The following is a 94,540-nucleotide window of genomic DNA, read 5'->3' on the forward strand; positions in this document are numbered from 1 at the left end:
GCCTCGTCCATGAGCAGCACCTCGGGGTCGACGGCGAGGCTCCGCGCCAGGCCCACCCGCTGCTGCATCCCCCCGGAGAGTTCGTCGGGGCGGCTGTCCCTGTAGGCCTCCAGGCCGACCTGCTCAAGGGCCGCCGCGGCGCGCTCCAGGCGGATTTTCCTGTCGACGCCGGCCATCTCGAGGCCGAATGCGGCATTCTCCAGCACCGTCATGTGGGGCATGAGGGCGAATGACTGGAAAACCATGCTCATCTTCTTGCGCCGCAACTGGATCAGGTCCTCGTCGGGCATGGTCGCTACGTCCTGGCCATCGAAAAAAACGTGGCCGGAGGAGGGCTTGATGAGGCGGTTGAGCATCCGCACCAGAGTCGACTTACCCGACCCGGACAGACCCATGACGACGAAGATCTCGCCCTCCTGGATCTCGAAGCCGGCGTCCTGGACCCCGACGGTCATCCCGGTGCGCTCGTGGATCTGGTCCTTGTCCAGGCCGTCGCCGAGCATCTTCAGGGCTTTTTTCGGTTGGGGTCCGAATATTTTGTACAGATTTTCGACCTTGATCTTTGTGGGCATGACGAAACCTTGCGAGATCGGGCTCGCTTGAAGAGGAAAAGGACAGTTGCGGAGGTGGGAAAGCGGAAAAGGGCGCTATCTATCGGTCGGAGGTTTTTTGGCCGGGCCCGCCGAAATCGGACCCGTTTCGAGCAGGGGAGCCGCATCGATCTGCCGGGCCTCCATCAGGTCGACGACCTTCTCCATCGCCAGGGTGATGGAAACCTGCTCCAGCTCGGGCAGTTTCACCAGCGCCTCGGAGAGGGTGTCCTGCAGAGGGGATGGGGCGTTTTCTGCCAGTTTCTTGCCGGCCTCTGTGACACAGATAAGAACCTGCCGGCGGTCCCTGGTGCTGCGCATGCGGTCGACCAGGCCCTTGTCAGCGAGGCGATCGATGATTCCCACCACGGTGCTGGGGCTGAGGTAGACAGCCTGGGCAAGCCCGGTGGTGGTCAGGGACTCGTTTTCGGCAAGGGCAAGCAGGCAAGCGAGCTGCGGACCGGTAATCTGGTGCTGTGTGGCCAGTTTGCGCGAATGGATCTCCACGGCGCGGATGATGCGTCGCAGAGATTGAAGGATGCGCAATTCGTAGCTGCCCTTGGGAACCGCGGGCGTCGCCCCAGGTTCTGAGGAGGAATAGCCAGCCGGGGTTTTGTCGTTTCGATCGGCGTTTTCGGTAGATGTGGGGGAGGCTTGGCGCTTTGGCTTTTCGGGCATCAAAGATTTCTTTCAATTAAAATGTTTCGTACACGAAATTCTTACACGAAAAGGTCCCCCCTGTCAAACCGGCCCTTCGCCTCGGGCTTCGGGCTGTCCCCTGCCCTGCCGACGTTTTTACACAAAAATTGGCCCGATAAAAAAAGAACGCCTCCGGCCCGTACTCGGACCGAAGGCGTTTTCTCTGGCGGGCGGCCATCGGCCGCGCCGCGGATCACTTCTCCGGGATGGTGATGCAGAGGCACTGGGCCTCGGCGAATACCGTCTCGCCCGAACAGATCCGGCCGTGGACCATCACCTTGCGCCCCTCGGCGGAGACGACCTCGCTCTCGACCGTCACCACCTGCTCCAGCGGCAGCAGGTTGCGGAAACTGATGTTGAGGTTGCCGACCACGATCGGGTGGCCCGCCGCCCATGCGGCCAGGCCGAGCACCTCGTCGAGGACCGCGGCCATGGCGCCGCCGTGAGAATGCCCGGGCGGACCCTCGGTCTCGGGGCCGAACCAGATGCGCGCCCGCAGCCGCTCCTGCTCGTCGCGATAGTAGCGGACCCGGTAGCGGTTCCCCTCCGGTTCTCCGGAGACGAAGCGCAGCGACGCGCCGACCAGCGCCGGCGCATCGAAGGGAACCCAGCCAGCTTCGCCGCTCAGATCGACCGGCGGACATCCGGGTCCCGATTCGTTCTTCTCTGTGGCTGCTTCCACGGACCTTCTCCTCTGATGAGTCAAAAAAAGACCGGCGCCCGGTTGCGGCACCGGTTGTCGAAACCCTCCGGGCTCTCCGCAGAGGACGACCCCCCGCGTGCGGTGAAATGCTGCCGGGCGGGCTAGGATAGCAGACTGTCCCCCCGAAGGGTACCCTCTGCAGCACACTCTGCTACGATTGGAGCGCCAGACTCTCCATTCACAAAACCCCAATACGGACGGAACTGTCCTGTCCGCCGTATTTCGGGCCGCCAGTCTGCACATTTTTTGCGCACAAAACCTTTGCCAGGCTCGAAAGATCCCGCTTTCAGGCCTTTTCGCCCTTGGCACGATTCGTGTTATCCATGAAGACAAAGGAGAACGGTCATGCTCCCCCCAACCCTGCACAACCTGACGCCCGGCGAGGTGCTCGCGATCGCGGCCAAGGCCAGAGAGCCTTTTGTCGCTGCCGCCGGGCAGATGCAGATCGACAATAACCTGGAGCAGGAGCTGGTCGACATCTACATCCCGCTGGCGGCCGCCCTGCAACGAAACGCCTGCACCCATGACGGGCCCTTGCTGGTCGGCATCAACGGGGCCCAGGGCGCCGGCAAGTCGACGCTCTGCCGACTGCTGCAGACCGTGCTCGAACAGGGGTGGGGCCGGCGGGTCGCAAGCCTCTCTATCGACGATCTCTACCTGACCCGCGCCGAGCGCCGCGGCCTGGCGAAACGGGTCCATCCCCTGCTGGCGACCCGGGGCGTCCCCGGCACCCATGATGTCGAACTCGGGCTGCGGCTCCTCGGTGCCCTGCGGCAGCTGCGGGACGGCCGGCGCCTGACGGTCCCGGTCTTCGACAAGGCGATCGACGACCGGCTGCCGAAGGATGAATGGCGCCATGTGGACGGCCCGCTCGACGTCATCCTCTTCGAAGGCTGGTGCGTCGGCGCCCTGCCTCAGCCGGAGGAGGAATTATCCCTGCCGGTCAACAGCCTCGAGCGCGAGGAGGACCCCGACCTGTCCTGGCGGCGCTACGTCAACGGCCAGCTCCGAGAGGACTACCGAAGGCTCTTCGCCGAGCTCGACGTCCTGATCATGCTGGAGGTTCCCGGGATGGAGAACGTCCTCGATTGGCGCGGCCTGCAGGAGCGGAAACTCGCCTCGGCCGCCGGGCAAAAAAAAGAGCACAAGATCATGGATGCCGCGGCGCTGCGCCGCTTCATCATGCACTACGAACGCCTGACCCGGGCGATGCTGGCCGAGATGCCGGGCCGCGCCGACATCGTCCTGAAGCTGAACGCCGGGCACCGGATCGACGGGGTGCGGATCAACGCCCCTGCCCCGAGCGGAGAGACCCGACCATGACCGACCTCCTCGTCTTCACCGACCTCGACGGCACCCTGCTCGACCATCACAGCTATTCGTACGAACCGGCCCTGCCGGCCCTGCAGCGGCTGGCCGCGGCGGCGGTTCCGGTCATCTTCAATTCGAGCAAGACGGCCGCCGAGATTGACCAGCTGCGGCGCGAGCTCGACAACCGTCACCCCTTTATCGTCGAAAACGGCAGCGCCGTCTGCAGCCCCGCCGGGTATTTTATCCCCGACGCGCTCCCCGGGGCGCACGCCGGCCAGGCCTGCGCGGTTCGCACCTTCGGTCCGGGCTACCCCGACATCCTCGGCCGGCTGCATCGGATCCGCGAGGGCGCCGGCTGCCGTTTCAGGGGCTTTTCCGATATGACCCGCGATGAACTGGCCACGGTGACCGGCCTCGACCCGGCCGCCGCCGCCCGCGCCCAGCAGCGCCACGCCTCGGAACCTCTGCTCTGGGAGGATACCGATGCGGCCCTCGAACAATTTCGCCGGGATCTGCGGAAGAGCGAACTGAGCCTGGTCAGGGGGGGCCGCTTCTTTCACGTCATGGGAGAGGTCGACAAGGCCGACGCCCTGCGCTGGTTGACGAACCGCTACCGGCAAACCTGGCCGAATCGGCGCTGGCAAACCGTCGCCCTCGGCGACAGCCCGAACGACCGGGCCATGCTCGAAGCCGCCGATCTCGCCGTGACCATCCCCCCTGCGGAGGGCCGTCCGCTGCAACTTGCCCGGAACACGCACGTTATCTGCCCCGCGGACCCCGGCCCGAGAGGCTGGCAAGACGCCATGACCCGCATTCTGAACCGAGAGACCGACAAAGGAGCCTGACCATGGGGAATTTTTACCAGAACGGCGTCATCACCACGCTGCACAACCTGACCCGACGTCCGCTGGCGGAACTCGAGGAGGAGCTGGTCCGCTTTGCCAAGCGCCGCCCGATGTCGCTGGTGCTGCCGTCGCTCTTTTCCGAACTGGAAGGGCCGGCCCTCGGCCCGATCCTCGACGAACTGACGAAGGTCCCCTACCTGGGCGAGATCGTCATCGGCCTCGACCGTGCCGACGAGGCGCAGTTCCGCTACGCCAGGGGGTATTTCGACCGGCTGCCGCAGCACCACCGGATTCTCTGGAACGACGGCCCCCGGCTGCGGGCCATCGACCGGATGTTGGCCGACAAGGGGCTGGCCCCCACGGAGATGGGCAAGGGCCGCAACGTCTGGTACTGCTACGGCTACATCCTCGCCTCGGGGCGGGCCAAGGCGATCGCCCTGCACGACTGCGACATCGTCACCTACTCCCGGGAACTCCTCGCCCGGCTGATCTACCCCGTCGCCAACCCCAACTTCAACTACCAGTTCTGCAAGGGGTACTACTCGCGGATCGCAGACGGCAAGCTCAACGGCCGGGCCTGCCGCCTGCTGGTGACGCCCCTGCTGAAGTCGCTGCAGAAGATCTTCGGCCACAACGAGTACCTCGAGTACATGGACAGCTTCCGCTACGCCCTCGCCGGCGAATTCTCGATGCGGGTGGACGTCCTCAACGACCTGCGCATCCCGAGCGACTGGGGCCTGGAGATCGGCGTCATCTCCGAGATGTACCGAAACTACGCCACCAACCGCATCTGCCAGGTCGACATCGCCGACACCTACGACCACAAGCACCAGGACCTCTCCGCCGACGACCCCCAGGGGGGCCTGTCGCGCATGAGCACCGACATCGTCAAGGCCGTCGTCCGCAAGCTCGCCACCCAGGGGCAGATCTTCTCCCTGGAGCGCTTCCGCAGCCTCAAGGCGACCTACTACCGGACCGCCCTCGACTTTATCGAGGCGTACTACAACGACGCCCTCATCAACGGCCTGACCCTCGATCGCCACAAGGAAGAGAAATCGGTGGAGCTCTTCGCCGAGAACATCATGCGAGCCGGCGAGATCTTCCTCTCCAACCCCATGGAGACCCCCTTCATGCCGAGCTGGAACCGGGTGGTCAGTGCCATTCCCGACATTTTCGAAAAACTCTACGAGGCCGTCGAAGCGGACAACCGCGAATTCCAGGGCCGGAGCTGACACGGACCGATGGAAAAGAGATCGATCGAGACATTCATCCAGGCCGCGGCGCCCAGGCTTCAGCGCCTCTACGGCGCCAACCAGGCCCCGCTGCTCCTCGATGAAATCACCTCGCTGCTGCAAAGCCACCGCGCGGCAGGATCGGCTGCCCGATGCGAACGCTGGGACCAGGAGGATGTGATCCTGATCTCCTACGGCGACAGCATTCGCACCGGCGGCGAAGCGCCGCTGCGGACGTTGGGGCGGTTTCTCCGCGAACACCTCGAAGGGTTGATCAGCACGGTCCATATCCTGCCCTTCTTCCCGTTCAGTTCCGATGACGGCTTCTCGGTGATCGACTACGCCGCCGTCGACCCGGAGCTGGGAGACTGGAAGGATATCGCCGCGATCAGGCAGGATTTCGACCTGATGATCGACCTGGTGATCAACCACGTCTCGCGCGAAAGCCTGTGGTTCATCGATTTCATCAACAACCGGCCGCCGGCCTGCTATTACTTCATCGAGATGGACCCCCAGGTCGACCTCAGCGATGTCGTCCGGCCCCGCCAGAACAAGGTGCTGACCCCGGTCCACACCCATCGCGGCCTGAAGCACGTCTGGTCGACCTTCAGCGAAGACCAGATCGACCTGAATTTCGCCAACCCCAACGTCCTGCTCTAATTCGTCCGCATCCTGCTCCTCTACCTGCGCCGGGGCGGCCGATTCATCAGGCTCGACGCCATCGCCTACCTCTGGAAGAAGCTCGGCACCTCCTGCATCAACCTCGAACATACCCACGAGATCGTCAAATTGCTGCGGGAAGTGATGGACGCAGCGGCCCCCGACGCGGTTCTGCTCACCGAGACCAACCTGCCCCACGCCCAGAACCATAGCTACTACGGCGACGGCGACGAAGCGCACATGGTCTACCAGTTCAGCCTCGCCCCCCTGCTGCTGCACGCCCTGCACCGCGGCACCAGCCGTTATCTCAACGAGTGGGCCCGAAACCGCTGCACCGCTCCGGAGGGCTGCACCTTCCTCAACTTCACCGCCTCGCACGACGGCATCGGCCTGCGCCCGGCCGAAGGCCTGATCCCCCAGTCGGAGATCGAGGCGCTGATCGAGTCGATGCACGGCTTCGGCGGCTACGTCAGCATGAAGAGCAATCCCGACGGCAGCAACAGCCCCTACGAGATCAACATCTCCTATTTCGACGCCCTGCAGGGGACGGCGGGCGGCCGGGACCAGTGGCAGGTCCCCCGGTTCCTGGCCTCGCAAACGGTCATGCTGGCCATCAAGGGGATCCCGGCCCTCTACGTCCAGAGCCTGATCGCCTCGCCCAACGATCTGGAAGGGGTCGAAAAGACCGGCCGGACCCGGTCCATCAACCGCCGCAAATGGGACTATGGCCAGCTCTCCGGGTTGATCCGGAACCCTTACACCCCGAACAACCTGGTTTTCCATGAACTGCGCCGGCTGCTCGCGATCCGTCGGCAGCAGCCGGCCTTTCACCCCGACGCAGGCCAGGAGATCCTCGCCCTCGGTGACGCGTTCTTCGGCGTTCGGCGACTTTCGGCTTCGTCGGAACAGGAGATCCTCGCCATCAGCAATCTGACCGAATGGCCGCAGCGCCTCTGCCTGCAGCCGCAAACCGGCCTGTCACTGACGGATCGCAGCTTTGACCTGATCGGCAACGGACCGGTCACAATGGTCAATGAAGCGACGATCCTGCAGCCTTACCAGACCCTTTGGTTGGCAGAAAAACAGCCCGCGAAGAAGGTCGCGAAACCATAACCCGAACGCCTTTTAGGGCATCAATGAGTAAGGTGTCCCCCGAAAGTCCGAAATTATGAGGACGGGCAAGAGTTATCGATCCAAGGCCTTCACCTGTGACCCCTGAGGCCCAAAAGATAAGAGCGACCCCCGGGGAGGTCGCTCTTGTGTGGATACTGGCCGGGATGACCGGATTCGAACCAGCCCCCCAATGTGCCGGAGCCCTGGGGACTACTCCACCTTCAGGGTCGTGTAGAAGAGTCCCTTGCCGCGCTGCACGAGCAGGCGCAGCACCTCGTCCTTCTTGACCTTTCCGGCGACGGCCCGGAAGCCGGCCACGTTTTTGACCTCCTTGCCGTTGATCTCGAGAATCAGGTCCCCCGGCCGCAGGTTGGAGCGGGAAGCCGCCCCGGAAGGGTCGATGGCCGTGACCAGGACCCCCTCGGTCCCCACCAGGTCGTAGCGCCGCGCCACCTCCGGGGAGATGTCGGCCACGGAGAGACCGAGTTCCCCGCCCGTCTCGCCGGCCGCCTCGGCCTGCCCCTCTTCCCGGAGCCTGCCGACCTTGACCGAGAGTTTTTTGGTCTTGCCGTTGCGGAAGACCTTGACCTCGACGGCCTTGTCGACGGGCGTGGCAGCCACCAGGCGCGGCAGATCCCGAAGCTCGTCGATCTTCTCACCGCCGAAAGCCGTAATGATGTCGCCCCTCTTGATGCCGGCCTTCTCGGCGGGCGATTCGGGCGTCACCTCGGAGACGAGGGCCCCTTTGGGCTCCTCCAGGCCGAAGGACTCGGCCAGCTCCTCGGAAACCTGCTGGACGGAGACCCCCAGCCAGCCGCGGGTGACGTGCCCCGTCTCCCGGAGCTGGTCGGCGATCTCCTTGGCGGCGTTGACCGGAATGGCGAACCCGATCCCCTGGCCCCCGGCGATGATGGCGGTGTTGATCCCCACCACCTCCCCCCGGGCGTTGAACAGGGGGCCCCCCGAGTTGCCGGGGTTGATGGAGGCGTCGGTCTGGATAAAGTCGTCGTAGGGACCGGCGCCGATGACCCGGCCCTTGGCCGAAACGATGCCGACGGTCACGGTCTGCTCCAGGCCGAAGGGGTTGCCGATGGCCATGACCCACTCGCCGACCCGCACCTTTTCGCTGTCGCCCAGCTCCGCCACGGGCAGGTTCTCACCGGTGTCGATCTTGAGCAGGGCGAGGTCGAGCTTGGGGTCTGTCCCCTTGACGGTGGCTGAGAAGGTGCGCCCGTCGGCCAGCTTGACCTTGATCTCGTCGGCGCCGTTGACCACGTGGTCGTTGGTCAGGATGAAACCGTCCTTGGAGATGATAAAGCCCGACCCCAGGGAGCGTTCCTTGCGGGGGGAATGGGGCTGGCCGCCGAAGAAGCGCTCGAAAAACTCGTCGAAGAAATCGTCCCGGGTCGAAGGCAGGCCGGGCCTCAGGGAAGGCCGGGGCTTGACGGTCTTGGCGGTGCTGATATTGACCACCGCCGGCTTGAGTTCCTGGGAGAGAACGGCGAAATCGGGAGTCGTGACTGCGGGCAGGGAGCACGGCCAGGCAAGGGCGAGCAGCAGCACGATCAGGGGGACAAAGGGCAGGTTCTTTTTCGACATGGACTCCTCCTCTGCTGGTTTTCAGACAGGGGAGGCGGACCGCCCGGCTCCCCCCGTCGGCCGGGCTCCGGGAAGGCGCCTCCACGGGCAGCGGGGAGCACCCCGGCCCGGGGGCTCTGCAGGGAGCCGCGGCCTCGGCAGGAGTCTATTTAATCACTGCCGGGGCGGTTGTCAATATCGGGGAAAGTGGAACAGGCGGCGGAAAGGGAGGTCAGGCGTGGGCGGGCGGACCCGCCAGGGGCAGGCGCACGGTGAAGACCGTCCCCTGGCCCGGGGTCGAGCGAACGGAAATCCCGCCCCCGTGGGCCTCGGCGATGGACTTGCCGATCGCCAGCCCCAGCCCCGTCCCCCCGACTTCGCGGTTGCGGGCCTCGTCCACCCGGTAGAAACGGTCGAAGATGTGGGGCAGGTGCCCGGCCTCTATGCCGATGCCGTTGTCGGCGACCGTCACCAGGGCCTGTCCTTCCCGGAGGGTCAGTCCGACCTCGACCCTGCCCCCACCCGGGGTGTATTTGATGCCGTTGGTGATGAGGTTGAGAAAGAGCCGCTGCAGCTGGGGCTGGTCCCCCCGCATGAGGATCTCGCGGGTCACCTCCATGTCGAGGATGACGTCGATGCCCCCGTCCTCCCCCAGGGTCTTGCCCTGCAGGTAGAGGTCCTGCAGAAGGTCGCTGAGGCTGAACTCGGAGATCTTCAGTGGCCGCTCCCCCGCCTCGCTCTTGGCCAGGGTCAGGAGATTTTCGATGATCCGCTCCATGCGGTCGATCTCCTCCAGGTTGGACTGGAGCATCTTGCGGAACTCGTCGGGGGTCTTGGCCCAACGCTGGGCCACCTCGGTCTCCCCTTTGAGAATGGTCAGGGGGGTGCGCAACTCGTGGGAGGCGTCCCCGGAAAACTGCTTGATCTTGCTGAAGGAGGTCTCAAGGCGGGCGAGCATGGAATTGAAGGTCTCGGTCAGGTGCCCCATCTCGTCCTCGGCCTTTATCACCGGAAGACGCTGGGACAGATTGTCGGCCGTGATCTTGCGAACCTCGCGGGTAATGTGCATGACCGGGGCGAGCGCCCTGCCGGCGAGAAACCACCCCCCGACCAGGACGATCAGCAGGGCCAGCGGGCTGAAGGTCATGAGCATTAGACGCAAATCGTGCAGCGACTCCTCCGCCAGAGCCATGCTCGCCCCGACCTGGACCAGCACGAGACTTCCCCCGGGGACGCCGAGAGGGCGAGTCAGGATACGGATGGGAAAAGACTTCAGGTCTCTGCGGGTTTCGAAGAAAGAGTCTCCCCGGCGAGCGCTCTTAAGGGCCTGTTCGGAAAGAGGGAGGGAGAGTTTTCTAAGGTTGCTGGAGAAGCAGGCGAGTTCGCCCTGCTCGCTGATCACCTGCACGTACTCCATCCAGCCCCTGTCGCGCAGGAAGCCTTCCAGCGACTCGCAGTACCCGTCCGCCTGCCGCGGCAGCGCGGGCTGGCCCTCTTGGCTTTTCAGCCGAAAGGCGGCAACCTCCTCGGAGATCAGGGTCAGCCGGTGATCGGTGCGCCTGACCTGGTCACGGGTGAGGTTGAGGTGCCAGAAAAAACCACTGGCCGCCAGGATGACGGCCAGGGTCAGGACATACCAGAGGGTAAGCCGGAATCGGATGGTCCGGTAGAACAAGCTAATCCTCCTGGAGGACGTAACCGACTCCCCGGACCGTATGGATGAGTTTCTTGTCGTAGTCGCGATCGACCTTCTTGCGCAGGTAATTCACATAGACGTCGATGATGTTGGTGAAGGAGTCGAAGGTATAATCCCAGACATGCTCGGCGATCTGAGTCCGGGTAAGGACCTGGTTGGGGTTGCGCATGAAGTACTCCAACAGCCCGTATTCCTTGGCGGTCAGTTCGATCTCCTTCTCCGAACGCCAGACGCGGTGGGAAACAGGGTCGAGGCGAAGATCGGCGAAGGTGAGTTCGGCGCCCCGTTCCTGGGCGCCGCGGCGGATGAGGGCCCGGAGACGCGCCAGCAGTTCGGCGAAAGCGAAGGGCTTGGTGAGGTAGTCATCGCTGCCCGAATCGAGCCCGGAGACGATGTCCTCCACGGTGTCCTTGGCGGTGAGGCAGAGGACGGGGGTGCGCACATCCTTCTCCCTGAGGGCCTTGATGACCGCCAACCCGTCCATTTTGGGCAGCATGACATCCATGATGATGACATCGTAGAAATTCTGCCCTCCAAGGCTCAACCCCTCTTCGCCATCCTGTGCGACGTCCACGGTGAAGGATTCTTCCTCCAGACCCCGCTTGATGAAATTAGCAACCTTTTTCTCGTCTTCAACCACCAGAACGCGCATTTTCATTCTCCTTTATCCTGTTCATGCAAGGGGAATTCTCGCCCCGGCCGGGCCGGGACCATCTATTTCAATTTAAGCTTGACCAGGACCTCGTTAGCGGTCTCCTCCACGGCCTTTCCCGTGACGTTCACCATGACCCAGGTATGACGCCTGAAAAAACCGCGGGCAAACCGGAGCTCTTCCTCGATTTCATCGTAGTCGGCATAGGCCGCCCGGGGGTCCTGGCCCAGGTTTCGCAGCCGCGCCGCCCTCAGCTCCACGAGGCGCTGGGGGTCGATGACCAGGCAGGCGACCCGCTTCGGGTCAACCTGGAAAAGCTCGGCCGGCGGCTCGATGCCCTTGACAAGGGGGACATTGGCCACCTTCCACCCCCGATGGGCCAGATAGACCGAAAGGGGGGTTTTGCTGGTTCGGGAGACGCCGACCAGGACGATGTCGGCCTGGTGCAACTGGCGGGTCTCCTGGCCGTCGTCGTGCTTGACGGTGAACTCCACGGCGTCGATGCGCCGGAAATACTCTTCGTCCACGCCGTGCAGCAGCCCCGGAGCCTCCTTCGGGGAGCGCCCGAAAAACTCGGAGAGCTTCATCAACAGCGGGGTGATCAGATCAATGCTGGGCAGCCCCAGGGAGGCACATTCGTCGTGGGTGAGCTGCGCCAGTTCGCGGTTGACGATGGTGTAGACCACAAGGCCCCTGTCCCGCAGTACCTCATCGAGAGCCTCGTAGACCTGGTTCTTGTTCAAGACATGGCTGATCCGCTTGAGCCGGACCTGCTTCCCCCGGAACTGGGTCAGGGCCGCCATGACCATCTTTTCGGCCGTCTCCCCCGTGGCGTCAGAAAGGAGGAAAACGGGCTGGGAAGCGGGCATAACCACTCCTCATGAAAATCTTGCTAGGATTGTATCAGGTCCGGTTTAATGTGCAAGTCGATAAAGGTCGCCGGCCAGGAAAAGAGAGAAAAGCGAACCCCATATCGCATTTCCGTGCCGCTTATTGTATACCCTCATTAACCCTATGGATTAATTAAACTCCATGAGGTCCGCGCTTGTCAAGGTTTTTATTGCTTTTGCCCCGGGCCTTTGCTAAACAGAACGGATGAGTCGTAACTGGGCGGAAATGCGCATACAAGTCCCCGCAGCGGGAGTCGATCTGGTCTGCCACGAACTGGCGGAGCTCGGGTGCGACGGGGTCTGCGTCGAGGAGCGGAAGCTGGACACCTTCGTCGCCCCCGACCCCGACGAAATGCCGGCTGGAGACTTGGTCATCAAGGCCTACTTCCCCGAGGGAGAGGGCCTCGAACCCCTGCGTCGCCAGGTCCTGGACCGGCTGACCTGGCTGGCGAACCTCGTCCCCGGCCTGACCCCCGCCCTGCCGGAGGTCTCCCGGGTGGCCCAGGAGGACTGGGCGGAGGGCTGGAAGCAGCATTTCAGCGCGGTCCGCATCGGCCGCCGCCTGGTCGTCAAACCGAGCTGGGAGGCCTTCTCCCCCGCCCCCGGAGACGTGGTGGTCACCCTCGACCCCGGCATGGCCTTCGGGACCGGAACCCACGGAACCACGCGCCTCTGCCTGGAGGCCCTGGACCGCCTGTTCGACGGGGCCCCTGCGCCGCAGCGGATCCTCGACGTCGGCACCGGGTCGGGCATCCTGGCCATCGCCGCCGCGGCCCTGGGAGCCGGGCGGGTCCTGGCCTGCGACATCGAGGAGGCGGCCGTGCAATGCGCCCGGGAAAACGCCCTGCGCAACCGGGTCGAGGACCGGGTGGAGGTCACCGGAGAGCCGCTCGAGGCTCTGGAGGGGAGCTTTCACGCCGTGATCGCCAACATCCTGGCCGAGGAGAACATCCGCCTCGCTCCGGAGTTGATTCGCCGCCTCGCGCCCGGGGGCACCCTGATCCTGTCCGGCATCCTGGTGGAGAAAGAGCCGGAGGTCATCGAAGCGTTTTCCCGCTACGGCCTGAGCGGCCCGGAAGTCCATCGGCAGCAGGAGTGGTCCTGCATCCTGTACCGCCAAGAGGGTTGAATGCGACGCTTTTTCGTCCCGGAACAGACCCTGTGCGGCAGCGAGGTGCCGCTATTTGGCGAAACCCTTCACCACCTGGGCACGGTTCTTCGGCTGCCCGAGGGCGAAGAAGTCCTCCTGCTCGACGGGGCCGGCACCGTGTGCCGCTGCCGCATCGAAGCCCTCGCCAAAGCCGAGGGCAAAGCCCGGGTCCTGGAGCGCTGGCAGGAGACCGAAACCGCCTTTCCGGTCCACCTTTACCAGGCCCTGCCCAAGGGCGAGCGGATGGAACTGGTGCTGCAGAAGGGAACCGAACTCGGCATCAGGGCCTTCACCCCTCTGCTGGCCGGCCGCACAATACCGCGGCTTCCGGCGGCCCGGGCGGAAAAGCGCCGACAGCGCTGGGAGCGCATCGTCCGTGAGGCGGCCCGCCAGTGCCGGCGGCCCTGTCTGCCCCGCCTCGACGCGCCCCGAACGATGACGGAGGCGTTGCCGGAATGCGACCAGGAGCTGCGCCTCATGCTCTGGGAGCAGGGAAGCCGCCCCCTGAACGAGGTCCTCCCCCCCGCCCCGCCCCGAAGCGCCGCAATCCTCGTGGGCCCGGAGGGCGGGTTCGGCGCCGACGAGGCGGGACAGGCCCGCGAGGCGGGCTTTCTCCCGGTCCGCATCGGCCCCCGCATCCTGCGCACCGAAACCGCGGGTTTCGCGGTGGCAGCCATCTTGCAATACCTGTATGGAGACTTGGGCGCCGGTCCCGGTGGACCCGCTCCCCTGAAGGAGGCCCTATGAAATGCCCCAAGTGCGGCTACCACAGTTTCGACTACCTGAACAGCTGCAAGAAGTGCAACGGCGACCTGGTCACGTTCAAGGCCAAATACAGCCTGGCCACCCTGGCCCCTCCCCCCAAGGAGGCCCCGCCCGAACCTGAACCCACCGAACCTGAACCCGCCGAAGCCGAGCCGGTCGAACCGGAACCCGCCGAACCGCTAGGCGCCCCGTCGGAAACCGATGCGGCCGATTTCGGTTTCGATTTTCAGAACGAATCCGACGGGGAAGATCCCTCGGGCACAGCATTCGTCGACGACCTGCTCGGCACCCAGGACGACTCCCCTCCGGAGGCGGGGGAGCAAGAGGGAGAGACCACCCGACCCGAAGAAGAGGACTCCCCGTTCGCGCCGGGAGACGACCCGGGAGAACAGGAAGAGCCGCTTCCCGACCTCGACTGGCAGGAGGAGACCGAGCCCGCCCCGGCATCCCCGGCAGAGGAAGAGACGGGCGCCACACTGGCGGGCGAGCCGGACGACCTCCTCGACCTGAGTTGGGCGGAGCCGCCCCCGGAGGAAGAAGCCGCTTTTGTGGAGACCGCTGCGCCGGAGGCCGAAGAGGACATCTTCGATTTTTCTATCGAGGAGGACCTGCCCGAAGGGGATCTCTCGGATTCCGGGTCGGAGCCCGCCAAGAAACGAGAGCCGGAGGAGGGCCCCTCCGACCCTTTTGACTGGGAGGGGGCCCCCAACCGGGAAGGGACCCCCTCGGAACCAAGCGCCCCCATGGAGGCAGGCTCAGAGCCCGAATCCACGCAGGCCCCGGCGGCCGAAGCCGAAGAGGTCGAACCGCTCCCCCCCGCCCAGGACGAGCCCGGGGCGACGAAGACGGAGCCCGGGGAGGCCACGGCCCAGCCCCTGACCCTCGCGAAGGACGACCTCGAGCTTCTCATCGACTTCGAAAACGACCTGCCGCCCCTCTCCGGGGGGGAAGGCCCGACCGAGCCCAGCCCCACCGGTCTCGAACACCTCGCAGGAGGGGCCTTCTCCGCAATGGACGAGCCGATCGCCCCTTTCCCAATCGAAGCGAGTCCGGCCTTTTCACCCCCCCCGGAGGACCCTGTAGACGGCGACGTTTTCGACTTCGAGCCCTTCGAAGTCGAAAACGTCGCCACGCAGCCCGAACCGGCCGATGAGTCGATCGACGGCACCGGCCCTCTCGCCCCTTCGGCCGCGCCGGGAACGCCCCTCGCCCCGGCCGCCGTGGCAGAGTTCGAAGAGAGCATCCCCGGGGATGACGATTCGCTCCCGAAGCAGGCCGAAGAGGAGCCTCCCGCGAGCGAGGCGGAGGACCTCCAAGAGGTCGCGGTCGCCCCGCCCGAAGCGGACCCGGCATTCTCTCCGCCGGCCGAAGATCCGGCAGACGACACCTTCGACTTCGAGCCCTTCGAAGTCGAACCCCGCGCCCCGGAGGATGCACCGCCTGCCCCGCGGCCCGGCCCGACCGACGAGCCCTCCGGCGATGCCGCTCCCCCCGACCCTGAAGAGGCCGAAGAAAACCTGCTCGGGGCTGACGATCTGGTTGCGGAAGAGGAGCGGGACGGGTCCTTCGCCCCCCCCTGCGAAGCGCCCTCCCTTGAGACGATGAGCCCCGTCGCCCCGGGAGCGCTCCTGCCGGGCCGGCTTGTCGCCGGAGCGTTGGACCTGGCGATTCTCGCGGTAATTTTCTGCCTGTTCCTGGCCGCCGGACAGGGGCTGCTCCTTCCGGAGCAGGGGGCGCTCCAATTGCCGTCTGCTCCGGCCCTTCTGGAACTTTCCGTCCCCTACTTCCTGCTCCTGTTCGCGGTCAGCTTCGGCTACTTCACCCTTTTCCACTTCCTGACCGGGCAGACCATCGGCAAAATGCTGCTCAAACTCCGGGTCGAGGGCGCCGACGGCGAGCCCCTCCTCTTCTCGCAGGCGTTCCTGCGCAGCGCCGGCGGCCTGCTCTCATTGCTGCCGGCGGGGTGCGGCTACCTGGCCGTGATTTTCGACGGGGAGGGACGGGGCTGGAACGACCGTCTGGCGGGAAGCAGGGTGCGCAAAGTCGCCCCTGCGCCTGAAAATACGGAGTAGATACTGCCCTGGAACGGGCGGGGAGCTTCGCCCCTGTCACCCCAGGCGAAGCTTGAGAAAACTCGCCAGGTCGGGGCAGCGCAGGTAGGGGTTGTTGGCCCGCTAGAAGGCAACCGTGGAGACGGGCCGGGGGCCGTAGTCGTGACCGGGAAAGATTTCCGTCTCCGGCGGGAGGGCCGCGAGGCGGCGCAGGCTGCGGTAGAGAGCCTCGGGGTCGCTTCCGGGCAGGTCGGCGCGCCCGACGCAGGTGACGAAGAGTGTGTCTCCGGTGATCAGGGCTCCCGGCGGGTGGAGGGTAATGGACCCTGGGGTGTGCCCGGGGGTGTGGAGGACCTCCACCCGGCCTTCACCGACGGGGATCAGCGTCCCCTCTTCCAGGGGCAGATCTGCGCCCGGAAGGTCAAGGGGATGAGCGGCGAGCCGGGCCCCCGTGGCGCTGAGGATTCGGTCGTTGCCGGCGATGTGGTCGTTGTGGCCGTGGGTATTGACCAGGACCTCCAGGGCAACCCCGCGTTCGGCGGCGGCGGCCAGCAGCCGTTCGGGAGCGAAGGAGGGGTCCACGCCGAGGCCCTTTTTGCTGGCGGGACAGTAAACCAGGTAGCTGAAGTTGTCCATGCGCCCCGCAGTGACCTGGACCACCTCCAGGCTCATGGAAGTTCCCAGGGATGGGGCGAGACGTCCTCCTTGCCGATCAGGCGGATCTCCCCGTCGATGACCTTGAAACGCTCCCCGGTGGAGCGCACGACCCACTCGTCCCCTTCATCGGGGGGGAGAGGGAACTCGCGACTGCCGAGAAAAACGTCTTCGTTGCCGATAAACCCCCACCAGTCGAGGGCGCCGTTCTGCCAGATTTTGGTCTTGAGATTGAAAGCCATGGTAGGCTCCTTCCTGGGTTGTGATATCTCCGGCCATGTTACCTATCCTTGCCGCCCCGGTCAACTTCGGGTTTTGCCCCTTGTGACTCCTGGGCAGGTCTGCTTATAATTGACAATTGGGCGGGACAACGTCCCCGCCGAGGGAGGGTCGACCCATGAAATTCGCCAAAATGCATGGCGCCGGCAACGACTACGTCTACGTCGACGGTTTCCAGGAGACGGTGCGCGACCCCGCCGCCCTCTCGCGAAAGGTCAGCGACCGTCACTTCGGCATCGGGTCGGACGGCCTGGTGCTGATCCTGCCGTCATCGGTGGCCGACCTGCGCATGCGCATCTTCAACCCCGACGGCAGCGAGGCGGAGATGTGCGGCAACGGCATCCGCTGCGTGGCCAAGTATGCCCACGACCACGGCCTGGTGGCCCGGGAGGAGATCTCCGTGGAGACCGGGGCGGGGGTCCTGACGGTCCACCTGACGGTCGGCGACCGAGGCCGGGTCGGCAGGGTGCGGGTCGACATGGGCAGGCCGCGCCTCACCCGCGGGGAAATCCCCGTCACCGGCCCCCCCGAGGAGCAGATCATCGGCGCCGAACTGCAGGTGCTGGACCGCACCTTCCACATCACCTGCGTCTCCATGGGCAACCCCCACTGCGTCATCTTCGTCGACAACGTGGAGGAGTTCCCGGTGGCCAAGTACGGCCCCCCCCTTGAGAGCAACGATCTCTTCCCCAACCGGACCAACGTGGAATTCGTCGAGATCATCTCCCCGAGGGAGGTGCGGCAGCGCACCTGGGAGCGGGGAACGGGAGAGACCCTGGCCTGCGGCACCGGCGCCTCGGCCGTCACCGTCGCCGGGGTGCTCAACGGCCTCACCGAGCGCCGGATTCTCAACCACCTGCCCGGGGGCGACTTGGAGATGGAGTGGCTCGAAGACGGCCACGTCCTGATGACCGGTCCCGCGGTGCAGGTCTTCGAAGGGGTATACCACCCGCAGTAGCCGTTCCGCGCCCCCGATGCTGGAGAGACAGTCAACACCATGTTCGACGCCATCCTTTTCGACCTCGACAACACCCTCTACGCGCCCGAGCGGCAGCTCTTCTCCCTCATCGACGTGCGCATCAACCGCTACATGGAGGACGTAGCGGGGATTCCCGGCGCCGAGGTGGACGGCCTCCGGCGGCGCTACTGGGCCGAGTACGGCGTCACCCTGCAAGGGCTGATGCGCCACCACGGCGTCGACCCCGAGGACTACCTGGCCTACGTCCATGATGTCGACGTGAACGCCCGGCTGCACCCCGACCCCGCGCTGCGCCATGCCCTCCGGCCCCTGCCCGGCCGCAAGGCGGTCTTCACCAACGGCACCCGCGACCACGCCGAGCGGGTCCTCCGGGCCCTGGAACTGGAGGACCTGTTCGATGCCATATTCGACATCCGGGTCGCCTCCTACCTCCCCAAGCCCGATCCGGCTCCCTACCGGAAGGTCCTGCAGAGCCTCGACGTGGCCGCGGAGCGCTGCCTCATGGTGGAGGACTCCGCGGCCAACCTGAAGACCGCCAAGGCCCTCGGCATGGGGACCGTGCTGGTCGGCGGGGGAAAAAAAGAGGCCTTTGTGGATGCCGTCATCCCCGCCGTGTCCCGGCTTCCCGAGACCCTGCCGATCTGGGCCACCCCCTGACCCCCTGGAGAAGAACGATGCCTACCCCCAACGGACACCCCGCACCGGGACTGCCCCTGCCGGCGGAAAGCCTGATCCGGACGGTGCTCGAGTCCGGCACCCTGCCGACCCTCTCCCCGGTCGCCTCCAAGCTGGTCTCCCTCTCCTCCCGGCCCGAAACCACCGTCAACGACATCGCCAAGCTGGTCTCGATGGACATCTCCCTCTCGGCCAAGGTGCTGAAGGTCGTCAACTCGGCGTTCTACAACTTCCCCCAGAAGGTCGGGACGATCCAGCAGGCGGTTTCCATCCTCGGCACCAACGCCGTTCGCAGCCTGGTCCTCTCCTTCTCCTTTCTCAGCATCGAATCCGGTCCCCGGAAAGAGACCTTCGACTACAAGAAATTCTGGGAGAAGTCCCTGGCCGCCGCCGTCACCGCCAAGCTGATCATGGCGAAGCTCCGCTCCACCGACCTGGAGGAGGCCTTTATCACCGGGCTGCTTCAGAACGTCGGAGAACTGATTCTGGCCCGGGCCTTCCCCGAAGCCTACAGCGAGGTCCAGGCAAAGGGCCGGGAGGCAGGGCTGAACCGCCCGGAGACAGAAAAGAAACTGCTCGGAGCCGATCACAGCCTTGTCGGCTCCGAGGTCTTCAAGGACTGGGGTTTTCCGGAGACGCTCTGGGCCCCGGTCCGCTTCCACCACAACCCGCGGGCCTTTACCGGGTCGGACGAAAAGCTCCAACTGCTCTGCAAGGTCGTCTTCCTTGCGGGGATTCTCGCCGAGGTCTTCTACATGGACGATCCCCGGACCCAGCAGGCGCTCATCAAGGCCTTCGGAGTCAGGGCCAAGGCCATGCTCAGGCTCGCCGAAAAGGATGTGGACGACATCTACCGCAAGGTCCACCTCGAGGTCAGAAACGCCGCCAGCTATTTCGGCCTGGAGATGAAACAGGCCCGCTCCATCACCGAGATCCTCCAGCAGGCCAACGCCGAACTCAGCGTCCTGAACATGTCTTACGAGCAGATGAACCGGGAACTGGTCGAGGCCAAGATCAGGCTGGAGAACCTGACCGGGGAGCTGGAGGAAAAGAACCGACTGCTGGAGAAGCTGGCCCACATCGACGGCCTGACCGAAATCTACAACCACCGCTATTTCCAGGAATTCCTGGAAAAGGAAGTGAGCCGCACGGCCCGCTACGAACGCCCCCTCTCCCTGATTCTGGCGGACCTCGACAACTTCAAGAAGGTCAACGACCTGCACGGCCACCAGGTCGGGGACTTCATCCTGAAGGAGGCCTGCGCGGTAATCGGCGAGTTGCTGCGGGAGCACGACCTTTTCGCCCGCTACGGAGGCGAGGAGTTCGTCATCGTGCTCCCCGAAACCGACGGGGAGGCCGCAGCCCTGGTCGCCGAGCGAGTCCGCCAGAGAGTCTCGGAGCACCTTTTCGAGAACGAAACCGGCAGCTACAACGTCACCATGAGCGTCGGAATCGCCACCATGACGCCGGGCGAACATGTGTGGCAGCGAAGCGAACTGATCGGCCAGGCCGACGAGGCCCTGTTGTTGGCCAAGAAAAAGGGCCGCAACCAGGTCGTCGCCCATACACCCAAAGCCAAATGGTTCGGCCGCAAGTAACCGAGCCGCCAACCCAAAGGAAACCCATGCTCCCCATCGGCGCCCACATGTCGATTGCCGGCGGAATGGATCGGGCCTTCTCCCGTGGAGAAGAGGCCGGCTGCACCGCCATGCAGATCTTCACCAAGAACGCCAACCAGTGGCGGGGCAAACCCATCAGCCCGGAGGCTGCCGAGGCCTTCCGCCTGGCCTGGGAGAGAAGCCCCATCGGACCGGTCGTGGCCCACGACAGCTACCTCATCAACCTGGCGGCTCCGGACGACGAGAAGCGTGACAGGTCGATCGCCGCCTTTCTGGACGAGATGGAGCGCTGCGCCCTGCTCGGCATCCCGCACCTGGTGATGCACCCCGGCGCCCACATGGGCGCCGGCGAGGAGGCGGGTCTGAAACGGATCGGCGAAGCCTTCGGCCGGATCTTCTCGGAAGGACCGGAAGGGGTCACCGTGCTGCTCGAAAACACTGCAGGCCAGGGCACCTACCTGGGCTGCCGCTTTGAACACCTGGCTGAAATCATGGAAAGGGTTCCAGCCGGGCGCTTCGGGGTCTGCTTCGACACCTGCCACGCCTTTGCGGCGGGCTTCGACCTCTCCACCGAAGCGGGCTACTCCCTGGTCATGGCGGAGTTCGACCGCATCGTCGGCCTCGAGGCGATCCGGGTCTTTCACCTCAACGACAGCAAAAAGGATCAAGGATCGAGGGTCGACCGCCACGAGCACATCGGCCGGGGGACAATCGGCCTCGACGGCTTCCGGGCCCTGATGCGGGACAAGCGGTTCCGGCAGGTGCCCAAGATTCTCGAAACACCCAAGGGCGATGGCAACGAACTCGACCGGATGAACCTCGCGACCCTTCGCGAGTTGGCGGGGGAGCGATAAATGCGCGCGGTTCTGCAGCGAGTCTCCTCCGCCGCCGTCCTCGTCGATGGAAAGACGGTCGGCGCCATCAATCGCGGCATCCTCGTTCTGCTCGGGGTCGAGGCCGGCGACACCGACAAGGACCTGGGCTTCCTGGCGGAAAAGACGGCGCAGCTGAGGATCTTCGAGGATGACGGGGGAAAAATGAACCTGTCAGTGGAGGACATCGGCGGGTCGGTGTTGGTCGTGTCCCAGTTCACCCTGCTCGCCGACTGCCGCAAGGGACGCCGCCCCGGCTTCTCCCGGGCCGCCGCCCCCGAGGCGGCCGACGCATTCTACGAACGCTTCGTCGAGACGCTGCGGGGCCGGGGACTGCGGGTCGAAACGGGAGTTTTCCAGGCCCAGATGGAGGTCCGGCTGAACAACGACGGGCCGGTCACGATGCTGCTCGACAGCCGAAAGGTTTTTTGATGAACAGGCAATGGGATAAGGAAGAAATGGTCGAGGGTCGGGGCCGCTCGGCGAAGAAGCGGGCCGCCAAGGAAGTCGAGGAACTGGCCTTCCGTCTGGTGGAGATGCCGGAAACAGGCTTGAAGAAGCTGCCCGCCTCCCAAGAGGTCCGCGAGGAGATCGAACTTGCGCGATCGACCAAGGGAGGCAGCTCGCGCAAGCGTCAGATCAAGCACCTGGCCGGCGCCCTGCGCCGCCGCGAAGAGGAGGCCGAGCAACTGCGCTCCTTCCTCGACGGGACCGACGCCGTTCACCTTCAGGAGAAGAGGGACTTTCACTCCCTGGAGGAACTGCGCGACCGGCTCTGCGACCCGGAACTCTTCGCCGCCGCCCTCCAGGAGGCGACCGGGGCCTTCCCCCTTCTCGAAAGGGAGGCCCTGTCCCGGCTGGCCCGCTCGGTCCACGACCACGGAGACCGGCGAGCCTTCCGGGAGATCTTCCGGCTGATGAGAAAAGCGAAAGACGAGTCCGCCCCGGACTGAGCGCCGGACAAACAAACAGGGCCCCCGCACCGGCGGGGGCCCTGTTCAGCTTCGGGAAGGGTGACCCTAGAGGGCTTTCTTGATCAGGCCCTCGAGCTGGTTCTTGGGCACCGCGCCGACGACCTGGTCCAGCACCTTGCCGTCCTTGAACAGGATCAGGGTGGGGATGCCCCTCACTCCGTACTGTCCGGGGGTGGCGGGATTTTCATCCACATTGAGCTTGCCGACCTTGACCTTGCCCTCGTACTCCTCGGCCAGGCCGTCAACGACGGGGCTGATGGCCTTGCAGGGAGCGCACCAGGACGCCCAGAAATCGACCAGAACGGGAACCGAGGACTGAAGGACATCGCTTTCAAATGAATCATCGGTGAACTGCGTCACTTTATCACTCGCCATCGCTTCTTCTCCTTGTGGATAGAATTAAATTGTACATTTCGTTAAGAATAAAACACCGCCAAAAAAAATCAAGGCTTTAATTCCCTCCGGCCACCTGCCAACAGCGTCTTGACAGGCCTCCTTGCGCACCCTATCATGCCGGAGGAAATTCACGGGAGGAGAAAACCGCATGGGACAGGAAAAGATCACCAAAGCCATCGCCGACCACGGCGCGCTGATCGAACAGGCCTTCGGGGAGCAGTCATCCGAGCTTGAACGCATCGCCGAAGCCCTTGTCGAGACGTTCCACCAGGGGGGACGACTCCTGGTGTTCGGCCACGGGTCCCTGGGGGCTGTGGCAAACCTGGTGGCCAATCTCTTCCTTCACCGCCTGACCCTCGACAGGCCCCTGCTTCCCGCCCTGTCCCTCTCCCACGACGCAACCCTGGCGGGCGCCCTGCACCGGGACGGCCAGAGCAGCCAACTCTTCGTGCGGCCCCTGCGAGCCGTGGCGGCCCAGGGGGACGTGGTCCTGGCCCTGGGCGGCCCGGGGCGGAACGAAGCCCTGGAGGAGGCACTGGCCGCGGCCCGCCAACTCGGCTGCAAGACGGCCGTGGTTCTCTGGGGCAAGGGCGAGACGAACAGCCTGTCGCCCGACTTCCTTTTCTGCCTCAAAACCGATTCCGCTCCCCGAGGGGTCGAAGGGACCCTCACCTTCGGGCACCTGCTCTGCGAACTGGTCGAGTCGGACCTGTTCGGAATCTGAATCATGCGGCCCCTGCGATGACCGACTACCCCGTGACCCTGCAGATCGCCGACCGCCTCTGCCTTGTCGTGGGGGGCGGCGCCGTCGGACTGCGAAAAGCCCGGGGCCTCCTCGAGGCGGGAGCCCGGGTCCGGCTCGTCAGCGACACCCCGCCGCTGCACTCCCCCCCGAAAGGGACGGACCTCGTGCTGCGCCCTTTCCGCACCGAGGACCTGGAAGGGGCGTTTCTGGCCTTCGCCGCCACGGACGATCCGCAGATCAACGCCGCCGTGGCCGAGGAGGCGCGCAGGCGGGGCATCCTGGTCAACGTCTGCGACGATCCCCGGAAGGGGGACTTTCACCTCCCGGCCCTCCTGAGGCGGGACGATCTCACCGTGGCGGTCTCCACCACCGGCAAAAGCCCTGCGCTCGCCGCCCTGGCCCGGGACCGGGCCGGTCAAGTTTTCGGGCCGGAGTGGGGTACGGTTCTTGAGGTGTTCGCCGCGGTAAGGCGAAAGCGGTTGACACACCAGAAAAAAAATGAATACAATCAAGCCATTCTGCGCCGGCTCCTGGACAGCGGGCTTCCCGGCCTGATCGCCGCCGGTAACGCTGCGGACATAGACCGATTGCTCGACACCCTCTTTGGCGAGGGTTTTTCGCTGACTACGCTGGAAGTTCGCATGCCGAAAGGAACATCATGAGCGTCAATCTCCTGCTGTTCAAAATAACCCTTCTACTCTATTCCCTTTCGACCATCGGCTATCTCGTCAATGTCATCACCCAGAACGAAAAAGCCGGCAAGATAGCGCGCTGGCTCCTGGTGGGAGGGTTTGGGGTCCACTGCGCCACCCTCGTGGCCCGCTACATCGAGGCAGGCTACACCCCGGTGGCCAACCTTCACGAATCCCTCTCCTTCTTTGCCTGGACCATCGTCGGCATTTTCCTGCTGTTCGACCTGCGCTACCGGCTTGCGGTGCTGGGGGCCTTCACCTCCCCGCTGGCCCTGGTCCTCATGCTCGGCGCGGTGGCGGCGCCGCAGGAGGTCCGGGAGCTCAACCCCCTGCTCGACAGCCGCTGGTTCCCGGTGCATGTGACCCTGGCCTTCTCCGGGTACGCCGTCTTCGCCCTGTCCTTTGCCGCCGGGGTGATGTACCTGATCCAGGAGCGCATGCTCAAGAGCAAGAAATTCTCGGCCCTCTACTACCGGCTGCCGTCCCTGAGCACCCTCGACAGCATCAATTACAAGTGCCTGACCTTCGGGTTCCCCCTGATGACCATGGGGATCATTACCGGAGCGATGTGGGCCAACTCGGCATGGGGCGGCTACTGGCGCTGGGATCCGAAGGAGACCTGGGCGCTGGTCGTCTGGTTCCTCTACGCCGCCCTGCTCCACGGCCGGATGTCCATCGGCTGGCGCGGCCGCCGGGCCGCCATCTTCGCAATCATCGGCTTTCTCTGCCTGCTCTTCTCCTTCCTCGGGGTGAACTGGCTCCTTTCCGGGGAACACAGTTTCCGTGCCCTGGGGGGCAGTTAGCTGCGGCTCGTCTACGGATTGAACGCATGAATATCATCGTCGTGGGGCTCAGTCACAAGACCGCCCCCGTGGAAATACGCGAACGGGTGGCCTTTCCGCCTACCGCCATGGAAAAGCCCCTGCGCGAGCTGGCGGCCCTGCCTGCCATCAGCGAGGCGGTGATCGTCTCGACCTGCAACCGGGTGGAGCTGTACGCCACCAGCCGGGACGCCGAGACGGGAGTGGTCCAGCTCAAGCGCTTTCTCGCCGAGCACCACTACATCCCCCTGGACGAGTTGGATGCACACCTCTACGAGGTCCGGGGGGAGGAGGCCATCCACCACGTGTTCCGGGTGGCCGCCAGCCTCGATTCCATGGTCATCGGAGAGCCCCAGATCCTGGGCCAGATCAAGACCGCCTACGGCTATGCCACCGAGTTCAAGACCGCCGGCCTGATCCTCAACCGCTTCCTGCACAAAGCCTTCTCCGTCGCCAAGCGGGTGCGCACCGAGACCAAGATCGCCAGCAACGCCGTCTCGGTCTCCTTCGCCGCGGTAGAGCTGTCCCGCAAAATCTTCGACACCATCGACGACAAGACGGTCATGCTTATCGGCGCCGGAGAGATGTGCGAACTGGCGGCCCGCCACTTCGTCAACAACGGAGTGTCCAAGGTCCTGGTCACCAACCGCACCTTTGAGCGGGCCGAAAAGCTGGCCGAAGAGTTCCAGGGCCGGGCCATCGCCTTCGACGACTTCCCCGACCACCTCCACCAGGTCGACATCGTCCTCACCTCCACCGGAGCGCCCAACTTCATCCTCGGGCACAAGAAGGTGGAAGAGGTCATCCGCCAGCGCAAGAACAAGCCGATGTTCTTCATCGACATCGCCGTCCCCCGGGATATCGACCCCAAGGTCAACAAAGTCCCCAACGTCTACCTCTACGACGTCGACGACCTGCAGGGGGTCGTCCAGGCCAACCTCAAGGAGCGCCACAAGGAGGCCAAGAAAGCCGAGGGGATCGTCGACCAGGAGATCGGCCAGTTCCACAAATGGCTGGCGAGCCTCGAGCTGAAGCCGACCATCGTCTCCCTGCGCCGCAAGATCGAAGAGATCCGCCGGGGCGAACTTGAAAAGACCTTCGCCAACCTCAAGGATCTGGACAAGAAGGAGAAAAAGGCGATCGAGGCGCTGACCTCGGCCATTATCAACAAAGTGCTGCACCGCCCCACGACCGTCCTCAAGCAGACCCAGAACGACGCCTCGGGGGACAGCTATGTCGATGCGGTGCGGGTGCTGTTCGACCTCGAACCCCCGCAGCCGGACGGGGAGGAGAAACCCCTCCCGGACCCTTCCGAAAAGCCTTAAAAGGAGCCGAATATCATTATGTCGAAGACAACCCTGCGCATAGGAACCCGCGCCAGCCAACTGGCCCTCTGGCAGGCCAACTGGGTCAAGTCCGAACTGGAAAATCGCCACCCCGGCCTGGAGGTGACCCTCACCAAGATCAAGACCCAGGGCGACAAGATCCTCGACGTGCCCCTGGCGATGGTCGGCGGCAAGGGCCTGTTCGTCAAGGAGATCGAGGAGGCGATGCTGCGCGACGAGATCGACATCGCCGTGCACTCCATGAAGGACGTCCCGACGGTCTTCCCCGAGAGCCTGGCCCTGCGCTGCATCACCGAGCGGGAGGACTGCCGCGACATCGTCATCCTGCGCCCCGGCGTGGCGAGCTGGAAGGACCTGCCCCAGGGCGCCCGGATCGGCACCAGCGCCCTGCGGCGCAAGGCCCAGCTGCTCCACCTGCGCCCCGACCTGAAGATGATCGATATTCGCGGCAACGTCCAGACCCGGATCCGCAAGCTGACCGAGGACAACCTCGACGCGGTGATCCTGGCTGCGGCCGGCATGAAGCGGCTCGGCTTCGAAACCCAGGTCAGCGAATACCTGCCGGTCGGCATCTCCCTGCCGGCCATCGGCCAGGGGGCCCTCGGTCTGGAGAGCCGCATCGACGACGACGAGACCAACGCCCTGATCGACTTCTTCAACCACCCGGAAACCGACTGGGCGGTGCGCGGCGAGCGGGCCTTCCTCAAGCGCCTCGAGGGCGGCTGCCAGGTTCCCATCGCCTGCCACGGCACCGTGGCCGACGGCCAGCTCACCCTGACCGGCCTGGTGGCCGACTGCGACGGCGTCAAGCTCCTGAAAAAGAGCATCGCCGGCCCGGTCGAAGAGTGCGAAAAGCTCGGCACCTCGATTGCCGACGACCTGCTGATCCAAGGCGCCGGCAAGATCCTCAACGAGGTCTACCAGCACGAAACCTTCAACGTCGAGAAGGAAGACGTCTGAGCTGCCTCAGGGCACGCCCGGAACGTCACCTTGCGGCTTGTCGCGGCCGGGGCGGAACCACCGTTCCGGCCGCCTTTCTTTGGGGATGAGGGGTTTTTGAAGGGAATTGTCTATCTGATCGGAGCCGGGCCCGGCGACCCGGGGCTGATGACCGTCAAGGGACTGGAGTGCCTGCGCCGCGCCGAGGTGGTGGTCTACGACTACCTGGCCAACCCGGCCTTTCTCGACGAGGCCCCCGAGGACGCCGAGCGGATCTACGTCGGCAAGCGCAAGGGCAAGCACCACCGTCCCCAGGAGGAGATCACCCGCCTGCTGGTAGAGAAGGCCCGCCTTGGCAAGGTCGTGGCACGGCTCAAGGGGGGCGACCCCTACGTCTTCGGACGGGGCGGGGAGGAGGCCCACACCCTGCACCTGGAAGGCATCCCCTTCGAGGTCATCCCCGGGGTGACCGCCGGCTTCGCCGCCGCCGCCTACGCCGGCATCCCCCTGACCCACCGCGACTACACCACCAGCCTCGGCCTGGTCACAGGCCACGAGACCCCCGCCAAGAAGATCTCCAGCATCGACTGGGACAGGCTCGCCACCGGGGTCGGAACCCTGGTCTTCTACATGGGCATGGCCAACCTGCCCCTGATCGTCGGGAAGCTGATGGCCCACGGCCGCTCACCCCAAACCCCCGTGGCGATCATCCGCTGGGCCACGACCCCCCACCAGAAGACCCTCGTCGCCACCCTGGGCACTGTCGAAGAGCGGGTCCACCAGGCCCAACTCAAGCCGCCGGCGGTGATCGTTGTCGGCGAAGTGGTCGGCCTACGCGAAAAACTGCGCTGGTTCGACAACCGCCCCCTGTTCGGCAAACGTATCCTCGTGACCCGCACCGCCGAGCAGGCAGGCAGCTTCACCAAACTGCTCGAGGCGCAGGGCGCCGAGGCCATCGCCTGCCCGGTAATCGCCATCGCCCCCCCGGCCGGCTGGGACGAACTGGACGGAGAAATCCGCGACCTGGGGAAGACCGACTTTCTGATCCTGACCTCGGCCAACGGCGTCGACGCCTTCTTTGCCCGCCTGGCCGTCGCCGGGCTCGACGTGCGGGCCCTCCACGGCGTACAGGTGGTCTCGGTCGGCCCGAAGACCTCTCAGACGATATCAGCCCGCGGCATCAGGCCCGATCTGGAGCCCGCCGAATTCCGGGCCGAAGCGGTTGTCGAGCTGCTGAAAAAAGAGGGCGTCTCCGGCAAGCGCGTTCTCTACCCCCGAGCCGAACTGGCCCGCAAGCTGATCCCGGCCGAGCTGGCCGCCGCCGGCGCCGACGTCCACGCCCCGGTCGCCTACCGCACCGTCCCGCCGGAAGGAGGGGGCGAGCGGATCCGCGACCTTCTCGCCGAGGGGGGCATCGACGCGGTGACCTTCACGTCCTCCTCCACGGTCGAGAACTTTCTCGACATGGTCGGCGAAGGCGCGCAGCGGCTGCTGGAGCGGGTGGATGTCTTTTCCATCGGCCCCCTGACCACCGCCACCGCCGAGCGCCGCGGCCTTTCGGTCTCCGCCCAGCCAGAGGCCTACACCCTGGAGGGGCTGATCGAGTCCATGGTAGAGTATTATCAATAACCTGCCCTGTTCGGGCATGTGGAACCCCATCTTCAACGCAAGGAGTTGACCATGTTTTTCCCCGAATTCCGTGCCCGCCGCCTGCGCCGCAACGAGACCATCCGCCGCATGGTGCGCGAGACCCACCTGCGGGTCGATGACCTCATCTATCCCATGTTCAGCGCCTTCGGGAAGGACATCCGCAACGAGATCCCCTCCATGCCCGGCATCTACCAGCAATCGATCGAACACATCGTCGCCGAGGCCCGTGAGGTCTTCGAACTCGGCATCCCGGCGGTGATCCTGTTCGGCATCCCCGAGCACAAGGACCCCGTCGGCCAGGACGCCTACAGCGACACAGGAATCATCCAGGAGACGATCCAGGCGATCAAGGAGGAGGTCCCCGGCCTGCTCGTGATCACCGACGTCTGCCTGTGCGAGTACACCGACCACGGCCACTGCGGCGTCATCAAGGACGGCGACGTGGACAACGACGAGACGCTCCGACTGCTCGCCGCCGAGGCCCTCTCCCACGCCCGAGCCGGGGCCGACATCGTCGCCCCGTCCGACATGATGGACGGACGGGTTGCGGCGATCCGCGAGATCCTCGACGCCAACGGCTTCGACCAGATCCCGGTCATGAGCTACGCCGTCAAGTATTCCAGCGCCTACTACGGGCCGTTCCGCGACGCCGCCGATTCGACCCCGCAGTTCGGCGACCGGCGCAGCTACCAGATGGACCCGGCCAACCGCATCGAGGCGTTTCGCGAAGCGGCCCTCGACGTCCAGGAATGCGCCGACTTCCTGATGGTCAAACCGGCCCTGGCCTACCTCGACATCCTGCGCGACATCAAGGAGCGCTTCGACCTGCCCCTGGTCGCCTACAACGTCTCCGGAGAGTACTCGATGATCAAGGCCGCCGCCGAGAAGGGCTGGATCGACGGCGACCGGGTGATGATGGAGACCCTGATCGGCATGAAGCGAGCCGGCGCCGACCTGATCATCACCTACCACGCCAAGGAGGCGGCCCGGCTCCTGGCGTCCTAGCCCTCTCCGCCCTGCTTCCAGAAGGGGGACCGTCGCCGTCGACGGTCCCCCTTTGGCGTTTTTGCAGTCTCCCGCCCCTTTTCGGCTCCCACCTTAACGATCTGTTATAATTGCCGAAAACAACGTGGACAGCCGCCATGCCGGAAGAGAAAACCCCACAGAAACTCACTCGCGCCGAGACCATCACCGCCCTGGCCCACTACTACCGGGCCGAGGTCCAGCGCAGCCTCGCCTGGCGCGAGCGCCTCGACCGCACCACCAACTGGGCGGTGGGGACCACCGCCGCCTTCCTCGGCTTCGGCTTCAGCCACCCCGAGTTCACCCACCCCTTCTTCGTCTTCGGCCTGGCCATCGTCTATATCCTGCTCTTCGTCGAGTCCCGCCGCTACCGATTTTTCGATGCCTACGAGTACCGGGTTCGCCTGTTGAATCAAAACTTCATCTACGGTATCCTTGCCGACGGCACCATGGCCGAGGAGGGAGGTCAGACCCACGACGCCTTCTGGCGCTCCGAACTCGCCTCGGACCTGCGCTACCCCCAGTACAAGATGGGCATGCGCAACGCCCTGGGACGGCGGCTTCAGGCGAACTACATCTTACTCTTCGCCGTGCTGCTCTCCGGCTGGCTGCTGAAGATCAAGGTTCACCCCCTCCCCGCCGAAAGCCTGGGCCAGTACCTGGAGCAGGCCTCCGTGGGAGGGCTTCCCGGGGCCCTGACCCTGATCGTCATGAGCCTCTTCGCCCTCCACCTCATCGTGCTGGTCCGGGTGGGGCGGCGCAGCGGAATGGGACAGGACATCCTTTTCCCCCAAAAGTGACCCCGCCCTGCATCGTATTCTCACCCCGAAAACCGAAACAGAACCGATGAGCGAATACTTCAGAGACACCCTCGGCAACGGCCTGCGGGTCATCACCGTTGAGATGCCCCACCTGCACAGCTGCGAAATGGCCTGCTACGTCGATGTGGGAAGCCGCCACGAAACCCCCGAACTGGCCGGCATCTGCCACTTCCTGGAGCACATCCTGTTTCGCGGCACCGCGGACTATCCCGAAAGCTACCGGCTTGAAAGGGCCTTCGAAGCCCTCGGCGGAGCGGTCAACGCCTCGACCGACTCGGAGTGCACCTGCTTCCACTCCCGGCTCCATCCACGCCACGTCCGGGAGGGGGCGGCCCTGTTCGCGTCCATGCTGTGCCGCCCCCTTTTCTCCGAATTGGAAATGGAGCGGCAAGTCATCATGGAGGAGGCCCTGGAAGAGCTCAACGAGCAGGGCGAGGACATCAGCCCCGACAACCTGTCCGCCCGCCTGCTCTGGCCCGGGCACCCCCTGAGCCTGCCGACCCTCGGCACCCGGGACTCCATCGCCCGAATCGGAGAGGAGGACCTGCGGCGCCACCACGCCGCCTTCTTCACCCCGGCCAGGACCGTTCTCGCCGTCGCCGGCAGGGTCTCCCGCAGCGACGTGGTGGCCGCGGCCGAATCGGCCTTCGGCGCCTGGGGGGCCGCCGCTGCCCACGAAAGCCCACCCGAGCCCCCCCCACAGCCCCCCGTCTCGCCGGCAACCTGCTGGGTCCGGGATTCGGACTCCCAGATCAACATGCAGCTCGCCTTTTCCCTGCCCGGCCGGGGCGACCCGCGCACCATCGACCTGCGGGTGCTGCGCTGGATCCTCTCCTGGGGGGGCGCCTCCCGGCTCATGCTGCGCCTGCGGGAAAAGCTGGGCCTGACCTACAGCGCCGATGCCAACCTCGCCCTCTTCGCCGACTGCGGCTGCCTGTCCATCGACATGGCCCTGGCCCCGGCCAAACTGGTCCCCGCGGTGAAGGAGACGATCGCCATCATCGAAGAGCTTCGGAATGAATTGGTGGGAAGCGAGGAACTGGAGGGAGTGGTGCAGGCTTTCCTCTTCGACCTGGACTTCAACCGCGACCATGTCGAGGCGGCCACGGCCCGTTTCGGGTGGGGCGAGATGGCGGCCTACCTGCGCACCTCCGAGCAGGACCGGCGGGAGGTAGCCGGGGTGACCCCGGAGAGGCTCCGGGAGACGGCCCGCGCCCTGCTCGGCCCGCAGCTGCGCAAGGCGGTCGTGGTCGGCCCCTACCGCCCGGAGGACCGGGACCGGGTGGAGCGCCTGCTGGCGGGCGACTGAAACCCTGGGCCCCGACCGCCCCGGAAGGCTCAGCCGATCTTGATGGTCTTGTAGAGGAAGTTCTTGAACTTATAAAAGGTCTTGCGCTCGAGCGGGTCGGCGCTCTTGGGGTCGCAGGCCCCGAGCAGCGACGCGATACGCGGCATGGTGCTCGCCCCGTGGGCCCGGGCCAATTCCACCACGGCCGCGACCACGTCGCGGGAAATGCGGCTCTCCGAGTAGGGCGCATGCACCCCGCTCCAGAAATCCCCCTCCCCGGCCTGAATGGCCCGGAAGATCTCCTCGGCGACCTGGTCGGTCAGGCGCTCTGCGGCTCCCTCCCGGGGCTGCGCATCATGCTCCCCGAAGGTATCGGCGATATCCTCCTCGGAAATCACGCGCCCCTTGCGAAAGAAGAGCGCCCTCAGCAGGATACTGCGCAACTCCCGAATGTTGCCGGTGTAGTGGTGGCGGGCCAGCAGGGCCTGGGCCTCCCGGCTGAGAACCGGGGCCTCGTCCTGCTCCTCGGGCGTCTTGTAAATCTGATAGAGCTTGCCCAGAAAATGGACCGCCAGGTCGGGAATGTCCTCGCGGCGGTGGTTCAGCGAGGGCACCTCGACGTGCAGTTCCGAGAGGCGGTGGTAGAGGTCCTCCCGGAAGCGACCCTCGGCGATCAGCTGACGCAGGTCCTTGTTGGTGGCGGCGATCACCAGAACCCTGGCATAGCGGGTGACGTTCTCCCCCAGGCGCACGAAGCCGCCGTTGTCCAGAAAACGCAGCAGCTGCACCTGGGTCTTGGGGTCGGCATCGCCGATCTCATCCAGGAAGACCACCCCCCCGTGGGCCTCTTCGAGGATCCCCTTGCGGTCGGTGTGGGCCCCGGTGAAGGCCCCCCGCTTGTGGCCGAACAGCTCCGAATATGTCAACTCGCCGCTGTAGGCGGCGATGTTGGTCTTCTTCACCGGCAACTCCCCCCGCGGGTTGACCTTGACCCGGTACATCTCGTTGAGCCGCGAGAAGATGTTGTTGAACAGGAACTCCTTGCCGCTGCCGGTATCGCCCGTGATCAGGATCGAGGGCATGCCCACCGTCGTCTCCTGGGAGCCGACATGGCTCCACAGTGCGATCCGGTTGAAGATCGGGGGGCAGATGCGCTGGATGAATTCGACGACCTCGCTGGCCTTGGTCGAGTTGCCGATGATGTTGCCGAGCTTATAGGAGGAGATCTTCGGGTCCTTGTAGCCGACGTCCGAACGCAGGCGGTTGACCTCCCCGGTCAGCTTCTCGATGCGCTGCAGATCGGAGAGGTGGCGGGAGATCATCCGCTCGATGATCTGCAGGATGCGCTTGTGCTCGTCGGTGAAGAAATGGGGGCGCAGGCTGTCGAGGCAGATCACGGCGATGACCTCCTCGTCGCAGACCACCGGGATGGCCAGCTCCCCCTTGACCACCTCGGTGATCTCCCGGTAAAAGCCGCCGGCGCCCTTCTCTCCGGCCGTGTCGGAGATCATCGCCGGGCGCCGGGTGTGAGCCGCGTAACCGGTCAGGCTGCGCTCTTTGGCGGGCAGCTCCTCCCCGCCGATGCGGATGGGAGGGATGTTCCGCTTCAGCCACTCCTTGCTCTTGGCCCCCACCAACTGCCCCTCGGCGTCCTCCACCACAAGCCAGCGCTCGCCGTCCCGCTCCTGGACGAGGGCGATGCTGCCGGTGTCGGCGCCGATGAGTTCCGTAGCCTTGGAGAGAATGCGGCCGAGAAACGGCTGCAGCCCCTCGAACTTCTCCTGCAACAGATCGCTGATCTCGGCGAGGACCTGGATCTCGACGTGTTCCCCGCCGATCTCCTGGATGACCCGTTCAGCCATCTCGGCATGGGCCTCGAGCAGTCCCTTTTCGAAGTCGCTGAACCGGTAGGCCCCCCGAGTGTAGTAGTTGACCAGGCAGATCACCCGGCGGGTGCGGGGCTCGTAGCGCGGCACGACGTAGAGGGAGCGAAGGCCCAGCGTCTCCGTGATGTAACGCTTCTGCAGGTTCTCCCCGGGCAGATTGGAGATGTAGAGCGGTGAGAGCAGGGTCTCGTCGACGATGACCCCGGCACTGTTGATATAGCGCGACAACAGGGACGATCCTGGCTCAAGGTTGATCAGCTTCTGGCCCTCGTAGAGCCGCCTCGCCTCCTTCTCCTCCGAATAGGAGGCGAGAATCTGCAGCCCTTCCTCGCCGGCTCCCGGCGCCAGGGGGGAGGGGATCAGCACCGAGGCCAGGGTGACCTTGTCGATGAGGCGCACCGCCGACTTGACCATGTAGAGGGCGGCCTCCTTCTTCTTGGCCTCGTCCACCCGGCGGGCGAGCACGATCTGCTGGTGGTACTTGCGGGCCTGATCGATGTGGGGAGCCACCTCCTTCAGGAAGGACTTCAGGACGTCGACCTGCTCCCCGCTGGGAAGCTGGCCCTTGCGGCCGCTGTCTACGCACAGCACCCCCATGGCCCGGCCCCGGCGGAGCAGGGGCAGGTGGTAGCTGGCGCGGATGGCGAAGCGCTCGGCCAAATCCAGGGCGAAGGGGCTGGAGAAGGAGATCACGTCATCGACCTGGGCCTCCTCCTGGTTGACGTAGACCCGGGAGACCAGGAATTCGGTCGTGTTGATAGGGAAGCTCTGCTCCCGGATGGCGTCGGCGAGCAGCCCCGAGGCCGCGGCGCACGAAAGGCTGCCGCTGGTGAGGTCCTCCAGGTAGACCCGGCAGCGGTTGCGCCGGGTAATGAGATTCACCGCATCGACCAGCACGTGGAGGATATCCTCCAGGTTTTCCTTGCCGTAGCTGCGGATCTTGCCGACCAGGCGGGAAAGGCTGGCTTCGATGGTTTTTTCCATAACGCCCCCAAGTGAGTAGTTCGTGTACTCAGGGGAGTATATAGCGCTTCAAGAGGCCCTGTCAAAGGCCCTTTTCGGCCGCCGGGGCAGACCCGAGAATATGCTTGCCAGTTTTCCTCAAAAGGTGTACCCCTATCGGCTCGACTTTCACCAAAGGAGATGAACCATGGGCATCCTTGCCAATACCGTAAACATCTGCCAGTTCCGGGTCACCGGGGCCCTCCCCGCCGGGGATCTTGCCGAATGGGCGGGCGAGTGCCTGGCCCGGAAGGGCTTTCGCCCCATCGACCAGGGCGCCGAGGAACTCTCGGTCGGCTGGGCCCACATCGACGATCCCCAGAGGAGCGATTTCGCCGACTCCGGGGTCTTCAGCCGCGACCACTACCTGGCCTTCACCCTGCGCCGCGACCAGCGCCGGATTCCCGCCGCTCTGTTCAAGACCTATTTCAATCAGGCCCAGAGCGAGTTCCTGGCGGCCACTCCGGGGCTGCAGCGGGTTCCCAAGCAGAAGAAGGAAGAGCTGCGCGACGCGGTGCGCCTCTCCCTGTTCGCCCGCACCCTGCCCGCCCCCTCCTTCTACGACGCGGTCTGGGACACCCGCACCGGCCTGGTCAGCTTCACCAGCCTCAGCCCCCAGGTCGTGGAACTGTTCGAGAACCAGTTCAAGCAAAGCTTCGAGGGGCTGCGCCTGGTGACCGTCCATCCCTACGACCGGGCCGAAGCGGTGCTGGACGAGGCGCTGAAGCCGGCCCTGGCCAAGGCCAACGGGGCCGGGAGCGAGACCGTCCTCGACCTGATCCAGGGCAACCGCTGGCTGGGCAGGGACTTCCTGCACTGGCTCCTCTACCAGAGCCTGAACGGGGCCTCGGAATACCGGGTAAGCCGGCCCGGCCCGGCCCTGGAGGACGAGGGCTTCGTCGCCTACCTCGACGACCGTCTGACCCTGGTGGGAGACGCCGAATCGGGCCAGCAGAAAGTTACCGTGGCCGGCCCTCAGGACCGCTTCAGCGAAGTGCGCACCGCCCTGCACCGGGGCAAGGAGATCCTCGAGGCCCGTCTCCACATCGAAAAAAGGGAGCAGGAATGGACCCTGACCCTGAAGGGGGAGCTGTTCCAGTTCTCCTCCTTCAAGGCCCCGGCCGTGCAGCTGGAGAGGGACGAAATGACCGACCCGGGCCGGGAGCGGGAAGCGGTCTTCTACGAACGGATGTATCTTCTGGAAGAGGGGATGCAGCTGTTCGACAGCCTGTTCGCGGCGTTTCTTCGGGAGCGCCTCGGCGGGACCTGGCCGGAGCAGGAAAAGCTCATGGGCGAGTGGCTGGCGGAGGAGGAGGCCTAACCGGCCGCCCCCGACGCCTGCCCGTCTTCGAAATATTCCAGGATCTGCAGGAAGTTCGCCGCCAGGGCCGGATGCAATACGGTCCCCGCCGCGGCGCGCACCCGGGCGGCGACCAGCTCCTTCGAAAGGGCGTCGCGATAGGCCCGGCGGGTGCGCTGGGCGTCGTAGAAATCGGAGACGGTGGTCAACTGGCTGCAGAGATTCTGCCGCCACCCGGATGCCACACGTGGGTAGCCGGCCCCCTCGAAATGGATGTGATGCTCGAAGGCGGCCACCGCCGCCAGGCGCGGAACCCCGGGGGTTTCGAGCAGGTAGCGGGCGCCCGTCCGGGGGTGCTGGCGGATCAGTCCCCACTCCTCCTCGGTCAGGGAATCCGGCTTGTTGAGGACCTCCCCGGGGATGAAGAGCTTGCCCACGTCGTGGAGCATGGCGGCGACCCCGATGTCGTGGAGCAGAGGCCCCTCGATGCCGAGAGCCATGGCCTGGGCCAGGGTGAGGATGCAGACGTTGACCGAATGGACGAAGGTGTAGTCGTCCCGCTCCTTCATCGGGGCCAGGGCCAGGAAAGGGTTGGACGCACCAGCCAGGGCCTCGGCGAACTCGGTCACCACCTCCGAGATGCCCGCGGAATGAAGCCTGCGGCGCTTGCGGACCCCCTCGAAAATCTCCGCTCCACACTCCTGCCCCGCAGAGAGACGCTCGAGGCGGGCATGCACCTTGGAGCCCCCGCCTTTTCCGTCCAGGGCGGGGGAGGGGCCGCGCACGTCGACCTGCCCCAGGCGGATCCTGCCCGAAGCTCCCAGCGATCCCGAACCGGGCCCGCCCCGGGTCAGAACGCCGACCAGCGCCTTCAGATCCTCCCTCCCGACCCCCCTCAACAGCTGGATGTGACCGATTCCCCGGGCGCGAAGAATGCGGGCGAAACGCTCCAGGTGCATGCTCCCGGCCAGGGGGCATCAGGCAAAGACCAGCTCCTCCTCGACCAACATCAGGGCCACCTCGTCCTCGCCGGCCAGGGCCTCTTCCAGGCAGGAATAGGCGCTTCCGAGCAGGGCCTCGACCTGCCGGTGCTCCGGAGAATAAAGCGAAGCGTTGGCGGCGGCCATCACCAGGCGGCGCACAAAGCCTTCGACGCTGTTCATGCGGTCGGTATCCATCTATTCCTCTAGATCCTCGCCAGGGCCGCCTCGGCGAGCTCCGACAGTTCGTTCCCGCCGACCTTCGCCAGCCGCTCCAGCAGACCGCGCGCCTCACCCGCCGGATACCGGTCCAGGCTTCCCACGATCTCGACCTTGAGGCGGTGAAGCTGACGCCGGTGCAGAAGCGGCCGGCTCTCCAGCAGGCGCTCCAGCTCCGGAATGGCCTCGGCGCTGCCGATCCCGGCCAGGGCATGGACCGCGCCGCACTTGAGCTCGAATTCGAAATCGACCACGCTCGCCCTGCCGAGGATCGCGAGCAACTTTTCCAGAACCTGCGGACTGCGGCTTTTCTCTGCGGACTGCATGAACTGGAGTCGCTCATCCGGGTCGGGGCTGTCCAGCCCCTTGAGCAGCAGCTGCTCCATGCGGGGGTCGCCGAGATGCAGAAGGGCCTTGAACACCTCCTGCCGCACCCGGGCGTGGGGGTGGTGGATCAGGCGGTGAAGATAGGGGGCGACCCCGGGGTCGCCGAGGTTGCGAAGAAGCAGCACCAGGTTCCTGACCACGTACCAGCGGGCGTCGGACAGGCGCAGCAGGGCCGCGGGCCGCGCCGCCGCCCCCAGCTTCTGCAGGCAGTCGAGGACGTAGCGCCGGCGCGAACGGTCCGCCTCCTCGGCCAAGAGGTCGAGAAGGGGCTCAGCGAAGGGGCTTCCCACCCGCAGGATGAGCGCCCGGATGTCCGGGGACTTGGACTTGCCCCAGACGGAGAGACCGGCCAGGACCTTCTCGAGAAAGGCGCTCCGGGCGAAGGAGGCGAGAAGGTCGTCCCGGGGCTGAAGCCCCCCGGCGGCCCACCCGGCCCCCCCGAGGCGCTCGTGCAGCTCCGCCCGGGCGAGGAAATCCCCCATCTCGAGCAGGTAATCGACGTGCTCCGCCAGGCCGTCCTTGAGCCCCTCCGAGTCCTCGTCCGTCCCCAGCGACCTGAGCACCTCCACGGTGACGGCGGCGGCCTGCACTTCGACCCGGTGCGGCTCCAGCGACTCCTTGAGCATCTCCACCCCCTCGCGCTGGGCGGGGGGAAGGCGATTCAGACCGACCAGGCTCTCCAGCTTGTCCCGGTAAGCCTCGGGGACGTAGTTCCCACTGGTGTCCTGTCCCAGGACATCGCCGAGCATTCGCTCCCGCTCCTCATCGCGCACCCCGGGAGCGGCCGGGGTGCCGGAGGCCCCCTCGCCCAGGCGGGCGAAGCGCTCGAGGAGCTTCAGGATGGCCGTGGGAACCGTGGCCCGCTGAAGGTTGACATCCTCCAGAACCTCCAGGATCGTCTTTTGGGGCAGGCGCCCGAGGAGCCCTTCGGCGACCCCCCTGCGGCTCGCCAGGGAGTTGAAGGCGCTGCCGAGGAGCTGCTTGCGAAGACCGGGGTTCAAGCCATCCGCCAGGGCACTCATCTTTTCCAGGGCCTCGGCCCGCTCCCCCTCTTCCATCCCCTCGTCGCCCAGCTCCCTGAGGAAGGTGGCGATGGTCTCGTCGTAGGCGGCCGCCGATCCGCCGGGGAGGAAGTCCTCCCCCTCGTTCATGACCCGGGCCAGGGCACGGGGATCCTCGATCCCCTCCGGCTCCCCCTCCCCTTTCACATCGCCGGCCATGAGGGCACGGATAAAGCGGCCCCAGAGGTCCTCCTGCTGACCCTGCGCCCCTTCGGCGGCCCCAAAGGCCCCGTAGTCGACCCCCTTGATGACCAGGTGCTCCAGGCCGGCCCCGGCGGCCACCTGCTCGATCCCCCCCTGTTCCTGCACCTGCTCGCGGCTCATCCCCATGATCCGGTGGAACCGGCCAAGGTCCTCGGCCCCGAGGCCGGGACGAAAGACCAGGGCGGCGGCGCCTTGCCGGGAAAGATCCTGGGCGAGGTCCCGGAAGACCGGGTCGTTCTCGTCCAGCTCTGCGTCGCCCAGAAAGAGGGTGTTGCGGCCGATCCCCAGGGTGATTTCCCCCCCGGGGGCCAAAAGCTGGTTCAGGAGGTCGAGAGCCTTGCCGGAGGCCGAAGCGATGATCGGATGATCGCCGGGGTAGGTAACGAAATGACGGCGGGAGATATTGAGGGCGTAGATGAAGTTGGCCAGGACCTTGGCGTCCAGGTCAAGATCGTTGCTGGCAGGGGCACCTGGCGCCAAGGGACGGCCTCCGGAGACGGATCAGGGATGGAGAACGGGGAAGATTCCTCACCCCGGGAGCCTAGCACGAAAGGCGGGCCGCCCTCAATCGACAAATGCCCGGACCGGGAGCGGACAAAAAAAACCGGCCATCCGGCCGGTTTTCACCCCTCAGCGTCGGAGGGAACTTTCAATCACGGAATTCGGACCCCGTGGACTCGTCAGTCTTCTTCTCGGCCTCCTCGGAAGCCTTCCCCTTCAATTCTTCCGCGGACTCCCCGAGGCTCTCCTCGTGGTGCCCCCCGAAGGGATGCATAACCCTTTCCTTCAAATCATGCCAACGCTCTTTCCAAGGTTCGTTTTTCATGGTCTAGCCCCCTTTCTTCTTTTGAGGTGAACCTTACACGACAATTATATCGCGAAATCCTTGAAGTGGTCAAAAGGGACGCAAAATCGGGAATCTGGAGCCTGCAAAGAGGCGGCCCCGATGGAACTGAAAAGACCCGAACGATTGTGCACGCCCTCGTTTCGCTCCGCGTGGCACAGAAGCTTTCGCTCTCCCCATTCGCCCCAGCCGAAGCGGAGTGGATGAGTTTGGAAAAAACGCGGACGACTGCTCGAGCCGCAGGCGAGTTTTCGTCCGCGCCGAATTCATCTGCGAAGTGGAGGAAGCCCGCCCTCCAGGCTCGCCCTCAGCCCCGCCTCCAGGGTCGGGTAAAGCAGCTGTACGCCGAGCTTTTCGAGCATCCGGGCGTTGTCCATGCGCCGCGACTCGGCGATATAGGAAAGCATCAGGGGTGTCATCACCTTGCGGGCCTCGTCCAGGCCGATCCGAGGCGGCCGAGGCAGCCCGGCCGCGTCGGCCACGGCCTCGAAATACTCGGTCATGGTGCCGGCCTGGCCGTCGCTGACGTTGAAGATCTCGCCGTCCTCCCCTTTTTCCGCCGCGGCCAGGCAGACCCGGACCAGGTCGTCGGCATGGATGCGGTTGGTGTAGGAAGCGTCCTCGGGGCGCAGCACCGGGTGGCCCTCCCGGATGCGGGCCAGGGGAAGCCGCCCGGGTCCGTAGATCCCCGTCACCCGCAGGATCACCACGGGGATGCCGCGTCCCTTGCCCCAGCCGGCCAGCAGCGTCTCGGCGTCGAGGCGGCGCCTGGCCCGGGCGGTCTGGGGATTGACCGGCGTCTCCTCGGTCACGGTCGCCCCGCCGCAGTCGCCGTAGACCCCGCTGGTGCTGATGTAAACAAGCTTCGCCGGCTCCTCGCCCGGCTCCACCGAGGCGCAGAAGACCCGCACCCGGGTGTCGAGCATTCCGCCGCCGGGCGGCGGCGCGAAATAGAAGACCGTCGCCCCCTTCGTCGGCAGCCCGCCGATCGGCTCCATCCCGTCGAGGTCGCCCCGCACCGCGGCGACGCCCTCCGCCTCCAGGCGCTTGGCGCTCTTCTCCGAGCGGGCCAGTGCAGTCACCGTCCCCCCCCCCTCGATGGCCAGCTTCGCCACCCGCCGGCCGATGTCTCCGCAGCCGATGATCAGTATCTTGTTCACCTTGTTTCTCCTGTTGAAAAATCGCTCTCTGCCCCTCGCCCCCCCCTTCGACGCAGGCGGACAAGTCGTTGGGGCGCCCTCTCTTTGCATCCTTTCTCTGGGCGGTCAGAGAAAGGATGGCGCCGGGGGCGCAATCCCCCGGTTTTTACCCCAAACTCTTCGAAACAACCTCGTACAGGTCCCGGGAGATCCCGCCGGTATCGAGGATGCGCTTCAGCTGACCCCGCATCAATCGCTGGCGCCCCTCGTCGTAGCGCCGCCAACGGCTCAGCCCCCCGGCCAGGCGCGCCGCCCCCATGGGGTTGAGGGGGTCGAGCTCCAGAACCCGGTCGGCGATAAAGGCGTAGCCCTCCCCGCTGGCGGCGTGGAAAGCGGCCGGGTTGGCCATGGAGAAAGCGCCGACCAGGGCCCGCACCCGGTTGGGGTTCTTGATGTTGAAGTCGGGGTGGGCGGCCAGGCGCTTCACCTCGGCGAGGGTCCCGGCCCTCTTGGAAGCCGCCTGCAGGGTGAACCACTTGTCGAGCACCAGAGGCTCGTGCCGCCAGCGGCCGTAGAACGCGTCGAGGGCCTCCTGCCGCCCCGGCAGGTCGCTGTCGGCCAGGCAGGAAAGGGCCGCCAGCTCGTCGGTCATGTTGCCCCCCCGGCGCAGCTGCTCCAGGCAGAGCCCGACGCCCTCGCCCTCCTCCAGGGTCATCAGGGTGGCCAGGCAGAGGTTCTTCAGAGAGCGCCGCCCCACCGCCCGTGGCTCCACTGAGTAGGGTCCCGGCTCTTCCAGGGAGCGGTAGCGGCCGATCAGCTCGGCCTCCAGGGTGCGGGCGAGTTCCCGACGCAGGAACTGGCGGACGGCGCGGACCGCCTCCGGGTCGATGACCTCCATCTGCTCGCCGAGAAAAGTCTCGGCCGGCAGGGTCAGGGCCAGGGCGAGCAGGGCCTCGTCCGCCTCGGTGTCGAGCAGGGTCTTGGCGAAGGCCTCGGCCAGCAGGGGATCGAGCTCCAGGGCCTCGCCGCGCCGGTGCCGGTCGACGAGGCGGGCAGAGACCCGCAGGACCAGCTGCTGGCCCGCCTCCCAGCGGTTGAAAGGATCTCCGTCGTGGGCCATGAGAAAGGCCAGCTCCCCGTCGGAATAATCGAAGCGCAGGGTGACCGGGGCCGAGAAGTCGCGCAGCAGCGACGGAACCGGCCTTTCTGGCACGTCGACGAAGCGGAAGGTCTGCTCCTCCTGGGTCAGCTCGAGGACCCGCTCCGCCGCCCCGGGGGCCGTCTCCCCCTCCAGGCGCAGGGGGATCTCCCGCCCCTGCGCATCGAGCAGGCCGACCGTCAGGGGGATGTGAAAGGGCTCCTTCGCCTCCTGGCCCGGGGTCGCCGGGCAGCTCTGGCGCACGCTCAGCGTGTAGCTCCGGGCCTCTTCGTCCCAGGATGCCTCCGCCGCCAGCTCCGGAGTGCCCGCCTGGCTGTACCAGAGGGCGAAGCGGGAGAGGTCCCGCCCGCCCGCCTCGGCCATCGCCGCGAGGAAGTCGTCGACCGTCGCCGCCTGGCCGTCGTGGCGCGACAGGTAGAGGCGCAGCCCCTCCCGGAACCGCTCGGGGCCGAGCAGGGTGTGGTACATGCGGATCACCTCGGCCCCCTTGTTGTAGACCGTGGTGGTGTAGAAGTTGTTGATCTCCACGTACGACTCGGGCCGCACCNCGCACCGGGTGGGCCATCGGGCCGCCGTCCTCGGGGAACTGGGCGTTGCGCAGGATGCGCACCTCCTCGATCCGCTTCACCGCCGGGCTGGTCATCGCCGCGGAGAACTCCTGGTCGCGAAAGACGGTCAAACCCTCCTTGAGCGAGAGCTGGAACCAGTCGCGGCAGGTGACCCGGTTGCCCGTCCAGTTGTGGAAGTACTCGTGGCCGATGACCCCCTCGATCCCCTGGTAGTCGGCGTCGGTGGCGGTCTCCGGCTTGGCCAGGACGTACTTGGAGTTGAAGACGTTGAGTCCCTTGTTCTCCATCGCCCCGAAGTTGAAGTCGTCCACCGCCACGATCATGTAGATGTCGAGGTCGTACTCCAGACCGAAGGTCTCCTCGTCCCACCGCATCGCGCGCTTGAGCGAGGCCATGGCGTGGCCGCACTTGTCCCGGTTGCGCTCCTCGGTGTAGATGCGCAGGGCCACCGAGCGGCCCGAGGCGGTTTCGTAGCTGTCCTCCACGCAGGCCAGGTCCCCGGCCACCAGGGCGAAGAGGTAGCCCGGCTTGGGGAAGGGGTCCTCCCAGGTGGCGAAGTGGCGGCCCCCCTCCAGGTCGCCGCTCCCGACGAGATTGCCGTTGGCCAGCAGGACCGGGAACTTGACCCGGTCGGCGGCGAGCGTGGTCGAGAAGCGGGCCAGCACGTCGGGGCGGTCGGGGTAGTAGGTGATCTTGCGGAAGCCCTGGGCCTCGCACTGGGTGCAGAAGTTGCCCCCCGAGACGTAAAGCCCCTCCAGGGAGGTGTTCTCCGCGGGGCGGATCGCCGTGGTCACCTCCAGCGCGAAGGCCTGCGGCGGGTCGGGCAGGGGCAAGGTCAGGGTCTCCTCGTCGAGGCGATACTCGGCGGGGTCGAGCTCCCGGCCGTCCAGGCGCACGTTGAGCAGGCGCAGCTCCTCGCCGTTCAGCACGAGGGGCCCGCCGGCCCCGGCCGGGTTGCGGCGCAGGGCGAGGCGCGAGCGGACCAGGGTCGTCTCCTCCGAGAGGTCGAAGTGCAGCTCGATGCTCTCGACGAGGTAGGGCGGGGGGGCGTAGTCGGCGCGGTGGATCGGCTGGGGCGTTTTCTCGGTCATGGCTCTGAATCCTGGGGAAAGGGGGTTGCTGTTCGGCTAAGCGGGGGGGAGACCATATATGAGCGAATGCGAAGGGGCGAAGGTGCCCGCCGGGCCGCTCGCGCCCACCCGGAACCATAGCGCAAACCGGGAAAATTATCAAAGGGATTGATAATACAGGGTTTAATGAGTTCGGCTGCCCACCATTCGATGCCGTGCCAAGGGGGCTGGCGGGACGCTCTCTGTCCAAATGCACAGTCGCGGCACGTCCCAAATGCATCGCATTTTTACGGCTTCCCACGTGGAAGACCTTGGATCCCCGGCGTATAGTAGGAACCATCAAAGGCCTGTTGTGGCAGGCGGGCCGACGAGACGGTTCTTCATCCTTCTCCTTTCCAAAACGATATAGAAAAAAACCTTCTTCAACCTTCCTTCGCGCGTCGTTTCTCCCTCCTGAGCGGCGCGCATTTTTTTTGCCCCCGCCCTTTCCCGTCCTCAGACTAAAGCACCCCCGCAAGGGGACTTTCCGGGGATTATCCGTTGACTTTTGCCCCCCCGCCGTGTACAAGGTTAGAGTTCTAGAATCATATCTTCAGGATGGGACCTTCTCACCTTTTTTCTATTGACCCAAGGAGGATTGAATGAACGGAAAGATCTGCGCACTTCTGGCCGCGCTACTGCTGCTCCTGACGGGGCACTCCCTGGCTGCCAATGTCGGCTACTACGACATGTCTTCACAGCAGGGGGTTAGCTCCCAGGCCGCTGTCATCACCACAGCCGGAGAGACCCCGGTACTGATAACCGACTTGTCCGCCGGGGATTTGGCCGGCATCGACGTGCTGTTCGTCCAGAACCCCAGCAATGGCAGCTATGGCTTTGAATACACCTCCCGCCTCGCGGACATCGAGGCGGCCGTCAACGCCGGGATGGTTCTGATCATCCACGACCGTTACGTCACTGCGGCTGAATCCATCCTGCCCGGCGGGGCGGGATTCACCATCCTCCGCGATTTTACCCACAGCAGAGACATAGACGTCCTTGATGACACCACCCTCGTCACCGACGGCCCCGGCGGGATCATCAACGACACATCTCTGGACCTTGGCACCTCCTCCAGCCACGGCTACACGGAGGCGGCCAGCCTCCCCGGAGACGCGGTCCTTTTGCTGAGCACCACCGACCCGACCCACATCGTCACCTTCGCCTACCCCTTCGGGGCCGGCTGGGTCATCTACTCCACCATTCCCCTCGACTTCTATCTCAATGGGAGTGGCGGGATAAGAACCCAAATGCAGAATTACGCCGCCAACGTGGTGGCCTATGCCGCCAACATTACCCCCTCGTTCCTCGCCGTCACCCCGGCCTCCGGCGACGAGGACACCGCCATTCCCCTCGACATTTCCCTCAACCCCGACTTCCCGGACCTCGGCGACCTAGTCGTTCAGAGCATCGTCATCTCCGGGGTTCCCGACGGCGCATCCCTGTCCGCCGGCATCGACAACGGAGACGGCACCTGGGACCTCACCCTCGCGGAGCTCGACGGCCTGCAACTTTTCCCGCCTGCCGACTCCAACGTCGACATCACCCTGACCGTCACTGCCGAAGCTCTCAACGCCCTGGACGAATTGGTGACCGCCGTCCAGTCGCTCTTTGTCGACCTGATCGGCGTCGCCGACGACCCGACCCTTGCCACCCAGAACACCTTCCCCTTCGGCTTGCAGATTGTCGTACCGGTTGAGATCGAAGCTGAACTCACCGACACCGACAGCTCCGAAACCCTGACCGTCACCATCTCCAACGTCCCGGACGACGCCTTCCTCTCCGCTGGCGTGAACATGGGCGGCGGCAACTGGCTGCTCACCCCCGCCGACCTCAACGGCCTGCGAATCGCCCTGCCCTTCCGGCTGCGCTACTACGTCAAATGGGATCTTGGCGTCGCCGCTACCGCCACGGAGGACGATGGTAGCGCCACGACCCTGATGGACACCATCAAAGTCATCTACCTCGAAGCTTTCATCGACGACGACACCGCAAGCGACGGCAACGACGACGGCACCGTGATCGTAGTCACCACAGACGGCGACAGCGGCGGCGGCTGCTCTCTCGGTGGCGCGGCGGGCATCGACCCGATGTTCCCCCTGCTCGCCTTCGGCGCCCTCGGCTACCTGGTGCGGCGGCGCAAAGACTAGTTTCCATGTGGCATGACAAACAAATCGGGGCAGCCATTCTGGCTGCCCCGTTCTTTTTGGCCGGGCTCTACCTGGTCCACCCGGTCCCGCTCGATCTGTCGTGGCCCCTGCGGGAACCGGCCCGCTTCCTCCTGCCCGCCCTCGCCTACCCTGTTCTGGAGGAGGCCGCCTTCCGCGGCCTGATCCAGGGGGAACTGGTGAAACGCCCCTTCGGACGCCGCACCCTGCTCAGCCTGAGCGGGGCCAACTGGGCCGCAAGCGCCCTCTTCGTGGCGGCGCACTTCCTCTACCACTCGCCCCTCTGGGCCCTGGCCGTCCTCGGCCCCTCCCTGCTCTTCGGCCACTTCCGCGACCGTTATGACAGCATCAGGCCCGGCGCCGTCCTTCACGTCCTCTACAACACCGGGTACTTCCTGACCTTCGGGGCCTAGCCCCAAGACCCGGGTTCTCCTTCAGAAGCGACTCACCACGCCGTTCCTCCACGATCACCCCCGACAAGGGTGAGAGCAAGGCCACGGACGGCAGCGGCGCCGCGACGACCCCGCGCGAATGCCCTTGCGACCCTGGCTGTCAATTCCGGAGGTGAGACCTCTCAGCGGGGGCCGATCGAATCCCCCTTCTTCAACTCAAGGATTTCGACAACATGCCTGCCACCCAAAAGCGCTCATCGGCCGGAGCGTCAGCGTTTTCGCCTTTGAGCTCCAGAAAAAACCGCCGAAGACCTTTCCCTGCGCCGGTGACGGACAATGAAGGTAACCGCATGCCCGGTCAGCAATCTCCGCATGAAGATAGAATGGATGGTGGCCTGTGGACCCAACAGAAGATGGAAATAGTCAGGAAGGGGGCCGTTTAGATTTCAAGCAGGAGAGTGGAAAGGCGATGCAAAAAACGTTCGGTCCTAATCATGCGAAAGAAGTCTCGCCGCTCGACGCCGCGGGCCATGGCATGTTACGACAAGCTTGGAATATCGATGCGGCGTTGCGTGGCAGTGGATAATTCCAAACCAAAAGAGCCGCCAGTCATCCTCTCAGCTAGGTCCCTGACACGTTCCATTGACTTTTATCCCCCCGGCGTGTACAAAGTCAGAGTTCTAGAATCGTACCTTCAGGATGGGACCTTCTCACCTTTTTTAATTGAACCAAGGAGGATTGAATGAACGGAAAGATTTGCGCACTACTGGCCGCGCTGGCGCTGCTTCTCGCCCTGCCTGCGACCACCCTGGCCCTGACCGGCGGGCCGGACAGCTTCGGCTACACCTTCATTGACAGCGAAGAGGCCGGCGGCCCGGCCTTCGAGTGGGAGGACATCGCCGCCACCGGCACTCTCCTCCCCCTCGGGGACGACGAGGGTTCGCCCTTTCTCCCCCTTGGCTTCACCTTCAACTTCTACGGGATCGACTACACCGAACTCAAGGTCTCCAGCAACGGCTTTCTCGGGTTCAGCGACTTCCCCTCCTCAGGCTGCTGCTCGGCCGGCTGCTGCTCCGGCGACCCCATCCCGACCGCCGGCGGCAAAATCGACAACCTCATCGCCGGCCTCTGGGACGACCTTGACCCGGCCAACGGTCAGACGAGCATCTACTACGAGACCCTCGGCACCACCCCCAACCGGCGCTTCGTCGTTCAAATCGACGACACCCCCCGCTGGCCCAACACCGGCTCGAACACCTTCCAATACATCCTCTTCGAGGGCAGCAACACCATCGTGGTCAACTACCTCCGCGCCGAGGTGGACAGCAACACATCCATCGGCGTCGAGAACGCCGACGGCACCGTCGGGCTCGCCTACCCCCTGGCTGCCGGAGAGGTCTACACCGACCTGGCGGTCCAGTACTGCACGAACATTGCCTGCGGCGGAGGCGGCGAACCGACCACTCTCAGCACGACCTTCGCTTCCAACAACAGCTTCCAGGGCAACATGTTCGACCTGACCAACGAGTCGGGACAGGCCATCGATCTGACCGGCGCCTTCGAAGGGAACTTCGACGGTGGTGCCACGGGCGAGGTGGAGATCTGGTACCGGGAGGGGACCTTCGTCGGCCATGAGAGCGACCCCGCAGGATGGACCCTACTTGGCCGCGACACACTGGTCTCTAATGGATTCAATGTCCCCACCCCCTTCGACGTCGGCGCCACCCTGACCATCGGCGCCGGCGAGACCGTCGGCATGCTCATGTACCTTGACGGAAGTCGCGGGGGGGTTAATTACACCAACGGTGCCAACAGCTACACCGACGGCACCCTGCGCATCACCACCGGCATCGGCAAGGGCGATACGGCTGCCGAACCGCCCGTCGGCGGAGGCACCTTCACCCCCCGCACCTGGAACGGCACCGTCGAGTACACCACCGGGGACTGCTTCCTCCTGCTCACCAACGCCCGCGGCATGGAGGACACCCCTATCCCCCTCCACATCGCCCTGTCGCCCTGCGCCGCGACCCTGGTCACCCTCGACTCGGTCACCATCTCCAATGTTCCCGCCGGTGCCATCCTCTCGGCCGGCACCGACAACGGCGGCGGCAGCTGGACCCTCATCCCGGCCGAGCTCGCAGGGCTGTCCATCACCCCGCCGGCCAACTCCAACGTTGATTTCACCCTCGAGGTCACAGGCCACGCCACCCGCATTTCTGACAACGAGCCCTGCAACTGCAGTGGCGTCCTCGATGTCGACGTGGTCGGCGTCGCCGACCTGCCCCTGCTCAACGCCAGCAACAGCTTCACCCTCGACTACTACACCGGCGACCTCGACCTGTCTGCCTTCCTCACCGACCTTGACGGCTCCGAGACCCTGGTCGTGACCATAACCGACGTCCCCGCCGGCTCGACCTTCTCCGCCGGCATCGACCACGGCGGCGGCATGTGGACCTTCGACCCCGCCGACCTGCCCGGGCTCAAATTCAAGCCGGCCCAAGCCCAATCGTACAAAGTCAGTTACATGCTGACAATCACCGCCACCGTCACCGAGGACGACGGCGACACCGGTCAGATCGTTCGAACCATCAAGATTCGCGACCTCTCTTTCATCATCAATGATGACGACGGATACGTTGGCGGCAACGACGACGGCACGGTGACCGTGATCACCGTCACCAGCGACGGCGACAGCGGCGGCGGCTGCTCCCTCGGCGGCGCGGCTGGCATCGACCCGATGTTCCCCCTGCTTGCCTTCGGCGCCCTCGGCTACCTGGTGCGGCGGCGCAGAAGCTAGGCTCCATGTGGCATGACAAACAAATCGGGGCAGCCATTCTGGCTGCCCCGTTCTTTTTGGCCGGGCTCTATCTCCTCCACCCGGTCCCGCTCGACCTGTCCTGGCCCCTGCGGGAGCCGGCCCGTTTCCTCCTGCCCGCCCTCGCCTACCCGGTGCTGGAAGAGGCCGCCTTCCGCGGCCTGATCCAGGGGGAAATGGTGAAACGCCCCTTCGGAGGCCGCACCCTTCTCGGCCTGAGCGGGGCCAACTGGCTCACCAGCGCCCTCTTCGTGGCGGCACACTACCTCTACCACCCGCCCCTCTGGGCCCTGGCCGTCCTCGGCCCCTCGCTGCTCTTCGGCCACTTCCGCGACCGTTATGACAGCATCAGGCCCGGCACCATCCTTCACGTCCTCTACAACGCCGGGTACTTCCTGATCTTCGGGGCCTGAACCTTCGCCCTGCGGAGGCGGCCTCAAACCAGGACCCGATCCCCCTCAAGGTCTATTCTGATCAGCATTGATCTTCCGTGGGGCCCTTCTCCCTGAGGGAGAGGGAAACCTTTTCAGATCACCGCAATACTGACACTAATCTGCAAATCTATTTCCCCATCCCCTCTTTCCGCATTGCCACCACCCTCTCCAGCAGTTGCCGCACGGCGGCATCGTCCGGAGCAAACCGTAGCGCCAGACGCAGGTGCTCCTCCGCCTTCACGTACCGCCCCATCCCCATATACGCCCCGCCGAGCCCCTGATGCGCCTTGGCGTACTCGGGCTTAAGCCGGATGGCGGTCAGGTACTCGGCCGCCGCCTCTTCGAGCCGTCCCAGCCGGTGATAGGCGATGCCGAGGTTGAGGTGGTTCCTCGCCGAGCGAGGAGCGAGGCTGATGGCGACCCGGTACTCGGCGATCCCTTCATCGGTCTTCCCCGCCTGAACAAGGGCGGAGGCGAGGTTCCCGTGCAGCTCGTCGTACCCGGGGTCGAGTTCGAGCCCGAGGCGGTAGTGGCGGAGAGCCATGTCGAGTTTTCCCAGGCGATGGTAGGCGACGCCCAGGTTGTTGCTCAGGTAGGCGCTCCCGGGCCGCAGGCGCGAAGCGATCTTGAACTCGCCCAGGGCCCTCTCGAGGTCGCCGCGACCGAGGAGCACCTCCCCGTATTCGCTGTGGGTCCGGGCCTTCTGAGGCGATTTGACGACCGCATCGCCCCAGAGGGTCGCCGGGTCCGCCCACACCTGGTTGCGCATGAAGGCGGCGGCGCCGAGGGCGAGGACCACCGCGGCCACCCCGATGACCCACGCCTTTTCAGGAATCCTGCGACGAAGCGCACCGGCACCGGCGGCGAGGGCGAGAGCGACCCCCGCCATGGGAAGGTAAAGGCGATGCTCGAACATGAGATCCCGAATGGGGATAACGCTCGACTCCACGGAAAGAGCGAGAAAGAAAAAGACGATGCCGAAGCCCGCCAAGCGACAGGCCGGGTTCGGGGCCCGATCGCCGGCAGGTGACTCCCCGTCCCCGGCGCGCACCCTGTAAAGCCACAGGGCAAGGCCGAGAAGGGCCGTGAGAAGAAGGAAGGGGAAGAAGACCTTCGGAGCAAAGAACGTGTCGTAGATCGCCTGATCGTGATCGATGTTCTGGCCGAGGGGGAGGAAAATCATCCCGACGTATTTGGCGACAACGGCGAACTGGGTCAGCAGGTAATCGGATCGACTGATCGCATCGGTCTCCCGGGCCAGCCTGTCCACGCTGGAGAGGAGTTCCCCCAGGGGCCTCTGCCCTCCCACAAAAGTGAGGCACGCTCCTCCTGTCAGCAGAGCAAAGGGGACCAGGGCCATGATCCGTCGCCGGATGCCGCCCCGGAAGAAGGAGAACTCACAGAGAATCACGGCCAGGGGAAGGGTGAATGCGATCTCCTTGGTCGAGAGCGCCGCCCCGGCTGCGAGAAAAGAGAGCAGGAAGAGAAACCAGGTCCTGACCCTGCGCGAACCGTCGGCCTCCTGCCCGAGTCGGGCCCGCAGATAGAAGACCAGAGCGAGCAGGTAGAAGAGAGTCGCGAGAGAGGCGAAGCGCTGGACGACGTAGGTGACGGCCTGTGTCTGGAGAGGATGAAGGACGAAGATCAGCCCTGCGAGGCAGGCGACCGCGCCGCCCTCCACTGTTTTAGCTCCCCCGCCCATCAGGGATGTTCGGGCGATCGATCGACAGAGGGCGTAGACGAGCAGGGCGCAGAGGAGGTGGATCGCCAGGTTGACGACATGGTAACCGGAGACCTCGAGACCGCCTCCGCGGTAATTCAGGGCAAAACTCAAAAAGCCGAGAAAGCGTCTCGGGTTGGAATCCCAGCCGGCTCCGCCGACAAAGTTTCCGAGATCCTTGATGACCGGGTTGTCGACAATGGCGTACTTGTCGTCGAAGACGAAGGGCGCGCCGAAGGTGTTGGCGTAGGCGGCGAGGCCGGCCAGGGCGATCAGCAGGATGTGCCAGGCAGTTCTCTTCATGGAGCACAGGATACAGGTTTTATCGGAGCATGGCACCAAAGAAAAAAAAAGGGCCGCCCGAAGGCGGCCCTTGCATTGCAGAATAGTTCTTCGTTCGAAACCTTACTCGGTCACGAACTCGGGACCAGGAGCGATCCGGGTAAGAGGATCGTTGATGTCACCGCCAGCGAATTCGCTGTAGAAGTAGGGGAACTGGGGAGTAACCCTATCCCCGAGCTCCAGCTCGCCTGCAGTGAGGTCGAACACCACGGTCAGAACCAGCCCGCTGGCGCTGAGGGTCGCGCCGTTGCCGGCCACGGTGGCAGCAAAGGCGTTGACCCCAACAGTGTCCTCGAGGAAGACGAACTGGGCATCAACCTGGGCCCCGGTCAGGGTGGTGACACCGGCGGCGAGGCCGAAGGTCACTTCCATGTCGAGGGGCTGGTTGAAGGAGTAGACCAGCGAGAAGGTATCGTCCGTGCCAGCGACGAAGTCCGGGCTGTTGGTGGTGAGGGTGAGGGCACCGAGGATGTCAACAGCGGCGAACTCGGGAGTCGCCACGACGCCGGTGAAGTCTTCCCAGGCGTTCCCCTCGAGGTCCTCGATCACGTCGGTGTTGAGAATGGCGTGGTTGAGGGCGCCGGCACCGCCGACGGCGTTGTAAGCCGCCTCAGCGTAGGCATAGTCCTCGGAGAAGAGGGTGGCCCGGCTGAAGTCCCCGGCGAGAGGAGCAGCGAGGTTCTCGAAGGGAATGTTGAGCGTCAGGCCGTCGACGCTCAGAGTGGTGTCGGCGAGGCTGATGACCGCGAAGTCCATGGCGTCGTCGGGGCTGGTCAGGACGACGAAGTCCGAGTCGGTAGGGGCAATCGCTTCGTTGAAGACGATGGTCAGACCGTCGTCGTCGAGGTAGGACAGGGTGACGAAAGGAGGCATGCGGTCGTCGATCACCACCCGGGCGTTGGCGCAGGTGGAAGCCACGTTGCCGGCTTCGTCAGCCACGGCGTCGGTGAAGTCGATGACGGCGTCGTCGTCGATGTTGGCGAAGGTGATGACGTTTTCGACAACCAGGGTCACCAGGTCGCGGTCCGCGTCATGGCCGAAGGTGTCGCCGTCGTCCTGCTGGAGGACGTCGTTGAGGGAAGTCGGCTCGGCGATCATGCCGACAGTGCCGTCGTAGCCGGCCACGATGGCGGCGCCGTCGGTCACGCTGATGTTCTCGGAGAAGGCCACGCCGACAACGCGGGAGAAGTCGTCCCAAGCGATGAAGGAGGTGGCGTCGTAGATGTCGGCTTCGAACTGGAACTCGTCGCCGACGACGTCGACATCGGGATCGTTGATGCCGTTGGCATCGTAGAGGCCGCGGATTTCAGCGGGCTCGGTGATGGAAGGAGCGGCAGCCTGGTCAGCGAGGAGACGGGGGGTGACCGGGAAGATGGGGGTGCCGCCCTCGGTGACGAGCAGGGTGCTCTCGCCGGAGAGCTCGGCGCCGTCGCCGTAAGCGTCGTCGCCGCTCACGCCGCCGGTGGTGACGGTGTTGCCGAAGCCGTAGCCGTTCTGGAGAACGGTGGTGGGCTCGACGATGTCAGCGATGATGATGCAAACCTCGGTCCCTTCGAAACCGAAGTCGTCCATGGGGGTGATGCAGACCTCGTCGCCGATGGCGAAGCCGGTCAGGTCCATGGTCACGAGGTCGCCAGAAGCGGAAGCTTCGAAGTCACCGCTCTGGGTGGGGCCGTTGGTGCCAGTCTGGGACAGGGCGATGACGGGGGTGCCGCCGATGACGCCCAGGTCCACAGAGGGAACGCCGGCGGTCAGCTCGATGAGGCCGTCATCGCTGTCGGTGTAGTAGATGCCGTAGCCGCTGGCGTTGGTGGCGGTGAAAGTCAGCTCGGTGGTGGTAACGTCGATGTCGCCGATGCCGCTGAAGGGGTCGGCGTCGTAGAGAGCCTGGAGGCGATCTTCGGCCTCGGGAGCGTTGAGCTGCTCCTCGGCGGTGGGGCAGTTGTCGCCAACCTGCGCGAGGACAGGAGCCTCGGCGTTGGTGTTGGCCTCACGGAAAGTGGCCAGGTTGACCTGGACGTACTGGTTGGCAACCACGGCAGGAGCGGCAGTGATCAGGTCGTAGTCGAGGGCGGCGTTCTCGTCCAGGAAGTTGGTGCCGTCGGTGAAGTCGGCGCGGAGGAGGTAGACGTTGAACTCGATGTCCTGGGCCAGGGCCTCGACGAGGGTCAGGGTCAGGATGTTGCCGTCAACCACGGCGGAGGCCACGTCAACGTAGGCGCCGGTGGTCAGGTCGCGCACGAGAACGGAGTTGGCGGCCACGGTGGCATCGAGGGGCTCGTTGAAGATGAGAACGATGGGCTGGTTGACGCCGTCGATACCCTTGGTGAGCAGGGCACGGTCGGCACCTTCGGCGAAAACGCCGGAAGCCGCAACCACGAAGGGATCGACCTCGTCACCGGCATCGGTGATCTCGCAGATGCTGATGTTGCCCAGGTTGTTGACAACGTCGAAGGTCGAGACATCGGCGACGATGGTGGGGGTTTCGGAGGCGAAATCATCGGTCTCGTAGTTGCCGACGAGCACGTCCAGAGCCGAATCGACGGGCACGCCGGAGACGGTGAAGAAGCCGTCGCTGTTGGTGAAAGCGACGTAGGGGGTGGTCTGGTAGAAGATGTCGTCGCTGCAGGGGTTGCCAGCGCACTCGGTGGCGACGAAGTCAAGGTTGACCTGCAGGTTGGCCAGGGCCTCGCCGGTGTCGCAGTCGCGCAGCCAGCCGGAAACCTCAGCGGCGAGCTCGGGCAGAACGGCGGTCACGGCCTGGGCCACGAAGCCGTCGACGAAGGTCACGACCTTGTTGTTGCCTTCGGAGACGACATCGCTGCCGGCAGCGTCGCCGGTGTAGTCGTTGCTGCCGTCGAACTGGGCGTAGGGATAGGCGGCCACGGTGGCCCCGAGGTAACCGGTGGGGGCGACCACGGTCACGAGGACGGCGGTCATGTCCTCGCTGTAGTAGTCCTGGTCGGCGCCGCGAACGTCAGCCACGGGCACGTCGGCGAAAGCGTACTGGCCGGCGGCGTTGGTGGTGGTGGTCAGGGTGCCGAGGATGCCGACGATCACGCCGGCGAGGGGGTTGCCGTTGCTGTCCACAACAACACCGGCCACGGAACCGACGCCCTGAGCGAGATCGAGATCCTGCCCGGTAGTGGAGGTGGAGGTGGAGGTGGTGTTGGATCCCGCGTCACCGTCGTCCCGGGAACAACCCGAAACAAACAGCACGAGAGACAGGGCACAAACGAGAGTCAATGCCGTTGCCAGTCTAAAGTGTTTGATCATTCTTCGTTTCTCCTTCCTGATTCATACGGATTTCATGCTCCTCCCAGATGTTGCCACAATGCAAACTCTTGAAGCGGACGGACCAGACCTTCAGTTCAAGTTTCGGAGGACCACAAAGCTAGATTTTACTTCCTGCATACATACACATTGCACCTAAAACGCCTCGTCACCTTAGTCTGCCATCAACCCTCCTTTCCCTAATTTGTTTGTCTTCGAGAACACGGAAAACTTTGGCCTTTGCTAGCGTTTTTGACTTCGACCGCGAAATGCCGAACCGAACCGACATCCTCGCGGGTTTGCATTATCCGTACCCAATCACCCTGCGAGCCCACCCGGGAACCGGGACAAATAGCCGCTCGCCGGGGGGTCCGGGCGAGAATAGGAGGAATACTATATAACACAGGGGGGTGTGTCAACACCAAATGCGCCCTTTTTCGGCGCTCTGCTGTCCCATCCCCCGCCGGGGCCTCCCGGCCCTCCCAGGTTGTCGCAAAAAGACGCCATTTGACGCGCCCCTGTGCAAATTTTCGGCAGCGCCGTCATCACGGCACGCCATCTCCCTCTTTAGAACATAACGTCCCATCGCTGGAATCGGTCGCACTATGCACATTCACACATTCTGCGCTTAATACTATTAAGCACCACAAATTGTCAACATCTTTTTCCCAACCCGCCCGAAAAGGCGGGATGCGCGCGACACTCTTTTCATTCGGGCAAAGATAGCGCACTTCCTCTCCATGTCAAGAGGGTCTGGGTGAAAAACCGCCACCGGGCGCTCCCCTCCTTTTCGGACGCCGCCCCCCGCGTCTTTAGCTCCCAGGCTCAAAAAAGTCCCCCGGCCTTTTCTCTTGACACCGTTTCAAACGATTGTTTTAATCAAACGCATGAACTACAGCGGCGAGAAATCCCCCCCCCTCCCGCGCGGAGGCGGCCGTGAGCGAGCCCGGGACCAAGGAACGCATCCTCGACGCGGCGGAGCGGCTCTTCGCCCGCGAGGGCTTCCACACCACCTCCCTGCGGGCGATCACGTCCCGGGCCGGGGCGAACCTCGCGGCGGTCAACTACCACTTCGGCTCCAAGGAAGCCCTTCTGGAGGCGGTCTTCGAGCGCCGCCTGGTTCCTCTCAACCGGGAGCGGCGGGAACGGCTGGAGCAGGTGCTCGAGGCGGCCCGGGAACAGCGGCGCCCGCCCCTGGCCGAAACGGCCCTTCGCGCCTTTATCGAACCGGCCCTGCGCTTTAGCGATTCGAGCCCGGGAGCCCGGGACTTCACCACCCTGGTGGGCCGCGCCCTGACCGAAACCGAAGACACGGTGCGGGACCTCTTCATCGGCCACATGGAACCGGTCTTCATCCTGCTCCTCGAGACCCTGTGCCAGGCCCTTCCCGACCGGCCTAAAAACCTGATCTTCTGGCGCCTGCGCTTCGCCCTGGGGGCTATGAGCCAGGCGATGTGCCCGGCCACCGAAAAAATCCCCGCCCCCGGGATCTACACCGCCTGCGAAACCGAGGAAATTATCGCCATGCTGATACCCTTCGTCAGCGCCGGCATGGAGACACCATGACCGGCCGCCGATGCACCGCCTCGATCCTCCTGGCCGCCCTCGTCATGCTGGCCGGATGCGCCGTGCACCGCCCGCAGGCCATCACCCCTCCCGCCCCCCTGCCGGCTGCCTTCGCCGGGCAGGCAGCGGAGGCGACGCCACCCCTCGGCCCATTGTGGCAGGCCTTCGGCGACCCCCGCCTCGACGCCCTGGTGGTGGAGGCCTTCGCGGGCAACCTGGACCTGGCCGGGGCGGTGGCCCGCCTGGAACAGCTGGAGGCGCTCGCCCGGCAGAGCGCCGCGGCCCGGAGCCCCGTCCTCAACATCGAGGGACGGGCCAGCCGAGACGCCCAGCCGAGTTTCGCCGGGGACTTCACCGGCAACAGCCACTCCCTTTCGCTGGCGGCGGGCTACGAGCCGGACCTCTGGAACAAGCTCAAAAGCCGCACTGCCGCCGCCCGCCTCGAGGCCGAGGCTTCCCGCGAGGAGATCCACGCCCTCTATCTCGGCCTCTCGGCCCGGGTCGCCGACCTGTACTACCTTGCCCTGGAGCAGCGGGCCCAGCTGGAACTGACCGACCGCACCGTGGGCTCCTTCGCCGACACCCTGGAGCGGGTGGAGCGGCGCTACCGGGAGGGCCTGGTTCCGGCCCTCGACATCTACCAGGCCCGCCAGACCCTGGCCGCCGCCCGCGCCCGCAGGCCCCTGTTCGAGGCCAGCCTGGCCTCGGCCGAATACGCCCTGGCGTCGTTGCTGGGACGGTTCCCCGGCCCGCTGCCCGCCGCCGGGCTTCCGGCGTTGCCCGAAGCCCCGGAGGCCTTTCCCGCCGGTCTTCCCTCGCAGCTGCTGGCCCGGCGCCCCGATGTGCGCGCGGCGCTGCGGCGGGTGGAGGCGGCCGACGCCGGGGTGGCGGCGGCGATCGCCGAACGCTTCCCCTCCTTCAACCTGCTCGGCAGTTACGGAACCTCCCGCACCGCCTTCAGCACCGGCATCATCAGCGGAGATTTCTGGGGCATGGCCCTCTCCCTGGCCCAGCCGCTGATCGACGGCGGCCGGCGCAAGGCCGAGGTGGAACGCAGCCGGGCGGCGTTCCGGGAGAGACTGGCCGGTTACCGGCAGAGCGTTCTGAGCGCCTTTCAGGAGGTGGAAGACGCACTGGCCCGCAACCGCGCAACCGAGCAGCGCATCAGCCGGCTTGCCGAGCGGGCGAGCGCCACGGAAGCCTCCCTGCGCCTGTCGACCGAGCGCTACCTGCAGGGGCTTTCAGACTACCTGCCGGTGCTGACCGCCCAGGCCCTGCTGCTCGACGCGGAAGGCCAGTTGCTGGCATCGCGCCGACAGCTGATCGCCGACCGCATCACCCTGGCCCGCGCCCTGGGGGGCAGCTGGATGGAGACCGAATTGGACCATAAACTCAACACCGCCCAAACAGAAGGACAACAGCGATGAGCGCCAAGAACAAGTTCGTCCGCATCGCCCTGCCCCTGATCATCCTGATTGTCGGCTTCGTCGGCATGCGCACCTTGATCAACAGCCGCCAGGCACCGCAGAAGACCACCCCCGAACACCCCGGAGTCCTGGCGGAGGTGATAGCCGTGGAGAGCCGGGAGCGCCAGATCCGGGTTTCCGCCACCGGCACCGTCCAGGCCCGCCAAGAGGCGAGCATCACCCCCCAGGTGAGCGGCCGGGTGACGGGTCTGTCGCCCGACTTCGTCGCCGGCGGCTTTTTCCGAAAAGGGGACCTGCTCTTCGACATCGAGGCGGTGGACTACCAGCTGGCGGTCGACCGGGCGCAGGCCGCCCTGGCCAAGACCGAATACGACCTGGCGACGGTGGAAAGCCAGGCCCGGGTCGCCCGGCAGGAGTGGGACCGGCTGACCCTGGAGGACAAGGGGGAGCCGCCCCCCCTGGCCCTCTACGAACCGCAGATGAAAAACGCGCAGGCGGCGGTGGACGCGGCCCGGGCGGCCCTGGAGCAGTCCCGCCTCGACCTGAAGCGGACCCGCGTCTACGCCCCCTTCAACTGCCGGGTGCGCTCGGAGCAGGCCGACCTGGGCCAGTACGTGCGCGCCGGCGAGGGCGTCGCTGTCATCGCCGGGACCGACAGCGCCGAAGTGGTCGTGCCCCTGCCCCTGGAAGAGCTGCAATGGCTGAACATCCCCGGACCGGGCTCGGGGCAGGCCGGTTCGCCGGCAAGGGTGCGGATGAACGTGGGGGGCAGCACATCCGACTGGGAGGGCCGGGTCGTCCGCTCCCTCGGCGAGGTGGACGCCCGCGGGCGCATGGCCCGGGTGGTGGTGGCGGTAACGGACCCCTACGGCATGGAGGAGACCGCCATGCCGGGCCGCCCCGCCCTGGCGGTGGGGATGTTCGTCGACGTGACCCTGGAGGGCGAAACCCTTCCCTCGGTGATCGCCCTGCCCCGGCGCGCCCTGCACGAGGGCTCCACGGTCTGGGTGGCGGACGATAAGAACCTGCTGCGCTTCCGCACCGTAGAAGTGCTGCGCCTGGAGCAGGACGAAGTCCTGATCGCAGGCGGCCTGGAGAACGGCGCCCGGGTCGTCCTGACGGTCCTGCCGGGCGCGGCCGACGGCATGAGGGTGCGGCCGCTGGACGCGGGTGCCGCGCAATGAAGGGTGCCGTCCGGTGGATGACCACCAACCATGTGGCCGCCAACCTGCTGATGCTGGTCCTCATCATCGGCGGGCTGCTGCAGGGCCCCTCGGTCACCCAGGAGGTCTTCCCCGAAGTCTCCCTGGACCGCATCCAGGTCTCGGTGGCCTACCCGGGGGCGGGCCCCGAGGAGGTCGAGGACGGCATCCTGCTGGTGGTCGAAGACAGCCTGACCGGGGTCGACGGCATCAAGGAGATCACCGCCACCGCCGCCGAAGGCTTCGGCACGGTCACCGCCGAGATCCTCACCGGGGAAGACCCTGACCGCGTGCTGCAGGACATCAAGAGCGAGGTGGACCGCATCACCACCTTCCCCGAGGACGCCGAGAAGGCGGTCATCAGCAAAATGCTCAACCGCCGGGAGGTCATCTCGGTGGTGGTCTACGGCGACGCACCTGAGCGCAGCATCCGCGAGCAGGCAGAAGGCATCCGCGACGAGTTGCTGGCCCTGTCCGGGATCACCCAGGTCGACCTGGGAGGGGTGCGCCCCTACGAGATCTCCATCGAGATCCCCGAGGACAACCTGCGCCGCTACAACCTGACCCTGGACCAGGCGGCGGCCGCGGTGCGCCGGGCCTCCCTCGACCTGCCGGGCGGCACCATCAAGACCGCCGGTGGGCAGATCCTGCTGCGCACCAAGGAGCGCCGCTACTGGGGGCCGGAATACGCCGACATCACCGTGGTGTCCGCCGAGGACGGCACCCGGGTGCGCCTGGGCGACATCGGCCAGGTGAAAGACACCTTCCGCGACACCGACGAGTTCGCCCGCTTCGACGGCAAGCCGGCGGCGATGGTCAAGGTCTTCCGGGTGGGCGAGCAGAAGCCGATCGAGATTTCCGAGACGGTTCGGGACTACGTGGAGCAGAAGCGCCTCTCGCTCCCGACATCGCTGCAGCTGGCCACATGGAACGACACCTCGGAGCTCTTCGCAAGCCGCATGAACCTGCTCACCAAGAACGCGGCCATCGGGCTCTCCCTGGTCCTGATCGTCCTCGGCCTGTTCCTGGAGATCCGCCTCGCCCTGTGGGTCATGCTCGGCATCCCCATCTCCTTCTTCGGCACCCTCCTGCTCATGCCCCTGCTCGGCGTTTCGATCAACATGATCTCCCTGTTCGCCTTCATCCTCGCCCTGGGTATCCTGGTGGACGACGCCATCGTGGTCGGCGAGAACATCTACGAGCAACGCCAGCGGGGCAAGCCCTACGTGCGGGCCGCCCTCGACGGCGCCCTCGAGGTGGCCGTCCCGGTGACCTTCTCCATCCTGACGACGGTGACGGCCTTCCTCCCCCTGGTTTTCGTCACCGGGATGATGGGCAAATTCATCAAGGTCATCCCCCTCGTCGTCATCACCCTGCTGCTGGTCTCCCTGGTCGAGTCGCTCCTCGTCCTCCCGGCGCACCTGGCCCTCGGCGGGCCGCGCGAGGCACCGGGAGGCCTGCTCGGAGTCATCGACCGCAACCGCCGGCGCTTCGGCAACGGGATGGACCGCTTCATCGCCGGGCCCTACCGCCGGCTGCTCGAACTGAACCTGCGCTTGCGCTACGCCAGCGTGGCGGTGGGCCTGGCCGCCCTGATGCTCACCCTCGGGGTGGTCCGAGGCGGCGTGGTCAAATTCACCTTCATGCCGGAGGTGGACGGGGATATCATCACCGCCTCCCTGCAGATGCCCCAGGGCACGCCGGTGGAGGAGACCGACCGCATCCAGCGCTTCATCGTCGCCAAGGCCCGGGAGGTGATCGCCGAGTACGACCGGGAGAGGCCGGCCGGCGACTCGGTGCTGCGCAGCATCTATGCCGTCTCCGGATCGACCATCGCCGGCGGCGGGCCCGGAGGCGGGCAGAGCGATTCGGGATCCCACCTGGGGGATATCGCGCTGCTGCTCGCCAAGAGCGAAGAGCGCGGCATCCCGGCCACCGAGATCGCGGGGCGCTGGCGGAAGGCGGTGGGGGAGATTCCCGGGACCGAGTCCTTCGCCCTCTCATCCAACCTGGTTCACATGGGGGCCAACATCGACGTCCGCCTCGCTCACGAGGACTTCGCCACCCTCGACCGCGCGTCCAACCGGATCCGGGAGGCCCTGGCGGCCTATCCGGGGGTGAGCGGCATCCAGGACACCTACGCGCGGGGCAAGCGGGAGGTCAAGCTGCGCCTGACTCCCGAGGCCCGCACCCTGGGGATAACCGAGGAGGATCTCGGCCGCCAGGTGCGCGGCGCTTTCTACGGCGCCGAGGCGCTGCGCCTGCAGCGGGGGCGCAACGAGGTCAAGGTCATGGTCCGGTATCCCGAAGAGGAGCGCGAAAGCCTCTTTGCCCTTGAGAGGATGCGCATCCGCACCCCGGCCGGCGGCGAGGTTCCCCTCGGGCGGGCCGCCTCCGTCGAGGAGGGCCAGGGCTTTTCCGAGGTCCACCGCAGCGACCGCAAGCGGGTCATCAACGTCACCGCCAGCGTCGACAGCAAGACCGCCAACGCGGGCGAGATCCTGAACGACCTGAAGGCGGGGCTGCTGCCGGAGCTGGCCGCCGACTACCCGGGGCTGAGCTTCGACCTCGAGGGGGAGGAGAAGGAGCGCCGGGATTCGATGGGGAGCATGGCCAACGGATTCAAGCTGGCGCTGGTGGCGATCTTCGCCCTGCTGGCCATCCCCTTCCGCTCCTACACTCAGCCGCTGCTGATCATGGCCGCCATTCCCTTCGGCATGATCGGGGCGGTGCTCGGCCACATCATCATGGGCTTCAACCTGAGCATTCTCTCCATGTTCGGCATCGTGGCCCTGTCCGGGGTGGTGGTCAACGACTCCCTGCTCCTCATCGACCAGGCCAACCGCAACCGCCGCGCCGGGCCAGGCTCGCACCAGGCCCTGCTCGACGCCGGGCAGCGCCGCTTCCGGCCGATCCTGCTGACCTCCCTGACGACCTTCTTCGGCCTCGCGCCGATGATCCTCGAGACGAGCGTGCAGGCCCAGTTCCTGATCCCCATGGCGATCAGCCTCGGCTTCGGCATCCTCTTCGCGACCGGCATCACCCTGCTGCTCGTCCCCGCCCTCTACCTGGTGTTGGAGGACGTGCGCGGCCTGTTCGGGCTGAAAGCGGGCCATGCCGGCCACCCCGAAACCCGGGAGGGCCGGCCCCAAGGGGTTGAATAGCAGAGGCGCGGAAGGGCAGAGAAGGACCCAAGGGGTAAAGAACTGAAAATCTGCCGCATTCGATCTTCTCTTTGCGCCTTGCATCCCCCCTTTTGCGCCTCTGGGTTAACATTTTTGTTTTGATTACAGGGGCGCAGCGCCCACGGAGTCACCGATGTCGACGAGCGCAGAGCGCCTCTTTGGAAAGATCCGCAAACTGACCGGCAAGGCGGTCGGCGACTTCAACCTCATCGAGGAGGGGGACCGCATCGCCGTGGCGGTCTCCGGCGGGAAGGATTCCTACGCCCTGCTGCACGTCCTGGAAGGCCTGCGCCGACGCGCCCCGATCCGGTACGAACTCGTGGCGGTGAACGTCCATCCCGGCTTTCCCGGCTACCGCTCCGAGGTCATCGCCGGGCACCTGAAGGAGAGCGGCTTCGCCTTTCACATGGAGGAGACCGACTGCCGGAGCATCATCGAGGAGAAGCTGCGGCCGGGCAGCTCCTACTGCGCCTTCTGCGCCCGGCTGCGCCGCGGAGTCCTCTACACCGTGGCCGACCGGCTCGGCTGCAACAAGATCGCCCTTGGACACCACCTCGACGATTTCATCGAGACCCTGCTGCTCAACCAGTTCTACGTCGGCACCCTGGCGGCGATGAGCCCCAAGCTGCTCGCCGACAACGGCAGGCACACGGTGATCCGCCCCATGGTCTACGTGGAGGAGGAAGTCATCGCCGAGCTGGCCCGCCGGAGCGGCTATCCCGTGGTCGGCTGCGCCTGCCCGGCCTGCGGCACCGGCGACCAGAAGCGCCAGCGCATGAAGGCCCTCATCCGGGAAATGGCCGCCGAGAACCCCCAGCTGAAGCGCAGCCTGCTCGGCGCCCTGGGCAACGTCCACCCCCGCCACCTGCTGGACAAGCGGCTCAAGACATTCTGAGACTGGCGACAGCGCAAATCTTCGTTAGACTTGGGAGGCGGCATACGAGGGGGGACTTATGAACGGTTTCAACACCCAGGACGTGGGACTGGCCAGAGAGGTCCAGCAGCTGCTCTTCCCCAAGGGCTCGCCCCTGTGCACCTGGTGCTGCATGGGGGTCAAGAACCGCATGGCCCAGGGACTGGGGGGAGACTACTTCGAATTCATCACCCTTCCCGACGGCTGCCAGGTGGTGTTCATCGGCGACGTGACCGGCCACGGCCTGCACGCCTCGCTCGTCATGGCCCTGCTGTACGGCTTCATCCACGAGGCCACCTCCCGCAAGTGCGACCCCCTCCACACGGTGACAGAGGTCAACCGCTTCCTGCAGACCTTCGCCAAGCGCTCCGACAAGTACGACCACTACTTCACCACCACCCTCTTCTGCAGCATCATCGACCCCCGAACCCTGTCGATGCACTACGTCAACGCAGGCCACGTCGCGCCGATGGTGCGCCGCGGCAAGAGCATCACCTACCTCGCCCCCACCGCCCAGCCTCTCGGCTTTTTCGACGAGCCGGAACTGGGGGTCAAGTCCTTCAACTTCGAGAAGGGGGACCGCCTGATTCTCTACACCGACGGCATCACCGAAACCTTCGACGACCAGGGGCACATCTTCGGCCACGGCCGTCTGGAAAAAGTGCTCCTCGCCCACGAAGGGGACCACGAGAAATTCCTGGAGGACCTTTTCGAGGAGATCCAGACCTTCAGCGCCATCGACCCGCCGGAGGACGACTGCACCGCCATCGTGATCGACCTGCACGGCCCCTTCACAAACGCCTAGAGGCCCGCCCGGCCGAGCTCCTTCCGAAAACGATCCCCATCCCGAGCGTCTCGCGGGGGGGGAGGTGAACCTTTGGATGTCGGGAGATTTCCGGGAGGGGTCCGCCCTGCCGGGAACTGTTTCCCGTTGCAGCGGCAGGAGCGCATTGAAGGTTTCGGCAGAGAGGACGGCGCGGAAAAGGAATGCCGGAGGGGAAAGCTACGTCTTCTCTCCGGGAGAGGACGGGGGGAGGAAGCGGTCGAAGACCGCCCTGATCTGCTCGGTGACCCGACGGTAGTCCGCGAGGAAGGCCTGGTCGGGCCGAACCGGCGCCTCGGGGTAATCGAGCCTGCGGGCCAGCTTGACCAGGTAGCGGCGCTCGCCGGAAAGTTCGCTGATCGATTGATCGTGGACCAGGCGCAGCTTGTTCTCGAGACGGCGCAGGAACTTGTAGCCCCCCTCCAGGACCTGGAGATCGGCCTCGTCGAGAATCCCCACGACCCGCAGGGCCTTGAGGGCCTGCAGGGTGTTGGTCCCCCGCACCGCCGAGCGGCGGCCGCCATGGAGCAGCTGAAGGTACTGGGCCAGGAACTCCACGTCCACGATCCCCCCGCGGCCGGTCTTGATGTTGAACCGGTCCCGATCCTCGCGGGCGATCTCCGTCTCCATGCGCTGGCGCAGGCGGCGGATTTCCTCGGCGAGGCCCTCGGGCAGGGGGCTCTCGTAGACGATGCTGCAATTGAGCTCGGCGATGCTCCGGGCGAAGGCAGCCGGGCCCGCCACCACCCGGGCCTTGACCAGGGCCTGCCGCTCCCAGAGCTGGGCCGAGGAGCGGTGGTAGCTTTCGTAGGCCGGAAGGCTGGTCACGAGAGGGCCCTGGTTGCCCGAGGGGCGCAGGCGGGTGTCGATCTGATAGACGGTGCCCTCCCGGGTCATGAGGGTGAGGACGGAAATGATGCGCTGGGCCAGCCGGGAGAAGTACTCCTGGTTGGACTGGGGCCGGAAGCGCTCCGGGTCGGCCCCTGCCACGGGGCGGGTTTCCCCTTCCCCTTCGTGGACGAAGATGATGTCCAGATCCGAGTGGTAGTTGAGCTCCCGGCCGCCAAGCTTGCCCAGGGCGACGATGGCGAAGGCGGCCTCGTGCCCCTCCTCGCCGTCTCCGCAAAAGGGCAGTCCGAAGCGGGGGACGAGCTCCGCCCGGGCGATCTGCCAGGCCGCATGCAGGCAGACGTCGGCAAGGTTGGAGAGCTGGCGGGCCCCCGCCCCCTGGGCCATGTGACCGAGGATGTCTCCCATGGCGATGCGCAGGAACTCCTCGTTGCGATATCGGCGCAGGGCCTCGAGGCTCTCCTCGTAATCGCCGGCCATCTCCAGCATCTCCTGCAGGGTCTGCTCCATCTCCCGGCGCTCCTTGTGGTGGAGGGCGTAGGCGCGCGAGACGAGGGCGTCGAGGATCTCCGGGTGCTGGATAAAGATCCGGGAGAGGAACTGGCTGGTGCCGAAGAGGGAGACGAGAACCTTGATGATCTCCCGGTTCTCGCCGAGCAGGGCGAAGAAGGAGGCCCGGGCCCGCACCGCGCCGAGGAAGCGCTCCAGGTTGGCCAGGGCCATGTCGGGCTCGGGGGAGTCGAGCACCTCCTGGATCAGCAGGGGGGCGATGCGCTCCAGGTGGCGCCGCCCCCGCCGGGTCAGGTGGGTCTGGGGGTCACGCAGAAGCTGGAGGCTCTCGTAGGCCCCATCGGGGTTCCCGAACCCCTTCTCCTCCAGCAGATCCTTGACCTGGTCGGGATCGGCGGCGGGGTCGAAGAGGTAGGCGACCTCGGGGCGCACCTGCTCGCGGGTCTGCTCCTCGTCGGTAAAGAAGAGGTCGCGGAATACCTCCTGGACGCCGCCGCGATGAGCCTCGAGGGCCTCCTGGAAGGACGCCGCATCGGCAAAGCCGCAGCGCCGGGCCAGCGTCTTCATCTCCTCGGGCCGGGCGGGCAGGTTGTGGGTCTGCCGCTCCTGCTCCATCTGGATGCGATGCTCGGTGTTGCGCAGAAAGATGTAGGCCTCGCGCAGGGTGCGGTGCTTATCCTCCCCGATCAACCCCTCGCCCAGCAGCAGGTCGAGGGCGCGCAGGGAATTGCGCTCGCGCAGGAGGGGGTTCTTGCCGGCGAAAATGATCTGCAGGGCCTGGATGAAAAACTCGACCTCCCGGATCCCGCCGCGGCCGAGCTTGAGGTTGCGCTCGCCCTCCCGCTCCCGGGTCAGGCTGCGGTCGATCTTTCCCTTCATCACCTTCATGTCCTCGAGCATGCCGTAGTCGAGGTACCTGCGGTAGACAAAGGGTTCGAGATTTTTCAGCAGCCTCTCCCCGACCTCGATCGAGCCGGCCACCGGACGGGCCTTGATCAATGCCGCCCGCTCCCAGCTCTGGCCCCAGCTCTCGTAGTAGATCTCGGCGCTGCGCAGGGAGTTGGCCATCTCCCCGCGCTCCCCCTCGGGGCGCAGCCGCAGGTCGACCCGGAAGACGAAGCCGTCCTCGGTGACCTGGCCGACCGCCTTGGAGACCAGCTCGGAGAGCTTGCAGAAGTACTGGTGGAGCGCGATGCTGTTCCTGCGCCCCCCCCGGGCATCGGACAGCCCCGCGGTCTGGCCCCGCTCGGAGGAGTAGAAATAGATGAGATCGATGTCGGAGGAGAAGTTGAGTTCGCGGCCGCCGAGCTTGCCCATGCCGAGCACGGTGAACTCGGCCTCTTCGAGCTCCGCCCCGTCGGCGTCCTCGATCATCGGAGCGCCGTACTCGGCGCGCAGCATAGCCCCGCAGACCTCACAGGCGCGGTGCAGGCAGGCCCCGGCGAGAGCGGAAAGCTCGGCGGTGACCTCCTCCATCGGTGCCAGGCCGCACAGGTCCCGGCTGCCGATACGCAGAACCTCCCGGCGCTTGAAGCGCCGCAGGACAACCTGAAGCTCCTCGAAGGAGGCTGACTCTGCGGCGGCTTCGCGCAGCTCGGCGGCCATCTGCGCCTCGTCCTTCGGCAGGTAGAGCTGGCCCCCGTCAAAGAGGGCCCGGAATGCGTCGGGATCGCGGCAGAGCAGGCCGGTCAAGAAGGGAGAGGCGCCCAGAACGGACAGAAGGGGGCCGCGGTTCCGGGGGCTTTCCAGAACGGCGGCGAGGGGCGGAGTCGGCAGCGCGTCGCAGAGCCGCTCCAGATTGTTGAGGGCCATGTCAGGGTCGGCGGCCGCCAGGGCATCCAGGGCCGTACCGGCCAGGACCCCGCAGTCCGGCAGCTTGCCGTGGAGCAGCAGGAGGTTGGTGGCCGTTTTGTTCGGCTCGGCGAAGCCGAGCTCTTCGGCGAGAGCGGCCAGGGCGGCCTCGTCGCCCGCGACGCAGGCATCGGCAATCCTCCGGGCGGGGGCTGCCGCGCCCATCTAGCGTCCCTGGCCTGCAAGGGCCCGAAGGCCGGCGGCCAGGTCCCCCTTGGCCACCCCCTGCTCGGTGACGATGGCGGTCACCAGGCGGGCCGGGGTGATGTCGAAGGCGGGATTGCGCACCGCGATCCCCTCGGGAGCGAGCTGCCTGTCGCCGCTGTGGGTGACCTCAGCGGCGCCGCGCTCCTCGATGGGGATATGGGAGCCGTCGGGCAGGGACATATCGATCGTGGAGAGGGGCGCGGCGACGTAGAAGGGGATGCCGTGCTCTTTTGCCAGGACCGCCACGGTATAGGTGCCGATCTTGTTGGCCACGTCGCCGTTGGCGGCGATGCGGTCGGCGCCGACGATGCAGCAGTCGATCTCTCCCCGGCTCATGAGGTAGCCGGCCATGTTGTCGCAGATGAGGGTCACGGGAATCCCGTCGCGCTGGAGCTCCCAGGCGGTCAACCGGGCCCCCTGGGGCCAGGGGCGGGTCTCGTCGGCGATCACGGCGATCTTCTTGCCCGCCGCCACCGCGGCGCGGATCACCCCGAGGGCGGTGCCGTAGCCGCCGGTGGCGAGGGCCCCGGCGTTGCAGTGGGTCAGGACCCGGGCTCCGTCAGGGAGAAGAGGCGCGCCGTTTTTGCCCATGGCCCGGTTGGTCCGGATATCCTCAGCGGCAATGGCGATGGCCTCGTATTCGAGACCGATCTTCAGGTTGACCACCGACTGGTTGTCGTTGGCCCGGACAAAGGACTTGACCCGCTCCAGGGCCCAGAAGAGGTTGACCGCCGTCGGCCGGGTGGCGGCCAGCAGGTCGCAGACCTCCTCGAACTTCGTCCAGAAGCCGGCGAAGTCCTCTGCTTCGATGTCCCGCGCCCCGAACCAGGCGCCGTAGGCCGCGGCCACGCCGATAGCGGTAGCGCCGCGCACCACCATGGTGCGGATCGCCTCGGCCACGGCGCGAAAATCGGTGTACTCGAGCCACACCTCCTCGCCGGGGAGGAGGCGCTGGTCGATCATGCGCAGCACGCCGTCGCTGTATTCGATCGGCGAGAACTCTCTTGCGGAAGAATTGCAGGTCGCTGTCATGGTTACCCCTTGAGCTTCTTCATCAGCAGTTCGTTGACGGTCCCCGGATTGGCCTTGCCCCGGCTCTCCTTCATCACCTGACCGACGAAGAAGCCGATCAGCTTTTCCTTGCCGCCCCGGAACTGCTCGACCTGGGACGGGTTGGCGGCGATCACCGCATCGACGATCGTCTCGATGGCGCCGGTGTCGGTGACCTGCTTGAGCCCCTTTTCCTCGATGATCGCGTCGGCCTCTTCGCCGCTCTTCCACATCTCCTCGAAGACCGTCTTGGCGATCTTGCCGGAGATGGTGTTGTCGTCAATGCGGGCGAGCAGGCCGGCGAGCAGGGGCGCGCTCACCGGAGCGGAGGAGATGGCGATCGCCTCTTCGTTGAGCCGCCGCTTGACCTCGCCCATCACCCAGTTGGCGCAGGCCTTGGGGTTGGCGTGGCGCTCCACGACGGCGTCGAAGTAATCGGCCACCGCCCGGTCGGCGCAGAGCACCTCGGCGTCGTAGCGGGGAAGTCCGTACTCCCGGACAAAGCGCTCGAGCTTGGCTTCGGGCAGCTCGGGCAACTCGCCCCGCACCCTCTCGATCCACTCCTCGGAGACCACGAGGGGCACCAGGTCGGGATCGGGGAAATAGCGATAGTCGTGAGCCTCCTCCTTGCCGCGCATGGAGCGGGTGGTGCCGTTGCTGCTGTCGAAGAGGCGGGTCTCCTGGATCACCCGGCCCCCCTCGTCGAGGATCTCGGCCTGGCGCTCGACCTCGTACTCGATTGCCTGCTTGATGAAACGGAAGGAGTTGATGTTCTTCAGTTCGGCCCGGGTGCCGAGCTCCTTCTGATTCCAGGGGCGGATCGAGACGTTGGCGTCGCAGCGGAAGGAGCCCTGCTCCATGCTGCCGTCGCAGACCCCGAGGTAGACGACGATCTGGTGCAGCTTCTTGAGGTAGGCGATGGCCTCGTCGGCCGAGCGCATGTCCGGCTCGGAGACGATCTCCAGCAGGGGGGTGCAGGCCCGGTTGAGGTCGGCGAAAGAGTGCCCCGCCGTATCCGGGGAGTCGCCGTGGACCAGCTTGCCGGCGTCCTCCTCCATGTGGATGCGGGTGATGCCGACGGTCTTGGCCCCGCCCTTCTCCGTCTCGATATCCAGGCGGCCGTGCTCGCAGATCGGAAGCTCGAACTGGGAGATCTGGTAGCCCTTGGGCAGGTCGGGGTAGAAGTAGTTCTTGCGGGCGAAGATGGAGCGGGGGGCGATGGCGCAGCCCGTGGCCAGGCCGGTGCGGATGGCGTATTCGACGACCTTCTCATTGAGCACCGGCAGGGCGCCGGGCAGGCCGAGGCAGACCGGGCAGGTCTGGCTGTTCGGTTCGCCGCCGAAGGCCGTGGAGCAGCCGCAGAAGATCTTGGTGGCGGTGGTGAGCTGGACGTGGACCTCCAGGCCGATGACGACTTCGTATTTGGAATTCATGGAAAAACCTCGTTGGTAGCCAGAAGCCGGTATCCAGAAGCCGGAGTCAAAAAGACTCTCCTGGCTCCCGGCTTCCTAGATGTCCGCCTTTTTCTCGTGCCACACGGTCGCCTGCTCGAAGGCGTGCCCGGCGCGCAGGATGTCCGCCTCTCCGAAAGGCTTGCCGACCAGCTGCAAACCGACCGGAAGCCCGCCGGCGGAGAGGCCGCAGGGCAGGCTCATGCCGCAGGTGCCCGCCAGATTGACGGGAATGGTGAAGATGTCCGAGAGGTACATCTGCAGGGGGTCACCGGTCTTCTCGCCGATGTTGAAGGCGGGGGTGGGCGCCACCGGGGTGAGCAGCACGTCGACCTTGGCGAAGGCATCGAGGAAGTCCTGACGGACCAGGGTGCGCACCTTCTGGGCCTTGAGGTAGTAGGCGTCGTAGTAGCCGGAGGAGAGGGCGTAGGTGCCGAGCATGATGCGCCGCTTGACCTCGTCGCCGAAGCCGGCGGCCCGGCTGCGGTTGTACATGTCGATGAGTCCGCCGCCCTCGTCGACCCGCTCCCCGTAGCGCACCCCGTCGTAGCGGGCGAGGTTGCTCGAGGCCTCGGCGGTGGCGATGAGGTAGTAGCAGGCCACGGCGTAGTCGGTATGGGGCAGGCTGACCTCGACGAACTCCGCCCCCAGGCTCCGGTAAACGGCGATGGCCCCCTCCACGGCGGCCTTGACGTCGGGGTCGAGGCCCTCGATGAAGTATTCTTTCGGCTGGCCGATCCGAAGTCCCTTGACCCCCTCCCGGAGAGATTCCAGGTAGTCGGGGACCGGGGTGTCGACGGAGGTGGAGTCGGCGGGATCGTGACCGGCCACCGCCTGAAGCATGGCGGCGCAGTCCTCCACGTCGCGGGCCACCGGCCCGACCTGGTCGAGGGAAGAGGCATAGGCGATGACCCCGTAGCGGGAGACCCGGCCGTAGGTCGGCTTGAGACCGACCACCCCGCAGTGGGAGGCGGGCTGGCGGATGGAGCCGCCGGTATCGGTACCGAGGGCCGCCGCCGCCATTCGGGCGGCCACGCAGGCCGCGCTGCCGCCAGAGGAGCCGCCGGGGACGGTCTCCGGGTTCCAGGGGTTGCGGGTCGGGCCATAGGCGCTGTTCTCGTTGGAGGAGCCCATGGCGAACTCGTCCATGTTGAGCTTGCCGAGCAGGACGGCGCCGCTCTGCTTGAGCCGGGCCCAGGCGGTGGCGTCGTAGGGGGCGACGTAGTTGTCGAGGATTTTGGACGCGCAGGTCGTGCGGACCCCCTCGGTGTTGAAAATGTCCTTGAGGGCCACGGGGATGCCGGTCAGGGGGCCGGCCTCGCCGGCGGCGATGCGCCGGTCGGCTTCGGCGGCGGCGGCCAGCGCCTGATCCTCGCACACGGTGACGTAGGCGTTCACCCGGGCGTCGGCCTCGGCGATCCGGGCCAGAAACGCCCGGGTCAGCTCGGCGGAGGAGACCTTCTTGTCGGCGAGCATCCGCTGCAGCTCGCGAAGGGTCAGTTCGGTCAATTCCATGGTTTCTCCAGAGCAAGTGCGTAAGGAAAAAGGATAAAGGTCAAAAGATAAAAGGGGGGGAACCTTCACCCTTGGACCTTGCACCTCGATCCTGTTTTATTCAATGACCTTGGGAACCCGGAAACCGGCCGGGTCAGGCTCGGGGGCGTTGCGCAGGGCCTTCTCCAGGCCGATGGAGGGTCGCACCGCATCCTCGCGAAAGGCGTTCTCCATCGGCACGGCATGGGCGGTGGGCAGGATGCCCTCGGTGTCGAGCTCGTTGAGCTTCTCCACGTAGCCGAGGATGGCGTCCATCTGGCCGGTCAGGGCCCCTATCTCCTCGGGCTTCAGGGCGAGCCTGGCCAGGCGCGCGACATGCTCCACCTGTTCGCGGGTGATCTTCATCGGGAAAAACCTCCATCCGGTGATGCCTTTACCGTCGATTCTGAAAAGGGCAAATTAGCACGGAGACGGCCGGGATATCAAGCCATAAGACGAGACACGGGGAGCGCAGGCGAAAGGTTGCGAATTCCTGCAGGCATGTAAGAATATTAAAAACATCGCCCGCTGCGGAGCACCCATCCTCACCCAAGGAGACAACCATGAAAAGACTCTTGACCTGCGTCGCCCTGGCATCTCTCATCGTTGCGGGTTGCGCCCAGGCGCCGACCAAGGCCCAGCAGGGCGCCGCCATCGGGGCCGGCACCGGCGCCGCGGTCGGGGCCGGGCTCGGCCAGCTCATCGGCGGCGACACCGAGGCGACCCTGATCGGCGCGGGCGTGGGGGCCGGCCTCGGCGGTATCGCCGGAGGCTCGATCGGCAGGTACATGGACCAGCAGGAAGCCTCCATGCGCCAGGCCGTCGCCGGGATGGAGGGCGCCAACATCCAGCGCAACGCCAACCTGCTGGCCGTGACCTTCAAGTCCGACGTGCTGTTCGACGTCGGCTCCTCGTCCCTGAAGCCGGGCTCCTACGACGAGATGCACCGTGTCGCCCAGGTGCTCAACCAGTACCCCCAGACCACCATTTTGGTCGCCGGGCACACCGACAGCAGCGGCTCGGAGCAGTTCAACCAGCAGCTCTCCGAGCGCCGCGCCATGACCGTGAAGAACACCCTCGTCGGCCAGGGGGTCAACCCTGCGCGCATGACCACCATCGGTTTTGGCGAAAGCAAGCCGATCGCCGACAACGGCAGCGAGTACGGCCGCCAGCTCAACCGGCGGGTAGCGATCACCATCACCCCCCAGCAGTAATCTTCCACCGGCATCGACAAGAACCAGAGAGGCCCTCCCCGGCAAACGCCGGGGAGGGCCTCTCTGGTTTCACGGGGGGAGTCTGCCCGGGTGAATGAATGCGGGCGAAAAAAAAGCCCGCGCGATGCGCGAGCTCGGAAAAAGGAAGGAGGCAGGCCTACTCCTCCTTCTTGTCCTCCAGATGCTTGTCGTCCTCTTGCTCCCCTTCGGCCTCCTTCACTCCCTGCTTGAAATTGCGCAGCCCCTTGCCGAGGGCGCCGCCGACCTGGGGAAGCTTGCCGGCTCCGAAGATGATGAGGACCAAAACGAGGATGATAATCAGTTCCTGAGTGCCAAGACCGAACATGGGCGATGTCTCCTGTGTGCGAATTTATTCTATTTTATACTCTTTTTTGGAAAAAACCTCAACCTGAAGCCGAGCCGGCGGCAAAACAGCCCGCAGCAGATCCAGCCGGACCCTATCGGGCCTCCGCCCTGCTCCCCCGAGGCAGCCGCAGCGACAGGGCACCGGCGATCAGCACGAAGAACACCGACACCCAGAGACAGCCGACCAAGCCGGCCGCCTGGAACACCAGGCCCGACAGGAGGGTGCCGACCAGGCGCCCGGCGGCGTTGGCCATATAGTAGAAGCCGACGTCGAGGGATACCGTTTCGCTGTCGGTGTAGACCAGAACCAGGTAGGAATGGACCGCGGAGTTGACGGCGAAGACCAAACCGAACAGCGCCAGCCCGGCGACCACCGTCAGCCGCGGCGAGAGCCCCGCCCCGACGCCGAGGGCGATCAGCGCGGTGAGGCCCGCCAGGGCAAAGGCCCCGAGGCTCGCCGTGCCGCCCCGGGGCGTGCCTCCGGCCAGGCCGCGACGAAGCAGGACCGGGGCCAGGGACTGCACCCCTCCGTAGCCGATCACCCACAGGGCCAGGAATCCGCCGACCTGGGGATGGCTCCAGCCGAGACCGGCCGAGAGATAGACCGGCAGGCCGACCGCGAACCACACGTCCCGGGAACCGAACAGAAAGAGGCGGGCCGCCGAGAGAAGGTTGATGTCGCGGCTCTTGGAGAGGATGCGGGAGAACTTGACCTTGCCCCCCGTCCTGCCCATCCCCTTCGGAAAAGAGAGGACCGAAAGGACCAGCACCAGGGCCAGGACCGCCGCCATGGCCAGCAGCGCCGCCCGAAAGCCGAACCAGACCAGCAGCACCCCGCCGAGGAAGAAACCGGCCCCCTTGAGGGCGTTCTTGGAGCCGGTCAGGACCGCCACCCACTTGAAGAGGGCGCCCTGGGCCTCCCCGGGGACCAGGAGCTTGATGGCGCTCTTGGAGCTCATCTTGGTCAGGTCCTTGGCGATCCCGGAAAGGGCCTGGGCCCCCATCACCCAGGCCACGGAAGCGAGAACCGACCAGCCGGGATCGAGCTGGGCGAGCAGGCAGAGGGCGGCGACCTGCAGGGCGAGCCCGGCAAAGAGAGTGATCTTCAGCCCCATGCGGGAGCCGACCCACCCCCCGACCAGGTTGGTGACCACGCCGAAGAACTAGTAGAGCAGGAAGAGGAGGGCGATCTGGGCCGGCGCGTAGCCGAGTTCGTGAAAATGGAGCAGCACCAGCATGCGCAGGGCGCCGTCGGTGAGGGTGAAGCCCCAGTAGGCCCCGGTAACGAGGGCGTAGTTGCGCAGGTCGGTCATGGCGGGCTGGGTCCTGAAACCTTTACTTTTCGAAATGGGGGAAAGAGTGGCCCCGGGCAAGGCCCTCTTCAACGCAGAGATGCCAAGACGCAGAGGGGGAACCAGCCCCCGACCTCAAGCTTACAGCCTACACCTTACAGCTGCCGCTGCGCCCTTGCGCGTCTCTGCGGCCACCCAGGCCATTCAAAGAGCCAGCGCGACTTTCCGGCACAGCTCCATCATCCGGTGAACGTAGCCCATCTCGTTGTCGTACCAGACCAGCACCTTGAGCTGGGTGCCGTCCACGACCATGGTGGAGAGGGCATCGACGATCGCCGAGCGCGGGTCGCTCTTGAAGTCGACCGAAACCAGGGGCCGCTCCTCGATGCCGAGGATCCCCTCGAGAGAGGTGCCGGCCGCCTCGCGGAACAGGCCGTTGACCTCCTCGGCGGTGACCGGCCGCGTCATCTCGAAAACCGCGTCGGTGAGCGAGGCGTTGAGCAGGGGGACGCGCACCGCGTGGCCGTTGAGCTTTCCCTTGAGTTCGGGGTAGATGAGGGCGATGGCGGTGGCCGAGCCGGTGGTCGTGGGGATCAGGGAGAGGCTCGCGGCCCGGGCCCGGCGCAGGTCCTTGTGCGGCGCATCGACGAGGATCTGGGTGTTGGTCATGTCGTGGATGGTGGTGAACGCCCCGCGGGCGATGCCGATCTTCTCCTGCAGCACCTTGACCACCGGGGCCAGGCAGTTGGTGGTGCAGGAGGCGGCGGTGAGCAGGTGGTGCCTGGCGGGGTCGTAGAGGCCGTCGTTGACCCCCACCACGACGTTCAGGGCGCCTTCTTTCACGGGAGCGGCGACGATGACCTTTCTCACCCCCCGGTCGAAATAGGGCTGCAGCAGCTCCGGGGTGCGGAACCTGCCCGAGGCCTCGATGACGATGTCGACCCCGGCCTCGGCCCAGGGGACCTCCCCGGGCGTAGGGTGCCCGGAGAAGCCGACCTCCACGCCGTCGATGACGATGCTCTTCTCCGCCGCTGCCACCTGCCGCGCCCAGCGGCCGTGCACCGAGTCGAACTCGACCAGGTGGGCGGCGGCCTCCGGGCCGCCCTTGACCTCGTTGACGTGAACGATGTCAAGCTCCGGCCAGTCCCAGGCGGCCCTCAGGGCGAGGCGCCCCATGCGGCCGAAACCGTTGATGCCTACGCGTATGCCCATCCTCGTCACTCCCCTTTTTCTCCGCTTGGCCCTCCCCGCCGGAAGGCCGGTCTCGCTCCTCGCTCCTGGTTCCAGACTCCTATTGCCACCCTTTCCTGCGGCGGGGAACATGTCCGTCCCTACCATCGCTGGTAGAAGAGGTAGACTCCCCCGAGGGCGATGGCCGCGCCGCTCAGTCGCCTGCTCCAGACAGAGAAGCCGCTCAACCCCCGGTTCTTGGCAAAAGCCTCCACCAGGCCGGCGCTGGCCCCGGCCACCAGAAGGAGGACGCTGTGGCCGAGGGCGTAGGCGAACAGGAGCAGGGTCCCGTAGAGCACGTCGCCGCCGCCGGCGACAAAAGCCAGCAACACCACCAGAACCGGCGTGGCGCAGGGAGAGGAGGCCAGGCCGAAGAGCAATCCCATGATCAGGGCGCCCAGCAGCCCCTTTCGCGAGGTTTTCAGACCCTCAGGGAAAGGAAGTCGCACCGTGAAAAGCCCCATCAGGCTCAAACCCATGAGGACCGCCAGGCCGGCGACCGCCAGGGGCCAGAACCGGCCGATGTCGCCGAAGAGGGTGCCGAGGTAAGCGGCCGCCGCCCCGAAAGCGGTGAAGGTGGCAGACAGGCCGAGAACGAAGGCCGCCGAATAGCTCCAGGCCTTCCTGCGGTCCCCGTCCGCGTACCCGCCGACGAACCCGACCACCAGGGGGACGATGGCCAGCACGCAGGGGGACGCCGAGGACAGGATGCCGCCGGCAAGGGCGGCTCCGATGGCGAGCAGAGGATGGTCCGCAAGGAGAGTTTCCACGTTGTTTCCCGATGAATCTCTGAGCGCATCAAAAAAAACGCGCCGGTTATACGGTATACTGCCGGTAAATGAAAATCCGCTTCATCCTACCAAAAGGAGGTTCGACCATGAAAGCCTTTGTGATGCTGCTGGGAGCCCTTTTTGTGCTGAGCGCCTGCGCCGCCACCCCGCCCTCGAAACGGGCCAAGGTGGAGGCCTATTGCAAAACCCACGCGAAGAAGGTCACCCTCAGCGGCTCCCCGGACGTGGAGAGCGTGTTTCGCGACTGCGCAGAGCTCGAGGGAATCCACGAGATTGAAGTCAGGGAGGCCGAATAGCCCCCCGATCGCAAGCCGGGGCAATTGCCCCGGCTTGCCGCCCCAGCAACGAAACGACGAGGATGCCGATCGGCCGGCGCAATCCCTAGCGCGGCAGAAGCCCTTTCAGGTTTCCGTCGATACCCTCCCGGTCCATGAACCCCACGTGCCGAGACACCTCCCTGCCGGCGGGATCGAAGAAAATCTGCGTCGGTATCAAGCGAATCCCGTAGGGCCTGGCGACGTCCCCCTCCTCGTGAACGTCCACGAAAATGATCGCGGCCCTTCCGGCATAGTCCTTTTCCGCCTGCTCCAGGATGGGTTTCATCTTCTTGCAGGGAACGCAGGTTCCCGCGCCGAAATCGACCATGGCAGGCCGCCCCGAAGCGCGAGCAGCCTTGATGGTTTCCGCGGAACCCTCACCCCGCGGCGCCTGCTCCGCCGAGGCTCCCATCGCCAACAGAAGCCCGACCAGCAGCGCCGGAAATACCTTGAACGCCATATCTCTCCCCCCTATTCCAGAAACGTCTTGATCTCTTCGGCCGAAGCGACCCGGCCGCTGAATTTGATCTGCCCGTCGATCGCCAGCCCCGGGGTCTTCAGGATACCGTAAGCGAGGATTTTCTGCATCTCCTCCACCTTGACGACCTCCGCCGCCACCCCGGTCTCGCTGACCGCCTTGCGGGCGTTCTCGAACAGAGTCTTGCAGTTTTTGCAGCCGGGACCGAGCACTTCGATTTTCATGGGATCTCCTCCGCGAGAAAGGGTCACAGGACCAGGTTGAAGAGGTATCCGACGCCGATGATGGCCACCGTCATGATGCCCACGAAGACCGCCAGCAGGCGCGGCTTGAGGACCTTGCGCAGGATCACCATCTCGGGAAGGGACAGGGCCGTCACCGCCATCATGAAGGCCAGGACCGTCCCGAGGCTCATCCCCTTGGCCATCAGGGCGTGGACGATGGGGATCACCCCGGCGGCGTTGCTGTAGAGGGGGACCCCGAGGACCACGGCCAGGGGAACGGCAAAGGGATTATCCGGGCCGGCGTAGGCGAGCAGGAAATCCTCCGGCACGTAGCCGTGGATGAAGCCGCCGACCCCGATGCCGACCACCACGTACAGCCAGATCTTGGCGAAGATCTCCCCGGTATACTGCCGGGCGTAGGCAAACCGTTCCCGCCAGGGAGGTGCAGCGACCTCCGCGCTTCCGACCTGCATCTGGTAGACGTACTCCTCGACGTGGGACTCCAGCTTGAGCCGCCCGATGACGATGCCGGCCACGACCGCCACGGTCAGGCCGGTTCCCAGGTAGAGTGCGGCGATCTTCCAGCCGAACAGGCCGTAGAGCAGGATCAGGGCCACCTCGTTGACCATCGGGGAGCTGATCAGAAAGGAGAAGGTCACGCCGAGGGGAACCCCCGACTCCACGAAACCGATGAAAAGGGGGACGGCGGAACAGGAGCAGAAGGGGGTCACCACCCCGAGCAGGGCCGCCGCGCCGTTGCCGACGTACTCCCGCCGGTGGGAAAGGATGCGCTTGGTCTTCTCGGGAGGGAAAAAGGAGCGTACCAGGGCCACCGCGAAGACGATGACCGCCAGCAGGAAGAAGATCTTCAGGGTGTCGTAGACGAAAAAGTGCAGCGCCCCCCCCAGGCGGGTCTCCGTGGAGAGGTCGAGCAGTCGCACCACCAAAAACTCGGCAATCCATTCAAAGGGAAAGAACATGGTGCGCAAATGACTCCCTGTCTATCGCGTTCCGTTTGCCGGGCCTGGCGGTTTCAGAGGGACCTGAGCGCCCGGCGGCCGGCCTCCAGTTCCTTGCGCAGGACGGCCTCCGCCAGGTCGAGTATCTCCAAAACCTCAGGGTGCCTGACTGAATAGAAAATCTTCGGACCTTCCTTGCGGCGATCCAGCAGGCCGCCTTTCTGCATCAGGTTGAGATGCCGGGAGACGTTGCTCTGCTCCTGGTCGATGGCCGGAAAGATCTCGCAGACGCAGCGCTCTCCGCCCCGAAGCAACTCCAGGATGCGCAACCGCGTCTCCTGCCCGACGGCCTTGAGAATTTCGGCCCGAAGAAATGCCGTGTCGTCGTCCATGCTCCCCCCCCGTATGATTACTCAATCATACAATCATACACTGGGCCGAGGGTCAAGAAAAACCTTTTGCGTCAATGATCGCTCGGGCTCTTTGACGCAGGCGGGGTCAGTCGGCGTCCTGGGGACGCATCTTTTCCAGAAAGGACCAGAGAAAGAGAAAAAGAGACAAGGCCCCAAGCACCGCGGAGACCTTGGGGAGACAGGGAAGGTAGCTGGTCAGGCCGAGCCCCTCGGTCGGCGCCCCCTCCGGCAAGGAGGCGAGCTGGGCCACGATGACCCGGTCGTAATGCATGAAGAACTGGCCGACAATGGCCAAAAGTCCCGCAAGGCCCACCCGAACGGGACTGCACCTGGACCGGGAGAGGAGAAGAAAGACGGGCAGGAGCATGCCGATGCCCAGCTCAAACAGCCAGAAATTGACGGACAGGGGACCAGCCATGAGGCTGGCGGTGGCCCGGGCGGTCGCCGGAGACGCCAGAAAAGAGCCGGCCGCCATGCTCACCAGCACATAGGCCATGAGAAGGAGAATCATCAGGACCTGGAAGCGCCTCATCCCCTCGAGAGACTTCTCGACCGGAGTGGACATCTCGCCCCCGCGAAGCCACTGACCGAGAAGAATGACCTGGGGGTAGAGAGCGCCGCCGAGGACCAGCGCCGAGAGGGTGGAATGGACCAGGAAAAACGATCCATGCCAGAAATCGACGGCCCCGAACAGCCCGAGGCCTGTATCCATGCGATAAATGGCGGCCATGGCCGTCGCCCAGGCACCCAGGGCGAGCAAGAGGGACAAGAGCCTGGCCCGCTGCAGCAGAGCCAGGTACTCGCCGCCGAGCCAGATCAGGTAGAGGCCGTAAAAGCAGACGGAGACCTCTATAGCCGCCACGAATTCGCGGCGAGCCAGGCTGTCAAAGGTGAGGCGCATGGGATGGGTCAGCTCGATGGAGACCGTTCCCACGCCCATGAAGAGGGCCAGCGCCGCCACCTGAACCCCCCTCGGCATATAGGCCTCACGACCGGGCAGCCCGGCAAGGTTGCCGATCGCGCCGACCAGGCACAGCCCTACGCTGAGCAGGACAAAGAGTTCGTAGGTGGAAATCAGAATCCCCCAGGAGGGCTTCCATGGGGCGTTGAACTCGTGGGAGTGGCCGTTAATCAGGATATAGCTGAAGGCAAAGAGGCCGACCAGCATGCCGACTCCCAGAAGGGCGAACCACAGCAGCTCGGCAGGCTTTCGGTCTGGAGGATTCGCAATTCTCATGAACGACACTCAACATCGATGAAATTACGGCGACAAGAGGGGGGCGCCGGGCTCGGGGCGAAACAGGACCCGCCGAAAAGATGCAAAGATCGAACCATAAAAAAAGGGGGAGGGGAGCGTGGCTCCCCTCCCCCCTCGCGCAAGTTCGAAACGAAGACTAGAACTTGATGGTCAAAGACGTGTTGATGTCGTAGGCGGTGTCGACAGCCGGAAGCAGAGAGAATTCCTTGCCGGCAATCACGTCATCGATGTCTTTGGGCTCGCCCACGGGGGCGCCGCTGCCGGTGTACTCGTAATCGTAGTACAGGCCGCCGAGTTTGATGAACATGCGGGGATTGACCTCGAAGATGTAGTAGGCCTCGCCGACATGGCCGCGGGTGGCGAGCTTGCTGCCGATCACGTCGTCCTGGGACTGGGTGAAGGGAATCCAGTACTGGCTGCCGTAGTTGTACTCCAGGCCGAGTTTGCCCATGGGGGCGGGCACCTGGATACCGGCGTAGACGGACCAGCCGTCTTCCTCGTCGACGCTCACCGTCCTGCCCGTGGGGGCGAAGTTGGGGATCCCGTCCTGATCGGGGTCTCCGAAGTTGAAAAACTCCTGATAGTTCAGGAGCCCCCCGAAGGGGCCGGCTGCGCCGCTGGGATCGGTGCGGGTCCATCCCAGGGAGGTGAACCAGTTGACGCCGTTCATCTCCTCGCGGGCAAAACCGATGGCGCCGAGGTAGATATCGCCGATGTTTTCCCGGGCCTGCATGCGGGTCACGAAGTTGAAGCCGGGAAAGGCCTGGGGCACGGTGGAAAAGGCGGGGTCGAGTCCGGGAAATCCGAGGAACTGGTCGGGGATGGCGACCAGCCCTTTGAACCCGTCGGTCACGTCCAGGGCCGCGAAGGCGGTCAACTGCAGAAAGTTGGTGCCGTCGTTCCAGGCGTCAATGTTGAAGCCGCCGAGATGGGTGTCGTCAAGCTCCACCTGGTTGAAAAGCTCGCCGTTGCCCCACTCGGACTCGTAGCCCTGGCCGTAGCAGAAGCGCACGGTCTGGCCCTCGATACCGGTGTGCTCGCCGAGCTTGTAGCCGACGGTGATGCCGTCGAAGTTGAAGTTCACCAGGTGGCCGGTGGGGGTGCCGCCGCGCAGCTCGTTCTCGCGGTACTGGGTGTGGGGGCCGTAGGTGGAGGGACGGCGGCCGATGGAGAGGTAGAAGTTGCTGCCGCCGATGTCCTTCCAGTCGAAATAGGCCCGCTCGACGCGCAGCCAGTCGCCGGTGGTGTTGCCGGAGTTGGTGCCGTCCTGGGTGAAGCCGTTGAAGGAGTCGAAAACCTTGACACCGGAGGAGTCGCCCCAGTTCTTGTACATGGAGAGGCGGCCGGAGAAGTTGACGTTGTTGTAAACCTTGGCCTTCATGTTGAGGCGCAGGCGGGTAGTGTAGAGGATGTCGTTGTCGAGATCACCCGTTTCGCGCTTGATGGTCCCGTCAGGATTGAAGTTGACGGGCTCCAGGCCGAACGCTGGGTTGTCATCGAGCAGAAAGGGGAACTGGCCGACGGTGATGTCCTGGTAGTGAAGAGAGTCAGCCTTGACCCGCATATCGCCGGAGAAGCTGATGCGGTCGGTGGCCGTGTGCTTCTCGGCCGTATCGAGCCGGGAGGAGATGTCCTCGAGTTCCTCGGTCAGCTCCTCGATCTGCTTCTGCAGCTCAGCGGAAGTGACCTCAGCCATCGCGACGGTGGGGGCCGCGAACAGGGCCGCCAGCAGTACGATCAACATTGTGCGCATAAAATTGCCTCCTATAAGGGATTAGAAATTAACCGCAGGTCTGGGGCTGATCGGAGTCAGCGGCATGGTCATAAAGAAACTGGTGAATATCGAGCAGGTCCTTCTCGGGTTTGCCCTCGAAAACCTCGGGCTTGGCCCTGTGCCCTTTCTTGAAGAAGCGGTCCCACTGGGACATGGTCTTGCTCAGCGGAGTCATCTTGCCCCCTTCCCCCCCCTCGGAATGGCAGACCTTGCAGTTCTTCTTGTACAGGTACTTGCCTTTTTTGGGGTTCCCTCCCTCGACCGCGAATGCGGACGTGGCCGCAAAGGCCACAACGGCCAGGAGAGCAATAACTTTGGCGATACGTTTCATCTTTCTACCTCCGTAAATGGGTGTTGGCTGTGGCGGCCTTGCCGCCCGCAATGATAGTGAATCGTCGTTTCAGCTGCGGAAATTTAGCACAAAAAAACAATCGCAAAAACATATTCTTCATATATTCAGCTTTCACAATTCATGCCATCCCGCAAAATTCGCCCCTCATCACCCGCAAAAGGCACGCGGCGAACCGTCCCGAAGGGTTTCGCCCAGACTCCGACGTGGGTGAACAAAACCCACGTTTCGGGCATATAACCCAACCGAAAGGGTGAAATGACTCAGGACCGTATTAACAGAAAGACGCTGCACGCGGGAAGCCCTCCCCGGAACACAAATTAAAAACTTCCCGCGCCACCTCAGGTTCCAGGGCCGACAGCCCCTTCCCCCCACGCCCTTCGGAAGCCATAAAACCCTTTAATATTCAGTCTGTAAAGATACACTCGTACTTCTGCAAGTCAAGCAAAAACAACCTTTTCCCGCGCCCCCGGCCTCCCTCCCGCCGTCACTTCGTTCCAGAAGCCCCCCCGAAGGCCACAAACAGCCGCGTGCCACCGCCCGGCAGGGTGGGGCGCCGCAGAAGGGCAGACCTTCCTGCCATCCCAGAAAAAGGAAGCCGCTTCCCCCCGCGCCGGGGCGGCAAAGCGACCGGCTTTTGCCTTGACATCCCCCAGGGGTATTGCTAACGTTCAATCTTTGGTGGAGCCAACCTCATCCAAACCGCCAAAAACGCGGATTTACGCATGAAAATACTTGTTGCGGACAAATTTTCTCCCGAGGGGCTGCGGGTCTTCGAGGACGCCGAGGGCATCGACCTGGACTACCAGCCCGGTCTTGCCCCCGCCCAGTTCCTCGAAGCCATCCCCGAAGTGGACGCCCTGATCGTCAGGGGGGGCACCCAGGTCACCGAGGAGGTCCTGCGCGCGGCCAAAAAACTGCGCGTCGTGGGCCGTGCCGGCATCGGGGTGGAAAATATCGACCTGGCGGCCGCCAACCGCAAGGGGGTGGTGATCATGAACACCCCCTTCGGCAGCACCACCACCACCGCGGAACATACCATCGCCATGATGCTCTCCCTGGCCCGGCAGATCCCCGAGGCCAGTCGGTCGATCAAGGCAGGGCATTGGGAGAAGGACCGTTTCCTGGGGGGGGAGATCGCCGGGAAGACCCTCGGGGTCATCGGAGCCGGAAAGATCGGCCGCCTTGTCGTGGAGCGGGCCCGGGGGCACCAGATGCGGGTCATCGTCTACGACCCCTACCTGACCGAGGAGACGACCCGGCAGATGGGCGCCGAGCAGGTCGACTTCGACGAACTGCTGTCCCGCTCGGACTTCATCACCCTGCACATCCCGCTGACTTCGGAAACCGCCGGCCTCCTGGCCGAGGACACCCTGCAGAAGGTCAAGCCGGGCTGCCGCATCGTCAACTGCGCAGTCGGCGGATTGATCGACGAGCCCGCCCTGGCCTCCGCCATCGAGGAGGGGCGGGTGGCCGGAGCCGCCCTCGACGTCTTCGCCAAGGAACCGCCGGACAGGGACAACCCGCTGCTGGCCATGGAGCAGGTGATCTGCACCCCCCACCTGAGGGCCGCCACGGTGGACGCCCAGGTGAACGTGACGGTTCAGGTCGCCCACCAGATCGTCGATTTCCTGCAGAAGGGGATCGTGGTCAACGCTCTCAACGTGCCGTCCATCAGCGAGGACCTGCTGGCGGAGATCCGCCCTTACCTGGAACTTGCCGAACGGCTCGGCTCCTTCCAGGCCCAGTATCACGCCCAGGGACTGCACACGGTCACCATCGAATACGCCGGCAGCGTCACCGAACACCCGACCGGCCACTTGACCATCGCCCTGCTCAAGGGCCTGCTGACGCCGATGCTCGGCGCCATGGTCAACTACGCCAACGCCCCCTACCTCGCCAGAGAGAGGGGCATCCGGGTTGTGGAGACCAAGAGCAGCACCACGGAGGGATTCGCCAACTCGATCCGGCTCATCGTTTCCGGAATCGACGGGGACCACTCGGTCAGCGGAACCCTCTTCGGGGAGAACGACTACCGCATCGTGTGCGTCGACGACTACCAGGTCGAAACCGTTCCTCACGGCCACATCCTGGTCCTGCACAACCATGACCGGCCCGGGGTCATCGGCCTGGTCGGCCAGGTGCTCGCCGAAGCCCGCATCAACATCGCCATGATGAACCTGTCACGGCACAAGATCGACGGCAAGTCAATTTCCCTCCTCGGTGTCGACAGCAAAATACCCGAGGAGGTACTGGCCAGGCTGCGGGACAACGAGAACATCCTCTCCGCGGTGCAGATGCACCTCTAAAGGGCGCGGCGAGCCCCCTTCACGCTCCCGGGACGCCCCAACTTATCGAGAATTAGAAACCGCCATGACCCGACACCACGACACGCCCGAGGCCGCGATCCCCAAAGGGGTCAGGGACTTCCTCCCCATCAAGGCCGCCAAAATAGAACACCTGAGCCGGACCCTGCAGGACGTCTTTTCCCGCTGGGGTTTCCGGCCGGTCATCCCTCCCTCCCTCGAGGACCTGCAGGCCCTCGAAAGAGGCCTGGGCGGGGGACTTCAGGAGAAGACCTTTCGCTTCGACGACCGCCAGAGCGGCCGACTGGTGGCGATCCCCCCGGACATCACGCCCCAGGTGGCCCGGATCGTGGCGACCCGCATGCGGGAGATCCCCCTGCCCCTGCGCCTGTGCTACTCGGGCCGGGTCCTGCGCCACACCGAGCAGCAGGCGGGCAAGGACCGGGAAATCTTCCAGTCCGGCGTGGAAATGATCGGCCTCGACGGCCCCGAGGCCGACGCCGAAATGATCGCCATGGCAGTCGAATGCTTCAAGGCCCTCGGCGCCACCGAGTTCACCCTCGACATCGGGCAGGTGGAGTTCTTTCGCGGGGTGATGACCGACCTGCCCCTGCCCGCCCCCCTGGCCCGCGAGGTGGAATCGGCCATCGCCCGCAAAGACAGCTCCGGCCTGAAGGCCCTGCTGGAGAAGGTCCCCCTGAGCGACCGGGCCCTGGAAGAGATCCACGCCCTGCCCCGCCTGTTCGGCGGCCGCGAGGTCCTCGACCGGGCCGCCGGGGTCGTCAAGAACGACCGCTCCCGCCGCGCCCTCGACAACCTGGTCCGGGTCCTCGAAATCCTCGAGGTCTACGGGGTGCAGGAACACGTCACCTTCGACCTCGGCGAACTGCGCGGCCTCGACTACCACACCGGCATCACATTCCAGGGTTTCCTTCCCGGAATGGGGCGGGCCGCCTGCCACGGGGGCCGCTACGACAACCTGACCGCCCGCTACGGCTACCCCGCGCCGGCCACCGGGTTCACCTTCAACCTGCTCAACCTCCTGTTCGCCCTCGACAAGCAGCTCGACCAGGTTGCGGCTCACAGCACCGACATACTGATCTTCCAGGCCGGAGCCCAGAAAGAAAAGGCTCAGCGCCTCGCCCGCGCCCTGCGCGAACGCGGCTACTCGGCCGCCCGGGACATCATCCCCCGCGGCCTGGATGACACCCTCGCATATGCCCAGAAAATGAACTTCCGTTTTGTCATGATCATCGGGGAAAAGGACGGCGAGGTCCAGATCATCCGCCTCGCCGACGGTTCCGAGACGCGGCTCGCCTACGAGGCGGTCCTCGACGAGAACTTCTCCCTCTGAACCCCGCCAGGAGACAGAAAACATGGCCAATGTAGTTATCGTAGGCGCCCAGTGGGGCGACGAAGGCAAAGGCAAGGTCGTTGACATCTATACCGAGTACGCGGGCGAAGTCGTCCGCTACCAGGGGGGCAACAACGCCGGCCACACCCTGGTCGTCGGCGACGAGAAAACCATCCTCCACCTCATCACCTCCGGCATCCTCCACGAGGGCAAGCGCTGCGTCATCGGCAACGGTGTGGTCCTCGACCCGGGGGTCTTCCTCCAGGAGATCGAGAACCTCAAGAAAAAGGGTTACCTCAAGGACGACAGCCAGCTCGTGGTCGACGGCAACGTGCACATCATCATGCCCTACCACAAGGCCATCGACATCGCCCGCGAGAAGAGCTCGGGAGACCGCAAGATCGGCACCACCGGCCGAGGCATCGGCCCCACCTACGAGGACAAGGTCGGCCGCCGCGGCATCCGCTTCATCGACCTGCTCAACCCCCAGGGTTTCGCCCGCAAGCTCGGCGAGGTCCTCCCCGAGAAGAACTTCTACCTCGAAAAGTTCCTCGGCGAGCCTCCCCTGAGCGAAGAGGCGATCCTCGAGGAGTACGGCGCCTACGCCCAGTCCCTCAAGCAGTACCTCGGCTGCGCCTCGCGGCTTCTCAACGAAAGCGTCGACGCCGGCCGCAACATCCTCTTCGAGGGCGCCCAGGGCAGCCTGCTCGACATCGACCACGGCACCTACCCCTACGTCACCTCCTCCTCCACCATCGCCGGCGGGGCCTGCACCGGCACCGGCGTCGGCCCGCGCCACATCGACCAGGTCATCGGCATCTCCAAGGCCTACGTCACCCGCGTCGGCGAAGGCCCTTTCCCCACCGAACTGCATGACGAGATGGGCGAGCGGCTCCGCAAGGCCGGCAACGAGTTCGGCTCCACCACCGGCCGGCCCCGCCGCACCGGCTGGTTCGACGCCGTGGCCCTGCGCGAGGGGGTGCGCACCAGCGGCATGAGCGGCCTGGCCATCACCAAGATGGACGTGCTCAACGAACTCGAGACGATCAAGATCTGCACCGCCTACTCCTACCGGGGCGAGATGCTCGACTACTTTCCCCAGGACTTCGAGGTCCTTCGGGAATGCAACCCGGTCTACGAAGAAGTCGAGGGCTGGAAATGCGACATCTGCGGCGCCACCAGCTACGACGAGTTGCCCGTCCAGGCCCGCAACTACCTGAAGAAACTGGAGGAGGTCACCGGCTGCCCGGTCGTCCTGGTCTCCGTCGGTCCGCGCCGCGACCAGACCATCCAGATCGTCAACCCCTTCGCCTGAAAAAAGAGAAAAAAAGGGGGTTGACTTGCCCCCGGGAATCCAGTATAAAGTCTTCTTTCGCTACACGGGCCGGTAGCTCAGTTGGTAGAGCATCTGACTTTTAATCAGATGGTCGTGGGTTCGATCCCCCCCCGGCTCACCATTTCAACACTGTACGCGCAGGGTCATTTCCTGCTGGGTACTTGAAGTNGGGTACTTGAAGTTTCAGGTCCCTATCGTCTAGCCTGGCCCAGGACACCGCCCTTTCACGGCGGCGACGGGGGTTCGAATCCCCCTGGGGACGCCAAAACGAGAAGAGCCCTTCCATGCATATGGGAGGGCTCTTCTCGTTTTTATCGATTGGGGATTCGAAGCGAAACGAGCGCTGACCGAATGTCAGAAGACCGACCAGGGATGATCGCGGCAGCGAGTGGAGGGGAGCCGACGCATGAGCCCGCGTGATGCGGGCGAAGAAGTGGGCGAATCCCCCCGGGGACAGTCGCAAAGAACGGGACAGCCCCCAAAACGCTCAATACAATCGATTGACGATACTACAGCATGTCGACACTATAGCCTTATGATTCGCAACTTCCTCTGCAAAGGGACCGAAAAGCTTTTCCACGGCCGGTTTTCCCGAGAACTGCCGCAGGACATGCAACGCATCGCCCAGCGCAAGCTGGTCCAGCTCAGCGCCGCCGCCAGTCTCGATTTCCTGCGCGTCCCGCCCGGCAACCTCCTCTAACAACTCCCCGGCGACCGAGCCGGGCAATGGAGCATCCGCATCAACGACCAGTGGCACATCTGCTTCCGCTGGCAGGACGGCAGCGTTCTCGATGTAGAAATCGTCGATTACCATTAAAGGAGTACCCGACATGAAAAGCGCGACCTTCCCCCAGTGCATCCCGGCGAAATCCTGCTTGAGGATTTTCTCAAGCCGATGGACATCACCCGATACCGCCTCGCCAAGTCGATCGGGGTGCCGCAGCGCCGGGTCGATGAAATCTGCGCCGGCAAACGCGCCGTCACCGCCGACACCGCCCTGCGACCCGCCCGCTTCTTCGGCACCGACGCCCAGAGTTGGATGAACCTGCAAAGCGCCTACGACCTCGAAGTGGCCGAAACCAAACTCGCAGGCAAACTCGACCGCGAGGTCACGCCCCCAGACGCAGCCTAGGGACTGGCTGCTTTGCCAACTATGCAAAATTACCTGCCCCCTACCCACTGCCGTTCGACCAACGGTCTGCCAACCGGGGACAGGCACCCTGCGGGAGCCAGTCCCCTCCCCCGACGGAAACCCAACCCTTGCACCTTGCCTTGAATGCGCATATAGTATGCGTATAATATTCTTTGCGGAGGCACACATGGAACCGGCCTACGATCTCAAAGCGCCCAAGAAGCCGACCAACCTCAGCCTCAACAGCGATCTGCTGAAACAGGCCAAAGCCCTCAACATCAACCTCTCCCGGGCTCTCGAAGAGCGCCTCGCCGAACTGGTCCGCGAGGCCCGCCGCGCACAGTGGCTGAGGGACAACCGGCCGGCCCTCGAGGAGTACAACCGCCGGGTCGAGCAGGAAGGCGTCTTCAGCGACGGCCTGAGGCGGTTCTGATGGCCCAGTTCGACGTCTACCGCAACCCCGGCCTCGAAACCCGGGAGTCGATCCCCTACCTGCTCGACGTCCAGAACGCATTGCTCGACGCCCTGGCCACCCGCATCGTCGTGCCGCTGGTCAGGCGCTCCGTCATGCCAAGGCCGGCCGAGCACCTCAACCCCGCTTTCAACATCGAAGGTGAGCCGGTGGTGATGTCTACCGCCGAGCTGGCCGGTATATCCCGGCATGCCCTCGGGGAGCGGGTCGGATCTTTGGCGGAGCATCGTTCCGAAATTGTTTCAGCCATCGACTTTCTCGTCACCGGCATCTGAGGGACTGGCTACTTTGGGATTTATCAAAGTTGCCTGTCCCCTTACCCGTACCCACGGGGACAGGCACCCTGCGGGAGCCAGTCCCCATCGACTGTCGCCCTATCTGCTGCCACTTGACGACCTGCCGTCTCCCGGGGACTGGCTACTTTGGGGTTTTTTCAAAGTTGCCTGTCCCCCTACCCGCAGCCGTTCGACGACCTGTCTGCTCAGAGGGGACAATGACCGTGTCTACCCAAGGGGACAGGCACCCTGCGGGAGCCAGTCCCCTTCGACTGTCGCCCTAACAACTTGTTATTTCATGGGGACAGGCACCTACGGAGCCTGTCCCCAAGGCGACGCCGCGGTGGAGGCTCAGTTTCAGCTTGTTCAGCTCCCTGCCGGATAGCGGCGTATCGACATAGGCGGCCCAGTCGGCGGGCACCTCGAACATCCCCTCGTCGGTCAGTCCTCGTTCGGTCTCGCCGAGGTTCTCCCGGTGGGAGGACCAGTGCCACTCTCGCGCCGAACTCACCATCTTCGCCTGCACCGGGTTGCCTTCCACGTAGCGGGCCGCCGTCACCAGGTGCTCGTCGTCCTGAACGATGAAACTTTTAAAGCGTCCCTGCCAGATGTGGCCGCTGGTGCCGTGGTGGCGGTGGTAGCGGCGTACGTGACTCGTCATCAGCCAGCGCATCCACTTGCTAAGGTCTTCTCCAAGGGTCGGCTTCACCAGCAGGTGAAAATGGTTCGACATCAGGCAGTAGGCGATCACCTTGACCGGGTAGCGCTCCTTCGCCTCACCGATCAACTTCACAAACGCCTCGAAGTCAGCCGGCTTGTGAAAGACATTACTCCGCCCGTTCCCTCGATTGAGAACGTGATAGACCTCGCCATCCACCAAAGCCCGCGCAGCCCTCGGCATCTCCCCCCTCCTTTTAGTTGGCCTCTGCTGAGGGGGACAGGACCTGAAACCCGCCCCCCGGTCGCTAGGGACTGGCTACTTTGCGTAGTCTGCAAAGTTGCCTGTCCCTCTCACACAACCGCTCAATCTTTAATTAAAAGGTGCCTGTCCCCCTCAGGGTCTCTTAAGAGTGATCTGTCCCCTTCAGGGTCTTTTTATTTTGAAAAAGCGAATAAATTTAATAACGAGTAAAAACAAAAACCCCCACCAAATAGACCCTATCATTAAAGACCATTTTGAAATTGCTACTTGCCCACCAACTGCATATATAAGTGAAAAAGGCAAATCTAACAAAATCAACAAGTAGCAACTCTCCTCATCGCATAAAAAATTAAATCTTTGAACATCAAAACTAACAACAAGTATCCAAACAGCTGCATGAAATAACACACCAAAAATAAAACTTTCAAAATCTTTACTTATTTTTTTATTCATAAAACATCACCATATTTTGTTTTCAATTTTTTTCCATACTTTTTCTGTATGCAAATCACCATGACTTATTGAAAAAGGGTCTCCGTAATTTATTCACCTTGTATCTACATCACCTTGTCCCAAGCTAATTATAGACTCAGAATTGACATTAATTGCACTTGTGTCTAATCTGCCAGCGGCACCAATATCAACGTGTCTACCCAAGGGGACAGGCACCTGAAAACCATCCCCCGGTCGCTTGGGACTGGCTACTTTGCGCAGTCTGCAAAGTTGCCGGGGGAGTTCCGGGGACAGTATACTCATCTCTTGTTTGGCCTGGGTTCTAAGGTCGTTAAATCCGCCCCATTGCGTCCACCAATCTCTCGACAAACACCTCCCCTCCCGTGGCGCTCGACCACTCCTGCCACCACCGGATTCATCTCGATGTACCGCTACGCCAAAACCAGATGCTCTTCGTCCATGGGGAAAGATGCAAATCATTCTGGCCATAAATGCCCGCGCCATTTCTCTCGAAAATTGATCTGCGGGTATAGCGGCAATGCGATTCGCCGATGGCGGGCCTAACCTCTCTTTACAATTAAAGGTCTGTTGCCGACGATTCCCCCGCCGGGCAATGTGATGTGGGCACCGTTGATCGACAGCCCTTGCGATTCTGACAATGCCCTACCATAACAGTCCCATTAAAACCAACCAAGACAAAACCACTATCCCCGACCCTCAAGAGGGGCTGTCCTCGCCTCGCCGCCTGTGGTATGTTGCACTCGGTTCTCCTTTGACCCTTTGGATGCGATCTGCCTATGACCGAAAAAGAAAACATCGTCGAGATCTTCTCCGACGGCGCCTGCTCGGGCAACCCCGGTCCCGGAGGCTGGGGCACCCTGCTGCGCTCCGGCGGCAGGGAGCGGGAACTCTCCGGATACGAGCCCCGGACGACCAACAACCGCATGGAGCTCATCGGCGCCATCGAGGGGCTGGCGGCGCTGAAGCGCCCCTGCCGGGTCCACCTGACGACCGACTCCCAGTACGTCAAGAAGGGGATCACCGAGTGGNGTGGGAGCGACTCCTGGAGGTCTCCCAAAAGCACCAGGTGGAGTGGTGCTGGGTGCGCGGCCACGCCGGCCACCCGGAGAACGAGCGCTGCGACGAGCTGGCCCGGGCGGCGATCGAAAAGGGACGGGGATAGAGAAAAACAGGAAAAAGAACAGTCCTTCGGGGCGGAGCCGACAACGGCTCCGCCCTTTTTTTGCGACCTGTTCCTGGCATTTCGAGAAGGCGTGCTCAAAACCAGAACGATGCTACACGCCCCCCTCCCCCCTCGCCATGGACAAACGGCCTTTTTCTGCTAACATTAGAAGCTGTTTCGTCCCCCCTCCCGGGACCGTCGAAATCCCGCCGTCCGCATCCGGCGGCCGGGGCTTCTCCACATCCGCTGACGAGCCGCCATGCCTTCTGCCGCCCCCCCAGCGCCTCCGATTCTTCCCGCCGCGGGCGAGGCCCCGCCATCGCTGGAGGCCCTCCTCTCCCTCGGGCTCTACGGCGCGATCGCGGTCTTTCTGATCGGCGTCCTCCTCTTTCTCGCCTGGTTTCTCGGCCATAAAACCCGCAGCGAGGCCAAGGGCCAGCCCTACGAGTCGGGGATCCTTCCCTCCGGCGTGGCCCGCCTCGGCGAGCCGGTCCCCTTCTACCTCGTCGCCATCTTCTTCATCGTCTTCGACGTGGAGGCGGTCTTCATCGTCTCCTGGGCGGTGGCCTACGACCTGCTCGGTTGGGCCGGCTTCTGGCAGATCACCTTCTTCATCGTCATCCTCTTTTTCGGCCTGCTCTACCTGTGGAAGATGGGCGGGCTCGACTGGGGGCCGAGCGCCGAGCGCAAGGCGCGCCCGCGGGGGAGGACCGAATGAGCCGGGAGATCCCCGACAACGTCATCCTCACGACCCTCGACGACGCCATCAACTGGGGGCGCAAAAACAGCATGTGGCCGATGTTCTTCGGCCTGTCGTGCTGCTTCGTGGAGATGATGACGAGCATGACCCCGCGCTTCGACCTGGCCCGCTTCGGCGCCGAGGTGCTGCGCGGCACCCCCCGCGAGGCTGACCTGATGGTCGTCTCGGGAACCCCCTTCAAGAAGATGGGGGCGACGATCCTGCGCCTCTACGAGCAGATGCCCAACCCCAAGTGGGTGATCTCCATGGGGAGCTGCTCCAACTCGGGGGGGATGTACGACACCTACAGCGTTATCCAGGGGGTCAACCAGATCGTCCCGGTCGACGTCTACGTGCCGGGCTGCCCGCCGCGCCCCGAGGCGTTCATGCAGGGTCTGATGCTCCTGCAGGAGAAGATCGCCGCCGAGGAGAAGCCGGCGCGCAAGGTCCTCGGCCTTTCGGGCGGCAGCGAGGGGACGACGGTGCCGATCCTCGTCGACGGCGAGACCAAGAGCCGCGACACCCGCGGCCCCGGTTACGGCAGCAGCCCGATCCGCGGCGCCAGCGCCCAGCACCCCTTTTTCAGGAGTAGCCGCTCGCCCCAGTTGTGGACCCCGCCCCAGCCGCGCATTGACTTCCCCCCCTCGACGCCCGACCTGAAGCAGGCGCTACAGGAGCGCTTCGGCGAGGAGGTCACCGAGGACCCGGACGGGGCGGACATGCCGACCCTCCTCACCTCCGCGGAGCGGGCCCCGGAACTGCTGCGCTTTTTGAAGGAGGAGGCCCCGAAGCGGTTCCGCCGCCTGGAAGACGTCACCGCGATCGACGAGAGCGCCCGGCAGAGCCGCCCGGACCACGACCTCTCCCTCGTCTACCACCTCCTCTCCTTCGACGACCCCGGCTACCTGCGGGTCAAGGTCCCCCTGGAAGGCCCCGAACCGGAGGCGCCGTCGATATCGGAGATCTGGCCAAGCGCGGACTGGTACGAGCGCGAGGCGTTCGACATGTTCGGGGTGCGCTTTGCCGGCCACCCGGACCTGCGCCGCATCCTCATGCCCGACTCGTGGCAGGGACACCCCCTGCGCAAGAGCCACCCCTTCCGGGCCACCGAAATGCCCCCCTACACGGCGGAGACGGCGGCGACCATGACACCGAAGGACGGAGGCGACTTTTTCAAGGGGGAGAAGGTCGGCGAGGCCGAAAAGACGATGATCCTCAACCTCGGCCCCCATCACCCCGGGACCCACGGGGTGCTGCGCCTGGTGCTGAAACTGGAGGGAGAGGAGATCGTCGACATCGACGCGGACATCGGCTACCACCACCGCGCCGCCGAAAAAGTGGGGGAGCGCCAGCACTGGAGCCAGTTCATCCCCTACACCGACCGCATCGACTATCTCTCGGGGATCCAGAACAACCTCGCCTACCTGTACCCCCTGGAAACCCTCCTCGGGGTCGAGGTGCCGGAGCGGGCTCAGGCGATCCGGGTGCTGCTCTGCGAGCTCTTCCGCATCGCCAACCACCTCGTCTGGCTCGGCACCTTCGCCCACGACGTGGGGGCGATGACCCCGGTTTTCTACGCCTTCGAGTCGCGGGAGAAGATCTTCGACATCGTCGAGATGATCACCGGCGGGCGCATGCACCCCTCGTGGCTGCGCATCGGCGGGGTGCCGCTCGATCTCCCCGAGGGGTGGAAGGGGGCCGTCGACGCGTTCACGGTGGACTTCGACCGGCGCATCGGGGAGTTCGACACCCTCCTCTCCGACGGGCCGATATTCAGGGCCCGCACCGAGGGGGTCGGCCCGATCAGTCTCGACGAGGCCATCGACTGGGGCCTCTCCGGCCCCAACCTGCGTGCCTGCGGCCTGGCCTGGGACCTGCGCCGGGCGATGCCCTACTCGGGCTACGAGCGCTACGACTTCGAGGTGGCAACGGCCGAAGGAGGCGACTCCTATGCCCGCTACCGGGTGAGGCTGGAGGAGATGCGCCAGTCCCTGAAAATCGTCCGCCAGGCGGCCGAGACGATGCCGGGAGGGCCGTGGACGAGCGGCGACTACCGCCACACCTACCCGAGGCGCGAGGACGGCCTGCGGGACATCGAGAGCCTCATCCACCATTTCGTCAACGTGACCCGCGGCCCGACCGCCCCCCGGGGCGAGTGCTACAGGGCCATCGAGTCGAGCAAGGGCGAATGCGGCTACTACCTCGTCTCCGACGGGGGGAGCGGCCCCTATCGCTGCCGCATCCGCACCCCGAGCTTCGCCCATATGCAGGCCCTGCCGATGATGAGCCGCGGCTGGCTGATCGCCGACCTGATCACCATCCTCGGGTCGATCGACTTCGTGCTGGCGGACCTGGACCGGTAACGGCTTTGCAGACCAGAAAAACAAGGAGAAAGACCTTCTCGCACGCCCGTTCGCTACGCTCA

The 94,540-nt window shown here is 65.1% G+C and carries 80 protein-coding genes, 2 tRNA genes and 6 pseudogenes; 50 read left to right on the top strand and 38 right to left on the bottom strand.

What is annotated here, in order from left to right; genetic code table 11:
- From C0617_RS03980 to C0617_RS03990, 3 genes and pseudogenes are all read right to left on the bottom strand, one after another.
- Positions 1-572, bottom strand: a pseudogene (locus tag C0617_RS03980) (ATP-binding cassette domain-containing protein); the annotation flags it as partial.
- 75 nt (positions 573-647) lie between these two features.
- Positions 648-1,268: a MarR family transcriptional regulator gene (locus C0617_RS03985; RefSeq protein ID WP_291315723.1), complete on the bottom strand. Its 621-nt coding sequence runs from the start codon at positions 1,266-1,268 to the stop codon at positions 648-650.
- Positions 1,269-1,482: 214 nt separating this feature from the next.
- On the bottom strand, positions 1,483-1,971 hold the full coding sequence (locus tag C0617_RS03990; protein ID WP_291315724.1) for a PaaI family thioesterase: 489 nt from the start codon (positions 1,969-1,971) through the stop codon (positions 1,483-1,485).
- Positions 1,972-2,337: 366 nt separating this feature from the next.
- Between C0617_RS03990 and C0617_RS03995 the strand changes: the two genes are divergently transcribed.
- The 5 genes from C0617_RS03995 (at position 2,338) to C0617_RS04015 (ending at position 7,153) form a co-directional block, all read left to right on the top strand.
- Entirely contained in the window at positions 2,338-3,315 is a 978-nt protein-coding gene (locus C0617_RS03995; protein ID WP_291315725.1) for a hypothetical protein, read from the top strand.
- Positions 3,312-4,148, top strand: a complete 837-nt coding sequence (locus C0617_RS04000) for an HAD-IIB family hydrolase (RefSeq protein ID WP_291315726.1) — start codon at positions 3,312-3,314, stop codon at positions 4,146-4,148. Before C0617_RS03995 ends, C0617_RS04000 begins: the two co-directional genes overlap by 4 nt.
- Before the next feature lie 2 nt (positions 4,149-4,150).
- Positions 4,151-5,380 carry a hypothetical protein gene (locus tag C0617_RS04005; protein ID WP_291315727.1) on the top strand — a complete coding sequence of 410 codons (1,230 nt, stop codon included), beginning with the start codon at positions 4,151-4,153 and terminating at the stop codon, positions 5,378-5,380.
- A 9-nt stretch (positions 5,381-5,389) separates the two neighbouring features.
- Positions 5,390-6,040: an alpha-amylase family glycosyl hydrolase gene (locus tag C0617_RS04010; protein WP_291315728.1), complete on the top strand. Its 651-nt coding sequence runs from the start codon at positions 5,390-5,392 to the stop codon at positions 6,038-6,040.
- Positions 6,041-6,169: 129 nt separating this feature from the next.
- On the top strand, positions 6,170-7,153 hold the full coding sequence (locus tag C0617_RS04015; RefSeq protein WP_291315729.1) for a hypothetical protein: 984 nt from the start codon (positions 6,170-6,172) through the stop codon (positions 7,151-7,153).
- 210 nt (positions 7,154-7,363) lie between these two features.
- Here the strand turns inward: C0617_RS04015 and C0617_RS04020 are convergent, their stop codons facing one another.
- The 4 genes from C0617_RS04020 to C0617_RS04035 form a co-directional block, all read right to left on the bottom strand.
- Positions 7,364-8,752 (bottom strand): DegQ family serine endoprotease, encoded by a 1,389-nt coding sequence (locus tag C0617_RS04020; RefSeq protein WP_291315730.1) that lies wholly within the window; start codon positions 8,750-8,752, stop codon positions 7,364-7,366.
- A gap of 211 nt (positions 8,753-8,963) precedes the next feature.
- Positions 8,964-10,406: an ATP-binding protein gene (locus tag C0617_RS04025; protein WP_291315731.1), complete on the bottom strand. Its 1,443-nt coding sequence runs from the start codon at positions 10,404-10,406 to the stop codon at positions 8,964-8,966.
- Between the two features lies 1 nt (position 10,407).
- On the bottom strand, positions 10,408-11,079 hold the full coding sequence (locus C0617_RS04030) for a response regulator transcription factor (protein WP_291315805.1): 672 nt from the start codon (positions 11,077-11,079) through the stop codon (positions 10,408-10,410).
- 62 nt (positions 11,080-11,141) lie between these two features.
- Entirely contained in the window at positions 11,142-11,948 is an 807-nt protein-coding gene (locus C0617_RS04035; RefSeq protein ID WP_291315732.1) for a pyruvate, water dikinase regulatory protein, read from the bottom strand.
- Between the two features lie 226 nt (positions 11,949-12,174).
- On the opposite strand from C0617_RS04035, the gene prmA reads away from it, so the two are divergent.
- Genes prmA through C0617_RS04050 form a run of 3 tightly spaced genes read left to right on the top strand, consistent with a single transcriptional unit; the run spans position 12,175 to position 15,956 of the window.
- Entirely contained in the window at positions 12,175-13,098 is a 924-nt protein-coding gene (gene prmA / locus C0617_RS04040) for a 50S ribosomal protein L11 methyltransferase (protein WP_298036203.1), read from the top strand.
- Positions 13,099-13,866 carry a 16S rRNA (uracil(1498)-N(3))-methyltransferase gene (locus tag C0617_RS04045; RefSeq protein ID WP_291315734.1) on the top strand — a complete coding sequence of 256 codons (768 nt, stop codon included), beginning with the start codon at positions 13,099-13,101 and terminating at the stop codon, positions 13,864-13,866. It begins immediately after the preceding gene.
- Positions 13,863-15,956 (top strand): RDD family protein, encoded by a 2,094-nt coding sequence (locus C0617_RS04050; RefSeq protein WP_291315735.1) that lies wholly within the window; start codon positions 13,863-13,865, stop codon positions 15,954-15,956. Before C0617_RS04045 ends, C0617_RS04050 begins: the two co-directional genes overlap by 4 nt.
- Before the next feature lie 102 nt (positions 15,957-16,058).
- On the opposite strand, the gene C0617_RS04055 is transcribed toward C0617_RS04050, so the two are convergent.
- Entirely contained in the window at positions 16,059-16,607 is a 549-nt protein-coding gene (locus C0617_RS04055) for a hydroxyacylglutathione hydrolase family protein (RefSeq protein ID WP_291315736.1), read from the bottom strand.
- A complete protein-coding gene (locus C0617_RS04060; protein WP_291315737.1) occupies positions 16,604-16,831 on the bottom strand; it encodes a hypothetical protein in 228 nt (75 codons plus the stop codon). Before C0617_RS04060 ends, C0617_RS04055 begins: the two co-directional genes overlap by 4 nt.
- Before the next feature lie 155 nt (positions 16,832-16,986).
- On the opposite strand from C0617_RS04060, the gene dapF reads away from it, so the two are divergent.
- Genes dapF through yjgA form a run of 6 tightly spaced genes read left to right on the top strand, consistent with a single transcriptional unit; the run spans position 16,987 to position 21,966 of the window.
- Positions 16,987-17,826, top strand: coding sequence for a diaminopimelate epimerase (dapF, locus tag C0617_RS04065; protein ID WP_291315738.1), 840 nt, complete (start codon positions 16,987-16,989; stop codon positions 17,824-17,826).
- A 39-nt stretch (positions 17,827-17,865) separates the two neighbouring features.
- The gene (locus C0617_RS04070; protein ID WP_291315739.1) at positions 17,866-18,504 is read left to right on the top strand and encodes a pyrimidine 5'-nucleotidase; all 639 of its coding nucleotides are present in this window, start codon (positions 17,866-17,868) and stop codon (positions 18,502-18,504) included.
- A 17-nt stretch (positions 18,505-18,521) separates the two neighbouring features.
- Positions 18,522-20,120 carry a GGDEF domain-containing protein gene (locus C0617_RS04075; RefSeq protein ID WP_291315740.1) on the top strand — a complete coding sequence of 533 codons (1,599 nt, stop codon included), beginning with the start codon at positions 18,522-18,524 and terminating at the stop codon, positions 20,118-20,120.
- Between the two features lie 26 nt (positions 20,121-20,146).
- Positions 20,147-20,995, top strand: coding sequence for a deoxyribonuclease IV (locus C0617_RS04080; protein WP_291315741.1), 849 nt, complete (start codon positions 20,147-20,149; stop codon positions 20,993-20,995).
- Positions 20,996-21,445, top strand: a complete 450-nt coding sequence (gene dtd, locus C0617_RS04085; protein ID WP_291315742.1) for a D-aminoacyl-tRNA deacylase — start codon at positions 20,996-20,998, stop codon at positions 21,443-21,445.
- Positions 21,445-21,966, top strand: a complete 522-nt coding sequence (gene yjgA / locus C0617_RS04090) for a ribosome biogenesis factor YjgA (RefSeq protein ID WP_291315743.1) — start codon at positions 21,445-21,447, stop codon at positions 21,964-21,966. Before dtd ends, yjgA begins: the two co-directional genes overlap by 1 nt.
- Before the next feature lie 66 nt (positions 21,967-22,032).
- On the opposite strand, the gene trxA is transcribed toward yjgA, so the two are convergent.
- Positions 22,033-22,362, bottom strand: a complete 330-nt coding sequence (gene trxA / locus C0617_RS04095; RefSeq protein WP_291315744.1) for a thioredoxin — start codon at positions 22,360-22,362, stop codon at positions 22,033-22,035.
- Between the two features lie 169 nt (positions 22,363-22,531).
- Between trxA and C0617_RS04100 the strand changes: the two genes are divergently transcribed.
- From C0617_RS04100 to C0617_RS04140, 9 genes are all read left to right on the top strand, one after another.
- Entirely contained in the window at positions 22,532-23,107 is a 576-nt protein-coding gene (locus tag C0617_RS04100; RefSeq protein ID WP_291315745.1) for an SIS domain-containing protein, read from the top strand.
- A gap of 17 nt (positions 23,108-23,124) precedes the next feature.
- Positions 23,125-23,790: a bifunctional precorrin-2 dehydrogenase/sirohydrochlorin ferrochelatase gene (locus C0617_RS04105; protein ID WP_291315746.1), complete on the top strand. Its 666-nt coding sequence runs from the start codon at positions 23,125-23,127 to the stop codon at positions 23,788-23,790.
- A complete protein-coding gene (gene ccsB / locus C0617_RS04110) occupies positions 23,787-24,623 on the top strand; it encodes a c-type cytochrome biogenesis protein CcsB (protein ID WP_291315747.1) in 837 nt (278 codons plus the stop codon). Before C0617_RS04105 ends, ccsB begins: the two co-directional genes overlap by 4 nt.
- A gap of 26 nt (positions 24,624-24,649) precedes the next feature.
- Positions 24,650-25,966, top strand: a complete 1,317-nt coding sequence (gene hemA / locus C0617_RS04115) for a glutamyl-tRNA reductase (RefSeq protein ID WP_291315748.1) — start codon at positions 24,650-24,652, stop codon at positions 25,964-25,966.
- Positions 25,967-25,984: 18 nt separating this feature from the next.
- Positions 25,985-26,947, top strand: coding sequence for a hydroxymethylbilane synthase (gene hemC / locus C0617_RS04120; RefSeq protein WP_291315749.1), 963 nt, complete (start codon positions 25,985-25,987; stop codon positions 26,945-26,947).
- Positions 26,948-27,043: 96 nt separating this feature from the next.
- The gene (gene cobA / locus C0617_RS04125) at positions 27,044-28,555 is read left to right on the top strand and encodes a uroporphyrinogen-III C-methyltransferase (protein ID WP_291315750.1); all 1,512 of its coding nucleotides are present in this window, start codon (positions 27,044-27,046) and stop codon (positions 28,553-28,555) included.
- Positions 28,556-28,606: 51 nt separating this feature from the next.
- On the top strand, positions 28,607-29,581 hold the full coding sequence (hemB, locus tag C0617_RS04130; protein ID WP_291315751.1) for a porphobilinogen synthase: 975 nt from the start codon (positions 28,607-28,609) through the stop codon (positions 29,579-29,581).
- Between the two features lie 137 nt (positions 29,582-29,718).
- Positions 29,719-30,399: a DUF2270 domain-containing protein gene (locus tag C0617_RS04135; protein ID WP_291315752.1), complete on the top strand. Its 681-nt coding sequence runs from the start codon at positions 29,719-29,721 to the stop codon at positions 30,397-30,399.
- Positions 30,400-30,445: 46 nt separating this feature from the next.
- Positions 30,446-31,729, top strand: a complete 1,284-nt coding sequence (locus C0617_RS04140; protein WP_291315753.1) for a pitrilysin family protein — start codon at positions 30,446-30,448, stop codon at positions 31,727-31,729.
- Positions 31,730-31,758: 29 nt separating this feature from the next.
- On the opposite strand, the gene C0617_RS04145 is transcribed toward C0617_RS04140, so the two are convergent.
- Positions 31,759-34,578: a GPMC system transcriptional regulator gene (locus C0617_RS04145; RefSeq protein WP_291315754.1), complete on the bottom strand. Its 2,820-nt coding sequence runs from the start codon at positions 34,576-34,578 to the stop codon at positions 31,759-31,761.
- 166 nt (positions 34,579-34,744) lie between these two features.
- Between C0617_RS04145 and rdgC the strand changes: the two genes are divergently transcribed.
- Positions 34,745-35,917, top strand: coding sequence for a recombination-associated protein RdgC (rdgC, locus tag C0617_RS04150; RefSeq protein ID WP_291315755.1), 1,173 nt, complete (start codon positions 34,745-34,747; stop codon positions 35,915-35,917).
- Here the strand turns inward: rdgC and C0617_RS04155 are convergent.
- From C0617_RS04155 to C0617_RS04185, 7 genes and pseudogenes are all read right to left on the bottom strand, one after another.
- Positions 35,914-36,855 carry an HD domain-containing phosphohydrolase gene (locus C0617_RS04155; RefSeq protein WP_291315756.1) on the bottom strand — a complete coding sequence of 314 codons (942 nt, stop codon included), beginning with the start codon at positions 36,853-36,855 and terminating at the stop codon, positions 35,914-35,916. The two genes, rdgC and C0617_RS04155, sit on opposite strands and share 4 nt — an antisense overlap.
- 18 nt (positions 36,856-36,873) lie before the next feature.
- Complete coding sequence (locus C0617_RS04160; RefSeq protein WP_291315757.1) at positions 36,874-37,074, bottom strand: hypothetical protein; 201 nt, start codon at positions 37,072-37,074, stop codon at positions 36,874-36,876.
- 8 nt (positions 37,075-37,082) lie between these two features.
- Positions 37,083-39,227 carry a HEAT repeat domain-containing protein gene (locus C0617_RS04165; protein ID WP_291315758.1) on the bottom strand — a complete coding sequence of 715 codons (2,145 nt, stop codon included), beginning with the start codon at positions 39,225-39,227 and terminating at the stop codon, positions 37,083-37,085.
- 169 nt (positions 39,228-39,396) lie between these two features.
- Complete coding sequence (locus C0617_RS04170) at positions 39,397-39,522, bottom strand: hypothetical protein (protein ID WP_291315759.1); 126 nt, start codon at positions 39,520-39,522, stop codon at positions 39,397-39,399.
- Positions 39,523-39,857: 335 nt separating this feature from the next.
- Positions 39,858-40,751 (bottom strand): SDR family oxidoreductase, encoded by an 894-nt coding sequence (locus C0617_RS04175; protein WP_291315760.1) that lies wholly within the window; start codon positions 40,749-40,751, stop codon positions 39,858-39,860.
- Between the two features lie 145 nt (positions 40,752-40,896).
- Positions 40,897-42,436: DUF3458 domain-containing protein (locus tag C0617_RS04180; RefSeq protein WP_365888898.1), on the bottom strand; the 1,540-nt coding region annotated here is incomplete at its 5' end.
- Between the two features lies 1 nt (position 42,437).
- A pseudogene (locus tag C0617_RS04185) lies at positions 42,438-43,549 on the bottom strand (M1 family aminopeptidase); the annotation flags it as partial.
- 620 nt (positions 43,550-44,169) lie between these two features.
- On the opposite strand from C0617_RS04185, the gene C0617_RS04190 reads away from it, so the two are divergent.
- The 5 genes from C0617_RS04190 to mrtJ (C0617_RS04210) all read left to right on the top strand — a co-directional run bounded on the left by C0617_RS04190 (position 44,170) and on the right by mrtJ (C0617_RS04210) (position 49,355).
- Positions 44,170-45,717, top strand: coding sequence for a JDVT-CTERM domain-containing protein (locus C0617_RS04190; protein ID WP_291315761.1), 1,548 nt, complete (start codon positions 44,170-44,172; stop codon positions 45,715-45,717).
- Positions 45,718-45,722: 5 nt separating this feature from the next.
- Positions 45,723-46,148: a JDVT-CTERM system glutamic-type intramembrane protease gene (gene mrtJ, locus C0617_RS04195; protein ID WP_291315762.1), complete on the top strand. Its 426-nt coding sequence runs from the start codon at positions 45,723-45,725 to the stop codon at positions 46,146-46,148.
- 376 nt (positions 46,149-46,524) lie between these two features.
- Positions 46,525-46,713 carry a hypothetical protein gene (locus C0617_RS04200; protein WP_291315763.1) on the top strand — a complete coding sequence of 63 codons (189 nt, stop codon included), beginning with the start codon at positions 46,525-46,527 and terminating at the stop codon, positions 46,711-46,713.
- A gap of 156 nt (positions 46,714-46,869) precedes the next feature.
- Complete coding sequence (locus C0617_RS04205; protein WP_291315764.1) at positions 46,870-48,924, top strand: JDVT-CTERM domain-containing protein; 2,055 nt, start codon at positions 46,870-46,872, stop codon at positions 48,922-48,924.
- A gap of 5 nt (positions 48,925-48,929) precedes the next feature.
- On the top strand, positions 48,930-49,355 hold the full coding sequence (gene mrtJ / locus C0617_RS04210) for a JDVT-CTERM system glutamic-type intramembrane protease (RefSeq protein WP_291315765.1): 426 nt from the start codon (positions 48,930-48,932) through the stop codon (positions 49,353-49,355).
- Between the two features lie 148 nt (positions 49,356-49,503).
- Here the strand turns inward: mrtJ (C0617_RS04210) and C0617_RS04215 are convergent, their stop codons facing one another.
- Positions 49,504-51,399, bottom strand: a complete 1,896-nt coding sequence (locus C0617_RS04215; protein ID WP_291315766.1) for a tetratricopeptide repeat protein — start codon at positions 51,397-51,399, stop codon at positions 49,504-49,506.
- Between the two features lie 102 nt (positions 51,400-51,501).
- Positions 51,502-54,714: a hypothetical protein gene (locus tag C0617_RS04220; RefSeq protein ID WP_291315767.1), complete on the bottom strand. Its 3,213-nt coding sequence runs from the start codon at positions 54,712-54,714 to the stop codon at positions 51,502-51,504.
- 933 nt (positions 54,715-55,647) lie between these two features.
- On the opposite strand from C0617_RS04220, the gene C0617_RS04225 reads away from it, so the two are divergent.
- The 6 genes from C0617_RS04225 (at position 55,648) to C0617_RS04250 (ending at position 63,809) form a co-directional block, all read left to right on the top strand.
- Positions 55,648-56,277, top strand: a complete 630-nt coding sequence (locus C0617_RS04225; protein ID WP_291315768.1) for a TetR/AcrR family transcriptional regulator — start codon at positions 55,648-55,650, stop codon at positions 56,275-56,277.
- On the top strand, positions 56,274-57,704 hold the full coding sequence (locus C0617_RS04230; protein ID WP_291315769.1) for an efflux transporter outer membrane subunit: 1,431 nt from the start codon (positions 56,274-56,276) through the stop codon (positions 57,702-57,704). The genes C0617_RS04225 and C0617_RS04230 overlap by 4 nt, the downstream gene beginning before the upstream one ends.
- Positions 57,701-58,888, top strand: coding sequence for an efflux RND transporter periplasmic adaptor subunit (locus tag C0617_RS04235; protein ID WP_291315770.1), 1,188 nt, complete (start codon positions 57,701-57,703; stop codon positions 58,886-58,888). Before C0617_RS04230 ends, C0617_RS04235 begins: the two co-directional genes overlap by 4 nt.
- A 17-nt stretch (positions 58,889-58,905) precedes the next feature.
- Positions 58,906-62,070 carry an efflux RND transporter permease subunit gene (locus tag C0617_RS04240; RefSeq protein ID WP_291315771.1) on the top strand — a complete coding sequence of 1,055 codons (3,165 nt, stop codon included), beginning with the start codon at positions 58,906-58,908 and terminating at the stop codon, positions 62,068-62,070.
- A 154-nt stretch (positions 62,071-62,224) separates the two neighbouring features.
- Entirely contained in the window at positions 62,225-62,986 is a 762-nt protein-coding gene (ttcA, locus tag C0617_RS04245) for a tRNA 2-thiocytidine(32) synthetase TtcA (RefSeq protein WP_291315772.1), read from the top strand.
- Positions 62,987-63,044: 58 nt separating this feature from the next.
- Positions 63,045-63,809: a PP2C family protein-serine/threonine phosphatase gene (locus C0617_RS04250; protein WP_291315773.1), complete on the top strand. Its 765-nt coding sequence runs from the start codon at positions 63,045-63,047 to the stop codon at positions 63,807-63,809.
- A gap of 198 nt (positions 63,810-64,007) precedes the next feature.
- Here C0617_RS04250 and glnE read toward each other — a convergent pair whose 3' ends face one another.
- The 5 genes from glnE to gatC all read right to left on the bottom strand — a co-directional run bounded on the left by glnE (position 64,008) and on the right by gatC (position 71,644).
- Positions 64,008-67,202, bottom strand: coding sequence for a bifunctional [glutamate--ammonia ligase]-adenylyl-L-tyrosine phosphorylase/[glutamate--ammonia-ligase] adenylyltransferase (gene glnE, locus C0617_RS04255; protein WP_291315774.1), 3,195 nt, complete (start codon positions 67,200-67,202; stop codon positions 64,008-64,010).
- The gene (gene mtnA, locus C0617_RS04260; RefSeq protein ID WP_291315775.1) at positions 67,203-68,276 is read right to left on the bottom strand and encodes an S-methyl-5-thioribose-1-phosphate isomerase; all 1,074 of its coding nucleotides are present in this window, start codon (positions 68,274-68,276) and stop codon (positions 67,203-67,205) included. It lies immediately after the preceding gene.
- Between the two features lie 2 nt (positions 68,277-68,278).
- Positions 68,279-69,727, bottom strand: coding sequence for an Asp-tRNA(Asn)/Glu-tRNA(Gln) amidotransferase subunit GatB (gene gatB / locus C0617_RS04265; RefSeq protein ID WP_291315776.1), 1,449 nt, complete (start codon positions 69,725-69,727; stop codon positions 68,279-68,281).
- Between the two features lie 75 nt (positions 69,728-69,802).
- Entirely contained in the window at positions 69,803-71,260 is a 1,458-nt protein-coding gene (gene gatA / locus C0617_RS04270; RefSeq protein WP_291315777.1) for an Asp-tRNA(Asn)/Glu-tRNA(Gln) amidotransferase subunit GatA, read from the bottom strand.
- A 96-nt stretch (positions 71,261-71,356) separates the two neighbouring features.
- Positions 71,357-71,644 (bottom strand): Asp-tRNA(Asn)/Glu-tRNA(Gln) amidotransferase subunit GatC, encoded by a 288-nt coding sequence (gatC, locus tag C0617_RS04275; RefSeq protein ID WP_291315778.1) that lies wholly within the window; start codon positions 71,642-71,644, stop codon positions 71,357-71,359.
- 197 nt (positions 71,645-71,841) lie between these two features.
- On the opposite strand from gatC, the gene C0617_RS04280 reads away from it, so the two are divergent.
- Positions 71,842-72,492 carry an OmpA family protein gene (locus tag C0617_RS04280; protein ID WP_291315779.1) on the top strand — a complete coding sequence of 217 codons (651 nt, stop codon included), beginning with the start codon at positions 71,842-71,844 and terminating at the stop codon, positions 72,490-72,492.
- Positions 72,493-72,649: 157 nt separating this feature from the next.
- On the opposite strand, the gene tatA is transcribed toward C0617_RS04280, so the two are convergent.
- From tatA to C0617_RS04305, 4 genes and pseudogenes are all read right to left on the bottom strand, one after another.
- Positions 72,650-72,838: a twin-arginine translocase TatA/TatE family subunit gene (gene tatA / locus C0617_RS04285; RefSeq protein ID WP_291315780.1), complete on the bottom strand. Its 189-nt coding sequence runs from the start codon at positions 72,836-72,838 to the stop codon at positions 72,650-72,652.
- Positions 72,839-72,950: 112 nt separating this feature from the next.
- A pseudogene (gene arsJ, locus C0617_RS04290) lies at positions 72,951-74,171 on the bottom strand (organoarsenical effux MFS transporter ArsJ).
- A 183-nt stretch (positions 74,172-74,354) separates the two neighbouring features.
- Positions 74,355-75,362, bottom strand: coding sequence for an ArsJ-associated glyceraldehyde-3-phosphate dehydrogenase (locus C0617_RS04300; RefSeq protein ID WP_291315783.1), 1,008 nt, complete (start codon positions 75,360-75,362; stop codon positions 74,355-74,357).
- 119 nt (positions 75,363-75,481) lie between these two features.
- Positions 75,482-76,150: a cytochrome c biogenesis protein CcdA gene (locus C0617_RS04305; RefSeq protein WP_291315784.1), complete on the bottom strand. Its 669-nt coding sequence runs from the start codon at positions 76,148-76,150 to the stop codon at positions 75,482-75,484.
- Between the two features lie 107 nt (positions 76,151-76,257).
- On the opposite strand from C0617_RS04305, the gene C0617_RS04310 reads away from it, so the two are divergent.
- Positions 76,258-76,467 (top strand): hypothetical protein, encoded by a 210-nt coding sequence (locus tag C0617_RS04310; RefSeq protein WP_291315785.1) that lies wholly within the window; start codon positions 76,258-76,260, stop codon positions 76,465-76,467.
- 85 nt (positions 76,468-76,552) lie between these two features.
- Here C0617_RS04310 and C0617_RS04315 read toward each other — a convergent pair whose 3' ends face one another.
- The 7 genes from C0617_RS04315 to C0617_RS04345 form a co-directional block, all read right to left on the bottom strand.
- Positions 76,553-76,948, bottom strand: a complete 396-nt coding sequence (locus tag C0617_RS04315) for a thioredoxin family protein (RefSeq protein ID WP_291315786.1) — start codon at positions 76,946-76,948, stop codon at positions 76,553-76,555.
- An 11-nt stretch (positions 76,949-76,959) separates the two neighbouring features.
- Positions 76,960-77,190 carry a thioredoxin family protein gene (locus tag C0617_RS04320; protein ID WP_291315787.1) on the bottom strand — a complete coding sequence of 77 codons (231 nt, stop codon included), beginning with the start codon at positions 77,188-77,190 and terminating at the stop codon, positions 76,960-76,962.
- A gap of 23 nt (positions 77,191-77,213) precedes the next feature.
- Entirely contained in the window at positions 77,214-78,170 is a 957-nt protein-coding gene (locus C0617_RS04325; RefSeq protein WP_291315788.1) for a permease, read from the bottom strand.
- A 53-nt stretch (positions 78,171-78,223) separates the two neighbouring features.
- Positions 78,224-78,541, bottom strand: coding sequence for a metalloregulator ArsR/SmtB family transcription factor (locus tag C0617_RS04330; RefSeq protein ID WP_291315789.1), 318 nt, complete (start codon positions 78,539-78,541; stop codon positions 78,224-78,226).
- 106 nt (positions 78,542-78,647) lie between these two features.
- Positions 78,648-79,799 carry a hypothetical protein gene (locus C0617_RS04335; RefSeq protein WP_291315790.1) on the bottom strand — a complete coding sequence of 384 codons (1,152 nt, stop codon included), beginning with the start codon at positions 79,797-79,799 and terminating at the stop codon, positions 78,648-78,650.
- 157 nt (positions 79,800-79,956) lie between these two features.
- On the bottom strand, positions 79,957-81,573 hold the full coding sequence (locus C0617_RS04340) for a DUF3373 domain-containing protein (protein WP_291315791.1): 1,617 nt from the start codon (positions 81,571-81,573) through the stop codon (positions 79,957-79,959).
- 28 nt (positions 81,574-81,601) lie between these two features.
- The gene (locus C0617_RS04345; RefSeq protein ID WP_291315792.1) at positions 81,602-81,925 is read right to left on the bottom strand and encodes a cytochrome c; all 324 of its coding nucleotides are present in this window, start codon (positions 81,923-81,925) and stop codon (positions 81,602-81,604) included.
- A gap of 743 nt (positions 81,926-82,668) precedes the next feature.
- Here C0617_RS04345 and serA point away from each other — a divergent pair.
- The 9 genes and pseudogenes from serA to C0617_RS04390 all read left to right on the top strand — a co-directional run bounded on the left by serA (position 82,669) and on the right by C0617_RS04390 (position 88,818).
- Complete coding sequence (gene serA, locus C0617_RS04350; RefSeq protein WP_291315793.1) at positions 82,669-84,252, top strand: phosphoglycerate dehydrogenase; 1,584 nt, start codon at positions 82,669-82,671, stop codon at positions 84,250-84,252.
- Between the two features lie 64 nt (positions 84,253-84,316).
- On the top strand, positions 84,317-85,603 hold the full coding sequence (locus C0617_RS04355; RefSeq protein WP_291315794.1) for an ATP phosphoribosyltransferase regulatory subunit: 1,287 nt from the start codon (positions 84,317-84,319) through the stop codon (positions 85,601-85,603).
- A gap of 22 nt (positions 85,604-85,625) precedes the next feature.
- Complete coding sequence (locus tag C0617_RS04360; RefSeq protein ID WP_291315795.1) at positions 85,626-86,918, top strand: adenylosuccinate synthase; 1,293 nt, start codon at positions 85,626-85,628, stop codon at positions 86,916-86,918.
- Between the two features lie 66 nt (positions 86,919-86,984).
- Positions 86,985-87,060, top strand: a tRNA-Lys gene (locus C0617_RS04365).
- Positions 87,061-87,126: 66 nt separating this feature from the next.
- A tRNA-Glu gene (locus C0617_RS04370) sits at positions 87,127-87,204 on the top strand.
- Between the two features lie 270 nt (positions 87,205-87,474).
- A pseudogene (locus tag C0617_RS16980) lies at positions 87,475-87,756 on the top strand (type II toxin-antitoxin system RelE/ParE family toxin).
- A gap of 36 nt (positions 87,757-87,792) precedes the next feature.
- A complete protein-coding gene (locus C0617_RS04380) occupies positions 87,793-88,071 on the top strand; it encodes a HigA family addiction module antitoxin (RefSeq protein ID WP_291315797.1) in 279 nt (92 codons plus the stop codon).
- A 187-nt stretch (positions 88,072-88,258) separates the two neighbouring features.
- Positions 88,259-88,504 (top strand): type II toxin-antitoxin system CcdA family antitoxin, encoded by a 246-nt coding sequence (locus C0617_RS04385; protein ID WP_291315798.1) that lies wholly within the window; start codon positions 88,259-88,261, stop codon positions 88,502-88,504.
- Entirely contained in the window at positions 88,504-88,818 is a 315-nt protein-coding gene (locus C0617_RS04390; protein WP_291315799.1) for a CcdB family protein, read from the top strand. Before C0617_RS04385 ends, C0617_RS04390 begins: the two co-directional genes overlap by 1 nt.
- A 280-nt stretch (positions 88,819-89,098) precedes the next feature.
- Here C0617_RS04390 and C0617_RS04395 read toward each other — a convergent pair whose 3' ends face one another.
- Both C0617_RS04395 and C0617_RS04400 read right to left on the bottom strand, forming a co-directional pair.
- Entirely contained in the window at positions 89,099-89,719 is a 621-nt protein-coding gene (locus C0617_RS04395; protein ID WP_291315800.1) for a transposase, read from the bottom strand.
- Positions 89,720-89,902: 183 nt separating this feature from the next.
- Positions 89,903-90,193, bottom strand: a complete 291-nt coding sequence (locus C0617_RS04400; RefSeq protein ID WP_291315801.1) for a hypothetical protein — start codon at positions 90,191-90,193, stop codon at positions 89,903-89,905.
- Between the two features lie 875 nt (positions 90,194-91,068).
- Here C0617_RS04400 and C0617_RS04405 point away from each other — a divergent pair.
- The 4 genes and pseudogenes from C0617_RS04405 to C0617_RS04420 form a co-directional block, all read left to right on the top strand.
- Positions 91,069-91,242, top strand: a pseudogene (locus C0617_RS04405) (RNase H family protein); the annotation flags it as partial.
- Position 91,243: 1 nt separating this feature from the next.
- Positions 91,244-91,376 (top strand): annotated as a pseudogene (locus C0617_RS04410) (RNase H family protein); the annotation flags it as partial.
- A gap of 259 nt (positions 91,377-91,635) precedes the next feature.
- On the top strand, positions 91,636-92,094 hold the full coding sequence (locus C0617_RS04415) for an NADH-quinone oxidoreductase subunit A (RefSeq protein ID WP_291315802.1): 459 nt from the start codon (positions 91,636-91,638) through the stop codon (positions 92,092-92,094).
- Entirely contained in the window at positions 92,091-94,478 is a 2,388-nt protein-coding gene (locus tag C0617_RS04420) for an NADH-quinone oxidoreductase subunit B/C/D (protein ID WP_291315803.1), read from the top strand. Before C0617_RS04415 ends, C0617_RS04420 begins: the two co-directional genes overlap by 4 nt.
- Positions 94,479-94,540 lie beyond the last annotated feature (62 nt).

The sequence above is a fragment of the Desulfuromonas sp. genome, assembly GCF_002868845.1.
GTDB lineage: Bacteria > Desulfobacterota > Desulfuromonadia > Desulfuromonadales > BM501 > BM501.

Coding starts and splice junctions, on each gene's coding strand:
- C0617_RS03985 (WP_291315723.1), bottom strand. CDS start 1,268: ATGCCCGAAAAGCCAAAGCGCCAAGCCTCCCCCACATCTACCGAAAAC.
- C0617_RS03995 (WP_291315725.1), top strand. CDS start 2,338: ATGCTCCCCCCAACCCTGCACAACCTGACGCCCGGCGAGGTGCTCGCG.
- C0617_RS04000 (WP_291315726.1), top strand. CDS start 3,312: ATGACCGACCTCCTCGTCTTCACCGACCTCGACGGCACCCTGCTCGAC.
- C0617_RS04005 (WP_291315727.1), top strand. CDS start 4,151: ATGGGGAATTTTTACCAGAACGGCGTCATCACCACGCTGCACAACCTG.
- C0617_RS04010 (WP_291315728.1), top strand. CDS start 5,390: ATGGAAAAGAGATCGATCGAGACATTCATCCAGGCCGCGGCGCCCAGG.
- C0617_RS04020 (WP_291315730.1), bottom strand. CDS start 8,752: ATGTCGAAAAAGAACCTGCCCTTTGTCCCCCTGATCGTGCTGCTGCTC.
- C0617_RS04030 (WP_291315805.1), bottom strand. CDS start 11,079: ATGCGCGTTCTGGTGGTTGAAGACGAGAAAAAGGTTGCTAATTTCATC.
- C0617_RS04035 (WP_291315732.1), bottom strand. CDS start 11,948: ATGCCCGCTTCCCAGCCCGTTTTCCTCCTTTCTGACGCCACGGGGGAG.
- prmA (WP_298036203.1), top strand. CDS start 12,175: ATGAGTCGTAACTGGGCGGAAATGCGCATACAAGTCCCCGCAGCGGGA.
- C0617_RS04045 (WP_291315734.1), top strand. CDS start 13,099: ATGCGACGCTTTTTCGTCCCGGAACAGACCCTGTGCGGCAGCGAGGTG.
- C0617_RS04050 (WP_291315735.1), top strand. CDS start 13,863: ATGAAATGCCCCAAGTGCGGCTACCACAGTTTCGACTACCTGAACAGC.
- C0617_RS04055 (WP_291315736.1), bottom strand. CDS start 16,607: ATGAGCCTGGAGGTGGTCCAGGTCACTGCGGGGCGCATGGACAACTTC.
- C0617_RS04060 (WP_291315737.1), bottom strand. CDS start 16,831: ATGGCTTTCAATCTCAAGACCAAAATCTGGCAGAACGGCGCCCTCGAC.
- dapF (WP_291315738.1), top strand. CDS start 16,987: ATGAAATTCGCCAAAATGCATGGCGCCGGCAACGACTACGTCTACGTC.
- C0617_RS04070 (WP_291315739.1), top strand. CDS start 17,866: ATGTTCGACGCCATCCTTTTCGACCTCGACAACACCCTCTACGCGCCC.
- C0617_RS04075 (WP_291315740.1), top strand. CDS start 18,522: ATGCCTACCCCCAACGGACACCCCGCACCGGGACTGCCCCTGCCGGCG.
- C0617_RS04080 (WP_291315741.1), top strand. CDS start 20,147: ATGCTCCCCATCGGCGCCCACATGTCGATTGCCGGCGGAATGGATCGG.
- dtd (WP_291315742.1), top strand. CDS start 20,996: ATGCGCGCGGTTCTGCAGCGAGTCTCCTCCGCCGCCGTCCTCGTCGAT.
- yjgA (WP_291315743.1), top strand. CDS start 21,445: ATGAACAGGCAATGGGATAAGGAAGAAATGGTCGAGGGTCGGGGCCGC.
- trxA (WP_291315744.1), bottom strand. CDS start 22,362: ATGGCGAGTGATAAAGTGACGCAGTTCACCGATGATTCATTTGAAAGC.
- C0617_RS04100 (WP_291315745.1), top strand. CDS start 22,532: ATGGGACAGGAAAAGATCACCAAAGCCATCGCCGACCACGGCGCGCTG.
- C0617_RS04105 (WP_291315746.1), top strand. CDS start 23,125: ATGACCGACTACCCCGTGACCCTGCAGATCGCCGACCGCCTCTGCCTT.
- ccsB (WP_291315747.1), top strand. CDS start 23,787: ATGAGCGTCAATCTCCTGCTGTTCAAAATAACCCTTCTACTCTATTCC.
- hemA (WP_291315748.1), top strand. CDS start 24,650: ATGAATATCATCGTCGTGGGGCTCAGTCACAAGACCGCCCCCGTGGAA.
- hemC (WP_291315749.1), top strand. CDS start 25,985: ATGTCGAAGACAACCCTGCGCATAGGAACCCGCGCCAGCCAACTGGCC.
- hemB (WP_291315751.1), top strand. CDS start 28,607: ATGTTTTTCCCCGAATTCCGTGCCCGCCGCCTGCGCCGCAACGAGACC.
- C0617_RS04135 (WP_291315752.1), top strand. CDS start 29,719: ATGCCGGAAGAGAAAACCCCACAGAAACTCACTCGCGCCGAGACCATC.
- C0617_RS04140 (WP_291315753.1), top strand. CDS start 30,446: ATGAGCGAATACTTCAGAGACACCCTCGGCAACGGCCTGCGGGTCATC.
- C0617_RS04145 (WP_291315754.1), bottom strand. CDS start 34,578: ATGGAAAAAACCATCGAAGCCAGCCTTTCCCGCCTGGTCGGCAAGATC.
- rdgC (WP_291315755.1), top strand. CDS start 34,745: ATGGGCATCCTTGCCAATACCGTAAACATCTGCCAGTTCCGGGTCACC.
- C0617_RS04155 (WP_291315756.1), bottom strand. CDS start 36,855: ATGCACCTGGAGCGTTTCGCCCGCATTCTTCGCGCCCGGGGAATCGGT.
- C0617_RS04160 (WP_291315757.1), bottom strand. CDS start 37,074: ATGGATACCGACCGCATGAACAGCGTCGAAGGCTTTGTGCGCCGCCTG.
- C0617_RS04170 (WP_291315759.1), bottom strand. CDS start 39,522: ATGCATCCCTTCGGGGGGCACCACGAGGAGAGCCTCGGGGAGTCCGCG.
- C0617_RS04190 (WP_291315761.1), top strand. CDS start 44,170: ATGAACGGAAAGATCTGCGCACTTCTGGCCGCGCTACTGCTGCTCCTG.
- mrtJ (WP_291315762.1), top strand. CDS start 45,723: ATGTGGCATGACAAACAAATCGGGGCAGCCATTCTGGCTGCCCCGTTC.
- C0617_RS04205 (WP_291315764.1), top strand. CDS start 46,870: ATGAACGGAAAGATTTGCGCACTACTGGCCGCGCTGGCGCTGCTTCTC.
- mrtJ (WP_291315765.1), top strand. CDS start 48,930: ATGTGGCATGACAAACAAATCGGGGCAGCCATTCTGGCTGCCCCGTTC.
- C0617_RS04215 (WP_291315766.1), bottom strand. CDS start 51,399: ATGAAGAGAACTGCCTGGCACATCCTGCTGATCGCCCTGGCCGGCCTC.
- C0617_RS04220 (WP_291315767.1), bottom strand. CDS start 54,714: ATGATCAAACACTTTAGACTGGCAACGGCATTGACTCTCGTTTGTGCC.
- C0617_RS04230 (WP_291315769.1), top strand. CDS start 56,274: ATGACCGGCCGCCGATGCACCGCCTCGATCCTCCTGGCCGCCCTCGTC.
- C0617_RS04235 (WP_291315770.1), top strand. CDS start 57,701: ATGAGCGCCAAGAACAAGTTCGTCCGCATCGCCCTGCCCCTGATCATC.
- C0617_RS04240 (WP_291315771.1), top strand. CDS start 58,906: ATGACCACCAACCATGTGGCCGCCAACCTGCTGATGCTGGTCCTCATC.
- ttcA (WP_291315772.1), top strand. CDS start 62,225: ATGTCGACGAGCGCAGAGCGCCTCTTTGGAAAGATCCGCAAACTGACC.
- C0617_RS04250 (WP_291315773.1), top strand. CDS start 63,045: ATGAACGGTTTCAACACCCAGGACGTGGGACTGGCCAGAGAGGTCCAG.
- glnE (WP_291315774.1), bottom strand. CDS start 67,202: ATGGGCGCGGCAGCCCCCGCCCGGAGGATTGCCGATGCCTGCGTCGCG.
- mtnA (WP_291315775.1), bottom strand. CDS start 68,276: ATGACAGCGACCTGCAATTCTTCCGCAAGAGAGTTCTCGCCGATCGAA.
- gatB (WP_291315776.1), bottom strand. CDS start 69,727: ATGAATTCCAAATACGAAGTCGTCATCGGCCTGGAGGTCCACGTCCAG.
- gatA (WP_291315777.1), bottom strand. CDS start 71,260: ATGGAATTGACCGAACTGACCCTTCGCGAGCTGCAGCGGATGCTCGCC.
- gatC (WP_291315778.1), bottom strand. CDS start 71,644: ATGAAGATCACCCGCGAACAGGTGGAGCATGTCGCGCGCCTGGCCAGG.
- C0617_RS04280 (WP_291315779.1), top strand. CDS start 71,842: ATGAAAAGACTCTTGACCTGCGTCGCCCTGGCATCTCTCATCGTTGCG.
- tatA (WP_291315780.1), bottom strand. CDS start 72,838: ATGTTCGGTCTTGGCACTCAGGAACTGATTATCATCCTCGTTTTGGTC.
- C0617_RS04300 (WP_291315783.1), bottom strand. CDS start 75,362: ATGGGCATACGCGTAGGCATCAACGGTTTCGGCCGCATGGGGCGCCTC.
- C0617_RS04310 (WP_291315785.1), top strand. CDS start 76,258: ATGAAAGCCTTTGTGATGCTGCTGGGAGCCCTTTTTGTGCTGAGCGCC.
- C0617_RS04315 (WP_291315786.1), bottom strand. CDS start 76,948: ATGGCGTTCAAGGTATTTCCGGCGCTGCTGGTCGGGCTTCTGTTGGCG.
- C0617_RS04320 (WP_291315787.1), bottom strand. CDS start 77,190: ATGAAAATCGAAGTGCTCGGTCCCGGCTGCAAAAACTGCAAGACTCTG.
- C0617_RS04325 (WP_291315788.1), bottom strand. CDS start 78,170: ATGTTCTTTCCCTTTGAATGGATTGCCGAGTTTTTGGTGGTGCGACTG.
- C0617_RS04330 (WP_291315789.1), bottom strand. CDS start 78,541: ATGGACGACGACACGGCATTTCTTCGGGCCGAAATTCTCAAGGCCGTC.
- C0617_RS04335 (WP_291315790.1), bottom strand. CDS start 79,799: ATGAGAATTGCGAATCCTCCAGACCGAAAGCCTGCCGAGCTGCTGTGG.
- C0617_RS04340 (WP_291315791.1), bottom strand. CDS start 81,573: ATGCGCACAATGTTGATCGTACTGCTGGCGGCCCTGTTCGCGGCCCCC.
- C0617_RS04345 (WP_291315792.1), bottom strand. CDS start 81,925: ATGAAACGTATCGCCAAAGTTATTGCTCTCCTGGCCGTTGTGGCCTTT.
- serA (WP_291315793.1), top strand. CDS start 82,669: ATGAAAATACTTGTTGCGGACAAATTTTCTCCCGAGGGGCTGCGGGTC.
- C0617_RS04355 (WP_291315794.1), top strand. CDS start 84,317: ATGACCCGACACCACGACACGCCCGAGGCCGCGATCCCCAAAGGGGTC.
- C0617_RS04360 (WP_291315795.1), top strand. CDS start 85,626: ATGGCCAATGTAGTTATCGTAGGCGCCCAGTGGGGCGACGAAGGCAAA.
- C0617_RS04385 (WP_291315798.1), top strand. CDS start 88,259: ATGGAACCGGCCTACGATCTCAAAGCGCCCAAGAAGCCGACCAACCTC.
- C0617_RS04390 (WP_291315799.1), top strand. CDS start 88,504: ATGGCCCAGTTCGACGTCTACCGCAACCCCGGCCTCGAAACCCGGGAG.
- C0617_RS04395 (WP_291315800.1), bottom strand. CDS start 89,719: ATGCCGAGGGCTGCGCGGGCTTTGGTGGATGGCGAGGTCTATCACGTT.
- C0617_RS04400 (WP_291315801.1), bottom strand. CDS start 90,193: ATGAATAAAAAAATAAGTAAAGATTTTGAAAGTTTTATTTTTGGTGTG.
- C0617_RS04415 (WP_291315802.1), top strand. CDS start 91,636: ATGCCTTCTGCCGCCCCCCCAGCGCCTCCGATTCTTCCCGCCGCGGGC.
- C0617_RS04420 (WP_291315803.1), top strand. CDS start 92,091: ATGAGCCGGGAGATCCCCGACAACGTCATCCTCACGACCCTCGACGAC.